The organism is Streptomyces sp. NBC_00009 (genome assembly GCF_045040855.1).
Taxonomy (GTDB): domain Bacteria; phylum Actinomycetota; class Actinomycetes; order Streptomycetales; family Streptomycetaceae; genus Streptomyces; species Streptomyces aureus.
In genome coordinates this window covers 800,906-914,391 of sequence record NZ_CP108312.1, presented here as the reverse complement: position 1 = coordinate 914,391, position 113,486 = coordinate 800,906, and the positions used below count along the sequence as shown (strand labels likewise).

At 66.9% G+C, this 113,486-nt stretch carries 104 protein-coding genes and 13 pseudogenes (2 of these 117 running past the window's edge); 66 read left to right on the top strand and 51 right to left on the bottom strand.

Translation table 11 applies throughout. The features are described from left to right. The 8 genes from OHA58_RS04245 to OHA58_RS04210 all read left to right on the top strand — a co-directional run. Window positions 1–388, top strand: the 3' portion of a protein-coding gene (locus tag OHA58_RS04245) for a hypothetical protein (protein WP_405476547.1). It extends 47 nt beyond the left edge of the window; 388 of the gene's 435 nt are visible here — the last part of the coding sequence; its start codon lies off the left edge, out of view; it ends in the stop codon at window positions 386–388. 1,797 nt (window positions 389–2,185) lie between these two features. After that, the gene (gene mycP, locus OHA58_RS04240) at window positions 2,186–3,523 is read left to right on the top strand and encodes a type VII secretion-associated serine protease mycosin (RefSeq protein ID WP_405476544.1); all 1,338 of its coding nucleotides are present in this window, start codon (window positions 2,186–2,188) and stop codon (window positions 3,521–3,523) included. Between the two features lie 30 nt (window positions 3,524–3,553). Beyond that, a complete protein-coding gene (locus OHA58_RS04235; protein ID WP_405476541.1) occupies window positions 3,554–3,982 on the top strand; it encodes a hypothetical protein in 429 nt (142 codons plus the stop codon). A gap of 71 nt (window positions 3,983–4,053) precedes the next feature. Beyond that, window positions 4,054–5,346, top strand: coding sequence for a hypothetical protein (locus OHA58_RS04230; RefSeq protein WP_405476538.1), 1,293 nt, complete (start codon window positions 4,054–4,056; stop codon window positions 5,344–5,346). A 28-nt stretch (window positions 5,347–5,374) separates the two neighbouring features. Then, a complete protein-coding gene (locus OHA58_RS04225; RefSeq protein WP_405476535.1) occupies window positions 5,375–5,872 on the top strand; it encodes a hypothetical protein in 498 nt (165 codons plus the stop codon). A 2-nt stretch (window positions 5,873–5,874) separates the two neighbouring features. After that, window positions 5,875–6,336 (top strand): hypothetical protein, encoded by a 462-nt coding sequence (locus tag OHA58_RS04220; RefSeq protein ID WP_405476532.1) that lies wholly within the window; start codon window positions 5,875–5,877, stop codon window positions 6,334–6,336. Window positions 6,337–6,482: 146 nt separating this feature from the next. Then, window positions 6,483–7,082 (top strand): winged helix-turn-helix domain-containing protein, encoded by a 600-nt coding sequence (locus OHA58_RS04215; RefSeq protein WP_405476530.1) that lies wholly within the window; start codon window positions 6,483–6,485, stop codon window positions 7,080–7,082. Next, a complete protein-coding gene (locus tag OHA58_RS04210; RefSeq protein WP_405484750.1) occupies window positions 6,992–7,609 on the top strand; it encodes a transposase in 618 nt (205 codons plus the stop codon). The genes OHA58_RS04215 and OHA58_RS04210 overlap by 91 nt, the downstream gene beginning before the upstream one ends. 29 nt (window positions 7,610–7,638) lie before the next feature. On the opposite strand, the gene OHA58_RS04205 is transcribed toward OHA58_RS04210, so the two are convergent. The 3 genes and pseudogenes from OHA58_RS04205 to OHA58_RS04195 all read right to left on the bottom strand — a co-directional run bounded on the left by OHA58_RS04205 (window position 7,639) and on the right by OHA58_RS04195 (window position 16,779). Beyond that, entirely contained in the window at window positions 7,639–8,397 is a 759-nt protein-coding gene (locus OHA58_RS04205; RefSeq protein WP_405484748.1) for an ester cyclase, read from the bottom strand. 174 nt (window positions 8,398–8,571) lie between these two features. Next, window positions 8,572–8,817 (bottom strand): annotated as a pseudogene (locus OHA58_RS04200) (transposase); the annotation flags it as partial. 735 nt (window positions 8,818–9,552) lie between these two features. Next, a complete protein-coding gene (locus tag OHA58_RS04195; RefSeq protein WP_405476527.1) occupies window positions 9,553–16,779 on the bottom strand; it encodes a polymorphic toxin-type HINT domain-containing protein in 7,227 nt (2,408 codons plus the stop codon). A gap of 526 nt (window positions 16,780–17,305) precedes the next feature. On the opposite strand from OHA58_RS04195, the gene OHA58_RS04190 reads away from it, so the two are divergent. From OHA58_RS04190 to OHA58_RS04165, 6 genes and pseudogenes are all read left to right on the top strand, one after another. After that, window positions 17,306–20,764 (top strand): DNRLRE domain-containing protein, encoded by a 3,459-nt coding sequence (locus tag OHA58_RS04190; protein ID WP_405476524.1) that lies wholly within the window; start codon window positions 17,306–17,308, stop codon window positions 20,762–20,764. 34 nt (window positions 20,765–20,798) lie between these two features. Continuing rightward, window positions 20,799–21,919, top strand: a pseudogene (locus OHA58_RS04185) (IS630 family transposase). A 240-nt stretch (window positions 21,920–22,159) separates the two neighbouring features. Next, window positions 22,160–22,465 carry a transposase gene (locus tag OHA58_RS04180; RefSeq protein ID WP_405476521.1) on the top strand — a complete coding sequence of 102 codons (306 nt, stop codon included), beginning with the start codon at window positions 22,160–22,162 and terminating at the stop codon, window positions 22,463–22,465. Continuing rightward, on the top strand, window positions 22,462–23,355 hold the full coding sequence (locus OHA58_RS04175) for an IS3 family transposase (RefSeq protein ID WP_405476518.1): 894 nt from the start codon (window positions 22,462–22,464) through the stop codon (window positions 23,353–23,355). The genes OHA58_RS04180 and OHA58_RS04175 overlap by 4 nt, the downstream gene beginning before the upstream one ends. 289 nt (window positions 23,356–23,644) lie before the next feature. Beyond that, window positions 23,645–24,453 (top strand): IS5 family transposase gene (locus tag OHA58_RS04170; RefSeq protein WP_405475107.1). Its coding sequence is split into 2 segments (ribosomal slippage): window positions 23,645–23,984 and window positions 23,984–24,453, totalling 810 coding nucleotides; the frame shifts between segments, so codons are not numbered across the junction. A gap of 190 nt (window positions 24,454–24,643) precedes the next feature. Continuing rightward, window positions 24,644–24,910 (top strand): hypothetical protein, encoded by a 267-nt coding sequence (locus OHA58_RS04165; RefSeq protein ID WP_405476515.1) that lies wholly within the window; start codon window positions 24,644–24,646, stop codon window positions 24,908–24,910. On the opposite strand, the gene OHA58_RS04160 is transcribed toward OHA58_RS04165, so the two are convergent. Next, window positions 24,884–26,401, bottom strand: a complete 1,518-nt coding sequence (locus tag OHA58_RS04160; RefSeq protein WP_405476512.1) for a hypothetical protein — start codon at window positions 26,399–26,401, stop codon at window positions 24,884–24,886. The two genes, OHA58_RS04165 and OHA58_RS04160, sit on opposite strands and share 27 nt — an antisense overlap. A 36-nt stretch (window positions 26,402–26,437) precedes the next feature. On the opposite strand from OHA58_RS04160, the gene OHA58_RS04155 reads away from it, so the two are divergent. Beyond that, window positions 26,438–26,644, top strand: coding sequence for a hypothetical protein (locus OHA58_RS04155; RefSeq protein ID WP_329573885.1), 207 nt, complete (start codon window positions 26,438–26,440; stop codon window positions 26,642–26,644). Between the two features lie 457 nt (window positions 26,645–27,101). Here OHA58_RS04155 and OHA58_RS04150 read toward each other — a convergent pair whose 3' ends face one another. Continuing rightward, window positions 27,102–27,980, bottom strand: coding sequence for an SUMF1/EgtB/PvdO family nonheme iron enzyme (locus OHA58_RS04150; RefSeq protein ID WP_405476509.1), 879 nt, complete (start codon window positions 27,978–27,980; stop codon window positions 27,102–27,104). A gap of 138 nt (window positions 27,981–28,118) precedes the next feature. Continuing rightward, on the bottom strand, window positions 28,119–29,204 hold the full coding sequence (locus OHA58_RS04145; RefSeq protein ID WP_405476506.1) for an integrase core domain-containing protein: 1,086 nt from the start codon (window positions 29,202–29,204) through the stop codon (window positions 28,119–28,121). Window positions 29,205–29,465: 261 nt separating this feature from the next. On the opposite strand from OHA58_RS04145, the gene OHA58_RS04140 reads away from it, so the two are divergent. Further along, window positions 29,466–30,143: a hypothetical protein gene (locus tag OHA58_RS04140; protein WP_405476504.1), complete on the top strand. Its 678-nt coding sequence runs from the start codon at window positions 29,466–29,468 to the stop codon at window positions 30,141–30,143. 13 nt (window positions 30,144–30,156) lie between these two features. Here the strand turns inward: OHA58_RS04140 and OHA58_RS04135 are convergent, their stop codons facing one another. After that, window positions 30,157–33,576 (bottom strand): glycosyltransferase, encoded by a 3,420-nt coding sequence (locus tag OHA58_RS04135; protein ID WP_405476501.1) that lies wholly within the window; start codon window positions 33,574–33,576, stop codon window positions 30,157–30,159. 336 nt (window positions 33,577–33,912) lie between these two features. On the opposite strand from OHA58_RS04135, the gene OHA58_RS04130 reads away from it, so the two are divergent. The 3 genes from OHA58_RS04130 to OHA58_RS04120 all read left to right on the top strand — a co-directional run bounded on the left by OHA58_RS04130 (window position 33,913) and on the right by OHA58_RS04120 (window position 36,100). After that, the gene (locus OHA58_RS04130; protein WP_405476499.1) at window positions 33,913–34,770 is read left to right on the top strand and encodes a CHAT domain-containing protein; all 858 of its coding nucleotides are present in this window, start codon (window positions 33,913–33,915) and stop codon (window positions 34,768–34,770) included. Window positions 34,771–35,021: 251 nt separating this feature from the next. Continuing rightward, on the top strand, window positions 35,022–35,786 hold the full coding sequence (locus OHA58_RS04125) for a transposase family protein (protein WP_405476496.1): 765 nt from the start codon (window positions 35,022–35,024) through the stop codon (window positions 35,784–35,786). 77 nt (window positions 35,787–35,863) lie between these two features. Then, window positions 35,864–36,100, top strand: coding sequence for a DUF2283 domain-containing protein (locus OHA58_RS04120; protein WP_405476493.1), 237 nt, complete (start codon window positions 35,864–35,866; stop codon window positions 36,098–36,100). A 136-nt stretch (window positions 36,101–36,236) separates the two neighbouring features. On the opposite strand, the gene OHA58_RS04115 is transcribed toward OHA58_RS04120, so the two are convergent. From OHA58_RS04115 to OHA58_RS04105, 3 genes are all read right to left on the bottom strand, one after another. Then, window positions 36,237–36,839 carry a hypothetical protein gene (locus tag OHA58_RS04115; protein WP_405476491.1) on the bottom strand — a complete coding sequence of 201 codons (603 nt, stop codon included), beginning with the start codon at window positions 36,837–36,839 and terminating at the stop codon, window positions 36,237–36,239. A 408-nt stretch (window positions 36,840–37,247) separates the two neighbouring features. Further along, window positions 37,248–37,658, bottom strand: a complete 411-nt coding sequence (locus OHA58_RS04110; protein WP_405476488.1) for a hypothetical protein — start codon at window positions 37,656–37,658, stop codon at window positions 37,248–37,250. Continuing rightward, complete coding sequence (locus OHA58_RS04105; protein ID WP_405476485.1) at window positions 37,655–38,131, bottom strand: NUDIX pyrophosphatase; 477 nt, start codon at window positions 38,129–38,131, stop codon at window positions 37,655–37,657. Before OHA58_RS04105 ends, OHA58_RS04110 begins: the two co-directional genes overlap by 4 nt. Window positions 38,132–38,861: 730 nt before the next feature. Between OHA58_RS04105 and cutA the strand changes: the two genes are divergently transcribed. Next, window positions 38,862–39,191, top strand: coding sequence for a divalent-cation tolerance protein CutA (gene cutA / locus OHA58_RS04100; RefSeq protein WP_405476483.1), 330 nt, complete (start codon window positions 38,862–38,864; stop codon window positions 39,189–39,191). Here cutA and OHA58_RS04095 read toward each other — a convergent pair. Continuing rightward, window positions 39,188–39,496 (bottom strand): hypothetical protein, encoded by a 309-nt coding sequence (locus tag OHA58_RS04095; protein WP_405476480.1) that lies wholly within the window; start codon window positions 39,494–39,496, stop codon window positions 39,188–39,190. The genes cutA and OHA58_RS04095 overlap by 4 nt on opposite strands. Window positions 39,497–39,614: 118 nt before the next feature. After that, window positions 39,615–40,505 (bottom strand): helix-turn-helix domain-containing protein, encoded by an 891-nt coding sequence (locus OHA58_RS04090; protein WP_405476478.1) that lies wholly within the window; start codon window positions 40,503–40,505, stop codon window positions 39,615–39,617. Between the two features lie 303 nt (window positions 40,506–40,808). On the opposite strand from OHA58_RS04090, the gene OHA58_RS04085 reads away from it, so the two are divergent. The 7 genes from OHA58_RS04085 (at window position 40,809) to OHA58_RS04055 (ending at window position 50,481) form a co-directional block, all read left to right on the top strand. Next, window positions 40,809–41,321 (top strand): hypothetical protein, encoded by a 513-nt coding sequence (locus tag OHA58_RS04085; RefSeq protein ID WP_355695963.1) that lies wholly within the window; start codon window positions 40,809–40,811, stop codon window positions 41,319–41,321. After that, a complete protein-coding gene (locus OHA58_RS04080; protein ID WP_405476474.1) occupies window positions 41,314–41,826 on the top strand; it encodes a DUF6415 family natural product biosynthesis protein in 513 nt (170 codons plus the stop codon). Before OHA58_RS04085 ends, OHA58_RS04080 begins: the two co-directional genes overlap by 8 nt. Before the next feature lie 712 nt (window positions 41,827–42,538). Further along, window positions 42,539–42,736 carry an FxLD family lanthipeptide gene (locus OHA58_RS04075; protein ID WP_405476473.1) on the top strand — a complete coding sequence of 66 codons (198 nt, stop codon included), beginning with the start codon at window positions 42,539–42,541 and terminating at the stop codon, window positions 42,734–42,736. Window positions 42,737–42,956: 220 nt separating this feature from the next. Further along, the gene (locus OHA58_RS04070) at window positions 42,957–45,920 is read left to right on the top strand and encodes a lantibiotic dehydratase (RefSeq protein WP_405484746.1); all 2,964 of its coding nucleotides are present in this window, start codon (window positions 42,957–42,959) and stop codon (window positions 45,918–45,920) included. After that, window positions 45,917–47,179, top strand: a complete 1,263-nt coding sequence (locus OHA58_RS04065) for a lanthionine synthetase C family protein (RefSeq protein WP_405476471.1) — start codon at window positions 45,917–45,919, stop codon at window positions 47,177–47,179. Before OHA58_RS04070 ends, OHA58_RS04065 begins: the two co-directional genes overlap by 4 nt. Window positions 47,180–47,203: 24 nt before the next feature. Further along, the gene (gene fxlM / locus OHA58_RS04060; protein ID WP_405476470.1) at window positions 47,204–49,282 is read left to right on the top strand and encodes a methyltransferase, FxLD system; all 2,079 of its coding nucleotides are present in this window, start codon (window positions 47,204–47,206) and stop codon (window positions 49,280–49,282) included. 89 nt (window positions 49,283–49,371) lie between these two features. Next, window positions 49,372–50,481 (top strand): hypothetical protein, encoded by a 1,110-nt coding sequence (locus OHA58_RS04055; RefSeq protein ID WP_405476468.1) that lies wholly within the window; start codon window positions 49,372–49,374, stop codon window positions 50,479–50,481. Window positions 50,482–50,835: 354 nt separating this feature from the next. Here OHA58_RS04055 and OHA58_RS04050 read toward each other — a convergent pair. Then, a pseudogene (locus tag OHA58_RS04050) lies at window positions 50,836–50,907 on the bottom strand (integrase); the annotation flags it as partial. Window positions 50,908–51,835: 928 nt separating this feature from the next. On the opposite strand from OHA58_RS04050, the gene OHA58_RS04045 reads away from it, so the two are divergent. Further along, window positions 51,836–52,180: a DUF6221 family protein gene (locus OHA58_RS04045; protein WP_405476466.1), complete on the top strand. Its 345-nt coding sequence runs from the start codon at window positions 51,836–51,838 to the stop codon at window positions 52,178–52,180. A gap of 59 nt (window positions 52,181–52,239) precedes the next feature. Here OHA58_RS04045 and OHA58_RS04040 read toward each other — a convergent pair whose 3' ends face one another. Next, window positions 52,240–52,401 (bottom strand): hypothetical protein, encoded by a 162-nt coding sequence (locus OHA58_RS04040; protein WP_405476464.1) that lies wholly within the window; start codon window positions 52,399–52,401, stop codon window positions 52,240–52,242. 110 nt (window positions 52,402–52,511) lie between these two features. Here OHA58_RS04040 and OHA58_RS04035 point away from each other — a divergent pair, with 110 nt between their 5' ends. Then, the gene (locus OHA58_RS04035) at window positions 52,512–52,751 is read left to right on the top strand and encodes a hypothetical protein (protein ID WP_405476463.1); all 240 of its coding nucleotides are present in this window, start codon (window positions 52,512–52,514) and stop codon (window positions 52,749–52,751) included. A 79-nt stretch (window positions 52,752–52,830) separates the two neighbouring features. Here the strand turns inward: OHA58_RS04035 and OHA58_RS04030 are convergent, their stop codons facing one another. Together OHA58_RS04030 and OHA58_RS04025 are read right to left on the bottom strand one after the other, a co-directional pair. Further along, window positions 52,831–53,037, bottom strand: coding sequence for a hypothetical protein (locus OHA58_RS04030; RefSeq protein ID WP_405476461.1), 207 nt, complete (start codon window positions 53,035–53,037; stop codon window positions 52,831–52,833). 13 nt (window positions 53,038–53,050) lie between these two features. Beyond that, complete coding sequence (locus OHA58_RS04025; RefSeq protein ID WP_405476459.1) at window positions 53,051–53,179, bottom strand: hypothetical protein; 129 nt, start codon at window positions 53,177–53,179, stop codon at window positions 53,051–53,053. 265 nt (window positions 53,180–53,444) lie between these two features. On the opposite strand from OHA58_RS04025, the gene OHA58_RS04020 reads away from it, so the two are divergent. Together OHA58_RS04020 and OHA58_RS04015 are read left to right on the top strand one after the other, a co-directional pair. Next, window positions 53,445–53,780 (top strand): DUF6233 domain-containing protein, encoded by a 336-nt coding sequence (locus tag OHA58_RS04020; protein WP_405476457.1) that lies wholly within the window; start codon window positions 53,445–53,447, stop codon window positions 53,778–53,780. A 1,369-nt stretch (window positions 53,781–55,149) separates the two neighbouring features. Then, window positions 55,150–56,064: pseudogene (locus OHA58_RS04015) on the top strand (IS982 family transposase). 87 nt (window positions 56,065–56,151) lie between these two features. Here OHA58_RS04015 and OHA58_RS04010 read toward each other — a convergent pair. The 7 genes from OHA58_RS04010 to OHA58_RS03980 all read right to left on the bottom strand — a co-directional run bounded on the left by OHA58_RS04010 (window position 56,152) and on the right by OHA58_RS03980 (window position 60,718). Further along, window positions 56,152–56,919, bottom strand: a complete 768-nt coding sequence (locus OHA58_RS04010) for a transposase (protein WP_405476455.1) — start codon at window positions 56,917–56,919, stop codon at window positions 56,152–56,154. Window positions 56,920–56,976: 57 nt separating this feature from the next. Further along, a complete protein-coding gene (locus OHA58_RS04005) occupies window positions 56,977–57,597 on the bottom strand; it encodes a pentapeptide repeat-containing protein (protein WP_405476453.1) in 621 nt (206 codons plus the stop codon). Continuing rightward, window positions 57,566–57,886, bottom strand: a complete 321-nt coding sequence (locus OHA58_RS04000; RefSeq protein ID WP_405476451.1) for a hypothetical protein — start codon at window positions 57,884–57,886, stop codon at window positions 57,566–57,568. The genes OHA58_RS04005 and OHA58_RS04000 overlap by 32 nt, the downstream gene beginning before the upstream one ends. A gap of 513 nt (window positions 57,887–58,399) precedes the next feature. Further along, window positions 58,400–58,870 (bottom strand): hypothetical protein, encoded by a 471-nt coding sequence (locus OHA58_RS03995; protein ID WP_405476450.1) that lies wholly within the window; start codon window positions 58,868–58,870, stop codon window positions 58,400–58,402. Next, window positions 58,867–59,613 carry a helix-turn-helix domain-containing protein gene (locus OHA58_RS03990; RefSeq protein WP_405476448.1) on the bottom strand — a complete coding sequence of 249 codons (747 nt, stop codon included), beginning with the start codon at window positions 59,611–59,613 and terminating at the stop codon, window positions 58,867–58,869. Before OHA58_RS03990 ends, OHA58_RS03995 begins: the two co-directional genes overlap by 4 nt. A 410-nt stretch (window positions 59,614–60,023) precedes the next feature. Further along, window positions 60,024–60,434, bottom strand: coding sequence for a hypothetical protein (locus OHA58_RS03985; protein WP_405476447.1), 411 nt, complete (start codon window positions 60,432–60,434; stop codon window positions 60,024–60,026). A 101-nt stretch (window positions 60,435–60,535) separates the two neighbouring features. After that, the gene (locus tag OHA58_RS03980; RefSeq protein WP_405476444.1) at window positions 60,536–60,718 is read right to left on the bottom strand and encodes a hypothetical protein; all 183 of its coding nucleotides are present in this window, start codon (window positions 60,716–60,718) and stop codon (window positions 60,536–60,538) included. Between the two features lie 145 nt (window positions 60,719–60,863). Here OHA58_RS03980 and OHA58_RS03975 point away from each other — a divergent pair, with 145 nt between their 5' ends. Genes OHA58_RS03975 through OHA58_RS03950 form a run of 6 tightly spaced genes read left to right on the top strand, consistent with a single transcriptional unit; the run spans window position 60,864 to window position 64,974 of the window. Beyond that, window positions 60,864–61,568: a hypothetical protein gene (locus tag OHA58_RS03975; RefSeq protein ID WP_405484744.1), complete on the top strand. Its 705-nt coding sequence runs from the start codon at window positions 60,864–60,866 to the stop codon at window positions 61,566–61,568. Beyond that, window positions 61,565–62,635 (top strand): enolase C-terminal domain-like protein, encoded by a 1,071-nt coding sequence (locus tag OHA58_RS03970; RefSeq protein WP_405476442.1) that lies wholly within the window; start codon window positions 61,565–61,567, stop codon window positions 62,633–62,635. The genes OHA58_RS03975 and OHA58_RS03970 overlap by 4 nt, the downstream gene beginning before the upstream one ends. Further along, window positions 62,617–63,063, top strand: a complete 447-nt coding sequence (locus tag OHA58_RS03965) for a hypothetical protein (protein ID WP_405476440.1) — start codon at window positions 62,617–62,619, stop codon at window positions 63,061–63,063. Before OHA58_RS03970 ends, OHA58_RS03965 begins: the two co-directional genes overlap by 19 nt. Further along, complete coding sequence (locus tag OHA58_RS03960; protein ID WP_405476438.1) at window positions 63,060–63,725, top strand: HAD family hydrolase; 666 nt, start codon at window positions 63,060–63,062, stop codon at window positions 63,723–63,725. Before OHA58_RS03965 ends, OHA58_RS03960 begins: the two co-directional genes overlap by 4 nt. Continuing rightward, window positions 63,722–64,525, top strand: a complete 804-nt coding sequence (locus OHA58_RS03955) for a class I SAM-dependent methyltransferase (protein WP_405476436.1) — start codon at window positions 63,722–63,724, stop codon at window positions 64,523–64,525. Before OHA58_RS03960 ends, OHA58_RS03955 begins: the two co-directional genes overlap by 4 nt. After that, a complete protein-coding gene (locus tag OHA58_RS03950; protein ID WP_405476434.1) occupies window positions 64,522–64,974 on the top strand; it encodes a creatininase family protein in 453 nt (150 codons plus the stop codon). The genes OHA58_RS03955 and OHA58_RS03950 overlap by 4 nt, the downstream gene beginning before the upstream one ends. On the opposite strand, the gene OHA58_RS03945 is transcribed toward OHA58_RS03950, so the two are convergent. Beyond that, window positions 64,926–65,921: an IS5 family transposase gene (locus OHA58_RS03945; protein ID WP_405476431.1), complete on the bottom strand. Its 996-nt coding sequence runs from the start codon at window positions 65,919–65,921 to the stop codon at window positions 64,926–64,928. The genes OHA58_RS03950 and OHA58_RS03945 overlap by 49 nt on opposite strands. A gap of 204 nt (window positions 65,922–66,125) precedes the next feature. Between OHA58_RS03945 and OHA58_RS03940 the strand changes: the two genes are divergently transcribed. The 5 genes from OHA58_RS03940 (at window position 66,126) to OHA58_RS03920 (ending at window position 69,181) form a co-directional block, all read left to right on the top strand. After that, the gene (locus OHA58_RS03940) at window positions 66,126–66,629 is read left to right on the top strand and encodes a hypothetical protein (protein WP_405476428.1); all 504 of its coding nucleotides are present in this window, start codon (window positions 66,126–66,128) and stop codon (window positions 66,627–66,629) included. Window positions 66,630–66,895: 266 nt separating this feature from the next. After that, window positions 66,896–67,519: a hypothetical protein gene (locus tag OHA58_RS03935; protein ID WP_405476425.1), complete on the top strand. Its 624-nt coding sequence runs from the start codon at window positions 66,896–66,898 to the stop codon at window positions 67,517–67,519. Between the two features lie 461 nt (window positions 67,520–67,980). Then, window positions 67,981–68,397 (top strand): hypothetical protein, encoded by a 417-nt coding sequence (locus OHA58_RS03930; protein WP_405476422.1) that lies wholly within the window; start codon window positions 67,981–67,983, stop codon window positions 68,395–68,397. A gap of 38 nt (window positions 68,398–68,435) precedes the next feature. Then, a complete protein-coding gene (locus OHA58_RS03925; protein ID WP_405476419.1) occupies window positions 68,436–68,561 on the top strand; it encodes a hypothetical protein in 126 nt (41 codons plus the stop codon). An 86-nt stretch (window positions 68,562–68,647) separates the two neighbouring features. Then, window positions 68,648–69,181 carry a CbrC family protein gene (locus OHA58_RS03920; RefSeq protein ID WP_405476417.1) on the top strand — a complete coding sequence of 178 codons (534 nt, stop codon included), beginning with the start codon at window positions 68,648–68,650 and terminating at the stop codon, window positions 69,179–69,181. Window positions 69,182–69,328: 147 nt separating this feature from the next. Here the strand turns inward: OHA58_RS03920 and OHA58_RS03915 are convergent, their stop codons facing one another. Then, the gene (locus OHA58_RS03915) at window positions 69,329–70,009 is read right to left on the bottom strand and encodes an HAD family hydrolase (RefSeq protein WP_405476415.1); all 681 of its coding nucleotides are present in this window, start codon (window positions 70,007–70,009) and stop codon (window positions 69,329–69,331) included. Between the two features lie 269 nt (window positions 70,010–70,278). On the opposite strand from OHA58_RS03915, the gene OHA58_RS03910 reads away from it, so the two are divergent. The 3 genes and pseudogenes from OHA58_RS03910 to OHA58_RS03900 form a co-directional block, all read left to right on the top strand. Next, window positions 70,279–70,680 carry a squamosa promoter-binding protein 15 gene (locus OHA58_RS03910; RefSeq protein ID WP_405476412.1) on the top strand — a complete coding sequence of 134 codons (402 nt, stop codon included), beginning with the start codon at window positions 70,279–70,281 and terminating at the stop codon, window positions 70,678–70,680. 189 nt (window positions 70,681–70,869) lie between these two features. Further along, window positions 70,870–71,010, top strand: a complete 141-nt coding sequence (locus OHA58_RS03905) for a hypothetical protein (protein WP_405476409.1) — start codon at window positions 70,870–70,872, stop codon at window positions 71,008–71,010. A 146-nt stretch (window positions 71,011–71,156) separates the two neighbouring features. Beyond that, window positions 71,157–71,486, top strand: a pseudogene (locus tag OHA58_RS03900) (transposase); the annotation flags it as partial. Between the two features lie 153 nt (window positions 71,487–71,639). On the opposite strand, the gene OHA58_RS03895 reads toward OHA58_RS03900, so the two are convergent. Then, entirely contained in the window at window positions 71,640–72,017 is a 378-nt protein-coding gene (locus OHA58_RS03895; protein ID WP_024757633.1) for a nuclear transport factor 2 family protein, read from the bottom strand. A 122-nt stretch (window positions 72,018–72,139) separates the two neighbouring features. On the opposite strand from OHA58_RS03895, the pseudogene OHA58_RS03890 reads away from it, so the two are divergent. Together OHA58_RS03890 and OHA58_RS03885 are read left to right on the top strand one after the other, a co-directional pair. Then, a pseudogene (locus OHA58_RS03890) lies at window positions 72,140–73,260 on the top strand (IS630 family transposase). Between the two features lie 53 nt (window positions 73,261–73,313). Then, window positions 73,314–74,590, top strand: a pseudogene (locus tag OHA58_RS03885) (IS701 family transposase). A gap of 365 nt (window positions 74,591–74,955) precedes the next feature. On the opposite strand, the gene OHA58_RS03880 reads toward OHA58_RS03885, so the two are convergent. Beyond that, entirely contained in the window at window positions 74,956–75,642 is a 687-nt protein-coding gene (locus tag OHA58_RS03880) for a hypothetical protein (protein ID WP_405476408.1), read from the bottom strand. Between the two features lie 111 nt (window positions 75,643–75,753). Here OHA58_RS03880 and OHA58_RS03875 point away from each other — a divergent pair, with 111 nt between their 5' ends. Then, complete coding sequence (locus tag OHA58_RS03875) at window positions 75,754–76,839, top strand: integrase core domain-containing protein (protein WP_405476405.1); 1,086 nt, start codon at window positions 75,754–75,756, stop codon at window positions 76,837–76,839. Between the two features lie 112 nt (window positions 76,840–76,951). Here OHA58_RS03875 and OHA58_RS03870 read toward each other — a convergent pair whose 3' ends face one another. Further along, a complete protein-coding gene (locus OHA58_RS03870; RefSeq protein ID WP_405476402.1) occupies window positions 76,952–79,810 on the bottom strand; it encodes a family 43 glycosylhydrolase in 2,859 nt (952 codons plus the stop codon). A 602-nt stretch (window positions 79,811–80,412) separates the two neighbouring features. Between OHA58_RS03870 and OHA58_RS03865 the strand changes: the two genes are divergently transcribed. Then, window positions 80,413–81,444 (top strand): glycoside hydrolase family 5 protein, encoded by a 1,032-nt coding sequence (locus OHA58_RS03865; protein WP_389710109.1) that lies wholly within the window; start codon window positions 80,413–80,415, stop codon window positions 81,442–81,444. Between the two features lie 152 nt (window positions 81,445–81,596). Here the strand turns inward: OHA58_RS03865 and OHA58_RS03860 are convergent. The 3 genes and pseudogenes from OHA58_RS03860 to OHA58_RS03850 all read right to left on the bottom strand — a co-directional run bounded on the left by OHA58_RS03860 (window position 81,597) and on the right by OHA58_RS03850 (window position 84,138). Further along, a pseudogene (locus OHA58_RS03860) lies at window positions 81,597–82,532 on the bottom strand (integrase core domain-containing protein). Between the two features lie 175 nt (window positions 82,533–82,707). Then, on the bottom strand, window positions 82,708–83,304 hold the full coding sequence (locus OHA58_RS03855) for a TetR/AcrR family transcriptional regulator (protein WP_405484741.1): 597 nt from the start codon (window positions 83,302–83,304) through the stop codon (window positions 82,708–82,710). An 85-nt stretch (window positions 83,305–83,389) separates the two neighbouring features. Continuing rightward, a pseudogene (locus OHA58_RS03850) lies at window positions 83,390–84,138 on the bottom strand (SDR family NAD(P)-dependent oxidoreductase). A gap of 122 nt (window positions 84,139–84,260) precedes the next feature. Between OHA58_RS03850 and OHA58_RS03845 the strand changes: the two are divergent. Then, complete coding sequence (locus tag OHA58_RS03845) at window positions 84,261–85,208, top strand: zinc-binding alcohol dehydrogenase family protein (RefSeq protein WP_405476400.1); 948 nt, start codon at window positions 84,261–84,263, stop codon at window positions 85,206–85,208. Window positions 85,209–85,685: 477 nt separating this feature from the next. Here the strand turns inward: OHA58_RS03845 and OHA58_RS03840 are convergent, their stop codons facing one another. Continuing rightward, complete coding sequence (locus OHA58_RS03840; protein ID WP_116507027.1) at window positions 85,686–86,141, bottom strand: MarR family winged helix-turn-helix transcriptional regulator; 456 nt, start codon at window positions 86,139–86,141, stop codon at window positions 85,686–85,688. A 72-nt stretch (window positions 86,142–86,213) separates the two neighbouring features. Between OHA58_RS03840 and OHA58_RS03835 the strand changes: the two genes are divergently transcribed. Together OHA58_RS03835 and OHA58_RS03830 are read left to right on the top strand one after the other, a co-directional pair. Continuing rightward, a complete protein-coding gene (locus tag OHA58_RS03835) occupies window positions 86,214–87,005 on the top strand; it encodes an SDR family NAD(P)-dependent oxidoreductase (RefSeq protein ID WP_405476396.1) in 792 nt (263 codons plus the stop codon). 12 nt (window positions 87,006–87,017) lie between these two features. Then, window positions 87,018–87,266, top strand: a pseudogene (locus tag OHA58_RS03830) (integrase core domain-containing protein); the annotation flags it as partial. A gap of 26 nt (window positions 87,267–87,292) precedes the next feature. On the opposite strand, the pseudogene OHA58_RS03825 reads toward OHA58_RS03830, so the two are convergent. Both OHA58_RS03825 and OHA58_RS03820 read right to left on the bottom strand, forming a co-directional pair. Beyond that, window positions 87,293–88,044, bottom strand: a pseudogene (locus OHA58_RS03825) (IS5 family transposase); the annotation flags it as partial. A gap of 152 nt (window positions 88,045–88,196) precedes the next feature. Then, window positions 88,197–88,802 (bottom strand): TetR/AcrR family transcriptional regulator, encoded by a 606-nt coding sequence (locus tag OHA58_RS03820; RefSeq protein ID WP_405476393.1) that lies wholly within the window; start codon window positions 88,800–88,802, stop codon window positions 88,197–88,199. A gap of 285 nt (window positions 88,803–89,087) precedes the next feature. Here OHA58_RS03820 and OHA58_RS03815 point away from each other — a divergent pair, with 285 nt between their 5' ends. The 7 genes from OHA58_RS03815 (at window position 89,088) to OHA58_RS03785 (ending at window position 94,445) form a co-directional block, all read left to right on the top strand. Next, window positions 89,088–89,633, top strand: a complete 546-nt coding sequence (locus tag OHA58_RS03815) for a DUF302 domain-containing protein (RefSeq protein WP_405476392.1) — start codon at window positions 89,088–89,090, stop codon at window positions 89,631–89,633. A 183-nt stretch (window positions 89,634–89,816) separates the two neighbouring features. Then, window positions 89,817–91,274 carry an amidase family protein gene (locus OHA58_RS03810; protein WP_405476389.1) on the top strand — a complete coding sequence of 486 codons (1,458 nt, stop codon included), beginning with the start codon at window positions 89,817–89,819 and terminating at the stop codon, window positions 91,272–91,274. An 87-nt stretch (window positions 91,275–91,361) separates the two neighbouring features. Beyond that, complete coding sequence (locus OHA58_RS03805) at window positions 91,362–92,210, top strand: alpha/beta fold hydrolase (protein WP_405476386.1); 849 nt, start codon at window positions 91,362–91,364, stop codon at window positions 92,208–92,210. A gap of 246 nt (window positions 92,211–92,456) precedes the next feature. After that, complete coding sequence (locus tag OHA58_RS03800; protein WP_405476383.1) at window positions 92,457–92,663, top strand: hypothetical protein; 207 nt, start codon at window positions 92,457–92,459, stop codon at window positions 92,661–92,663. Beyond that, window positions 92,663–93,247: a zinc-binding dehydrogenase gene (locus OHA58_RS03795; RefSeq protein WP_405476380.1), complete on the top strand. Its 585-nt coding sequence runs from the start codon at window positions 92,663–92,665 to the stop codon at window positions 93,245–93,247. The genes OHA58_RS03800 and OHA58_RS03795 overlap by 1 nt, the downstream gene beginning before the upstream one ends. Before the next feature lie 712 nt (window positions 93,248–93,959). After that, window positions 93,960–94,250, top strand: coding sequence for a hypothetical protein (locus tag OHA58_RS03790; RefSeq protein ID WP_405476377.1), 291 nt, complete (start codon window positions 93,960–93,962; stop codon window positions 94,248–94,250). A 27-nt stretch (window positions 94,251–94,277) separates the two neighbouring features. Next, window positions 94,278–94,445: a hypothetical protein gene (locus tag OHA58_RS03785; protein ID WP_405476376.1), complete on the top strand. Its 168-nt coding sequence runs from the start codon at window positions 94,278–94,280 to the stop codon at window positions 94,443–94,445. Window positions 94,446–94,583: 138 nt separating this feature from the next. Here the strand turns inward: OHA58_RS03785 and OHA58_RS03780 are convergent, their stop codons facing one another. Both OHA58_RS03780 and OHA58_RS03775 read right to left on the bottom strand, forming a co-directional pair. Next, window positions 94,584–94,754, bottom strand: a complete 171-nt coding sequence (locus tag OHA58_RS03780) for a hypothetical protein (protein ID WP_405476373.1) — start codon at window positions 94,752–94,754, stop codon at window positions 94,584–94,586. A 129-nt stretch (window positions 94,755–94,883) separates the two neighbouring features. After that, complete coding sequence (locus tag OHA58_RS03775; RefSeq protein ID WP_405476370.1) at window positions 94,884–95,063, bottom strand: DUF6233 domain-containing protein; 180 nt, start codon at window positions 95,061–95,063, stop codon at window positions 94,884–94,886. A 160-nt stretch (window positions 95,064–95,223) separates the two neighbouring features. On the opposite strand from OHA58_RS03775, the gene OHA58_RS03770 reads away from it, so the two are divergent. After that, entirely contained in the window at window positions 95,224–95,577 is a 354-nt protein-coding gene (locus OHA58_RS03770; protein ID WP_405476368.1) for a hypothetical protein, read from the top strand. After that, on the top strand, window positions 95,570–95,818 hold the full coding sequence (locus tag OHA58_RS03765; protein ID WP_405476366.1) for a hypothetical protein: 249 nt from the start codon (window positions 95,570–95,572) through the stop codon (window positions 95,816–95,818). The genes OHA58_RS03770 and OHA58_RS03765 overlap by 8 nt, the downstream gene beginning before the upstream one ends. A 99-nt stretch (window positions 95,819–95,917) precedes the next feature. On the opposite strand, the pseudogene OHA58_RS03760 reads toward OHA58_RS03765, so the two are convergent. After that, a pseudogene (locus tag OHA58_RS03760) lies at window positions 95,918–96,686 on the bottom strand (transposase); the annotation flags it as partial. A gap of 143 nt (window positions 96,687–96,829) precedes the next feature. Here OHA58_RS03760 and OHA58_RS03755 point away from each other — a divergent pair. The 3 genes from OHA58_RS03755 to OHA58_RS03745 all read left to right on the top strand — a co-directional run bounded on the left by OHA58_RS03755 (window position 96,830) and on the right by OHA58_RS03745 (window position 98,875). Next, on the top strand, window positions 96,830–97,267 hold the full coding sequence (locus tag OHA58_RS03755; protein WP_405476363.1) for a hypothetical protein: 438 nt from the start codon (window positions 96,830–96,832) through the stop codon (window positions 97,265–97,267). Between the two features lie 116 nt (window positions 97,268–97,383). Then, complete coding sequence (locus tag OHA58_RS03750; RefSeq protein ID WP_405476360.1) at window positions 97,384–98,136, top strand: hypothetical protein; 753 nt, start codon at window positions 97,384–97,386, stop codon at window positions 98,134–98,136. 34 nt (window positions 98,137–98,170) lie between these two features. Then, window positions 98,171–98,875 (top strand): TetR/AcrR family transcriptional regulator, encoded by a 705-nt coding sequence (locus tag OHA58_RS03745; protein ID WP_405476358.1) that lies wholly within the window; start codon window positions 98,171–98,173, stop codon window positions 98,873–98,875. Window positions 98,876–99,515: 640 nt separating this feature from the next. Here the strand turns inward: OHA58_RS03745 and OHA58_RS03740 are convergent. The 4 genes from OHA58_RS03740 to OHA58_RS03725 all read right to left on the bottom strand — a co-directional run bounded on the left by OHA58_RS03740 (window position 99,516) and on the right by OHA58_RS03725 (window position 104,239). Beyond that, complete coding sequence (locus OHA58_RS03740; protein WP_405476355.1) at window positions 99,516–100,070, bottom strand: SUKH-4 family immunity protein; 555 nt, start codon at window positions 100,068–100,070, stop codon at window positions 99,516–99,518. A gap of 42 nt (window positions 100,071–100,112) precedes the next feature. Beyond that, window positions 100,113–101,639, bottom strand: a complete 1,527-nt coding sequence (locus OHA58_RS03735; protein ID WP_405476352.1) for a nucleic acid/nucleotide deaminase domain-containing protein — start codon at window positions 101,637–101,639, stop codon at window positions 100,113–100,115. A gap of 93 nt (window positions 101,640–101,732) precedes the next feature. Continuing rightward, on the bottom strand, window positions 101,733–103,322 hold the full coding sequence (locus OHA58_RS03730) for a hypothetical protein (RefSeq protein ID WP_405476349.1): 1,590 nt from the start codon (window positions 103,320–103,322) through the stop codon (window positions 101,733–101,735). A 47-nt stretch (window positions 103,323–103,369) separates the two neighbouring features. Then, window positions 103,370–104,239: a nucleic acid/nucleotide deaminase domain-containing protein gene (locus tag OHA58_RS03725; protein ID WP_405476347.1), complete on the bottom strand. Its 870-nt coding sequence runs from the start codon at window positions 104,237–104,239 to the stop codon at window positions 103,370–103,372. Window positions 104,240–104,436: 197 nt separating this feature from the next. Here OHA58_RS03725 and OHA58_RS03720 point away from each other — a divergent pair, with 197 nt between their 5' ends. Then, window positions 104,437–105,030, top strand: a complete 594-nt coding sequence (locus OHA58_RS03720; protein WP_405476344.1) for a hypothetical protein — start codon at window positions 104,437–104,439, stop codon at window positions 105,028–105,030. A 186-nt stretch (window positions 105,031–105,216) separates the two neighbouring features. On the opposite strand, the pseudogene OHA58_RS03715 reads toward OHA58_RS03720, so the two are convergent. From OHA58_RS03715 to OHA58_RS03680, 8 genes and pseudogenes are all read right to left on the bottom strand, one after another. Next, a pseudogene (locus tag OHA58_RS03715) lies at window positions 105,217–106,102 on the bottom strand (integrase core domain-containing protein); the annotation flags it as partial. A 647-nt stretch (window positions 106,103–106,749) separates the two neighbouring features. Continuing rightward, window positions 106,750–107,100, bottom strand: coding sequence for a hypothetical protein (locus OHA58_RS03710; protein ID WP_405476341.1), 351 nt, complete (start codon window positions 107,098–107,100; stop codon window positions 106,750–106,752). Then, window positions 107,097–107,798, bottom strand: a complete 702-nt coding sequence (locus tag OHA58_RS03705) for an EamA family transporter (protein ID WP_405476340.1) — start codon at window positions 107,796–107,798, stop codon at window positions 107,097–107,099. The genes OHA58_RS03710 and OHA58_RS03705 overlap by 4 nt, the downstream gene beginning before the upstream one ends. A 194-nt stretch (window positions 107,799–107,992) precedes the next feature. Next, window positions 107,993–108,655 (bottom strand): B3/4 domain-containing protein, encoded by a 663-nt coding sequence (locus OHA58_RS03700; RefSeq protein ID WP_405476338.1) that lies wholly within the window; start codon window positions 108,653–108,655, stop codon window positions 107,993–107,995. A gap of 209 nt (window positions 108,656–108,864) precedes the next feature. After that, a complete protein-coding gene (locus OHA58_RS03695) occupies window positions 108,865–109,656 on the bottom strand; it encodes a helix-turn-helix domain-containing protein (protein ID WP_405476336.1) in 792 nt (263 codons plus the stop codon). A 36-nt stretch (window positions 109,657–109,692) separates the two neighbouring features. Then, on the bottom strand, window positions 109,693–110,400 hold the full coding sequence (locus OHA58_RS03690) for a B3/4 domain-containing protein (RefSeq protein WP_405476334.1): 708 nt from the start codon (window positions 110,398–110,400) through the stop codon (window positions 109,693–109,695). A 39-nt stretch (window positions 110,401–110,439) separates the two neighbouring features. Continuing rightward, window positions 110,440–111,087, bottom strand: a complete 648-nt coding sequence (locus OHA58_RS03685) for an FMN-binding negative transcriptional regulator (protein ID WP_405476332.1) — start codon at window positions 111,085–111,087, stop codon at window positions 110,440–110,442. A 51-nt stretch (window positions 111,088–111,138) separates the two neighbouring features. Then, window positions 111,139–111,975 (bottom strand): EamA family transporter, encoded by an 837-nt coding sequence (locus tag OHA58_RS03680; RefSeq protein WP_405476330.1) that lies wholly within the window; start codon window positions 111,973–111,975, stop codon window positions 111,139–111,141. A 123-nt stretch (window positions 111,976–112,098) separates the two neighbouring features. Between OHA58_RS03680 and OHA58_RS03675 the strand changes: the two genes are divergently transcribed. Continuing rightward, window positions 112,099–112,683: an XRE family transcriptional regulator gene (locus OHA58_RS03675; RefSeq protein ID WP_326778911.1), complete on the top strand. Its 585-nt coding sequence runs from the start codon at window positions 112,099–112,101 to the stop codon at window positions 112,681–112,683. Between the two features lie 222 nt (window positions 112,684–112,905). On the opposite strand, the gene OHA58_RS03670 is transcribed toward OHA58_RS03675, so the two are convergent. Together OHA58_RS03670 and OHA58_RS03665 are read right to left on the bottom strand one after the other, a co-directional pair. Beyond that, the gene (locus OHA58_RS03670; protein WP_405476327.1) at window positions 112,906–113,325 is read right to left on the bottom strand and encodes a Mov34/MPN/PAD-1 family protein; all 420 of its coding nucleotides are present in this window, start codon (window positions 113,323–113,325) and stop codon (window positions 112,906–112,908) included. After that, window positions 113,319–113,486, bottom strand: partial view of a GlxA family transcriptional regulator gene (locus OHA58_RS03665; RefSeq protein ID WP_405476324.1) — the final stretch only. 819 nt of this gene lie beyond the right edge of the window; only the last 168 of its 987 coding nucleotides appear in the window; its start codon lies off the right edge, out of view; the stop codon is at window positions 113,319–113,321. Before OHA58_RS03665 ends, OHA58_RS03670 begins: the two co-directional genes overlap by 7 nt.

Sequence of the window (113,486 nt, the reverse complement as noted above, 5' to 3'; positions counted from 1 at the left end):
CACCTTGCTGCGGGACTTGGAGAAGTCGCACGCGGCGCCTTCGAAGATCGCCGGAGGAACGCTCGGGGCGGGCCGACTGGGGGCGTTCGACGAGGCGGACCTCCTGCACTCCTCCTACACGCACGTGCACACTCAGCTGGAGAACCTGTCCAAGATGCTGGCGCTCCAGATCGAGGCGTTGGTCGTCACCGTGGACGCGTCGAAGACCGGCTACGACAACCTGGACGAAGACGTACGCGCACGACTGAACCGCATCCGCACTGATGTCGACGCCCTGGTCGGCGGAGGTCTGGATGCCAAGCAGGCTTTGGGCAAGGGTGGTTCGGGCGGCGAAGAGCGCGGTGAGCCGAGCCCCCAGGCGACGGACACGGAAGCGGGCGGACTGTGATGCGGCGGGCGACTGATGCCGTAACTGCTGCAGCAGAGATCACTCTGTTCAAGGGACGCAAAGACGAGGGCGGAGCATGAGCGGCGGCCTGGGATCCCGCATGTGGGGCATGGTCAAGCAGTACCGCTTCGCCGTGCACACCCCTGAGGAACTGTGGGCGATGGTCGAGCCGGCGGACGGCTCGAAGCCTGCGGATCTCGGCGTGCTGCTGACGGCGGCGGCAAAGACGATCAAGAGCATCGGCGACGACCTCAAGACGCACAGCACGGCGGTTGAGTGGGACGGAGAGGGCGGCGAGGCGTTCCGCAAATGGGTCCACCAGGCCGCGCTAGCGACCCTGGGCCTGGGCGACTACAGCGAGTCCGCCGGCAAGTGGATGGCGCATGCGGCGGACACGCTGCACGAGGTCAAGCCGCAGCTGGAGATTCTGAAGAACTCCAGTGCCTCGGCACGCTCGATCCTGGACGCGCACGCGGCCAAGGCGACGGATGTCGGCAACCACGACGGCGGTCCGTCGGAGTCCTCCGTGAAGTCGGCCAAGTCGCAGTACGACAACGACCGTACTGCAGCAGCCCAGTTGATGATCAAGCTGGCACAGTCGTACACGGCGTCGACGGAGCAGATCGATGCGCTGAAGGTCCCGAAGTTCCCGGAACTTCCCAAACAGTTCGTGCCGGAGAGTCGCGACGATCTCACCCACCGCCCGGGCACGTCTTCCGATGATGCATCGAGCACTGGGACGGCGGCTGTGGCGAGCGGAGTAGGCGTTGCTGCAGTAGGGGCTGCAGCAGTTGGCGAAGCGGCGCGTGGTGCCGCACTGGCCGCAGGAGACCGCCACACAACCACAACTGCCGTTCCGTCAAGAACAGTTCCGGATCTGTCCCCGGGCGGGGCGAACACCGCCCTCGACAGGGTCGGCACGCTCCCGTCTCCCACGGCTCCGACTGCGACACCCTCCGCGTCGCCGCCGTCCGCGTTGCCGGGCGGCACCTCAGGCATCGGGCCCCCGGTCCCGGGTACGTCACCGCCGGCGTTCGGAGGCACAGGCCGATCCGGTGCTCCGCAGCGCGGAGTGAGCGGCGGCCGTGTCTCTGCTGCCAACGGTCTCCGCGGACCGTTGGGCACACCGACGGTCCCACGTACCCCTGGTACCCCCGGCGCGTCGCGGGCGGTTTCGCCGGGGCGTGGAGTTCCCGGGGTGACGGGGACGCCGAGCGGCTCCGCGTCGCCGGTGCGAGGGCCAGGTGGTGCGAGCCCGGGGCGTCCGTCCAACGGGATTGCAGGTGGTCGTCCGGCTGCACCGCAGACAGGCCGTGCGACGGGTGCGATTCCGCGAGGCACGGTGGTCGGCGGTTCCCCGACTCAGCAAGCACCAGGCGTCCGCGGTGGTACCCCCGCGGGGGCACGTGCCGGAGCAACACCCAGCCGCGGCGCCGTGCCTGGCTCGGGACGTGAGAGCGGCGTGGCCGGTGCACGGATGCCCGCGCACGCCGATGGTGTCGTCGGTGGACAGCCGCAGCCCTCGAAGACGCGCCGGAATCCGCCGACCACGACCAGGGCGGCAGGTCCCGTACGCGGAACGGAGAGCCGTACAGCCCAGGTGCAGAGTGGTGGACCCGCTGGAGGCTCCTCGCAGACGGCACGTAAGGATGGCGCTCGGCCTGCCCCGGAGGAGCGCTTGCGTGACGAGCGGCATGTGCGTGAGGAAGCAGAGACGGATCAGACCGAGCTACCACAGCCTCCGCTGCGGCTGCCGGGCCTGCCACCGACGACTCGGCGAGACAACGAAGGATGACCATGGGTTCCCGTGCCAAGCAGGTACGCAGGCTCCGGCTGGCGTCGGCCCTGTCCGGCGTCGTGCTCGCGGGCGTTGCCGTGACACCCGCGCACGCCGAGACCGTCCGGGACCAGCAGTGGTACCTGGATGCCATGCGCGCCGAGCAGATGTGGAAGACCAGCACCGGTAAGGGCGTCACAGTGGCGGTCATCGACTCGGGCGTCGACCCCGATCTCGCCGACCTGCGTGGACAGGTACTGCCCGGCAAGGACTACTCCCGGCACCCTGGCGACGAGCACTCGGACTACGACGGGCACGGCACCCGCATGGCCGTCCTGATCGCGGCCACTGGCGCGAAGGGCGTCATGCAGGGCTCGTATGGGCTGGCTCCCGGAGCCAAGATCCTGCCGATCCGGGTACCGGACTTCATCGAGAAGAGCCGCAAGGACGGTAACCCGGACGACTACCCCACCTATATCTCCAAGGCCATCCAGTACGCCGCGGACTCCGATGCCCAGGTCATCAACATCTCGCTGGGAAGTGAGGACCACGCACAGAAGCTGGACGACGCAGTCGCCTACGCGCTGTCGAAGAACAAGCTGGTCTTCGCGTCCGTGGGCAACACCGGTGCCGGAACGAATCGGGTGGAGTACCCGGCAGGGACACCTGGAGTGGTCGGTGTTGGTGCGATCGACAAGAACGTCAAGGCGACCAGGGAATCGCAGCACGGCCCGCAGGTCGACCTGGTCGCACCCGGTGCGGACATGGTTGCCGCCTGCAAGGGGGGCAGCGAGCTGTGCGATTCTCACGGTACGAGTGACGCCACCGCGCTCGCTTCCGCCTCCGCGGCGTTGATCTGGTCGCAGCATCCGGACTGGACGAACAACCAGGTCCTGCGGGTCCTGCTGAACACCGCGAGCGGCCCTGTCAGCGGCAAGGAGCGCACCGACTCCATCGGATACGGCGCCGTGCGTCCCCGGATCGCTCTCACCGACCCCGGGAACCCGGGTCGGGCCGATGAGTACCCGCTGCCGGACTATAAGTCCGGAGGCTCAGCAGCGGCGCAGGGAGGTGCCAGCGCCAAGCCGTCCACGGGCGCGTCGGCTTCCCCCGCAGCGGCTTCCGGTGACGAGTCGAGGGCCCTGCCGTGGATCTTGGCGGGCGTGAGTGCGCTCGTACTGATGGGCGCGGGCGGTGGGGCGCTCGCCGTGCGTAGCCACAGGCGCCGCGCGGCCCTAACCGCATCTGTGCCGCCGACGCCGCAGCACGGATGGGCGCAGCCGCCTCACCCAGGCCCGCAGCCGGGACAGGGGCAGCCGTGGCCGTATCAGGACACCAACCACACGGGTAGGCCGTGACATGACGTGGATCGAGTGGGGGCGGGATTCGTGACGGACACGAACGGGGAACAGCACACGCCGGACAGTGCGGTCGGGATGCAGCTGAACCAGACTCCCGCCGGTGAAGGACCAGCCCGCGGCGGACAGCCGGATCTCGCGTCGAGTCCGGCGCAGAAAAAGGCGGCCGCACGGGCCATCGAGGACCACATCCAGCCCGAGACCAAGCAGGCGGGCGATGCGGCCGACGAAGAGACGCAAGGCGTCGTGAAGGCCTTCGGGCCGAAGGACGGGCATGGGTGGCTCACGTCCAACGCGATGAGCAAGGCCCACAAGGCGTGGGGGGACCAGGTGCAGCACCTCATGAGCCGGCTGTCCTCCGAGAAGACGGCATTGCGCGGCAGCAACACCACGTTGACCGGAACGGATGCCGGGGTCGGGTCCGGGGTGCGCTACTCGTCTTCTCTCGACACGTTCTGATCCCAGCAGTTCCGGCGGACAACGCCGCTGCATCATCCAACGGGGAACCCATGCCGACGTACCACGAGATCATGACGACCGACCTGTCCACGCTCACCACGGCCGCCGACCAGTGGGAGCGCATGGCGACCAAGAGGTTCCATGACCTGGAGAGCGCGTACCGCCGTGACGTGCACGGCATTTCCATGGGCAGCACTTGGACGGGGCTCAGCGCGCAGGCAGCCAACGGGCGCTTCGACGTCACCCTCAAGGAGTTCCAGAAAGCTCAGACGGAGGCGAAGGCCGTCGCCTCTCTGCTCCGCGACGCACACACAGGGTTCACGAGCCTGCGCAAGCAACTCGAATCGGTCCGCGACGACGCCATCAAGGCAGGGATGAAGGTCTCCGACCAAGGGGCGGTGTCCTTCGACACGACGGACCTGACCGACGCTGAGCGCAGCGCGATGGTCCACGACCCTGACTACCAGAGCAGTATCCACAAAGCTGTCAGCGCCTGGCAGTTGGTCATTGACCAGTGCGTGAAGGACGCGGACGCGGCCGACAAGGATGTCCAGACCGCACTGCAGTCGGTGGTGGTGGACGGCGACCTCCTTGACGGCACCGTCAACGGCTTCAACGGCCAGGCCCACGGCGACATCGACCAGTACCTCGGCAAGAAGAAGGACCCCCACACCAAGACTGACGGGTGGCCGCACATGGGGTTCACGGTCACCGGCCCCAAGTACGGCAAGGAAGGCTCACTCAAGGCGTACATCGACGCCTTCCACGAGACCGCCAAGGGCACGCTGGCACAGGGAGACCTGACGCTCTCAGGGATCGCTGACATCTACGGCGGTGGTCGGGCCACCGCGAACTACGGATTCAACAACAAGGGCGTCGTCGGTAAAGCTGAGGTATCCGCGGGAGTACGCGGATTGACCGAAGGCCGCGCCGAGTACGGCCCCTGGGTCGGCGGGTATGCACGGGGCGAGGGCTTCGTGGGTGCTGAAGCGGGCGTCAACGCCAAGGCCACCAAGGACGAGCTCACTGTTGGAGCGAAGGCATTCGCAGGGGGCAAGGTAACCGGAGCCGGGGGCTTCGAGGTCGCCGGGATCGGCATCGGCGGGACCGCTGAGGGCTGGGCCGGTCCCGGTGCCGAAGCGTGGTGGGGTTACAAGAAGGACGACAATGGCGAGTTCCATCTTGGGGGCAAGGCCGGCGCTTCCCCCATACTCGGCGGGGCGGTTGGGCTTGAGATCACCGTCGATCCGCACAAGTTCAGTGAAACCGCTGGCGATCTTGCCGATGCGGTGGGCGACGGAGTAGAGGCCATCGGCGACGGGGCCAGTTCCCTCAAGGACACCGTCACCGGCTGGATTGACTGATCCATCCCTTTAGGAAGGAGGGCAGGAGATGCCCACACCCTTGCCGATCCCCATCGAATTCCGATTGCCGGAGGGCTGGCTTCCCGCCCGTCCGGAGACAGCCGAGGCCGAGGAAGCGGCCTTCGCGGCAGTGCATCCGCAGCCGGATGCCGGATTCGCCGCGAACATCACCATCGCCGGCGAGGTGCTCCCAGAGACATCGACGCTGGCGGACATCGCGGACGAGTCGGTCGAGCGCCTGCGCGACCTTGCTGAGCCGGTGATTGTGGAACACCGCCGCGAGGTGGGACCTGCGGATGCACCTGCCCTGACTCAGCGGCTGGCCTTCTCCACCACCGTCAACGGCACACATCACGACCTCGTCCAGACACAGGCGTACCTGTCTCTGCCTGAAATCGAGAATCCAGCCAACCGCGTAGTGATTCGGCTGGTACTGACCGCCACCGCGGCTCAGCACGATGATGTTCTGGGGGAATTCCAGGACTTCATCCGCACAATTCACTCCGACACAGGGACGCGAGCATAGCCATGGGCCTCTTGAGTAGATGGACCGGCACAAGGATCCCCGATGGCCTTGTCACCCCGAAGCCTGAGGCAGACCTACGCGACGCGCTGCTTGCACTGAACAGCCCGGACGTGCCCTACAGCCTGCGTGAAGGGCAGCAGGGAGAAAAGGCGGACCTGGTGGCGGAGTGCCACATTAAGAGGGTTGGTGTGAGGCTGAAGACCAGCATGCGCCTGGTCCCGGAGAAGCATGAGGTGCGCGTCATCCACGAACGATGGGAGAACCGTTCCGCTGGCAACGCCAATCAGCAGTACGGACGTGGCCACGCCCCCGCGGTATTCACACAGAAGGAAACGGTGACGGGACCCGACGGCCGTAAACAACGGGTAGAGGTGTTCCGTTTCGACACACAGGAGGTGACAAACCCCCTGGAGGTCACGGTGCTGCGCGCCGGGTGGACCTGGCGGGGGGTGTTCAGGCTCTGACGGTGGGGGAACCGCCTAGGGAACCGCCCAAGGAGACACTGGCGCTGACATCCACCACAGAACAGCACCGCGAAGTCCTCGAAGACTTAGAGAACTTCGTGCGCACCGTGCACCCGAGCGCGCAGGAGGAGAACTAGAGATCTTTAATGGTGTGGGTTACAGGGGGTCGTGACAGCTGTCATGAGCCGCGCTATATCGGAGGGATGAGGTATCCCGATGGCGGTGGGCTGACGGCCGAGGAGCGGGCTCGACGCGAGCAAGTTCGTCTCGCAGCCACTGGCTTGATTGAGGCGGGGGCCACCGACCGGGAGGTGGCCCGGCGGTTCAGGGTGACCCGGATGTCGGCGAACCGCTGGCGGCGGGCGTTGGCTTCGGGCGGGCGGCAGGCCCTGGTCTCCAAGGGTCCCGGCGGTGCCCGCTGCAAGCTTGATGCGGGGCAATTGCGCGTGCTGGGGGCGGTGTTGGATGCCGGTCCGGCCGCTGCGGGCTGGAGCGACCAGTGCTGGACTCTGGCGAGGATTGCCGAGGTCGTGCACCGCCGGTTCGGCGTGGAGTACACCTTGGCCGGGATGGATCTGCTGCTGCACCGCATCGGCTGGAGTGTCCAGGTCCCCTCCCGTAAGGCAACCGAGCGCGACGAGGCGAAGATCGCCGCCTGGAAGGACGAGCAGCGGCTCGTCATAAAAAGACGGCGGCGGACCTGGGCGCCTGGCTCTGCTTCGAGGACGAAGCAGGCCAGGGGCTGAGGCCGCCCAAAGGCCGAACCTGGGGCCGACGAGGCCACACACCTGTCGTGCGGTTCACCGCCGCGGGCACCAAACGCGTCTCCATGGCGGCACTGATCTGCACCAAGCCCGGCCGCCGGCCCCGGCTGATCTACCGCATCCACCTCAACCGTGGCCCCGCCAAAGGTCGGCGCAAGGGTTTCACCGAGACTGATTACGCCCGCCTGCTCGACGCCGCACACCAGCAACTCGGCAGCCCGATCGTCCTGGTCTGGGACAATCTGAACACGCACGTCAGCCGCACCATGCGGGAGCTGATCGACGCCCGATTATGGCTGACCGTCTACCAACTGCCAGCGTACGCACCTGAGTTCAACCCAGTCGAAGGCGTCTGGTCGCACCTGAAACGGTCGCTGGCCAACCTCACCAAACACAGCCTCGACCAGCTCACTGCGCTGGTGAAGACCCGGCTCAAACGGATGCAGTACCGACCCGGCCTCATCGACGGCCTCATTGCCAAGACCGGCCTCGACTTCCAACCGCCGTAACCTCAGCCATCGAAGAGCTCTAGCTACGTTCAAACTGCCGCTTCGACGATGCCGAGTTGCTGCAGCATGCCGAGGACGTCCCAGTTCCACCAGCCTTCCGCGATCTTGCCCTCACGGATGCGGTGGATGGCGATACCCGTGACCTCCACCTCCTTCTTGGTTGCCGGAAACCCCATGTACTCACCGGTGTGGGTCCCGTGGCATGTCCACCGAGTCGTCACATCGTCGCCCTCAGCAGTCTGCTCCAGATCCCTGAACTGGAGGTCGAAGGCCGAGAGATAGCCGGCGACCTTATCTCTCACTCCGGCAGGTCCGTACGCATCCACCTTGTTGGCGGGATCGTGGTCTTGATAGTCCGGGAGAAATAGCCCATCGATCAGGTCGAGGTTGCGGCCATTGAGGACCTCATTGAAGTACTGGTGGATGATGGCCTTGTTGTACTGCTGGTCTCTGACCACATCGAGGCCCACCAGTGCCGGTTTCTCGTCGCAAAGGGCCACAATTTCGTGAAACAATCGGCTCGTCTCCGGCAGTTGCAGGTTTCGAATCGCTTCCTCGTACGACGGATACTCGACGATCTCCACGTAGTGGTCCGGCTCGGAACGATCCTTGCCGACGATGCTATGGGTAGCGGTGCGACGGCCCTTCGTCTGCTCAACCCATGAGTCCATGAGGCGGTTCATGTCGCTGACCCTGGCCGTCTTGCAGTCGATGAGGAGTAGGCCTGGCCTTTGTGGCCCCTCGTCGAGCACGGCTCCACCGCGCGCCTCTTGATGTAGCTGGGTGATTTCGGAGAGCGCATGGGCCCAATGAGCGCGGGCATCTTTGAGCCCACGGAGGGCAATCTCCGCTTCCAGGGGCTCAGCACCCTCGGTCCGGCTCAGTACACGCTCTGCGGCACTCTGCCCCCTAGGAGTCGCGCGCCAGGAACTGTGCCTCCTACGTTCGTTGAACGCGAGTCCTCGGAGCCGGTCGGCGTCCCAGCGGCTCTTGGACAACAGGTGCTGGAGGCCGTCGGGAGTGGCGTGGCCGGCGTACTCGGCGAGCTGCCAGCCGTTCTTGCGGCCCACCGGGCCCAACAGTCCGCGCACGTAATCCCGCATCCGGCGTCGGGGTTCCACCCGGGCGAAACAGGCCCCGGCCCGCAGGAAGAGGTTCTCGAGTTCCTGGCCCCACACGCTCGTGGGCACGTCATTGATCACGCCTATGGACTGCTCGGCCCGCTGTCACTACATGCGGCGTGGGCACACGTTCGCGGGACGGTCTGCCAAGACCGCCCCGCACCCGACCCCAGACCGCTACACTCCCCACACTCAAGCCGTTGACCAGCGGTAATGGAGAAGTCCGGCTGGAGTACTAGCCTGACGGGCCTTCAGGTTTGCACTCACCGCATCCAGAAGCCGGGCGGTGCTACCACAGCGTTACTTTTGCACCGCATCCTCTCGGAGACCTTTTTCATATGTCTGCTGGGCGCACCAGGATCACGGTCTACCGGAGATTCTCCAACTCGCGAATCGGGAAAGTGATTCCACCCCACGCCCTTGAATATGCGTCAGCGCCGCCACACTGAACCAGCACGTCGTCGGCCATGACCACTACGCTGCGAATGAGTGTACGAACGTCGATCCGACCGCACCATCGCAGACTGCCACCACTCCAGCGACGGGACTCTGATTCCGTGTCTGCGAATTGGACGACCTGCAAGTACGCCTCTTCGTCCGCTCCCGTAAAGAACAGGAAGGTACCCGCGGGTTCGGCAGGAAGGAAGGCCGTTGCCGAGCTTGACCCCAGTCGGAGGTCGATGGCAGCTTGCACTACAGAGCCGAGACCATCTCCCACATATGTGGTGTGCACTTCGATGACCTCATGCGGAAATCGCAGAATGAGGTCGGCCGAGCCGGCCCGAACCATATTCCAATGCAGAGACAATTCTTCCATCGCCATCACCTCGGGTAGGCGGTACGTATAGATCCGTTTGGATTGAGGATCACTTCGACGCTAGTTTCACCTCGAGACCCAACAGGGTAACCGAAATCGTACGTGTGAATTGTTCCGTCGCGAGGTCGCCCAGTTGCATCAGGGGTATTTCGCCGCCCGGGATTTTTGGCGGTATCCTCAATCAATTCTCCAATTTCATCCAGATCCATGTAATTGGAGAAAGTAGTGTTTCCTGACACCACTCCCGGGCTTCCATCTACGTGCTCATCCAGCACGTGTTGCCAGCCAGGTCCATCAAATAGATTGCAGTTGCTGTTGTGAACGAGGACCGGCGTGGCGCCCGCCAGCACATAGTACGTGTGAAGGTCGGCGACGGTGAGGTTGTAGGTGCGGGCATGCTTGGCGTAGGCCCGGTTTGCGATGACGGTGACCGTGGTGCCGTCGGGCGTGCGCAGGGTCATGCCGCGGGCGAGATGACGCGCTTCGATCCAGGAGCCGAGCGACGGGACCCAGAAGGGGTGTTCGTATGTGGCGGTGAGCTTTTTCGGGCCTTGTTTCGTCTGGATGGTGAGGTCGTTGAAGTGCTTGTCGTCCTCGGTGATGATGAGGCGGCTGACCTTGCGGGGGCCGGTCTCGCCGGTCTCCGGGTCGGTGGCAAGGACCTTGTCTCCGGCCCTGATGTCTTCGATTCTTTTGGCGTGGCCGTTGCTCAGCTTGACGCGGGTGCCCGCAAGGAAGCACTGGTTACAGTCGCCGCTCGATGTCTTGTTTCGCGTCTTTCCTGGACGCCCGCTACCGCGGGCCCCTTCGGCGCCCTCTGCTCTTTCGAGGCCGCCAGCTATTATGTTTGCACCGGCGTACCTGGTGAAGATCTTCCACTTTCCGCCGGGACAGATACCGGTGTCGCTGCAGGCGCTCATCTGGAGGAACGCCAGTGTGACGGTGTATCCGGGGTCCCCGATGTATTCTTCTGTCGGCTTGTAGTTGAAAAGCTTCCGTTCGGCTGCTTCCTTGCGGATGGCATTGGCGTATTTGCGGGCGCCCGGGTATTTCTTGCTGATCGTGAGGCCGGGGAAGATCGTGATGACGTTCTTGAGCTGCTGTTTCGGCTTCCACCAGTTCCAGGTGGCCAGGCCGGCTCGGTACGCCTTGAGCGGGTCTGTTCCCGAGTCTCTTTCGGCCCGGTAGATACCGCCGATAACGTCCTGTTGTGTTGCCTTCGGCCCGCCGCCCATCGCCTGGTTCATCAGCCCGGTGGGGTCGCTGTTGCTGACTGGGCTGTTGTTGGCGGAGGCGTACCCGTTCATCTGGAGCGGGTCCGCGATGTCGATGATCGGGTCGGCGGACAGGAACCGGCCGGAGTTCTGGTCGTATTCGCGTGCCCCGATGTGGGTGAGCCCGGTGGCCGCGTCGTCGATGCCGACGCCGAGGTAGCTGCGTTTGTTGGGCCAGCTGGTCGGCTTCGGGCCGCGGAGTTCTCCGTATGGTTTGAAGGCGCGGCGTGTGACCGGCTGGGTGCCGGACAGTTCGACGGTGGTGTTGGCGGTGCCGAGGTGGTCGGCGATCAGTGTGTTGAGTTTGTGGCCGGTGGTGGCGCCGTTGCTGGTGGTGCGGATCACGGTGGGGGCGCCGGGCTGGCCATAGGCGCGCGAGGCGCGTGTGATCTTGCCGGTGGAGTCCGTGGTGAGTTCGGTCTCGCCGAGGTAGAGCGTCGAGCCTGAGGGGGAGTTCTCCAGGATGCGGTTGCCGTCGGCGTCGTAGACGTAGCTGGTCTTGGTGCCGTCGTCGGTGATCGCGTTCAGCTTGTTGTCGGCTGTCCAGTCCAGGTTCTGCGTGGTGGACGGCAGGTCGCGCACGGTGGTGTTGCCCGTGGCGTCGTATGTGTAGTTGCTGCCCTTGCCGGAGGGGGAGGAGCTGATCGAGGTGAGGGTGTGGGGCTGCGCGGTGTACGGCTGGAAGGTGCCGTTGCCTGTGACAGTCGTGCCGTAGCGGTAGGTGTAGCTGACGTTCTTGGAGGCGTCGGCCGGGTCGTGTTCGGTCAGAGTGGCGCGGTTGCCTAGCCAGTCGAAGGTGTACGACTGGCGGTAGGCGGTCGCGCCGGTGGCTACTGTCGCGGCGGCCGGGGCCGTGGCGGTGAGGCTTGAGGCCAGAGATGTGTCGGGGCTGGTCGCGTCGCTTGCCTCGTTGGGGGCGTCGGCCACGGGGCCGGACGAGGTGCTGGCGTCGGTGCGGTAGCCCCATTTGGTGCCGCTCGTCGACTGGCAGCCGGTGCCGTCGCCTGCCGGTGTGGTGCTGGAGGTCCAGGCGTGGACCAGTTCACCCAGCACGTCATAGTCGAAGCACTGGTTGTCCCAGGTCGTGCCCGCGGTTTCACTGAGTTTGCGGGCGCTGGAGGTGATGGTGCCGGACGCGTCGTAGGAGTAGTAGTTGTCCGTGATGCGGTGCGGGGTCGATGTTTCCCGGTCTGCGACGGTGCGCTGCAGCCGCCCTGTGTATGGGTCGACGAAGTTGGTGGTCCATAGGCGGGAGGGCTGGGATCCGGAGACGGTGCGCAGGACTTCGCCGTAGGGGGAGTAGGTCGCGTCCGCGGTGTACCAGGACTGGCCCGAGGTGGATTCGGCGAGACCGTCGTTGTTGTAGCGGGTGACGACCTTCTCGCTCGCCAGGCCTCCCTTCGCGGGCAGTGTGACGGACAGCGGCTTTCCGGTCGGCGTGTACGCGTAGGAGTAGGCGTAGGTGCCGGAGAGCCCGGTGGTCATGGAGTTGGCCGGGATCACCGCCTCGCGGCCGGTGGGCCGGTACTCGGTGTCGTAACCGGTCACGCGGTTGATGTAGTCACCGGAGGCCGCATGGCGGATGGAGGAGACCGGCTGGCCGAGCGCACCCGGCAGCGTGTCGAAGAAGTATTCCTTCGTCGGGGCGGCGGTCGCCGAGCCTTCACGGACCGCCTTGACGCGGCCGAGCACGTCGTAGTCCGTGTACGTCGACTTGTTCAGGCTGCTGGTGACATGGGTGGGCCGGTCGGCGTCGTCGTACTCGGTCTGCGTGGTGCCGGTGTCGGGGTCGGTGGCGGAGGTCACCCGCCCTCGCGCGTCGTAGGTGTACTCCCAGGCGTTGCCCGCCGGGTCAGTGACCTTGTTCTGGTTGCCGCGGGCGTCGTAGGCGTACGAGGTCGTGCGCCAGGCGCTGGCGTCCGCTTTGGTGTAGTGGCGGATGCTGGTGACGCGGCCGAGGGCGTCGGTGAAGGTCTTCGTCGACGGTGCGGTGGAACCGGGCGGGTCGACGTAGGTGGACGTATCGCCGTAGCTCGTGTAGGTGGCGTACTTGTAGTCGCCGCCGAGGTACGTGGACAGGCGGACCTGCCGCTCCAGGCCGTCGTACCGGGTCTTGGTCCAGCTGGGGATCAGCGACGTCGACTTGGGCTGGAACAGTTCCGCAGCGGGCTCGTCCTTGGCGAGGTAGCCCCCGGTCTGCTGGTCCACCAGTCCGTGGTCGTTGTATGTGGTGTCGACGATGATCCTGCCGGGGCCGTGGGCCTCGGTCTGCATCTGGACCTGGCGCAGCAGGCCGTCATAGAGCGTCACCTGGCGGCCGTATGTACCGTCGTCCTTGAGCGTCTTGACGGTGACGGCCGCGGGCCGGGTCTCGTCGGAGGTGGCGATGGCCGTCTGGTAGTCGATCTCCACGTCCGCTGACTTGCCGCCGGACGAACGGGATGCGGACCAGCCCTTCACGAGTCGGCCGAGGGCGTCGTACTCGGTGCGCGTCACCTGGCCGTTGGGGTCGGTCACCGTCAGCGGCAGGCCGCGTCCCGGATCGAGTGTCGTGGTCGTGGTGTGGCCCAGGGCATTGATCGTCTTGGTGGAGGTGACCGGGCCGCCCGCGTCGCCGGGGGTGTACTGGATCTCCGTTGTTCCGGCGTTGGGCTCGATGACCGTGCGGACCCGGCCCAGCGGGTCGTATGTGGTCTTGGTGACGATCGAATGGGACGTGCCGGCGGCGTTGGTCTCGGCGACGGAGGTGGCCAGGCCCTTTGCTGGCGTGGCGCCGTAGGCCAGGCCGTCGTAGGTCGTGCGGACCGAACTCTTCAGCTCGGTCGCCGGATCGGCCGAGGTGTAGCCGGAACACGGCGTGGCGGTGGTCTTCTGTTCGATCGGCACCCCGATCAGCCAGTCCGCCGTGTTGTGGACGTACGTGTTCTTCGTGCAGGTCTGCTCGGAGAGCGCCTCGCCGGTGCCGTCGGGTTTGACCACGGCGGTCTCGACCTGGGTCGGGAGGCCGTAGGTGCCATCGACCGTGGTCGTGGTCCGCACAGCCTGCCAGCTCGTGTCGACGGTCTGGATGGCGTCGGTGCGCCGGACGCCGGAGCGGTGCGCGAGCAGCGGGTCGAGGTCGGTGCCGTCCTCGTTCTCCCGGGACCGGGACGCCGTCTGCGTCGACCACGGATACGTGAGGACGCGCTTGAGGACCCGGCCGTCGGAGTTGGCGTAGCTGATGGATTCGGCGGTCATGCCCGCGTACTGCGGGGCGTCGTCCGCGACGAGGCTGTAGGTGCCGGTGGAGTCCTTGACCGCGCCGCCCGTGCCCAGGAAGTAGCGGGTCTTGGAGTACGACTGGGACTGCGGATCGCCCTGCTGGGAGCTGGACTTGCTGCCCTTGGTGGTCGACACCTCCCGGTAGCCGCGCCAGTCGCTGTAGGTCCGCAGGGATGGACGGGTGAACTCGTCGTCACTCTTGGCCCAGGCAGGACCGGTGTAGCCGTACTTCGTGTAGACGGGCCTGCCGTGAGAGGTCACCTTGTCGGTCTCGGTGACCGAGTCGACGACATACTTGTTGAACCAGGCCTTGGCCGGCGTCTTCTCGTCGCCGTCCGGGGACCAACGGACCGGGTAGCAGGTGGTGTTGTCCTCGCCCTTGTCCTCGGAGGGCTCGGTGGCGCAGCCGCCCTTGTACTCGACCTCGATTTCGCCGCCCGCCTCGGTGGCGACGGCGCCGATACGGGGCCGGGTGAATGCGGGACGCTGGTCATTCGGACCGCTGGAAACCAGGTTGGGCAGCTGACGGTCCTTGAGGCGGGCGCGCAGCGGCGAGGTGGAGCCGACCGTGTACTGGGCGAAACTGACGCCGTCCTTGGACTGCAGGGTGCCGGTGCTATCGCCTGGTCCGTAGCCGGTGCGGGTGATCGAGTTCAGCCACAGGCCGGGCGAGGTGTCGTACCAGTCCTCCGGGAAGGACTGGTGAAGAGTGTAGGTGTCGACCTTCTGCAGCGCGCTGGAGCCGGGACGCTGCCCGTACGTGGTGATCGCGGACAGCCGCAGGCGGGTCCAGAACGACGGGAAGGCGGGGCAGAGTTTGGATGTGGACTTGCAGTTGAGGTTGCCGGGACTGTCCCACCAGGGCCGATAGGCGCCGGGGTCGTCGGTCTTGTCGAAGTTGGCGCTGTCACAGATGGTCCCTGGGGCCAGGCAGCGCTGGGCAGCGACGAAATCGACCTTCGCGGACGGCTTGGTGAGGTCCGAGGACCGCATGCCGTACTCGATGTAATCCGGGTAGGCCGCGCGGTCGTAGCTCTCGGGGGCCTTGAACTTCTTCTTCACGGCGTAGTAGTTGGTGGACTGGTGCCAGTCCACCACCATGGCGTTTCCGTGCACATCGACGACCTTGTCCAGGCCCCAGCGCCAGGCCTGCTTCTTGCCCGCACCACAGCGGGAGTCAGCGAAAGCAGACGCGTGGCAGGGCTCGCCGGGGTGGTTGCCGAAGACGGGCACGCTCGAGACGGAGTCGGTGTCGGCATGCCCGCCGCCGACCTGGTTCAGCCCGTAGTAGTACTTGGTGCCGTCGGTGGTCGTGACGACCCAGTACTCACCGTTGTTGTCGCCGTTGCTGCCGCCGACCCGGTGCTCGATGCGGGTGCCGTCGTCCTTCTGCGGACGATAGGTCTCGGTGTCGGTCTCGGGGTTGCTCCCCGAAGCGGCATCGCGTACCAGCTCGGTTGTCTTGCCCGCGAGGGACATCACCGCGTTGTACGACACCCAGCACAGGTCGGACGTCTTATCCTTCTTGGCCGCGTTGTTGGCCGAACCGGACTTGAGGGTCTTGCGATCGTCCTCACAGGATCGGTAGCGCCGCTCGATGTGACCGGGATCGTAGTCCCAGCCCTCGCCGATCCAGGAGGCCTGCGGCGAGGAGACAGCCGTGCGGCCATCCACGTCCTGCGAGTTGTAGTCGAGAGAGACATTCGGCGCCGGGCCGGCAGGGGGCGCAGGAACGGTCAGCGGATACGTCCAGTTGAACGCCCCCGATGAGCTCCCCGCCTCCCATTTGCCGTCCGAGGCCAGCGGTGTCGCCTTGAACGAGCCACCGGTTCCGCCACCGGAGTCGACCGCTCCGATGACCGCGGTGTCACCGGTGGCGGCTGCAGGGATGGCGGTGTGGAAGGCCGCCTGGGCCGCCGTCGCCCGAGACCGCTGGGCTGTTTGACCTGTGGTGGAGGCGGGGGTGATGGTTCCATCGGCGGCGGGGTCCACGGTGGCGGTGATGGACTCGCCGGAGGTGTCGTTGGTCGTCTCGAGTTCTTCGTAGGCCTGGCAGGCCTCGTCGTCCGGAGTGGTCAGGTAGCACTCGGGGAACTGGACGAAACGCAGGCGGGAGGCCCAGTCGGCGCCATACAGGCTCTTGAACTGGGCGTAGTCGAGCGTGACCGAGATGGGAACGGATCCGCTGTCCGGCGCCTGCACCTTCACGACGGCCCCGTCCACGCCCTGGGACACGGCGTCGGTCCGCGCGAACACCCTTGCCTGCCACACGCCCGTGGGAGCCGGCTGGTCCGGCGCCTGGCCGAGACTGACAGGCAGGTCCTCGACAGGTTTGGGCGCCGCCTCTACGGCCGAGCCGACGACACGGGCCGAGGCTGGAGTCACCCCGGTGCCGAAGTCGACGGTGCCGGTGTCGGCAGCTGGTGCTGTGGTGGTGCCGGGGGAGGCCTGCTCCTGGTCGTCGGGAACGTCGACCTTCAGGGAGTCCAGGTTCTTGTCGAAGACCTGGCCCGAGACCTGCTGGTCGTGGTCGAGGGGTTCCAGATCCAGCGTCTCGCGGCCTACTTCGACCGCCGGGTCGGGTGGGATCGCCAGAGCCTGTGCCGGCAGCAGTCCGAGCAGGAGTGCGGCCCCGATGACGGGTACGAGGCGCCGTCTCGAGCGGTAACGACGGGCAGGTGAATGCAGACCGAACACGGCAAGTCCCCCCGGACCAGTTGGAGCGGGGGCCGGGAACGGACCACGCGTGATTGCGTATCAGATGCCGTGATTCTGTGGCGGAGCTGTGAACAAGCGCCAGAGATGGCGTGTTGATGTGATCACCGTCACGCCGCGTAGTGACTTGTAACCGTCAAGAGCGGTGCGGTGCGCTGAATCTGCCGCAATCCGAACCTATTTCCTCTATCGAGGATTTCTCGTGAACGGCGTGATCCTCCATCAAATAGTTCTCGAAATAGAGGACTTTGGGTGAGAAGCATCCTGTTTTGCTGCACCAGTCCGAGGCAGGCCTCTTCATCCGGTCCCCGAGACCAGGTGGCATCGCGATGCCCTCACCTGTCTGGGTGGCACTGGCGCACAGGGTGACGACCGGTCGTGCATGGGTCATCATCAGCTCGCTCGCAATGCCGCCTCCGGGGATCTGGGGAGATCCGCGCGTCATAGCTGGCGTCACCACTCCGCACGCCTTGGCGCGCCGGATTCCAGGGGGAAGGAACCTCGCTCAATGACGCGCAACTGGCCGCGCATGCCCGCGCGCCGCACTACGGCGGCGCTAGTCGCCGCGACCGTCGTCGCTGCAGGCGTCGCCTACACCGGCCTCGGCCTGGACGAGCCCGCCGCCCGAAAGAGTGCCTCGCGCCACGCATCAGAGAAGCCGGTCACCGAGAGCGTGGCGATCAAGGAGGCAGCGAAGACCGGGAAACCGGTCGAGGTGACCGCGCGGCGCACGGCCCGCTCCACGACGTGGGCGCGCCCCGACGGGCTGATGGCCAAGCGGCTGTACTCGTCCCCGATCCGGGCGAAGGTGGGTGGCGAGTGGAAGGACATCGACCTCACCCTGCACCGCACCACCCGCGGGTGGGAGCCCCGCGCCAGCAACACGCACATGATCTTCTCGGCCGGCGCCAAGGCCCGCGGCGAGCACCGGGCCTCGCGCAGCACTGTGCGCCGGGTGTCCCTGCTCAAGGGGGCAACGACGGCCGCCGAGGCGGGAACCCCTCTGGTCACGCTGCATATCGCGGATCACGACATCCAGCTCACCTGGCCCGGCCCCGTCCCCACGCCGATCATCGACGGCTCCCGGGCCCTGTATCCGGAGATCTTCCCGGGCGCCGACCTCGTCCTCACCGCCGACGACGACGGGTTCGCGCAGCTGCTCGTCCTCAAGAACCGTCAGGCGGCAGCCGATCCGCGCGCCCAGCAACTCGCGTACGGCATCACGTCTGCCGACCTCACGTTCCGCCTGGACCCGGTGTCGGGCATCGTCATCGCCGAGAACCCCTACGGCGAGGAGGTGGCGATGTCGCCCACCCCGCTGATGTGGGACAGCACCGGCGCACCCGCCGTCACCGACGGAACGGTCGGCGCCACGGCCCAGCCCACCGCTTCCGAGACGCCCGGCCCGACCGATGCCGGCAGTCCCGATCCCTCCGCGAACCCCAGCCCCACCGGGGACGACCTGGTGGAGTCGGACGAGCAGAGCGACCCGTATCCCGAGGCCCTGCCCTCGGCCACGGACGGCCCCGAACCCACTCCCTCCGCATCCCCGCTGCCCACCGTTCCGCCCGAACCCACCCCGGAGCCCTCGCAGAGCGGACCGGCCGCCACCCTCAGCCTGCCCTCGCTGGACGGGCCCTCACCCGACTCCCGCGGCGAGCTCGTCGAGACGGATCTGTCTGGGGCGAACTGGACGCTCACACCCGACCAGGACTTCCTCACCGACCCGAAGACCACCTACCCGGTCTTCGTCGACCCGTCGGTCAAAAAGCACACCCAGAACTGGACCACGGCCTACAGCCGCCACCCTGACGCCACCTTCTACAACGGCAAGGGCTTCAACAAGGGCGGAACCCAGGAGGCCCGTGTGGGCTTCGAGTCCGATACCTGGGGCACCTCACGCTCCTACTTCAACATCGACTTTGACAAGGACCTCAAGGGCGCCAAGATCACCAGCGCGAAGCTGCGCATGCTGGAGACCTACTCCTGGTCCTGCAGCGCCCGGTCGATGAGTGTGCATCTCACCGGCGAGATTGACTCCCACACCAACTGGAACAACGCGCCCAAGCTGCACGACGGCAACAAGTTCGCGACCAAGAGCTTCGCCCACGGTTACAAGTCGGGCTGCCGTGACGCGTATGAGACCTTCGACGTCAAGAAGGCCGCCCAGAAGAAGGCCGACAAGGGCGCCGACACCATCACCTTCGGCATGCGCGCCCGCGACGAGCAGTCCCAGTACGCGTGGAAGAAGTTCGTCGCCAACGGCGACAACGCACCCGTCCTGGAACTCGTCTACAACCGCAAACCGAACACCCCCACCTCCCTCGACCTCGGCCCCGACGCCAAATGCACCACCACCGAGCCGTACGTCAGGATGGGCTCCGGCAGCCTGACATTCACGGCCAAGGCGTCCGACAAGGACAAGAACCTCGACCTCTTCGACTTCGACCTGTGGCCGACCGGAAAGTGGAGCACGACCGGCGACCTCCTCGGCTCGACCGGCAAGGTATCCGTCGGCGGCGACACCGACACTGCACTGCGCACCACTCCGGGCTTCTCCACCACCAATCTGACCAACAACACCACCTACTCCTGGCGCGTCAGAGCCATCGACGACGCCAACGCCACCTCCGGCTATGCACCGGCAAAGACCCCCTGCCGCTTCATCCTCGACACTGCCGCGCCCAAGCCCCCCAAGGTCAGTTCCACCGACTTCCCCAACGCCGACGGCAGCGAGAACGGCTTCGGAAATGACGCCGAGGACGCGAACTGGAGCACCATCAAGTTCGGCACCCCCGGCTCGTTCACCGTGCGCGCTCTCAGCAGCGACACCGTGCGCTACGAGTACGGCTTCAACTCGGCCAGCTACCCCTTCTCCCTGGCCCGCACGGCCGGAACCGACCCGACTGTCAGCGCCACCATCGCCAACGCCAAGCCGCCTACCGCCGGCCCGAACGTGCTCTATGTGCGGGCCGTGGACAGCGCGGGCAACGCCTCCGAGCCGACGAAGTACTTCTTCTACGTCTCCCCGCGCGATCAGGCTGACGCCCCGGGGGACTTCACCGGTGACAAACTCGCCGACCTCATGGTGGTCACCGAGGGCGGCAACTTGTCCATGTACCCCTCGCAGGCAACCAACGACCTCACCAAGGGCAGCGGCGACCTCGACTACTCCATGTCCGGTGCCTACCGAGGCAACCCGGACAAGGACCCCAACGGCGACGACCGGCCACCGTTCGTTGCCACCCAGTCCGGCCACTTCAAGGGCGCACTGATCACGCACAATGGCGACATCTATGGCGGCGACGGCTTCCAGGACCTCGTCGCACGCGTCGACGGCAAACTCTGGGTCTACCCCGGCGACGGCTACGGCGCCGTCAACACCGACAAACGCCGCGAGATCATCATGCCCGCCGGCGCCCCCAACCCGGCCGACCTCACCCAGATCGTCGCCGCGGGCGACGCCACCGGAGACGGCCGAACCGACTTCTTCGCCACCGTCGGCGACGAACTGTGGGCCTTCACTGGCTACCACGGCGCCACCATCGAACAAGCCACCCGCCTGGCCGCCTCAACCTGGACCGAACGCGACATCGTCACTGCCCAGGACATCAGCGGCGACGGCACCACCGACCTGATCTACCGCACCGACATCTCCTCCAAGCTCCTGCTCCGCAAGGGAATCGCATCCTCGGGTGGCGGCGTCGACCTCAACTCCCTGTCATCCGGGGCCAACTCCTCCGGCGGCGCCGACACCGACTACGGGGCCTCCGGCTGGTCCAGCACCAGCATCCCGCAACTGATCGGCACACCCGACGCCAACGGAGACTCCATCCCCGACGTCTGGACCGTACGCGCCGACGGATCCGTCCGCTTTTACGCGGGAGGCAGGACAACCCTCCCCGGCTCCGGAACCGAGATCATCAGCCCCAAGAGCTACTGGAAGACGCGCATCGCGATCGGCTAGTGTCCTGCGCCGGAGATCCGTCGTTAGTTTGTGTATGACTGCTTCTTCAGATGTGCCGGTGCCACGTCGGGGCCCGAAGTTGGAACCGTTGTTGCTGTCCGCTGATGAGCGTGTGGTGTTGGAACGTTGGGCCCGGCGGGCGTCATCTGCGCAGGCAGTGGCCTTGCGGGCCCGCATTGTGCTGGCGTGTGCCGGCGCTGATGTTCCACCGATTGTTGTGGTGGCGCGGGAGTTACGGATCGCGGCGGACACGGTCCGCAAGTGGCGTCGCCGGTTTCTGGCCGGCCGGCTGGACGGGCTGGTGGACGAGCCCCGGCCGGGCCGGCCACCCACCATCAGTGTTGAGCAGGTGGAAGCAGTCGTGGTCAGCACGCTGGAGGAGATCCCGAAGAACGCCACTCACTGGTCGCGTTCATCGATGGCCGACCGTAGTGGCCTGTCGAAGTCGACCGTGGGCCGGATCTGGCGAAAGTTCCAGCTCAAGCCGCATCTGACCGACACCTTCAAGCTGTCGGCGGACCCGTTGTTCGTGGAGAAGGTCTACGACGTGGTGGGGCTGTATTTCAACCCGCCGAAGGTGCGGTGGTGTTGTCGGTGGACGAGAAGTCCCAGATCCAGGCCCTGGACCGCTCTCAGCCGGTGTTGCCGATGATGCCGGGCATGCCCGAGCGCCGCACACATGACTACGTCCGCAACGGTCTGACCACCTTGTTCGCGGCCTTCGACGTCGCGACCGGCGAAGTCATCACCTCCCTGCACCGCCGACACCGGGCGGCGGAGTTCAAGAAGTTCCTCATCAAAATCGAAAATGAGGTCCCTGAGCATCTGCAGGTCCACTTGATCTGCGATAACTACGGCACCCACAAGACCCCGGCCATCAAGGCATGGCTCGCCAAACACCCGCGGTTCCAGCTGCACTTCACGCCCACGGGTTCCTCGTGGATCAACCAGGTGGAACGGTGGTTCGGCTTCCTCGCCGACCAGAAGATCCGTCGCGGCGCACACAAGAGTGTGCGTTCCCTGGAGGCCGACATCCGCGCCTGGGTCAAGCAGTGGAACGAGAACCCGACCCCGTTCACCTGGACCAAGACAGCCGAAGAGATCCTCGACTCACTCGCCCGCTTCTGCCGACGGATCTCCGGCGCAGGACACTAGCACTCAAGCCGTTGACCAGCGGTAATGGAGAATCGCAACTGGAGTACTAGGTGTATGTGAAGGCCGCACGGGGAGCCTTGAGCAGGTGTCCCTCTCTCTGTGACCAGCTGGCCTACCTCGTGCCGAGTGCGGGCTGGCGAATCACTCGAAACGATGGAATCGATCAAGAGGGTTGAACCTTCCCCTTGATCGTGGACACCTGGAGACTGGGGCATGAGGTTCCAGAGGAAGTAGTGCCAGGTGGGAAGCAAGAGCAACCGCAGCAGGCGGTATACGGAGGAGTTCAAACGGGACGCGGTCGTGCTTGTGCGCTCCTCCGGTAAGACCGTCACCGAGGTGGCCCGGGAACTCGGGGTCAGCGCCGAGGGGCTGCGGAACTGGGTCAGGCAGGATGCGATCGACCGCGGGCAGGGGCCGCCGGGAGAGCTGACGACGGCCGAGCGCGAAGAGCTGCGCCGGCTGCGGAGGCTGGCTGCCGAGCAGGCAGAGACGATCGAAGTGCTGCGAAAAGCGGCGGTCTTCTTCGCGAAGGAGAGCGATCGATGAGCGAGGTGTACGTGTTCATCGAGGCGGAGAAGACCACCCACAACGTTGCTCTGTTGTGCCGGCTGCTGAAGGTGGCCCGCTCCTCCTTCTATGCGTGGCTGGCCGGCGAGAGAGCTCGCTCGGCGAGGAAGGCCGCGGACGACGCCCTGGCCCACGAGATCACCGTGCTGCACGTCGCCTCCAGGGCAGCCTATGGGGTGCCGCGCATCCACGCCGGGCTGCGCCGTCTCGGACACCGGGTCAACCGCAAACGGATCGAGCGCGTCATGCGTGAACGCGGCATCAGCGGTGTCACGCGGCGCAGGCGAAAGGGGCTGACCCGCCCGGCCAAAAGGGCGGTGCCGACCCCGGACCTGATCGGCCGCGACTTCACCGCGAGTGCGCCGGGGTTGAAGCTGGTCGGCGACATCACTTACATACCTACCGATGAGGGGTGGCTGTATCTGGCGACCTGGCTCGACCTCGCGACCCGCGAGATCGTCGGCTACTCGATGGCTGACCACCACCGCGCCGGCCTGGTCGTGGACGCGCTGCAGATGGCCGCCGGACGCGGCCTGCTCCAGCCCGGATGCATTGCGCACTCGGACCGCGGCAGTGAATACACCTCGGACGAACTCCGATGTGAAATGAGCCGGTTGGGACTCCGGCAGAGCATGGGCCGCACCGGCTCGTGCTTCGACAACGCCGCCGCCGAGTCGTTCTTCGCACTGCTTAAGGAGGAGATCGGAACCCGCCGTTGGCCCGGCCGCTCCAGCGCCCGCGCGGACATCTTCGCTTTCGTCGAGACCTTCTACAACCGACAGCGCCTACGCCGCCATCCACGCTGGGGCTACCTCACCCCGTTGGAGACCCGACAGCGCCTCGAACAAGAACACGCCCTCGTGGCGTAAGCATCGAGTGTCCAAGATCACGGGGAAGCTTCACCTGCCGTGACGGTCGGCAGGTGTGCGTAGTTGTCCGCCGCTGTACGTCGAGTTGTCACGCAGTTAGACACTCACCCCCAGCTCATTGGGGCGCTGCTAGGCGGGGTCGCCACTGTGTCCGAAGGCCATGGCCGCGTGACACGTGTCCAGGTGCTCGGAGCAGCCAAAGTATTGCTTGGGCCGCTTACTGATGGTTTCAGAATGAAGTTCATTGTGGGGCTTGGCGGTTGGGTGGTGTGTCGGCAGGATTTGGTAGGTGTCTGCTGACCTTGTGCCTGATGATCTGTGGGATCGCGTCGTGCCGCTGTTGCCGGCTCGTCCGGCTCGGCGGCACCGGTATCCCGGGCGGTTGCCGGTGGATGACCGGTCTGCGTTGCGGGGCATCGTTTACGTGCTGTGCAAGGGCGTGAGCTGGCGGGACGTTCCCGCGGAGCAGGTCGGCTGCAGCGGGGTGACGGCCTGGCGGCGTCTGCGGGACTGGACCGAGGCGGGTGTCTGGCCCCGGCTGCACGAGGTGCTGCTGGCCGAGTTACGGGCTGCCGGGTTGCTCGAGATGGACGACGCGGCGATCGACGGATCGCACGTGCGTGCCCTCAAAGGGGGGCTCACACCGGACCTTCGCCGGTCGACCGGGCCCGGCCCGGAAGCAAGCACCACCTGATCGTCGACCGGCAGGGCACCCCGCTCGCCGTCTCTTTGACCAGTGGAAACCGTCACGATGTCACCCAGCTCATGCCGCTGCTGGACGCCGTACCCCGCATCCGTGGCCTACGTGGCCGACCCCGCCACCGGCCCCGGCGGCTCTTCGCCGACCGCGGCTACGACTACGACAAGTACCGGCGTCTCGTCCGCGCCCGTGGGATCACACCCAAGATCGCCCGCCGCGGAGTCCCGCACGGTTCCGGCCTGGGCAAGACCCGCTGGGTCGTCGAGCGCACCTTTGCCTGGCTCCACCAGTTCAAGCGGCTTCGGATTCGCTACGAGATACGTGCCGACCTCCACCTGGGCCTGCTTCAGTTCGCCTGCAGCATCATCTGCTTGAGACGACTCCGAACCTCATTCTGAAACCATCAGTTAAAGAGTCCCAGGCGCTTGGTCACCCGGTACTCCGGCAGTTCGTTGCATCCCTGCACATCGCAGGACGGAGCACGGTCTATATCCGGGATGCGATAGAAGTCCATAGCGATCGTGTCGCGCGTTCCGATGCCCGCAGCAGCAAGCTCGGCACCACTGCCATAGAGTCTTCGCCTCCCGGGTGAAGGGCTCCACGACGACCCGGCTCCGTGATCTGCCGTACGGCGAGAGCGGGCTGGAGTTCCGCTGGCACAAGCGCCGCTGGTGGTGCCACGAGCCGGGCTGCCCGCGCCGGTCGTTCACCGAGCAGACCGCGCAGATACCGGCCGGTGCCCGGATCACGACGCGCTTGCGGGCCGCGGCCGGGCGCCTCGACGCAGTCCTGCCGGGCCGCTCCTCGCGAGGGTCTGCCGTGACCGTGTCATCGCCCCATCACTTGTCCGACTGATCCAGGCTTGCCCTTTTCGGTGGAGCGGGCCTTCTCCAGGAGCTCCTTGAAGGGTGTCTGCGTCGTGGAGCCACGCACCCGCGCGAGACCGTACTGCTCAATAATCTCTTGGTTGAAGTAGGGAAATTGAGGATCAAAAACGATCCTGTCGCCCGGTGGCGACACAGCCACATCTATGCGCGACCACTCACCATTGGACACCCGCCACACCGTTATACGCTGCCGACCTCGAGTCACGTTGAGGATCTCGCTGCTGTTCGAAATCTCGGATTCATTCTTATATTTCATGCCTTTAGGCTCCCGAGGGTCCAATTTCTTACCTTTTCTTTCGAGTTCCTCGACAGTCACCCGGGATTGCTCGTAACCGGTAGGCAGTGTCATTCTGTCCTTCCTGATCACGTACACCTCGGTCTGTGCCCTGAGTGCCTCGTAATTCACCCTTTCGGGATTCTTGATCTCGACGACCGCATCCTGCGCAATTTCTTCCCCTGGATTCAGAACGCGACCCGCCGGCGTGACGAATTCGCCATCATAGATCAGTTTGTACGACGGAGGCCTGTCCTCGGAAATAACGTTCGCGGGCCCGCCATGGATCCAGTAGATACTGCCGAGTACATAGACCGGAATCTGCCCATCGTTCTTTACGGACAGATGAACCGTCACGTACATCGCCGCCTCCGTTCCGTCCAGGCTTGCCTCCTTTAACTCAGCCCTACTCATGATCAGCGGGGTGGTCACATAGGGCACATAGACCTGCGCATATGCCAGGTTGACGCTGGCGAGGAGGGCGGGGACGATCGCCCCGATCGCGATTCGCCCGGGATTTCGGAGACCCCTCCACGCCCGGGATCTGATGAGTCCAATCCCCGCCACTACAGACCCCACGAGGAAGAATATCGCAAGCGCGGACCACTTGTTGAAGTGCTCGCCGATCTGCAGCAGGAGAAGCGAGAAACTACCGAGAAAGACGATGACGACTCCGGCCAGAACAGCGGCCCCCGAATAGCGCCTTTCCCGCTTGTGCCAATAGTCAAGAGTCGCCGCTGCGGCGATCAATACCACCAGGCCCGCAGCAAAGACCGTGAATCCTGCGAGTCGTCCGCCGAAGGTCAGGGCAGCACCGCTGTCCACCAAGCCGATCCTGATGAGCAGGCACGCAGGCAAGAGGAAGCCGATAAATATGATGCCGCCAACTGCTCGTCGCTGCACCGCTCGATGCGGCCAGACAGTGCTGTCTCCGCCGAGCCAATGGATGGGGTGCCCGGATGGCAGCCCGGCATCTCGCAGGAGTCTTCGGAGTTCCTCGGGGGACCGCGCCTTGCCCGCGGACTTGCCGTTTATCACGATTTTCCGCCAACCAACGCAATCAGGCGGCTCTACGGTTACTTCGGGCGTGATAGCCATAACACCAGCCTGCCGCTTGTCAGCCGCAGGCGCCCCTGGAGCACCCATCGGGGTGCGCTTGACGCGGCACAGGGTGAAGCTGGTCATGACGTGTTGGTGTCGCTCATCCCCACAGGAGTTCACATGCGTACACGACTTCTCGGGTTCACCGCCGCGCTGATACTGGCCGCTCTTGGCGCCATGGGCCCCGTTGCACAGGCGGCCGTACTTGCTGTACCTGCCACCGACGGGCCGGCGTGTGTGCGAGGTGGCGGAACGGTGCAGTACGACTCCGGTGCCGGCATTTGGACCTGCGTGGGCGGCAGTCACGACGGCGAATCCATCAACTGACCACGGCGTTGGCACTCAGACGTCGTTTCTCACGGTGGGCTGCAGTGGTGTGAGTAGCCCTGTGTTCGGTTCGTCGCACGCGGTTGCTCTGGTCAGCGGGGCATGTGGTGCCCCAGCTTTCGTGCCTTCTCGGACGCCTTCCGCCAGTTGCGCCACTGTGTGTCGTACTCGTCGCCTGAGAGGCCCGCGAGTTTTCGCGCGTTCCTCTTCGGCGGAACGTTCCAGCTTGATCAAATCGTCGGGGGCTGCCACAACCGGATCCTAAGCGGGCAGCAGCGAGCCCGCTTCCGTCCACGGCACGCTGCCGCCCGAACGCTGCGGCCGATATTCCGAGCTTCCGGAAGACCAACAGGTGGCCATGATGCTCACCCGCTCTGGCCTGCGGAGCTAGCCCACGTAGAGCGCTCTGCAGGACTCCTGGCCCACGCATGGCCAACCCAAGAAGGGCCCTACTCCGTCACCGCTTGCGGGGCACCATCTGCTCCGGCGTCGCCACACAGCGGAACCCGGTGTCATCGTCGTGCATCGTGTCGTTGGCATCGTTGGAGATGGACGGAACTCCCCGGAACAGCGGGCTCGTGAAGGCGCTTCCGCGGAGTTCGTAGCGACCAGGTGTAGTTGCCGTTGCGAGCCACTCCCACACGTTGCCCACCATGTCGTAGACCCCGTAGGGCGAGACGCCGCTGTGGTATCGAGAGACGGACGTCGTGCGCTCCACGGCGGTCTCTCGGACGTTGCACTTGGCGGCTGTCTTCTGATCCCCCCACGGGAAAGTGCGCCCGGATGTGCCGCGGGCCGCCTTCTCCCACTGCTCGGCTGTCGGCAGCGACTTCCCCGCCCACGTCGCGTACGCGTGCGCGTCTCGCCACGTCACATGCACGACGGGATGGTCGTACAGGTCGCGGGGACATCGGCCGTTCTCCCAGTGCTCGGGCACGGCGCGCTGGGTGGCCGCACAGAACCGCGCGTAGTCGGCGTTTGTCGTCGGGAAAGTGTCTATGTGGAATTCGTCCACCCACACAGGGTCGTCGCCCTCCCCCGACAGGAAGATTCCTTCCGGGACATGCGCCATGAGCTTCCCGTCGCCGGGGTGCTTCACGTAGTCGCCACTACTCGTCTGGTCTTCGTCGGGCTCGATGATGGCGTAGGCGGGGACGTCATCCGCCGCCAAGATTCCGACGAAGCGGCCTTGGACATCCTTGTCGGCCTTGGCAAGCAGGGTGTCCAAGGCAGCTTGGTTCACCATGCGGAGAGAGGCTTGTTCTCCGTCCGCCTCCCATCGGGAGACGATGCGATCGGACACCCCCAGCTTCTCGGAGAACTCCATGAGGCTCATGCGTACGGCTTCACGCAGTGCCTTAACTTCACGTCCGGTCCATTTCGTAACGAGCGGCATGGGCTACCTCTGTCGTGAATCGCCGCCCCTCGGAGGGGCGGCGGCACGCTGTGGGGCTCGAAAAGTCATCGCTGCTGCTCAGCCCGCATATCGGTACTCGTTGATGGTGCCGCCGAGGATACGGGTTCGGAGGAGTCTGCGGTCTTCGAGGTTGTGGACGGGGGTGGTCGGCTCGGTGGCCTCGGGAGGTCGCTGGTGCCGAGCACGGTGCGGCCGATGCGTGTTGTAGTGGCGGGCGAACTCAGCCAGTACCCGTGTGGCGTGGGCCTCGTTCAGGATCAGGACGTGGTCGAGGGCTTCGCGACGGATGGTGCCGATCACTCGCTCGCAGTGCGCGTTCATCCGCGGCGCCTGGGGTGCGCTGAGCAGCACCTCGGCCTCCTCCGCTGCGAAGACGGCATCAAAGGCCGCGGTGTACTTCGCATCCCGATCGCGCAGCAGGAACCGCGGTGACCGGTCGCGCTCGCCGAGGCTGACGGCGGTGTTGCGGGCCTGCTGCACCACCCACCCGGCCGCCGGGTGCGCGGTCGCCCCGGTCACGTGCAGTCTGCGGCTGCCGTGCTCCAGGAACGCCATGGCGTACAGACGCTTCCCCAGCACGGTGTCCAGATGGAAGAAGTCCGCGGCCACGATGCCGTCGGCCTGCGCGATCAGGAAATCGCGCCAGGTCGGGCCGGTGCGGCGTGGGGCCGGGTCGAGGCCAGCGGCGTTGAGGATCTTCCACACGGTGGAGGAGGCAATGGGGTGTCCGAGCCGGGAGAGTTCTCCTTGGATTCTCCGGTGCCCCCACCGCGGGTTCTCGTGTGCCAGTTGCAGCACCAGGCGCTTGAGGGCGGCCGCGGTGGGCGGGCGACCGGTGCGTGCGCGCCGCGCGCTGTAGTCCCACTTCGCAGCGATCAGCTGGCGATGCCAGGCCAGCAGCGTGCCCGGGGTGACCGGGAAGACCCGGCTCCAGCGGTGACGGGGTATCAGGGAGGACAGCGCCGCAAACCACAGCCGGTCGGAGGGCTCGTAGCGAACCTGGGTCTTCAACTGCCGCCGCAGCACCGTGTTCTCGTGCCGCAGCACCAGCACCTCCGCGTCCTTCGCAGTGTCACGGCGCAGCAGCACGCCGGGGACGGACAGCAGCCTGCGGGCCACCTTGTACAGCAGCGAGACGATCACCGGGTCATCCTGCCAGCCGCAGCCGATTACGGCTCCGACGTGCAGCGACGACTTTACGAGCCCCACACCCCGGCGGCGACGCGGGATGCGCCGCCCGAGCAGGCCGGCGCTCCAGGGCACCCTTATCGTCCCCGCTCGCCTGTGCTGATGAGGTGCCGTTCCTGGTTCGTGTGGTGTGGGTTCGCGCGGTCATGACACGATGACGGTTGGAGAGAGGGGGACGCGATTCTGTCAGTGGTCGCGAACATTGGGATCGGGCTGGTGACCAGCCTGCTCGGTGGTGTCTTCGTCTGGTTGTGGGAGCGGGCCAAGCGCACACGTGAAGTGAATCGGCGGGCGGAATTCTTCGGCGTCCGGCCGGGGCACACCTGCCTGATAGTGCTGGGCAACAAATACGACGCGCCGGGGGCCGCGCATTACCGGGATGTGCGTGGCGTGGTCGAACTATCCCTGCTGGCAGGAGAGTTGGGTTGTAAAGTTGCCGTGGAGTCCGGTGACTTTCGCGGCGGCAATGGGGATCGTACCGAGTTCTGTGTGGGCGGGCCCACCGGGGGTGCCAATATCCGTACCGGCGGCCATCTCGCCGCACATCTCCCCGGAGTCACCATCCATCCATACGACGGGACTCGTCCGGACTCGGTGGCCATAGAGGTCGGCGGGGAGAAGTATCTCTTCGACCGTGGCAACCAGGAGTACGCCCTCGTAGCGAAGTTCACGCCCGCGGAGTCCACCAGCCCCGTGTTCCTGGTGTCCGGGCAGACGTCGGTGGCCAACCTCGCCGCGATCCACTTTCTGCGGCGCGAGTACGTGCACGTGGCCGGGCGACTGTCCTCACTGGAACGCTTCTGCGTGCTGATCAAGGTCTCCGGCATCGGCACGTACGAGTACCACCGTGCGGAGCTGGAACGAGAGGTGTCCGCAGCGGCGTTCGGGCAGTGAGGTGGCTTGCTGCTCACTGGTCCGGGATTTCGCGGAGCACCACAGCGGCCGCGTCCGTCCACGTCACCTGCTGGGCGAGTTCTTCGCGGAGCATCGCCGCCTGTCTGAAGGCACCAGCGCTGTCCCGCAGTTTTCGGTCGATGGCCCGCGCCCATCCGTCGGTGTCCTCCTCATCGTTCCCCGACAGTCCGACGACGCACTGGCTCGCCCGCTCCCGCCCGAGTTTCTCGCGCAGCAACTCGGCCAAGCCGCTGTCCGAGCCGACGAGAACCGGGATGCCTCGCGTGATGGCCTCAACACCGACCAGGCCGAACCCCTCTTTCCGGGACGGCATGATCACGAGGCTGGCGCTGTTCAGATCGTCCTCGATGCGGTCCTGGTCCGACGTGTAGGCGCGGACCACGACATCCAATTCGGCATCCTTCGCCCATCCCTGGATATCCTTGCGCACTTCGTCCACATCGGTTTCCGGGGCACCGCGCACGAGCAGCCGGATGCTGCCCCGTAGGTCATCCTTGCGCAGCCACTGTTTGGCTTTGCCGCAGGCCGCGGCGGCGAGGGGGACGCCCTTGAGCTCGGCGTCCTCGACGCGGCCCAGCAGGAGGACCCGGAGGGGCCACCCCTCCGGCGGTACGCGCTCTGCTGCCCCTGGCACGTCGGAGTCGAACCCTGGATCGAGTCGCAGCGGGGATAGCCCTTCGGGGCTTTTGACCTCAGCGCGGAACTGCTCGTGCAGCCAAGGCCCCACTGCGACCACGCGATGGGCGGTTCTGCCGAGCTCCCGCTCGATGCGTGTGCGCTCCTCGGCCTTCAGCCCCGCACCGCCGTCTGGGGCCGGTTTGTGCCACTCGATCTCGTCCGGAGCCATGTGTACGAAGTGCAGGCGCCGGGCGTCGCGGAAGAAATTGTCGGTTAGTTCCCGTGCCGCGGGCCCGGTGATCCGACCGTGACCCAGGATCAGATCGGGCATCACTCCGTCCGGCAGCTCGGGTCGGCCGGCGAGCCGCAGGTCATCGGAGGCCCCCGGCCGTCTGCGGGCCGGCAGGAGCTTGACCCTCAACTCGTCGGCACCGGCGATGTCCGCGTCCGTGGCATCGAGCACCACACAGAACACCTGCGCGCCGGCGGTGGCCAACGCCACGCACAGATCACGGTTGAACGTGCTGAGGCCGCCGTGGGAGGAGGTCCACTCGGTGGCCACGGACAGGACGACCGGGGGCCGAGTGGCGCGTACCGTCGTACCGGGGATGGCCTGCGGGTCCGTGGCCTGTGGCGCGCCCAGTGCAGTACGGGCGCGCTGCACCGCCTCGACGAGGTCGACGGACTTCGCCTCGCGCAGCCTGCGGGTGTCGTCGGGATCCGGCAGCAGCAGATAGAAGATCATGTGGGTGGGCATCGATATGCTGTCCAACACCGCGGCGGATTCAGCAAGTTGCTCAGCCGCGCTATCCCCATCGCTGGCCAGGAGGTAGGCCATTGCGGTGTTGTAGTGGCTCAGCGCACGGTCCCACGGTTTTTCGGCCAGCTCGAGGTTGCGCAGGGACCACTCGAGTGCGCTGTCCATGTGCCCGGCGGCAAGGTTGAGGTAGGCCAGGCAGTTGGCCGCTTCCCAGCCCGGGTGCAGAGCGTAGGACGACTGGAACTGGGTCCAGGCGCGGGTGGCATCACCGTTTTCATACGCGCTGTAGGCGACCAGGAGATGGTTCTTTGCCAGTTCTGTCCGTAGGCTCCCCGTGGCCATCTGAAACCAGCCCTTGGCCGGCCATGACCGCAGAGGCAGGCGAACCTGCTCGGCGGTGAGCCGACCGCCCAGCGCCGCGATCCGGTCGGCAGCTGCCCTGAAGCCAGCAGTCTGCGCCAGTGCGATGTCGTCCTTGTCCGCCGCGAACAGCCGGCGTTCGACCGTATGGTTGCCGTACCTACAGGTCACGGTGGTGACGTCGAGGGCCGCAGGTTCGCCCGCGCTGAGGATCGCGTAGTGGAGCAAATCGATCGCTGGGACGCTGTCGGGTCCGGCACCGGGCAGTGTCTCCAGAGCGCGGATGCACTCCTCGACGTGCTCCGCGTTCACCTGGGAACCGAGTGTCGGGTAGATCTGCAAGTGTTCGTTGGCGAAGCCCTGCAGGAGGCCGAAGAGCTGGTCGATCAGCATGCCCCGGACGTCGGTGCGGCTGGTGATGGCACGGGCGTGCGGCGACTTCCCGAGGATACTGACCGTCCACAGCCGTGCGTAGATCTCGTCGAAGAGCTCCGTGTCGACAGCGAACCGCAAGGTCTGCTCTGATACGAGGATGCCCTGCTTGACCAGCTGGTTCCTGAACTCGTCGAACTCGGCACGGGTGATCTCCGGTGGCTCGGTCATGCAGTAGGCGAACCACGCCTCGTCCGGAGTCGCGTGCCCCAGTGCAGATGTCAAGATGTTGAAGGCGATCAGCTGGCGCCGGTTCATCGCGCGCACGGCCCCGATCAGCGGACGGTCGAGGACGTCACGGCGGCCCGACTCCATATGCCGGCGGATGTCTTCGAGCACCTCGGGCGTAAGTTCCAGGTCGTCGGCGAGGCCGCGCTGTATACGGGCGAACATCTCATGGCAGTACAACTGGATCTCGTACGGGTTGCCGTCCGTGAGCTGGCTCAGGGAAGACACGAGGTCGTGGTCGCCCAGGCCGAAGATGCCGGCGTTGTGGAGCGGGCGAACGATGCAGTCAAAGACGTCGTCCCGTTCGGCGAACCCTCTGATCTCGAACTCCTTGAACTGCCGCAGGATCGGCGAGTGCACGTCCATGATCTGGTCCATCAGCCCGGACGTCCCCGCGAGCACCAGGACCAGTCCATCGACGCGGGTGGTGAGAAAGCGCAGGACCGACAGCGCCTGGGCGTCTTCGACCATCAGCTGTGCCTCGTCCACCAGCAGAGCGATGGGGTGTCCGAGCCGCCGCACGAAGAAAGAGAGATCGGTCCGCAGCGCCGCTTCCGGCACCCGCCCCCCGGCGCCCACGAGAGCCACAGCCTCCGGGAACTGCAGCGGCCTTACCGATGCCGCGTCGCCGGCTCCGGCCATGACCCGCCGTACGGCCGCGACATCGAAGGGGAGTAACTCCCCGCTCCGCTCGGCCGCCGTCACGACAGCCAGGACCAACTCGTCGTACAGCTTGCGGAAGAAGGTGACTGGGTCCCCGTCGCCCTGGATCAACTCCACCCTCGCGGTCGTCAGCCCGCGCGTCGTGGCTACCCGTTCCGTGGCGTATAGCAGGCTCGACTTCCCGGCCGCCCGGGGGCCATGCAGAGCGATGCAGACCGACGGCTGGTCGACTCCCGTCTGGGCGAGTTCATACTCGATCGCAGTCACTTCCTCGCCGCGCCCGGCAAAGACTGCGGCATCGCGCACCGGGTTCCGGTAGTCGTACGGGTTGTGCAACTGGAAGTCGTCCACGGGCCTCCCTCACCTCGTGTCGATCGTACGATCTGCGTGCGATAGACGGGAGTCGTACTGCCGCCGACCTCTCTTTCCGCAGAATCGAGGAACCGGCGACTTCGGGAGAGCTGCGGTGACAACGGGCAGTGGTAGACGTGAGCTGCCTGGGTACTCGCGATGGGACCGTAGCGTCCGGGCGGCAGGCCCGTGATCCTCGCCGCCAGGCTGACGCAGGAACACCTGCGGAAGCTGCCCAAGTCAGCGGTCCGGAGTGCTGGAGTGGCTGTGGGACGCCGCAGCTGAACCAGTCCTGCGTCGTCTCGGCTTCACCGACGAACCCCCGACTGGAGAGTCGTGGCCCCGCATCTGGTGGGCCCCCGGCGGCTTCCTCTCGCTGCTGCCCCTGCACGCTGCCGGCTACCACACCGAGCCGACCGGGGCGGGGGAAGACAACCGGAAGAGGAGGACGGTCATGGATCGCGTCATCTCTTCCTACACCCCACCATCCGTGCCCTGCATCACGTACGCCGACATCGCACCTCACCACCGTCCGCGAGCCGGTCCTTGATCGTGGCCATGCCCACGACTCCGGGTGTTGACGGCCGCCTGGCATATGTCTCGGGAGAAGCTGAACTGCTACGCCAGCTGCTACCGAACCCGGCGCTGCTCATCGAGCCTGACGGACTAGCAGGTGGTGTGGCTTCCCATGAGTCGGAGGCCCGACCGACCAAGGCTCGGGTTCTGGAGCAGCTCTCCGACTGCGGGATCGTTCACTTTGCGTGCCACGGTGCCCATGATCCCCTCGACCCATCCCAGAGTCTCCTCCTTCTGCACGACCACGAACGTGATCCACTCAATGTTGCCAGCATCGCCCAAGTGAGAATGGATTCAGCTCAATTGGCCTACTTGTCGGCGTGCAGAACAGCCTTCATGGACTCTGTGGAGCTCATCGACGAGGCAATTCATCTCACCTCGGCGTTTCAGCTAGCAGGATTTCCCCATGTCATTGGCACTCTCTGGGAAGTAGATGACAAAGAGGCGTCGCGTATGACTGTCGATTTCTATGCTGAGCTCGGAGCCGCTGCGGACATGTATCGGAACGTCGACATGGGGGCGATCGCACGTGCGCTACACAAAACTGTTCGCGACATCCGTGATCAATTTCCGGGTACCCCTTACCTCTGGGCAGCACACTTGCATGCCGGGCTCTGAAGCTCCAAAAGCGAGCGAGCCGTCAGTTGTGGGCGTTTCGCCTGCGGGCTGACTCTGGGCACGGAGGTGAAGAGAGTCTGGCGGAAGGTTCTGTGTCTTGGGGGATAGCGGAGGTGGTCGTGCGGTGTGCAATGAGCCTTTTCCAACCTGATGGGGCGACAGGTGGCGGGTAGGCGTGCGCTGTACGAAGTAGTGAAGCTCCTGGTAGATGGGTCACGACCAAGATCGCCCGTCCGCTCCAGGAGCTTCGAGTGCTTGTCTACCCATCCGCGATTGATCTGTCCAGTTCGAGCCTGCTGTATCTGACCCGTCACCTGTCGGCCCACCGCAAGCGCATAGGCAGCCGGTGGCGCCGGCTCACAGCCGGACGCCAGGCCCTGCTCGTCCTCGCGCACCTGCGCTCCGGGGACACCTACGCCCAACTCGCCGTGGCCTTCCAGGTCGGCATTGCCACGGTCTACCGCTACGTCTGCGAGGCCGTCGACATCCTGGCCGCGCTGGCGCCCACCCTCGCCGACGCTGTGCGTCCCGCGAAGACCAAAGCGTTCGTCATCCTGGACGGCACCCTGCTGTCCATCGACCGCATCGCCGCCGACCGCCCCTACTACTCCGGCAAGCACAAGCGCCACGGCATGAATGTCCAGGTGATTGCGGACCCGTTCGGGCGGCTGATCTGGACCTCGCCAGCCCTGCCGGGAGCCGTCCACGACATCAAGGCCGCCCGCACCCACAGCATGATTGACGCACTCACCGAAGCCGGCATTCCGACCTGGGCCGACAAGGGGTACCAGGGAGCCCGCGGCACCATCCGCGTGCCCTACCGCGGCCGCTGGAGCACGCTCCCGGCTGGAAAGCGCGCGGCGAACTCCTCCCACGCCAAGATCCGATCCGTTGGCGAGCAGGCTAACGCCACCCTCAAGAACTGGCGCCTCCTGCGCAAACTCCGTTGCAGCACCACTCGCATCACCGACATCGTCAAGGCTGTCCTGGCATTGCAGCTCGCCGCAACGGCATGAGGTCGGCGAAGCACCGGCATGGGCAAGGACAGTGCCGTCATCAACGACACCAAGGGAGCCAGTTCACCGTGGCAGACGTGAGGGTCACCTACGACAAGACCGTGGACGCAGCGTATGTCCACTTCACTGACCCGCAGGTCCGTGTGAACTCCGCACGCATGTATCCCTGCGATCCGGTGGACGTCGACGGCATGATCAACCTCGACTTCGACGAGCAGGGCCGCCTTATCGGTATCGAGGTGTTGGCGGCCAGTTCAAAGCTGCCCCAATACCTACTCCAGTCAGCGGAGCGCTTGGACATCGAAGGTGCATGACGCAGTAGCACAAGGCAGTCGCGGCCACCCCGCCGCGCTCTCTCTCAGGTTGGAAAGGGCTCAATGCCGCGTGGTCCAGTGCCGACGGATTGTGAGCTTCTCTGCCTGGGCGGGCTCGATCGGTCGCGACGGAATGTCATGCGGGCGATGGTGACGGGTGTGCTGGACGTGTCGGAAGTTCGGCGCGTGAGGCTTCGCCGTTCAGCAGCCCGCTCACGGTGTCCGAGAAGGCGTCGCGTGCGTTTCGAAGGTCCTGAAGCTTGTCGGCGCAGGATGCTGCACGAGACGAAGTGCCGTAGGTCGATCCCTGCTGGGCGCGCCGGTACCAGTCGTCGATCGCATTCGAGGTGTCGGTAACCGCGCCGCCCAGTGCTCGGGCCTTGCCAACGAGTGGCTCCGTCACCAGGGCCTCGACCGAGTGGCGCGCGCGGAGAAATCCGCGCCAGCTGTCCAGATAAGGGGTTCGGGCCGCGGCACACAGTTCCACATCTGGTGTCTGCCGGCCTAGCTCGTCCATGAGCTGCCAGGTCGTTGCCTCGAACTCCGCGCTCGTGGTCAGGAGCGTGAGGCATGCCTCACGCTGGGCGTCTTCCTGACGCTGCCGCCGTGCGACCTCCGCCTGTTCTTGGGCCAACATGCGCTGGTGCCGAGCGGTCAGCACCTGTCCGGTGACGACGCCGCCTGCTCCGAAGATGGCGCCCACGGCGCCGACGATGCCAGTAAGGAGTTCAGGAGTCATGACGGGGATTGTGGTCTGCGAAGTGCGGCATGTACCGCCGTTCATCCAACTGTGATCGGAACAAGTGCCGGGAAGCGCCGAGTACTTGAAGCGGTGGCAGCTGCACGGCGGCGCGGCTGAAGAGCATCCGTGGCTACGCGGCGCTTCCCCTGTCCCCTGTACTGGCGTACCACTCCGGAGCGTCCGGCTCTTCGTTGAACTCCAGCGTGGCTGTCCTGCGATCCTGTTGGGCTACCCGTCCTCGGCCGATGACGGGTGAACCCAGGCCTGCGTGTGCCGAAAACATATGGCAATTGGTCAAGCTTGAGCCCCGAAGGCCGAGGTGAGGTCGTTGCGGACGTAGTCCCGGTAGCGGGCCATACGGCCGCATGGTGGGGTCTTCGCCCTTTGAGTCCGAGACGGAGATGGTCACCTCGGCGTGATCCGGTCATGCGCGATGTCGAACCCGGCCAGGTCGTCCGCGTGCGCGGTAACATGCACGCGGCCTGCCAGGACATCGTGGACCACTACCGGGCCGGCGCCTACCGAAACGGCCTCAAGGCCCAGGTCGTCGCCGACAACCGTGAGCTGGCCGTGGAGCACACGGACAAGCGGAGTGTAGGTGCCGTTCGTCAGGGCGGCGGCGACCTGGCTGTCGGGGATGTCCGGGGAGGGGGATTGCGCGGCCCGTAGCCGCTTCACTCGTGTGTCGTCGGTGTCGAATCCCACGACGCGGTGGCCGGCGTCCGCGGCCCGGATGGCCAGGGCGAGGCCGACGTAGCCCTGGCCGAGTAACGCCGTGCGACGTGGCCTTGCCGAGGCGGAGTCAGGGGCAGTCATGGGCGATCACTCTTGACCGGGTGGGGGAGGTCGGAGGCCAGGAGGCGTTCGTGGAGTTCGCCGAGAGCCGTCCGGTTGCTGTCGAAGCGCAGCACTTCCTGTGCGGCGTCGTAGTCGCGCCACTCCAGGGCAGTGTGTTCGTGAGAGATCGCGGCCTCAACGCCGGTGAGGTCGATGGCGAAGGAGTGCTCGGGGACGACGTAGGTTCCGGCCGGCCAGTGATTGCGGTTGGCGAAGAAGCGCGCCGGGACGCTGGCAGTGGTCTGCAGCGGATAGAGGGGGGTGGGGTGGTCGAGGCCGAGTTCCTCGGTGGCCTCGCGCAGTGCGGCCTGTTCGGGGGTCTCGTTGTCCTCGCCGCCGCCGGCAACGGCCTGCCATACGTTCAGGTCCTTGCGTCGGAGGACGGCGAATTCGAGCTGGTCGCCGACGTGGCGGAAGGGGACGACGAGGATCTGGAACGGGGCTCGGGGCATGTGAAGTCCTTGGTCAGTGTGCGGGCGAAGCCGGGGGAGTGACCCGGTGCTGGCGGAGGTGGTTCCGGTTGTCGTAGATCTTCTCCACGGCTCGTACAACGTCGGCGAGTTCGGTTGGGTCGTCAAAGAACATGCCGGATTCTGCGGCTTGCCCGAAGGAGGACCAGGGATGCGCACGCGGTGCGGGCCTGGGTGGCGGAGAGGTTCGGGAGGGGGCTGGTCGCGGCTGGTGAGGTCGGCATAGAGCGGGTCGTAGGGGCAGGCGGTGAGGGTCCCGGACGGCGACAGGGATGCCTTCGGCGCGAAGTGCGTGGCGGAAGACGTCGGGGGACCGTGCCGACGGAGTCGTCGGCGGTCTCGCCATCAAGATCATCCGGCTAAGGCCCCGGTCCTGTGCTGCCGTACGGAAGCCTGCCCCTCACTAGCAGTGGTGAGTCTCCGAGCGACACCAGATCAGATGGTGCACTCGTAGGGCCATGAGACACGATCCCGTCCCAGCCGGCCCCTGATCGCAAGACGGCAGCTCGACAGCGGTGGCACCCGAATATCCGGCGTCCGCATGGTGATCGTGCGGGTGGCGGCGACGGATTGGATGACCACGCCCTGGCTGGTCAGGGGGGCGTCCGTGCCAGCTTGGGAGATGCGGGAGACAGATGGTGCTCCCGGGCGGGGCTGCATCCAGCCAACAGCCCCCAAGGACCTGGGATGAGCTGCTCGTTAGGCTCTCGGCATGACTGACTACGTGCAGGTTTCGACGGCCACCCAGACCAAGCAGCAGGCGATCGATCTCGCTGGCCCGGCGGTCAAGGAGCGGCTCGCAGCGGGCGCGCAGATCGTCGGGCCCGTCACCAGCGTGTTCTGGCATCTCGGTGAGTACGGCACGGGTGAGGAATGGCAGTTGCTCCTGAAGACGACTGGCGACCGCTATCCGGAGCTGGAGGCCTACCTCCTCGAGCGCCACCCTTGGGACAACCCGGAGGTGTGTGCCGTGCCGATCACCGAGGGTGCGGAGCGCTGCAAGAAGTGGATCAGCGACTCCGTCTCTCGGAACGTGTCCTAGCCCGCTGCACGTTCCATCAGGGCCCGGACCGGGCCGAGACCCTTGTGGGCGCTGAGCTGGCCAAGAATCGGGTCGATGCGCTGCCGGGGCCGGATGGAGGCGACGCCTGTTGCGAGCTCAAGTGCTCGCCCGGCCTTCGCAGCCGCCTGCTCGACCTCGCCGGCTGTGAGGTAGGCGTCGGCGAGCCACGAAAGGTAGAGGGCTTTGTCGCGGGCGTGGTCGTCGGAGTACCGGTCGAGGGCAGCGGTGAGAACGGGCACGGCCCGCAGAGGGCGGCGGAGTTCGGTCCAGCAGCGGCCGGTCATGATGTCGAGCTCGGTGCGGTCGACCCAAGTTGACCAGTCGGGTTGAGGTTCGCCGTCCTGGGCGCTTGCCAGGGCATCGCGTGCGGCGGCGAGAGCGCGCTCCGTGCCCGTCGGCTGGTTATCGACGGCAGGCCCAGGCGAGCCGCTCGTAGAGGAGAGCGCGGACGGACGACGGGGTCCGGGCGGTGATTGTTGCGCAGGAGTCTTTGGCGAAGGTGACGGCGGCCCGGCGGTCGTGCGCGATGGTCTTGTAGGCGAGGAACGCGAGGGAGTTGCCATAGAGGTCGGCGTCGCCGGCGTCCTTGGCGGCCTCGCGGCTTTCCTCATAGAGGGCATCGGCGTCCTGTGTGCGGCCGCCGTCGAAGGCTGCCCAGCCCGCTTGCTGGGCTTGCTCGGCGTGGAGTGCGGTGATGCGGCGGCGGGTCTCGTCTGTGAAGCTCCCGCGCCGCAGGAGGCTCTTGGTGAATTGGACTTCGCCGACGTATACGCGGTAGGTGTCACCGCCGCCAAGGAAGTCGTCGAGGCGGCGTAGGCGGGCGGTGCGTTCGCGGAGCCGGTCGACGTACGTGTTGGTGATGCGGCGCGGGGGATCGGGGCGGTGCAGGGCCGGCAGTGCGGCGGCGAGGCCGGTAGTGGTTGCGGCTTGGAGGATGGTGCGGCGGCGCACGCGCATTCCGTTCTCTGAAGGGGACATTCCTGCAGGAGTGCCCTCGGCCTCGGCTGCCTCCCAGGGGCGTGGCGTGAGGCCGAGCATGTGCCCGGGGACACGTAGGGCATCGGCGATGTTCACGATCTTGCCGAACGTCGTGATCCGGCCATGGCCCTTGGCTAACGTCCCGACCCGTTCAGGTTTGATGTCGCACTCGGCGGCGATCTTCGAGTAGCTGATCCCAGCTCGCTCACGTGCGATCCGGAAAACGACACCGAAGTCATGGTCTGACAGGGCGCGCTGGACTTCCTCGTCGTTGAGGAGTTCGGGCGGCAGGGCAGTCGGTGGTTGGTAGGTCATTCGGCACTCTTCCTGCTCGCCAAGAGTCTGCGCGGAGGCTGCCCTCGGTGTGTACCCATCATGGGGATACCCGGCGCCGGGAGGCAGGACTTCCTCGGGAATTCCACCCTGTACGCCAAGGCCCCGGGGAAGTGCTGGCCGCCGACCCCGGGGCGTGGACGACTGGTTAGGAGTCGCCATGCTCGAGCGTACCCAACTTGCCCTACAGCTTGGAGAGTTCATCTCCAGCACGCTTTCCGGTGCACCGGAGGTCGCGCAATGAGCGATGTCCGGGCTCCCGTAGAGCCGAGCCCTGGGGTGCTCATGCACTCCGCCCGAGACCGCGAATCGGCATCAGCGCACTGGCTGTTGTCCGCGGCTCCGGCGCTCAAGGAAGCCAGGAGGGAGTGGGCGGAGAACGGAATCACCGTGTTGCGGTGCGGTGGCATCTTCACGGCCATCCGCATCTCGGCCGGCATCATGCACGCGGCTGCGGGGACGGAAGATCCGGTGGCGGTGAGCGACTATCTGGCCCGTGTCCTGCGCGGCCCCGTCTTCGCTGACCAGACCTCGCGCCGCTTCTATGTGCTGGTTCCGGCGAGCACGTCGAAGCTTCCGGTTTGGAAGGGCAACACCGTTCCTGACGTTGAGTGTCTCGGCGGGAGCTCCTTTCTCGGAGTACCACGGCCGGGCCGCGATGATCCCTGTGAGACTCGCTGCCACTGGGTTGTTCCCATGGACGGCCCTGGCGATCTCTGTTCCCCGCATGCGGTCAGGCAGCTCATCGATTACGGCAGGTTCAAGCGAGCCGCGGTGGAGAGAGCCGACGATGAATGACACCGCAACCGAACCCGTTGAGATCCTGCGCATTCTCGGTACAGGGGTGCCCGCACTCAGTACGGCAGACGAGGCAGCCGAGTGGGACAAGCAACTGCGGGAGTGGGCACGGTCCTTGTTGCCGAAGACGCGGGACATCCTCGGCAGCCTCCCCGAAGAGGCGGAGAGCCAACGGCAGGTGATCACCCGGATCCTTGGCTGGACGCTGCGTATTCTCGACCGGGCCTGCAGTCCTCCGAGGCTCGTAGATGCGACGTGGCATGTCGACCACCTCGCGACGGCATGCCGGCTCCTGGCCAACATCGTCGTGTCCGTCGGTGGGGGCCGCATCCTGTGTACCTGGTGCCAGGACTACGGCGATGACCCGCGCCTCATCCAGGTCATCGAGGCCGGCAGCGGCCCGGGCGGCTCCCTCTTCGCCTGCGTGTCCTGCCGCGCGCGCAACGGACTCAGACCCTTGACCGACAAGCAGCGGCTGCCGTCGCCAGCCCCTGCCGGTGAGTGACTTTCCAAGATCCCTCGGGGGTATGCGCCTTGTCCCCGAGGAGGCTCCGGCCGCCATCCGCCTCGTGCCCTGACGGGGGCGGCCGGAGCCAGTACTGACGCAACGAAGGGACCATCGCGGAACGCGAGTGGGTCACAGGCGATTGTTGGCTGTGGTGCGAGCGCACCCGGGTCCCGGTGCTCTGGATTGGCCCGGTCCAGTGGGACGGCCCGGCCGCACCGCTCTACGCCTGCGAGCCGTGCATTCAGCGTGTGACCGCCAAGGCCCGCGCCTACTTCGTCGCGAAGCGCCCGGTTCCTGTGTCCCGACTCCCTCCTCCGGTCGTGCCGCGCCCCATCGCACGGCCGGGGCGCGGGTCCCAACCCAAGACGCTCGCATACCTACACTCCCGGGAGGATCCCTGATGCCCTATGAGGTCCTGGTAGCGCCGTTCGCACGCCGCGCTCGCGGCTCAGCTTGGCATCGCCCCCTGAGACTCCGTGCTCGCTAAGTGCCACCGAGTGACTGCTCCCACACTCGGGTCGGCGAGCACGGTCAACTCCCCGCTGCCGGGGCGGATCCGGTCCCGGCAGCGGGTGACCCCAATACTTCCCAGCCCGCTCGGGCCCACCGGCCTAGGCAGCTGGGTTGGCCAGGAAGTCACCTGTCGAGATAGCCCCGTGGCTACGCTCCGCCGATGGCGCCCTGGCGTGTACTCCCATCCCAATTCAGCATGATCGAACTGGAGTTGAGACTCATGGCAAGCAAGGTCATCGAGAGCACCACCGGGCAGGCTCCCGTCACCGCCTCGTCGGACGGGTTCGATCTCGACGTCTCCCTCGTGGAGGTGGCCGACGGTGCCAGCCTGACCAACCTCACGAACGATGGCTGCGGCTCTACCTGCGGTGCCTGTACCACCAACGTCGCCTGACACTCGTCGTCGTGTCTCCAGGCCGGTGCCGTTGCGCCAGTGGCGTAGCGGCACCGGCCGCCCGCCCCCCATATCCCACTCGGAGGTAGTGGTGGCTGCTTCGACTACAGCGTTCCGATCCGGCACTACCGCTCTCGTGCGCGCCGTCGCCCACCCCGCCGTCGCCGACCCTGCGACGCCGGATCTCGATGGCTGCTCCTCCGCCTCCACCGCGGACCGCATGAGGTGGCTACGCGAAATCTGGACCATCGGCGATAACGCCGAAGCGCTCGAACACGCCGCGCCCGCGCTGGCTGCGCAAGTCGAGGCTCTGTGCGCCGCCGAGGAGCCCCCTGCGCGCGACGTGCGGCGCGCCGCACTTTCCGTTGCCCGCTACCTCCTACGGGCCCAGCACCGACCGACTCCCTTCGGCCTGTTTGCCGGCATTGCCACGGCGACGGTTGGTCTCCGCGCGGGGACGGAGTGGGGCACCCGGCATACCGTCACCGCCCGTGCTGGAGCTGAGTGGCTGGCCATCGTCGTCCAACGGCTGGAGACCTGTCCTGCTCTGCTCGGCCGGTTGACCGTCCTGGTCAACAACACGATCAGCATCCGCGGTGACCGGCTCATCGTGCCATTCCAGGCAGACAGCCGTGAGGAGGGGCCACGGGCCGTCGAGGCATCCGTGGCCCTGACCAACCCCGTGCGGACCGCCCTCGCGGCGAGCCGAACACCGATCCAGGTCGACGCACTTGTTGGCAAGCTGACCGCAGAGTTCCCCGGGACCGCGCCGGAACGAGTTCGGCAACTCATTGAGGGGCTGATCCGCCGACGCGTACTTCTTACCGCCTTACAGGCGCCTAGTACCGAGACCGATCCCCTCGCGTATCTCCTTGACCAGCTCGACGCCGCTGACGCCGGAACCGTCGGCTCCGTCGCGGACACCGTGAGCGAACTGCACTCGATCCACGCCGATCTGACTACGTGCAAGGTCCCTGAGGCACGGAAGCAGGTGGCCCAGCGGATGCGGACCCTCGTACCGGGCCTGCGCCGTCACCCTCTCGCGCTAGACCTGCGCCTGGACGCCCGCCTCGCCCTGCCGGAAGCGGTCGCCCGGGAGGCCGAGCGCGCGGCCTGGGCCCTCACCCGAGTGTGTGGCCACCCGTACGGCACTGCCGCTTGGGGCGCCTACCACCAGAAGTTCTACGAGCGGTACGGCATCGGCACGATGGTGCCGCTGGGCGAGGTGATCGCAGACAGTGGCACCGGCTTCCCGGACGGGTACCCCGGCGCTCCGGCCGGCCCGCGCCGACCTCAGCTCTCCGCCCGGGACGACGCCCTGGTGCGCATCGCGCAGAGTGCTGTGCTCGACGGCCGCGACGAAGTCGTCCTCACCGACGAGCTGCTCGAGGACCTGGACGTCGGACCTGAGAGCCCTCGCGTCCCGCCGCACCTGGAGATCGGCGTGCGCGTGCACGCGGCCAGCGCCGAGGATCTGGAGCGCGGCCGGTTCCGACTGGAGGTCATCAGCGTCTCGCGTGGCGCCGGCGTCACCTCCGGCCGCTTCCTGAGCGTGCTGGCCCTCGACGACCGCGCGGCCTTGGAGGCGGGGCTGTCCGACCTGCCGGCCGCCGACGCCAACACCGTCCCCGTGCAGCTCTCGTTCCCGCCCCTGCTGCCCGAGAGCGCCCACGTCACTCGTACCCCGCAAGTCCTGCCCACGCTGCTCAGCGTTGAGGAGCACCGTGCTACGGCCGACCATGTACTCACACCCGAGGACTTGGCCGTGGCCTGCGACGGCCGCCGCATGTACCTGGCCGCCCCCGCACGCGGCCACCGTGTCGAGCCGGTAGGGATGCACGCACTGAACCTCCAGGACCACACCCCGCCCCTGGTGCGGTTCCTCACCGAGCTGTCCCGCGCCCAGTGCGCCCAGGTCACCGTCTTCGACTGGGGCGCCGCCGCGGCAATGCCGTACCTGCCCCGGCTGCGCTACCGCCGCGCGGTACTCGCTCCAGCACGCTGGCGCCTGGTCGCGGCAGACCTCCCCCGGCTTGATCGACCCGCGTCGGACTGGGACGCCGCACTGGAGGACTGGCGGACACGGCGGCGCGCACCGCAGTGCGTCTTCCTCGTTGAGGACGATCGCAGACTCTTCCTTGACCTCGATCAGGCAGGCCACCGGGCGCTGTTGCGTCAGCACCTCGACCGCGCGAACACGGCCATCCTTCACGAAGCGCCAGCCCCGGAGGCGTACGGCTGGTGCGACGGCCGCGCCCACGAGGTCGTACTGCCACTCAAGGCGACCCGGACCCCGGGGTGGCCGCCGCTGCCGACACCCACCGTGGCTCGTAACCTCTCCTCGGCGCAGATTCAGACGCCCGCCGCCTCCTCAGTGCTGCTCGCCGCGGTTTACGGCGATCTGCGTCGACAGGACACTCTCCTGGCGCAGCACGTGCCGGACCTTCTCGAACGCCTCGGCACACCGCCGTGGTGGTACATCCGCTTTCGCGATCCCGATCAGCACCTCCGTCTGCGCATCGCCCTTCCCGACCCTGGCGCGTTCGTTGAGACCGCCGGGAAGGTCGCCGCCTGGGCCGAAGAACTGCGCACGGCCGGGCTCGTGTCGGACCTGCGGTTCCCCACCTCCTACCGCGAGATGGGTCGATGGGGCTCCGGCGCCGCATGGGAGGGCGCCGAAGACGTCTTCCGAGCAGACTCGCGCGCCGTACTCACCCAGCTCCGCGAGCCGCGGGGCCCATCCCAGCGTGCGCTGGTGGTTGCGCACACCGTCGCAATCACCGCCGCGTTCCTCGGCAGCGTCGAGGCCGGTACTCGTTGGCTGATCGACCACGTCCCGGCTACAGCCCCGAAGCCGGTCCCCCGCGGGGAGTTCACCGAGGCCGTACGGCTCGCCGACCCCACCGACAGCTGGGCGGCGCTGCGCGCCGAGCCGGGCGGCGCGGCCATCGTCACCGGCTGGGCCGACCGCGACATCGCACTCGCCGCGTACCGGCCGCACCTGCCCGGCCCGGACACCGACGGCATTGCGCTCGACGACGTACTCACCTCGCTGCTGCACACACATTTCGTGCGGCACGTCGCTGTGAACTTCCCTGAGGAAGAGGTCTGCCTCTACCTCGCGCGCGCCGCCGCCCAGGCCTGGACAGGCCGCACCGAGAAGGGAAAGGAGGCACGCCCGTGACCTCTCCTGCTGCTGAGCTATCCACCGCCCTGGCCGACCTCCTGGACGACCCCGACACCGCCCGGCTGGGCCCCCGCACCGCGGCCGAGGACCGGCAGCACATCGCCTACGGCCTGCCGGGGATTGCGCTGCTGCATGTCGAGCGCGCCGCCGCTGGCCTCGCGCCGTGGCACCGCGCTCACGCCTGGCTCGCCGCCGCTGCCCGGCAGCCGTTCACCAGCGGGGCCGACAGCCACCCCTTCTACGGGGCGCCTGCCCTCGCCCAGGTCCTTGCCTGCGCCGCCGACCATCTGCCCGGCTCCTACGGGCGCGCCCTCAACACACTGGATGAGCAGATCGCCCGGGACGTCTTGCGGCGCCTTACTGCCGCGCACCGTCGCCTTGACGCGGCACAGCTCCCCGAGATCGCGGAGTTCGACACGATCCGAGGTCTGTCCGGCTACGGTGCCTACCTCCTGCGCCGCAACCCGGGCAGCGCTGCGGTACGTACGGTCCTTGACTACTGCGTACGCCTCACTGAGCCGATCACCCACGACGGCGATACCCTGCCGGGCTGGTGGACCCCAACGGCACCCACGGGCCGACCGGACACCGACCGGTTCCCCGACGGACACGCCAACTCGGGCATGTCGCACGGCATCGGTGGCGTCCTCGCCCTGCTGGCCCTCGCTGCCCGGCACGACACAGTCGTCGACGGACACCACGACGCGATGCGCACCATCCTCGCGTGGCTCGACCGCTGGCAAGAGACGACTGGGCGCGGCCCGGCCTGGCCGTACTGGGTCACCCGGGCCGAACTTCGTGACGGCCGACTCGCCCCGTCCACGCCACGGCGACCGTCGTGGTGCTACGGCACCGCCGGCCTGGCCCGAACCCAGCAACTCGCCGCCCTCGCCCTGGGCGACCGCTCCCGGCGCATTGCTGCGGAGAACGCGCTCGTAGCCGCCCTCACCGACTCCGCACAGCTCAAGGCCACCACGGACAGCGGACTGTGCCACGGATTCGCAGGCCTCGCCCACATCGCCGCCCGGACCGCCTCCGACGCCCACCCCTCGACCGTAGGACAGCTCCAAGCCGTCATCCCTCCACTCCTCGCCACGATTTACCCACCCGGCACCGACCCGGCAGCCGCCGCGGTCACCGTGGCGAACGAAGCCGGACCCGGGTTCCTCGACGGCGCCGCAGGCATCGCTCTGGCACTTCTGGCTCCCACCACGCCGCCCCGCACCGCATGGGACTCCTGCCTCCTCATTGCCTGACCACCGCCGATCGAAGGACCCGTCATGCCCCCGGACTGGCACCAGCACAACATCGTCTTCGCCGACCGCGAGAGCGCGAAGCGCGCCATCACCGAACGCCTCGGCCCCGCACTGTTCGAGGCCGAGGAAGCTGGGCAGGCCGCCGGGTGGTGGTTCATGAACAAGCAGCCTTGGCCGCTGCGTTACCGAGCGTCCGAGCCGTCCCCGCTCGTCGAACGGACTCTGAGTGACCTCGTCGACGATGGGACCGTCCGCTCCTGGCTGCCTGGCATCTACGAGCCCGAGACGGTCGCGTTCGGTGGCCTGGACGCCATGGAAGCGGCGCACGAGCTGTTCCACGCCGACTGCCATCACCTGCTCACCTACCGGCCCGGCCCGGGACACCTCGGCCGCCGGGAGACCGCCGTTCTCCTGGCGAGCGCAATGATGCGGGCCGCCGGTCTGGACTGGTTCGAGCAGGGCGACGTCTGGGCGAAGTACGCCGCCCTCCGCCCCGCCGCCGGACCGATTTCCCCAGAGCTGACTGCCACCCTGGCCCCGGTGATGCGCAAGCTCATGACCGCCAGCATCCCGGCTCTGTGCCGCGGGGGAGGCCCGCTCGACGGCCATACCCAGTGGGTGGCCGCCTTTGAACGGACCGGTACGGCCCTCGCCGACCTCGTCGCGGATGGAGGACTCACCCGCGGACTCCGCGCCGTCCTCGCGCACCACGTTCTCTTCCACGCCAACCGCGGCGGCCTCTCTCCAGAGGATCAACACGCCCTGTCCCACATCGCGAAAGAGGTAGTCATGGGATCGAGTGAAAACACCCCTTCATCAGCCGGAATGCAGCCCGCAGCCGATACCGTCAACGCAGTGAAAACCGACACCCTCGCCACTTCCGAAGCCGACGCCGCACGGCTTCGCAAGGCCCTGGTCGACCAGCTCAAAGCCAACGGGCAGGCCCGTACACCTGTAGTCGAGACTGCCCTGCGTACCGTGCCCCGGCACCTCTTCGTGCCCGAGGCGACGCTCGAGGCCGCCTATGCCAACAACGTGGTGGACGTCAAGCACGACGCCGACGGCTCTTCGATCTCCTGCGCATCCCAGCCCAGCATCGTCGCCCTCATGCTGGACCAGCTCGACGCCCAGCCGGGCGAGCGGATCCTCGAACTCGGCGCCGGCACTGGGTACAACGCCGCCCTCATCGCCTATCTCGTCGGCGAAAGCGGTCACGTCACCACCATCGACGTCGACGACGACCTGGTCGAGGGCGCCCGCGCGCATCTCGCCGCGGCCGGCTTCACCAACGCGGAGGCGGTGACCCGCGACGGTGCCCTCGGACACGCCGAGGGGGCTCCGTACGACCGGATCATCGCCACCGTCGGCGCGCACGGCATCCCCCACGCCTGGCTCGAACAACTCGCCCCCGGCGGCCGGATCGTAGCCCCCCAGCGGCTCAAGGGAAGCGTCTCCCGTTCCATCGTCTACCAGCAGCACGACGGCCGTTGGGTGTCCCGCGGCAGCGAGATGAACACCTTCATGCCGCTGCGCCGAGGCATCGCCGACGACGACCGGCGTGACATCCCGCTCAGCACGGACGGCACCGTACGGCTCCACGCGCCTGCGGCCCAGAACATCGACGCCGACGCCATGACCGGAGTGCTGGAGCAGCCGCGCACCGAGGAGTGGACCGGCATGATGGTCCGCGCCATGGAGTCGCCGGAGTGGATGGAGCTGTTCGTCTCCTGCACCATGCCGTCCGGCCTGGTCCGCATGCACTTCCCGCAGGCCGCCAAGGGCACTCTGCTGACGGAGGACCCCTACCCCTCGTCGACCGCAGCCGTTGATAAGGGCGCCGTCACCTACCTCGCCCGCCGCCTGTCCGACCAGAAGACGCCCGAGGGCGGCAAGTTGTGGGAGTTCGGCGTCATCGGCCACGGACCCGGGAGTGACGAGCTGGCCGCGAAGGTCGCCGACGCCATCCGCACCTGGGATCGCGACTACCGCGGCCAGGAAGCCACCTTCGAGCTGCAGTCTCTCTACGCCCCCGCCGTCGAGGAGCGCCCCGGCCGGTTCGTCATCGACAACCCCCTGAACCGGGTCACCGTCGACTGGCAGTGACACCCCGCCCCAACGGTCGGTGCCCGCCGGCCACACGCCGACGGGCACCGACGTTCTCGCACTTCTCCGCTCTCGCCCCGGGGGGACCCATGGACCCGCACGGACCCATAGCCCAGCGCTTCCCACTCGTCGCCCGCTTCCGCCCCGCCTGCCTGCCGCTGCCCCAACGGGTGCGCGCTCTCACCGAACTGGCCGACAACGCCGCCGACAAGGCGGACCAGGGCCTGGCCTCCGCGGTCTACAACCAGGCCGCCCTCGTCGCCTCCGACCTCGACCTGCCCGAGCTGGCCCGCGAGATGTGCCATCAGCACGCCGCCGCCTACCTCCACGCCTGCCCACTGCCGGGTATGACCGCGATCCGGGCCCTCGAACCGGTCGTCAACCTCGCACGCCTCCAGATCCGCGCCGGGCACGCTGACGACGGCCGTCAGCGCCTCTTCGCCCTGTTCGACGCCGTCAGCACCGGCGCATCAGCCCAGTTCGACGGCATCGCCGTACCGGCCGACCTCACCACGAGCGCCGAGGACTGCCAAGAGGTCCGCGCCTGGCTGTGGCGGGTACTCCTCGCCGACGGGACACGAACCCTGACGACTGCCGGCCGCTGGGCCGAGGCGCTCGCTCACATTGAGGAACACCGTGGCGTTGGGCAGAGGATGTACGACGGCCGCCAGGTCGCCGTCCTTGCCGCTCTTACCGCAGGTGACACTCTCGCCGCCGAGGAACTCCTGGCCCGCACTGAGCCCGGGGAGCCCTGGGAGGACGCCGTCACGGGCTGCCTGACCGTCCTGTGCCACCGAGCCGCTGGCAAACCGTTCCACCGCCACCTGCAGGACCTGGTAGCCACCTACCTCGTACGTGCGGACGAGCAGGGCATGACTGTCTTCAACACCCGGCTCGGTCTCACGGTGCTGGACGCGGTCGCCTCGCCCGAGGACCCGGCCGCGCGCCTGGTGGTCGCGGAACTGCACCGCCGGGCGACACAGATGACTGACGGGTACGCCGTCCGGGAGATCCTTGGACACCCATGGTTGACCACCTTTGTGACCGATCGGAAGGCGCAGGACTGTCGTGACCTCCTCCGCGCCTGCGCGCTCGGCGCGGGCGCCGTCCACGCCGATCTGCAGAACGAGGTGAAGGCCGCGTTGCGCATCAGCGACCGCGTCATCCGGAATAGCGTCGCAGCCCCGACAGGAAGGTAGACAGTGCCGTAGGTGTGCCAGAACGCGGCCGTTGACGTTCCGGCAGTGAAGGGGGTTGCGCATTACGTCAACCCCGCTTGAGCCCCCGCGACTGCACCCGCGGAGGAGAAGGCAGCCCCTGCGAAGAAGCCGAAGAAGCCTGACCTTGTGCCGCTCGAAAAGTCGTCGCTGCAGGTCAGGCGGCGTGTCTGTATTCATTGATGATGCCGCCGAGGATCCGGGTGCGCAGCGGTCTGGGTGCAGATGTCCATTGCGGCGGGTTGCACCTGGGTGTTGGGTGGCAGCTGGTTGCGGGGGCCGGTGCTCGTTGTGGTGAGTTTGGTAGGCGGCGAGCACGTGTCGCGCGTGCGCTTCTCCCATGATGAGGACGTGGTCGAGGACTTCGCGCCGGATGCTGCCGATGACGCGCTCGCAGTGGGCGTTCATCCGAGGGGACCGCGGTGCACTCTTGATCACGTCCAGATTCTCGGCTTCGAAGAGCGCGTCGAATGCCTCGCCGTACTTGCTGTCTCGATCGCGCAACAGGAACCGCAAGGACTCCGTTCGCACGCCGAGGTCGGCGGTGAGATTCCTCGCCTGCTGGACGGCCCAGTCCCGGGTCGGGTGGCTGGTCACCCCAGTGATGTGCAGGCGCCTCGTGCCGTGTTCGAGGAAGGCCAGCGCGTACAACCGTCGGCCGAGTGCGGTGTCGATGTGGAAGAAGTCTGCAGCGATGATGCCTTCGGCCTGGGCGGTGAGGAACTCGTGCCAGGTTGGGCCGGAGCGGTGCGGGGTCGGGGCGATGCCCGCAGCGTGGATGATCTCCCATACCGTCGAGGCGGCGATCTGGTGCCCGAGCCGCGCCAGCTCGCCTTGGATCCGCCTGTGGCCCCACCGCGGATTCTCGCTGGCGAGTCGAAGCACGAGGTTTTTGATTGCCGCTCGAGTGGGTGGCCGACCGGTGCGCCTGCGCGAGCTGTAGTCCCACTTCGCAGCGATGAATCGGCGATGCCAGCCGAGCAAGGTACCAGGGGTGACCGGGAAGAATTCGCGCCAGAGGAATCGAGGTATCCGACCGGACAGGGCTGCGAACCAGAACCGGTCCGCTGGCTCGTAGCGGACTGGACCGGCCAACTGTCGGCGCAGCACCGCATTTTCGTGCCGTAGCACAAGAAGCTCCGCGTCCTTCGCCGCATCACTGCGAAGTAGCGCCGACGGGAGGGTGAGCAGCTTCCGGACCACCTTGTACAGCAGGGACACGATCACTCGAACATGCTCCCAGCCGACGAACCATCACCGCTGCCAGCAGCGACGATGACTTTTCGAGCGGCACAGGATGGTCTCGTGCAGTGGCTCCGCGAGCAGCTCGACGAGGATGAGCGGATCGCGCGCGGCCACTCCCGGACCGTGGCATATCCGTGATGACGGCGTGGTGGGCGATGACGGCGAGCACGGGCCTGTCGCGTATACCGACTCTTACCGCGCCAGTGAGGACTGCCTGCACGTCGCGGAGCACGATCCGGAGCGGGTGCTGCGCGAGATCGACGCCAAGCGACAGATCCTCGCCCGCGCTTGTGAGGCCCTGAAGGATGCCGAGTCCCCGGACTACCTAATGAGGGGCCCGGCGCGCATGTCGCTGGTGGTGCTGGAGCCGATCGTCAAGGAACTGGCGATCGTGTACGAGGGCCGGCCCGGCTACCGCGAGGAGTGGCGGTCATAGCCGAACGCGCCGGTGCCCCGCCTCGCTGAGACGGGGGCATCTGGCGTGTGGTGACTGGGCTACTGCTCCTGCGGCCACTGGTTGTGGTTGTGCGCGCACGAGGCCGGTTTGAAGCACTTGCGGCAGTGCCAGCATTCCGCGTTGTTGGTCTCGGCGTCCATGGGGGTGCCGCAGTCGGCGCACCTCTTGGTAGGTGCATGGGCAGCCAGGTCGTGATCCATTAGCCTCCTTGGTGTTGTGCGCGGTTGGGCCGCGATGGCTCTTGGATGACGTGCGAGGGCCGCGGAGGGTTGTAGGCGGCAGCCGTCTCGGGCGCGTCTAAGATCCGCTCGTGACAGACATCCCCGATGAATTGATCAAGCTGGAACGTTCCGCCGAGGAAGAGCGCGCAAAGCTCGCCGGCCTCACGGACGAGGAGCACACCGCGCAGTGGCGGCGGTGGCGCGACGCGACCGAGCGCTTTCAGGCGGCCGTCACGGCGCACGCAGAGGCGACGGGGCAGGCGCGGTATGAGGTCGAGATGGCGACGAAGAGGGTCGTACGGCACGCCGACGAAGACCCGGCGGAGTAGACCCGCCTGTGTAGTGCTTCGGTTGCAACCACGCAGTTCCGCCATGAGCTCGTGTGATACGAGCCCGTGGCCTGACGGGCTACGCCTCAGGCCACTCTTCCAGGACCGTCTCGGCGCCGTCGTCACCCATCTCGGTGAGGACGACCCTGGCCTCCGCTATGCCGCCGTAGCTGCCGATCCATGACCGGAACTTCCGCTCCCCGGTCTCGCGGATGGACCACGCGCCCTGCATGACGACAGCGCCCCCGGTCGTGAGGGTGACGCGGTATCGCTCCAGGTCGGCCATGACCTGCACTCTGTCACGCGCCCTGCGGCGGGTCGACGAGGACCCGCACAGTGACGTCGGCCTCCTCGGCGGCTTCGCGCAGTACCTCGAGCGTGGCGGCGAGCGGCACGGTCGGGCGGCGGCGGTCGACGGTGGCGAGCATGCACTCCCGGCATAGGTCGAGCCAGCGCCACCCGTGGTCGGGGTTGTCGATGATCGGGTCGAGCGGGCCGGGGTGCCGCAGGCTGCGCAGGGGAGGGGCTCCGGGCCGAGGCGTTCGGCGGCGTCCTGTGCGTTCGCTGCACGGGACGGGGCTGGCTTCAGGTCTGCCCCGGGTCCAAGGCGAGCCGTAGTAGCAGGTCAGTGACGTTCACGGGTACCTCTTGCCCTGCGATGAGTGCGGCGACTGCCGACGTAGTATCGAACGTATGAACGGTAGCTCGACCTCGCGCCTCGACATGCTGCGCTTCGCCCGCCGCATCGCCGTGCAGCAGGTCGAGCAGATCGACCGGTGGATCGCCATCGAAGAACGCCGCGAGGTGGAGCACCGCCGCGGAGAGCAGGCTCGACCGCTGGCCCCGGACTGGCTCATCGAGATGGGTCTCGGCGGTCGGGACCCCGTGTGCGTCCATGTCGGCGGCTGCCACATGGCAGGCAAGCGCTCCCGCGGCGTCGCCAAGGATCAGGCGCGCCGGGCGCTCGCCGAAGGCGTCGACGCCTGCCCGCACTGCCGGCCGGACACTGTGCTCGGCGTGCTGGACTAGCTGTCGTCGCGTCCGTGTGCTTGAGGGTGCTCCCTCACAATTTTCGTGTGAGGGGGCACCCTGCCCGCGCGACTAGCGGACGATCGCGGGCTGATCGGCCAAGAGAGCCGTCGGCATCGAACTTCCAAGGATCGCTACGACGACCGCGAAAGCCTGCCCGTTCAGCCATGGCGCGAGGGTGATGGCGAGAATGATGATGACTAGCACTACTCGCCGGCGGCTCCAACCGGAATATGCATGGGCCCAGTTGGCCGACACGCATGACGCCTGCTCGGACACGGTTCCTCCACTAGATAGAGGGGTGAGAGTGGGATAGGTGTCGGCCGACAACCTGGTTTCACTGTTCACCGGCCACCTGAGCCGCGTCACGGCATCTGAGCAGAACTTGAGCCTAACGATCCGGCTGCAACTACGCATACGATTCAAATCGGGCGGCGATATCCGAATTATTCAGGATAAATTGCACATCTCGCAGTGTCCGATATAGGGGAGATTGGAATCCCTCGATCAAGGCCTCACCGTCGCTTTTTCATGACCGAATGCTGGTCGCGCCCGTAACTCCCCCTCTTGGGGGAGGCATTTCCATGCCCCGGCAGGAGGTGAGCGTGTGGCCGAATCGATCACCGACCGGGACTTCGGGCTTGTGCGTCGGCTGCACGTCGAGGGTTAGGTTCAGGGGCGGGAGGTGAGGTGGCACTCGGCCGACTGCTCGCCGTCCTCGATCGTTGGGAGAGTCGGCTAGATGATCAATTCCAAGGGATGAGAGCGGCGAGTCGACGGCTTCGATCAGGTGTGGGGGTGCGGGAGCTCCGGGGAGGTGGGATGGCGGGTCTTGGACGTCGGGGGATGCTCGCATTCAGCGCGGTGACGGTGCTGGCGGCGTGTACGTCGACTGCGGAGAGCGCAGATGGCGCCAGGGTCCGGACCGACGTGGAGCCTCTGGAACGTCGGTTTGCTGCGCTCGGCCCGGTGTCGGGGGCGCACTGGCTCGGCACCGCACTGGGCACCGATTCGAGGGTGTCCGTTCCGGGCCCGACCGATGTTCGTATGGTGGGAACTGTCCAGTTGAGAGCAGGAGCCGTCGCCGCAATCACGGGTGCACCCCAGCGGGGCTTTCAGTCCGAGAAACCAACCCCAATCCCAGAGGAACTTGCTGAGTTCGTGCCCAAGGGCGCACGGTGGGTTCGGAGCGATTCCTTCGACCGTGGGATGACGGGTGGGAGGTATTCCGGCGCGTTCTATCTCGATCCAGGCACGGACACGGTCTACTTCGACACGATCAATCCAGGCATTTCCGCCAGCTCGGGACCTTGATCGATTTTTAAGGGATCGGCTGCCCGCATGGGGCGAGGGCGTCCAACGTCAGTGTGTGAAGGCAGAGTTGGACACCCTCGCGACCGCACTCTATGTGAAGACCGACGATCTGCTGAAGGCATCACGGCAGCTGGCGCCCTGGCGTCCCAGGGTCGGGATCGCTCCGCAGCTGACCGATGCCGAGCTGGTCACGCTCGCGATGATGCAGGCCATGCTGGGCTTCACCTCCGAGGCCAAGTGGCTTCGTCACGCCCGCTCCCACCTGCGGCATCTCTTCCCCTACCTGCCCAAGCAGCCCGGATACAACAAGCGTCTACGCAAGGCTGCAGCGCTGCTGCGGCGGGTAACCCGGGTGCTGGCCACCGACACCTCCGTCTGGAGCGACGATGTGTGGATCGTGGATTCCACGCCGGTGGAGTGCGGCCGCTCACGTGAGACCGTCAAACGCTCCGACCTGGCCGGATGGGCCGAGTACGGGTACTGCGCCAGCCACAGCCGCTTCTTCTGGGGCCTGCGCCTGCACCTGGTGTGCACCCTGCAGGGTCTGCCGATCGCCTTCGCCCTGACTGGGGCCAAGGTCGACGAACGCGAGACCCTGCTGGACCTGCTCGCCGCCGAACCGGGCCTGACCGCCGCCCGGCCTGGACAGACGCTGATCGGTGACAAGAACTACTTCGGCCGCGACTTCGAGCACCAGTTGATCGAGCAGGACATCCGGCTGCTGCGGCCGGCCCGCAAGGGCGAGTCGGAACGGCCCGGCGCCCTACTGTTCAAGCCGTTGCGGCAGGTTGTCGAGTCGGTCAACGAGACCTTCAAGGGCTAGCTCAACCTCGAACAGCACCGAGGCCGCACACCGGGCGGGGTGATCGCCCGCGTCATGCAGCGGATCCTCGCGTTGACCGCCGCGATCTGGCACAACGACCACACCAACGAACCCGTCCTGCGCTCACTTACCGCCTACGACCGCTGACCCCTTGGAATCGATCATCTAAGGGTTGTCCCGTAAATGATCACCGGGTCGATGAGGGCATGGCGGCTCGGTCGTCGGCGGCCTTGCCTATCCGGTGAGGTTGAGGTTGTGCAGGCGTGCGATGCCGAGCATGGCGTGGTGGACGCCGTCGCCCTTGAGCCGGCAGTCGCGGAGGATCTTCCAGCACTTCATGCGCGCGAAGACGTGCTCGACGCGGGCCCGTACCTGCTTGTGTGACTTGTTGTGCCTTTCCTTCCACTCGGGCAGTTCCTCGCCCTTGCGGCGCCGGTGGGGCATCACGAGTCCGGTGCCCGGGTAGCCGCCGTCGGCGATCGTCATGGTCTTGCCGACGGCGGCTTTGGCTCCGGATTCCTCCCACGCCCTGCAGTCGTTGCGGTTGCCGGGAAGGGACTCGCCGACCACGACGACCAGGCGGGTGTCGGCGTCGATGACGACCTGGTGATTGGTGGAGTAGCGGTAGTTCTTGGACTGTTCGGCGATGCTGTGGTCTCGGGTGGGGACCAGGGTGCCGTCCACGATGAGCACGGTGTCTTTCGCGAAACGCTTCCTGGGCTGCAGGGCGAGGAGCGGGCCGAGCTGGTCGATGATGCGGTCGGCCGCCGACTTGGAGACGCCGAACAGCGGGGCTATCTGGCGCATCGTCAAGTTCGTGCGCCAGTACGCCGCGACCAGCAACACGCGGTCTTCCAGCGGCAGACCCCACGGCCGGCCCCGCCGCACCGCGTCCGCGCCCTCGCGGCGCAGCGCAGCCACCAACTTCCCGAAGCAGCGCGGGCTCAGCCCGGTGAACGGGCCTATCCAGGACGGCTCCGACGCCGTGATCACACCAGCCACACCAAGATCATCTCACCTGTGACCAGCAGTTACGGGACAACCCTTAGGAGACCCAAGTCAGGGCATGTTGGGCGGGATTGCGGGGAGAGTGCCCCAGTGGATATTCGCCGAAGCATGGACCGAAACGTTCTCGAACGAGACCGTCGCGCTGGGGTCCATCAGACAGTCGAGAAGGAGCTCGCCTCCAGCGAACTGCGCGTCGTTGAAGGAAATCGCGAGACCGCTGAACTCTACGTCTTCGAACGAGACCACGCCGCTGGAGAGTCGCACGTTGCGGAAGTGAGCCTCGCCGCCGGTGAACTGCGCGCAGTTGAAGACGACCATACTCCCCATGAACTCCGCGCCACTGAAAGATACGGTGCTGCCGCTGAACTCTGCGTTGAGGAAGGACACCTCGCCACCGGAAAACCGTGCGTTATGAAATTCGACCTCGCCGCCGGTGAACTGTGCCTTGACGAAGAATACCCCTCCGCCAGTGAACCGGGCACCATAGAAGGACACGCCATCCGAAAACTGCGCGCCATAGAACGAGACCACGCCGCCGGTGAACTGCGCCTGGACAAACGCTTCTTGATCGAATATAGCCCCGCTGAAGTCAAGGTCGAGCCCGCACCATGTCGTCGTCGACTTCGGATCAACGAGGTGATCACGGATCAGCCGGATGACGGAATGCCGCACCTGCTGCTCGCCTGACTTGAATTCCTGATGATGGGGGGTCTGCCTCGTAGGGCATGCGCAGGTAGGCGCACAGCACGTCGACGCACACCTGGCGCTGCTCAGGCCAGTCATCGGCGAGGCGAGCCATGGCGTACGCGCCTGCAAGGCGGACCGCAGCCTGCTCATGGCCGAGCTGCTCGGCTGCTGTCGAGTAACGCTCGGAGAGCTGGCTCGCATCCGCGCGGTGCGAGTCGCCTTCGGCGAGAAGTTGCTTGCGGTACGCGTACACGCCGGCGAGCACAGCAGCCATGAGTGTGATGACCGTGACCGTGGTCTTGATGACGTCCTGGACGTCGACCGGCTTCTTCGTGCTGTTCTCGGCAGTGAGTAGCGCGTCCGCGCCTTGGTAGAGACCGTAGGCGAGGGCGCCGACAACGATGAGGGCGAGTGGAGCGACGAGCCAGATGGATCGCAGGTTGGGGGTGTGTCGTGTCGACCTTGTGGCTGGTGACGGCGGTTGAAGAGGAAGAGCACGAGGCGAAGCCTGCCGCCGCGGAGGCGGGCACGTGGCAGGGTTGATTACTCCGTGACACTGAAATCCGCGTGGCGCTCGGCGGGCTGCTCATCGTCCTCGATGCGGGGAAGATCGTCTGAGCGCTCCTATGCCTCGTCGAGGGAGAGCAGCGCGGCCCGGCGGGTCTTCGGTCGTGGCGTCGTCATCGAGGTTCATGGGGCGGTGACGCGGTCCCGACTGCACAGGTAACGGGCGAGCCGTTACCTGCTCGCGGGCCTCGACAAGTTGGGGGCTGTGTGTCGGTAAGGCTTACACGACGGCGCCACCTTGACCAGCCGCAGGGTCTGCTGGTGCTGGTGCTGGCGCTGTGGGCGGCTGGGAAGCTGCCAGTGCTTCCCGGTGGGCCCGCCCTGTTTCCCGTGCTGAAGCCGAATCGACTCGTCGAAGCACGAACAATCCGGCGAGCGACAGGACACTTGGTCCTGCGAGCATGGCCGCGAGCCAGGGCATGTCATTGATTCCTACGATGACGGCACCGGAGAGCATGGCCACGACGACGATGAATCCCGCGATCAGGCCGCCGAGGTAGAGGTTGTGTGTGCGGCGGTCCTGCGCCTCCTTGAACTCCAAGCGGGCTCTCAAGAGGCTCAGTTCGTGTAGGCGCGCCAGTTCAGGTTCTAGTGCCGCAAGAGCTGCCTTCAGGTGTTCCGGGGGAAGTGCTGCCCACTGCATGGCGATGTCAAGGCTATTGAGCTGTCGAGGCTGCTGATTGCTGGTCATCGCTGAGTTCCCCCGCCTCCGTGAAGCTCTGGTTCCATCTCGCCCGTGGACCCTTCTGGCGGAGGCCCCAGGAGGCGGAAGAGTCGGTCCAGTCCTGTGGACATGTTTTGGGCGGCAATGGCTGCGTCAGCCTGATCGCCAAGTTCGATCAGGTTGGGTACGGAGATCGTGGGGCTGGGCTCTGGGTGAGCCGTTACGTTTTTCGCAATCGAGGTGTGGGGTGCTGTTTGGTATTGGTGCGAACGGCGGCGCGATCCGACCCGCAGGGTAAGCAGTTTTCTAAGCCACCGTGGGCTGAGGTCGAAGCCGAGATTGATTTCGGTATCCCCGGTGTGCCCAAGTGTGGTACGAGAATCCACGCTGATGGGCTTCTGCTTGGATTGTTCGGACTTTAGGCGATCCAGTTCCTGTTCGAGCTCTTGTACTCGCTGTAGCGCGGCGGCGTGTGCTTCGTGTAGTGGATCAGGTGCTTCGGAATTCTGTCTCTGCAGTTCTTGAGCTGCTGCGCGGTGGAGATCTTCAAGTTCATCCAGCGCGTGTAGAGCTCCGGCCGCGAGGAGGAGCGGTTCTAGTGCTGACTGTGGGGGCAGGCGTTCGCCCCTCATGTAGCGATACAGCTCGCTTTTAGTCATGCGCGTCTGCGTCGCGAGTTCCGCCAGCGGCACGCCGTTTGTCATCAGGAATGCCGTCAGCGATTCGGCGAATTGCCGTAGCGCCGGAAGCTCCTGTGAATTCGACACCATCGTCCCCTACCTCGGGTTTCCGCAGCGGTCCGGCGCGACTCATCGTTCGCGCGTGATGGGTCCCGGTCGTGACGATAGCGCGCAATCATACCACCCACCAACTCCCCATCTACTGGCGCTCGTTGAGGTTGTGGCGCGATGTCGGGGACGGCATTCGGGAAGAGGGCGCTGCGATCTCCAGGCCGTGGTTGGCTCGGGCGCGCCCCATAGTGCTTCTCAGTCGGACGAGGGTGGCTCGTTGTTGCATGCCAGCGAGTCTGCCGGGCCGATCACCCTGCGGTCCTCGTTGATGCAATGACTCGCAACGCATCGGCTCAGAGGGAGGGTACGGAAGGCGGCTCGGTACGTGCCAAGCGGTCGTACAATGTCGAGCTGGTCACTGACCATTGCGTCCAGCGGGATGGGGTGGCTCATGCGGCGCTGCTCCTGGGCGAGTTGATGCGGCAGGCCGACTCGTGGTGGGCGCCGCGGGACACGAACCCTTCGGCGCAGCACGCGGCGGCGAGCTCGTCCGCGAAGTCGGGCGGGCGCAGGCAGTTGGTGCCGTGCGCACGGCTGGCGGAGTGCTCGGGGAGACGGCAGCACGGCATGCCGAGGAGGAGCTCCTCGCCGAGCGCGGCAAGGCGGGCCTGCTCGTGGCGGACGAGGGTGCGGCGGTGCGCGGCGTACGAGCGGCGGGCGCACCAGCCGAGGAACGCGGCGACGTACAGGCCGGGCACGGCGGCCCACGGGCTCATGGTGGTGCCGAGGTAGACGGCGCCGGCGGTGAGCGCCGCGGTGCCGAGGGAGCAGCCGCGGGCGGTGCGGAGGTGCGGGGTCATTTCGGGTTCCTCCTGAGGGCGTTGAGGGCGCGCCCTGCCCGGCCGAGGCCGAGCAGGAACGCGGAGATGAACGAGGTGAGTACGACGCCGAGAGCCGGTGATCACGCGACTTCCTCGTACTCGGTCACGGGCTGCTCGGTGCGGCGGCTGATGCGGACCCACAGTCCGGTGACGGCTCCGGCGAGGGCGACGGCGACGGAGGCGACGAGGATCCCGGCGACGGCGGACCATGCGAGTGCGGCGTAGAGGACGAGTTGTGCGGTGGTGATGAGGTCGTGGATCACGCTGCTACCCCTCGTCGGCCATGTTCGTACAGTGGCGCGCTCCACCTGGACGCCATGAACCACGCCCGCTCCACGGTGTGTGGGTCGACGGCGGACGGGATGGGAGCAGAGGTAGGACTGTGGCTGAGGTAGCAGTGCGTAAGCACTGACCAGCCTGCCCAGCCTCAACCTGCTCTTGACGTCCTACGGTTGGCACAACGTCCACAGTCACGGCGACCCGTCCCTGGCCACCACGCTCCTTGGCCTGCAAGTTCCCGCGGTGCGCGTGCTGACACCGGCCGACCCGACCAGGACCGCAGCCGCCCTGGATGGAGCGTTCGACTCCGTCGGCAAGGTCAACCTCGTCGTGGCGGGCAAGCACACGCGTACCGCTCACCCCACGGCAACGATCGAGGAGGAACACGAACGCGGTCTCGCCATCTGGCCGCACCTGAGCGACGACGGCGACCCTGACCTCACGATCGTCACCGCAGGAGATATCCCGGCCGCTGTCGCGGCAGATGCGGTGGACCATGTCCGTGAGCATCATGGATGCCGCATCCGCGTGGTCAACCTGCTCGACCTGACCGTGCTCGGATCCCCTCAGGTGTGGGGACGCGGCCTCAGCGCCGGTGAGATCGACCACTACCTCGGCACCCACGCCCCCGTCCTCGTCCTCACCCTGGGCCACCCCGCAGCGGTCTGGGGCCTTCTGGCCAGCCGACTCCGGCGGCCCGTGGACATCATCGGCTGGCAGGAACCGCCCGGCCCCCTGCCCCAGCGGTTCCTCGCCCACGCCCTCAGCATGGACCGAGCAGGTGTGGAGCGGGCCGCCAGCCTGTTGCTGGGGTCACGCGAGGTCGTCCGATGACCCTGCCCACCATCGAGCACCTGGAGATCACCGAAGTCCACGAGGGCGTCGCCCCAGGCGACGACGCGGTCTTCATCAAGGTCCACAGCGCCGGAGCAGTCGGCAGCTACGGCCCGGTCAGCGAGCGCATCGGCGCTTATGTGAGGGGCACTCTGACGTCCGCCGTGCCGGGTGCTGACACGACCGATCACGACGGACTGCTGGACCAGCTGCGCACGGCGGCCCGCACGGACCCATCCGACAGTGCCTCGTGGGCCGTCGGCGCAGTCGACTGCGTGGCCTGGGACCTCCACGGACGTCTCGCTGACCGCTCCGTCGCCGGACTCCTGGCGACATCCATTCCGCAGTCTTCCGTGGCCGCCTACGCCTCGTGGCTTGCCCAAGACCTTTCCAGCATCGACGACGTGGGCATGCTGCGCAGGATCGCAGCGGACGGCTGGCACTTCACCAAGTGGGGGCTGCGCCGGGCGCCAGGTGACTCCTCCGGTGAGGCGGCGATGCGCATGGCACGGGCCGTGGAGCGATCCGCCCAAGCCCTCGGCACCGCCCTCGCTGTCGACGCTGTCGGCACCTGGACGCCATCCGTGGCCATGGCCCTCGCGCGGAACGTGGACACTGCCGGCCTGCTCTGGCTGGAGGACCCGCTGCCGCGCCACGACCTGGACACCTATGAACTCCTCGCAGCCACTCGGTTGCCCTTGGCTGTCGGCGAGCGGGCGCGCTGCGACGAGGATCCCGTCGGGCTCATCCAGTACGTCCAGCCCAGCGCCCTGACCCTCGATGTCGTCGCCTGCGGCGGACTGACCCGCGCGGTGCAGATCCTCGGCGTAGCCCAGTCCCAGGCCATCCCGATATACCCGCACGGCCGCTCGCTCGTTCCCGGTCTCCACCTCGCGGCAGCCTTCCCCGACGCCGTACCGGCCGTCGAGTACCGCCTCCAGTGGGAGCCACGACGCCAACGCCTCTACGACATTCCCCTCCAACCCGAGCACGGACGCATCCGCCTGCCGGATGTCCCAGGGCTCGGCACGATCCCAAGGAGCACAGCATGTCCGGTACTTCGATGAACGTCTCCGTCCATGGCACGGTCGCCCAAGGTGCGGACGGGCCGATGCTGGTGCTCTCCAGGCGGCTCGACGGACACGACACCTTCCTCAAGGGAAGTCTGGAGCTCGGAGAGGCCTCGGTCCCGGTACGGATCCTGACCCTCGATGACGTCACGGTGCTGCGTCCGGCGGACCAGTCCGGTCTTCCGCCAGTGGGAACACTGTGGCAGGGGAGCCTCGACTTGCCCCATGGGCTGCGTCCGCGAACTGTTCCACCGGACCTGCAGGAGACGGCGGTACGCGAGGGGCGGTCCCTGGAAACGCTGGATGAGGCGGAACTGCGCTACGTCCTGACCTTCCTGTCCGAATCCACGACCACCGCGATCCGGCAGGCCCGTGTCGCGGCCATCGTCTCCGCCCTACCCATCGCTACGAGGAGCTCACAATGACGCTGGCCCCCTCGCTCCTGGTCACTGTCGATGTCGGCGGAACGCTCGGTACCGCTGACGGGCCCGGTCTTGCCATGCGGCTTGCGGAGGCTTCCCCTCTGCCCCCTGCTCGCGCCCGCGAGGTCATGCGGACCGGCCTGCACACCCAAGCGGCGCTCACGGAGACCGTGGTGGTCGAGGTCTGTGAGGCATTGGAGGTGCCGGCTGCTGCCTTTCCGCGTGATCTATCTCCGGCCCCGTTCCGTCTGTTTCCCGGGACGGTGGAGGCTCTGCGCCGCATCAGCGCTGTGGCCACCGTGGTCACCCTGTCCAACGTCACGTGCGTCGACGCCGACACCGAGGGGCTGCGCGGCCTGCTCTCTCCCTGGGTGAGCGACTTCTTCCCCTCCTGCCGCATTGGGCATACGAAGCCTGACCCTCGGGCGTTCCAGGCCGCTGTCGACCATTTCGGTGTGCGGCCCGATCGCGTGATCCACGTCGGGGATGACTGGGCCTGCGACATCGTCGGAGCTGTCGAATCAGGCATCAGGGCAGTCTGGATATCCCGCGGACGCCAAGTCCCCGACCCTTCCTTGGTCGTAAACCATGGCGTGCTCGTCGCCACCGACCTGGCGGCGGCCGCCGCGCACATCACTCACCTCGCAGCAGGGAACCTCGAATGAGCCTCTTCACCGGAACCGCCACCTATTACCGCCAGTTCCGCCCCGGCATCCCCGACGATGTGGCCGAGGTCCTCGACCGGGCCGCACCGGCACGACCCGGCGGAGGCCGCCGGCTCCTGGACGTCGGCACCGGAACCGGGCTGGTGGCCGAGGCCCTACTGGGGCGCTTCGACGACATCATCGCCATCGACAACGACGCCGACATGCTCGCCGCCGCCGAGTCGGCACTGCGGCCGAAGCTTGCCGCGGCCTCCCACCTCTCGCTGGTGGAGAGCACGGCCGAGGACTTCACCCCGCCTGCTGACTGGCAGGCTGAACTCGTCACCATCTGCCGGGCGTTCCACTGGCTCGACCAGGCCAGCGTGCTGAACCTCCTGGACCGTCAGGTCGCACCGGACGGCGTGGTCGCGATCTTCGGAGACAACAGCTTCTGGGCAGCGGGCAGCGACTGGAAGGAAGCGGTCAGGGACGTCGTCAAGAGCTTCCTCGGCGAAGAGCGACGCGCCGGATCCGGGACCTTCCAGCACCACAACCGCCCCTACAGCGAGATCATGGAGGAGTCGCCCTTCAACGAGGTCGAGGAAGTCCGCGTACCAGTGGAACGCACCTGGAACGCCGACAGCATCCTCGGCTACCTCTACTCCACCTCCTTCGCCGCTCCTCATCTCTTCGGCGACCGGCTGAAGGAGTTCGAGGTCGCGGTGAAGGGCCGACTGGCCGACTTCAGCGACGACGACACCTTCCCCGAGGACAACGAATTCCTCATCCGCCTCGGACGGCGTGGTCGCGATGCCGGGTGACGGCGAGGGGCGGGCGGTCGTACGGAAGGCTGACCGCCCCGCAGGTCGCTGAGGATCTGAGTGAGCAGTCGATCATCTGCCTGCCGGTCGGATCCCTGGAACAGCACGGCCCACATCTGCCGCTCAACACCGACACGGTCATCGCCGAGCGCTTCGCCGCCCGCCTGGCCACGCACGTCGCGGGTCGGCACGACCTGTGGGTCGTGCCGGCCGTGCCCTACGGGCTATCCCCGGAGCACGCCTGGTCGCCCGGCACGATCACCTTGACCATCCCGCTCTACGTCAGCTTGATCGAAGCCCTGGTGGCGGAGTACGTCCGCGCCACGCCGGCACGAACGGTGCTCATCGTGAATGGCCATGGCGGCAACAAGGGTGTCCTAGGGCCTGTCTTGAGTTGTGATCATGCGGGGCGGAGGCTGCGGAGCCAGGTCGCCGCCCCGCGGAGGTGAAGTCCCGCAAGATAGCTTTCGGGCGTCTTGTCGTAGCGAGTGGCGAGCCCCCGCCACGTCTTGATCTTGTTGATGCAGCGTTCCACCGTGTTCCGCTCCCGGTAGAGCTGAGCGTCGTGGAAGACGGGCCGCCCGCCCCGATGCCCTTTCCTCTTGCGGTTGGCGGCCTGGTCCGCCTTCTCCGGGATCACCGCCTTGATCTTCCGCTTGCGCAGGTAGGTGCGGTTGGCACGGGAGGAGTACGCCATATCGCCGGCGACCGCGCCGGGCCGCGTGCGCGGGCGGCCGACGGGCCCACGGACCTTGACCTTGTCCAGGACCGGGATGAAGCGGGGGCTGTCGGCGGCCTGGCCCTCGGTCAGCTCGAAGGCCAGCGGGCGGCAGCGCCGGTCCGCCGCGAGGTGGACCTTGCTGGTCAGCCCGCCGCGCGAGCGCCCCAGCCGGGCGGCCTTCAGCCGGGACCGGCGTCTGCGCCGCACGCGCCGCCGCTCTTGCTGCCGCACGTCGGCCTGGTCCGTCTTGGCTGGGGCCTGCGCCTTTCGTCCCCTCCGCCGCCCTCTTTTTGTCTTCCCGGCCGCCCTCTCCAGGGACGCCAGGACCTCATCCCTGACTCGCGTGCCCGCCGCATCGTGGTGGGCACGGACCACCGTGGAGTCCACGCTGACCAGGGACAGATCCGCCTGCCCGCGCCGGGCCGCCTCGGTGATCGCCGCGTCCAGCAGCCCTTCGAAGACACCCGCGTCACGCCACTGGGCGAAGCGGTTGTAGACGGTCTGCCATGCCCCGAATAGGGGCGGCACATCCCGCCACTGGCTGCCCGTGCGAAACCGCCAGATTACCCCCTCGAACTGCTGCCTCAGTCGCTCGGGGTACGGGCCGAACCTGCCGACGGGCAGAAACGTCCTGATCAACTCCCAATCGCCATCGGTGAGTTCCGCACATTCCACCCTGGTCTTCTGCCAGATGGCGAGCGACCCTGAAGAATGCACCCCCACGTCTTGATCACAACCGAAACAGCCCCCAGCCGCCCGCCAAGGCGCATCATTCGTCGAATTGGCCGGACCACCCAGTTCTCTGGCGCCAGCGTGCATGTGTTGTTTCTTCTTCGGGCATTCCAAGCGGGGTGAGTCGGAGGAGGAGGTCGGACCGAAATGGACGCGGAGACGGTCGTCGCGGTGTGTGCCGTCGTGATCGCCGTTGCATCGCTCGCCGTCTCGTTCTACGAGGCACGCGCGGCACGGCAGCACAACCGCCACTCGGTGCGGCCCCTACTTCAGTTGCACCGAGGGAGGGACCCCCGGGGGGCCAAGGGAGGGATCAGGCTCACCAACACCGGTCTCGGCCCGGCGGTCATCGTCAGCACAACCCTGACACTCGACGGCGAAGTGATCGGCGCGTGGAACAGGGTCGGCCCGAACAGGGTACGTGACGGCCTCGCCGTACGGCCCAATGTTGTGACGTTCAGTGAGACGGAGACCATCGCCACCGGCTATGAGGAGTTCTTGCTGAGCGTGGACTCGTACGAGCCACAGGCTCATGCAGAGTTCGTAGACCTGATAACTCGGCGCCTGTGCCTGGAGATCCACTACGAGTCCCTCTACGGCGGGGAGAACTATCACGTGGCCCTGCGCCCCCGCAGTGGCGCAGAGGGCTGACGGGGGTCGCCGACCGTAAGAAGCAAGGGTGCGGCGGCCAGGTGGGACAAGACATCCGCCGGCTCCTGGTCCGGTCAGGAAGCCCTCAGCGGACTACGGAGCCTCCGACCACGCGTGATCTGAACTCGAGACAGGCCCTAGGAGGCCAGGGCACTAGCCCGGCGCTTGCCGGTCCAAGGGGTGGCAGGGAGGCTTTCGCTGATGAGAACCACGCCTGCCAGCTACTCAATAGAGTTGCGTTCCTCGGCGATCCATCGAGGAGCATCGTGACCTTGGCTGTAGGCATCTTCGACCTGTTCACCTACGGGATACCCGGCGCACTGCACCTGTCGTTGATCACCTACATACTCGCCCGCTGGAACATAGTTGATCTCGGAGATCTCACCACGGCACCGTCAGCGGTACAGGTGGTCGCGTGTGCTGTTGCCAGTTACCTGCTGGGGCATCTCGCCTACCCTCTGAGCGCTCTCCTGGACAAGGTGGCACCGCGCTGGAATCGAAACGTCGAGCGCGCTCGGCTGGAGTTCTTGGCCAGGGTGCCCGAGGCTCAAAGCCGAGCTTTCGTGCACACCGACATATCTCTGCTGTTGGCCGCGGTGGAGCTCCACGACAAGGAAGTAGCGAGCGAGATCACTCGGCTGCGAGGCCTCGCGCTGATGCTACGAAACTCAGCCCTTGCGTTGGCGTTCGCGCTGCTCGTAGCCGTGATTGAAGTCATCGTGAGCTCCAATCGTGTGCTGGCAGGAGGGTGCGCAGGCGTGCTACTCGCCAGTTGCATCGCCGCAGTCCGAGAAGGACGCCTTGTGCAGCACTTCGACCGCCTGAAGACTCTGGAGATCTGCTTCTGGATCCCAGACATCGACAGCAAACTTGGTTCCGGCCGCAGCTGATCACGCAGACGATATGCAGTGCAGCGCCCAGGTTCCTTCGGCGGCAGTCGTTGGAGCGTGATGCGCACGCTGAGTGACCTACACGGCGCGTCTAACGTGCGGCTCGTCGTGTGGTTCCACTGACGCTGTGGGCCTGCACGGAGCGTTCTACATGGCCGAACGGGCCAACTATCTCGCTCAGTCACAACTGTGACTGAGCGAGATAGTTGGCCCTTGAGCACGCTAGTTAGCCCGCTGTCCTGTCTCGCATAAGTCCGGGCAGTCTCAATAGATCCCCCGGCAACTGAGGCCGCCGCAAAGGCCAAACTCGCCCAACTCGACAACCGTCGGCGCACTGCGGCCGTCGACCTTGGCCTGCCTGCCTTCGCTGACGTCGTCGTCCGCATCACCACGTCGATGGACCCGCACCTGCCCTGGATATCCGTGGCCACCGCGAGCCTGCACCGCCTACGCTCCACCCCATGCGCAGTGTGTTTGTCTTCCCTGCAGGAGAGCGAGCGCAGACCGTTGCCTCGCTCGATCAGCGTCTGCCACAGCAGCGTGATCCGTGGCCCCTGGACGGCAACCTCTACATCGACATCGTCGATGATGAATCCGGGCACCTCTTCTCCGACTGGGATCCCGACGAGGTTGCAGTCCTCGAAGGGGCTGTCGGACACCACCCCGGCTGGGCAGTGCAGATCGACATCTCCGGGCGCATCGACGGCACCACGGAGATTCACCAACTGGTCGCGCTGGTACTCGTGCACGGTGGAGTTGCGTTTGACGACTACTCCGCCCACCCCTGGACGCTGCAGGAAATCGAGTCCGGCACCGTGATCGGCGGCCTACGCTTCTTCGACTTCCGCACCTACCACGAACTCCACCGCGAACAGTGACATCGCAGGCCTGACGACCGTTCAGGCAAGGTCGGATAATGATCGGAAACCGCCTCGACATCACCGACGCCCGCTGGGGACTGAGCGGAGCCGAGGCCGTCTTCAAACTCCGCACATTGATCGACAACGGCGACTCCTGCTGGTGCTACCACGCCGCCCGGTAGCACCACCGTCTCCGTCCGGCGTCCGACCGGCAGGTATGTATTCTCGTCGCTTGATCACGGGGCTGCCTTGCGGACAGACTGAGCTGGTGAGCGCCGACCTGCCCGCCTTCCGTTACCACCCCGATCCGCTCGCCAGCGGGTCCTTCCGCGAGAGCACCGAGACATGCGTGTGCTGCAACCGCAACATGGGGTGGATCTACACCGCGACCTTCTACACCGCCCAAGAGGTCAACGGACCCTTGTGCCCCTGGTGCATCTCAGACGGTAGCGCGGCTGAACGGTTCGCCGGCGAATTCACCGATTCCTACGGACTTGAAGGCGTCAGCGAGGAGATCCTGCACGCGGTCACCCGCCGCACTCCCGGCTTCCATGCCTGGCAGGATCCGCGCTGGCTCGTTCACTGCCACGACGCGGCCGCCTTCATCAGTGAGGTCGGATACAGCGAACTAGCGGCCCACCCCGAGGCCCTCGACCAGCTCAGGCAAGACCTGCGTATGGACGGCTGGCACGACGCGGCTCAACTGGAGCAGTTCCTGACCCACCTCGGTGAGGGGGCCACTGCCATGCTCTTCCGCTGCACTATCTGCGGCACTCACCTCGCCTACGCCGACGCCTCATAACCCACCGCCCAGCTGGCATCCAGCGAGATGGAACCGACGATCCCTTCAAGGGATCCGCACTGCTGGCCCTCGACGGTTGACCGACGCTCTGCTGGACAGCACCGTGGCTGCCGTCCAGCAGAGCGCCAAAAGGCCGTATGGAGCGTGTTAGAAGAGGTCCAGTAGTTCCGTCGGGGACGCGATGGAAGGTACATCCGAGGTCGTCGAGTTGCGACAGATCGCACGTCCTGCATATCCGAGTGGGATCGCGGCGGCGACCAGGCTCGGATCGTCGTCGACGAAGAGGCATTGTGCGGGGGCGAGTTTGAGCGCGGTGCTGGCGTGGTGGTACATGCGCGGGTCCGGTTTGTCGCAGCCGAGTTCGGCGGAGATCGTGTACGCCTCGAAGAACTTGCCGATCCCAAGTCCGGTGTGGAGGGCGGGCAGATCGGGCCAGGCGTCCGAGACCACCGCCATCCGCACGCCCCGCCGGCTCAGCTCTTCCAGAGTTCCCACGACCTCCGGGTACGTCTCCAGGACCGTGGCCGGCGGGACCTCACGGCGCAGGTCGGCAAGGATCTGCAAGGTTGGTTCCACGCCGAGGTCACGAAGCATCACCCGGTGGTAGTCGTCATAGTCGGGTGTCGAGGACGAGGCGGCGAAGAATTGGTCGCCCGTGACGATGGCCGCGGCGAACTGGTCCGGCGTGATCGAGGGGGCGTGGGAGAGGACGGTCTGCTCGAAGTCGGCGCGGGGGTTCCAGCGGCCGCCGATCGGCTGCATCAGCACGCCGCCTGAGTCGAAGAGAACAGCACGGAGATCTTCAGGGGAGGATGGTCGTGTCGTCACGTGCCCAGTCTGGTGACCGGACGCCTCGCTGGTCGCCGAAACGGCGCCCACTGGCATATGCGGCAGGTTGGGTTGCCTGCACTCACTTGAGACGTCATGCAGGTATCCGTCTTAGCCAAGTCTGGGTACCGCAGGTCAGGGGAGCGCCCTGCCCAGACTCATCTGAGACAGGACAGGAGCGGGATACCTTGCGAGTCCCCGTGTCCAGCGGTGAGCGGCGCGGAGGCGAATGCCGGAACCGCAGAGCGAGGTACGAGGGAGAAGAGCCTGTGAGCTGGGTGGCCAACGTGATGATCTCGGCGGACCATGCGGACGCGGCGACCGTCGAAGCGCTGAGCTACTGGCTGCGTGATGAAGCACCGCGACGCGAGCAACCAGGGGCGGTAGGAGTGGGGTCGCTTCGCCTCATCACTGGCCCGGCCGCGCTGTGGGGAGGCGCGAAGCGTCCTGAGTGTGCGGTCTGGGCTGGCGCCCTCAACCACGCCGATCTGGCCGCTCTCCGGAGTCGCGTTGCAGCTGCTCCGTGGCAGGAGCCCAATGCGGTGCAGCTCCTGGTCATGGATCAGGAGGAGTCGTTCTTCCGCCTTTGGATGATCAGAGAAGGCAGCCTGGCGCAGTACGCACCACTCGCGCCCTCGGAGGAAGACGTCGACTTCTACAGGGAACGTTGACGAGAGCTGACCCGCAGAGTGTGATGCTCCACGCTCGCAGGCCGACATGCACCACCAGGCCGTGGATGTGCCATCTCTGGATGATGAATCGCGAACTGTCGTGCTCTGTCACACTTGAGACGTTGATCGATAGTTGGTGGATTTGTGTCCTGTCCCGGCGATGTGTAGGCAGTCTCGCTTTCCTGAACCGTGCAGGCCGCCTACGCCGCCGACCCGCAACTGGCCGCCATGCGCATCGACTTCACCGACCTCGTACGCCGCACTGCGGCGGTGACCGCCTCCGGCCTGATCGCCCGCCAGGGCACCTTGCCCCCGAGCCCGACCGCCTGAGCCCCCGCTCCGCCGACCCGGACGCTAGCGGGCGCTCCGGCGTCCCGTGACGTGAAGCAGGGAAGTCGAGGGCGGAACTCCAGCACGTGCCGCGGCGTAGGCCGCACAGGCGTGCGTGAGGCACGTCACACGATGCCGACGGAGACGTGATCCTGGACAACCTGTCCGCCCATAAAGGCACCGACATCCGCCGCTGGGCTACAAAGCACAAGGTCGAGCTGTGCTTCACCCCGACCTACGCCTCTTGGGCCAACCCCATCGAGGCCCACTTCGGACCGCTGAGGCAGTTCACCATCGCCAACTCCAACCACCCCAACCACACCGTGCAGACATGAGCCCTGCACGCCTATCTACGCTGGCGCAACGCCAACGCCCGCCACCGCGACGTCCTGGCCGCCGAACGCAAGGAACGCGCCCGCATCCGAAGCGAGAAGGGCATCCGTTGGGGCGGACGCCCCCTCAACACTGCAGCCTGACCAACCGCGAACTTACACAGGCACAGCGCATCATCGGTCCGCTCGTGGCCAAGCGCGGACGACCGAAGCGTTGTGAAGATGATCTCGGCTGGGCAGACCCGGAGCCCCGAACGGGGCCGGTTCAGGAGAAGGACGGCGCCAGAGGAGAATGACTCAGGAGGCGGACGGCTCGATCTCCCCCGCGAAGACGATGACCTGGTCGATGAGGCTCCGCCGCAGATGGACGACGTCCGTTCCCGCCAGGCGGGGGCCTCCATCCGGCGTCGTGAAGACCCACTGGTACCGGGCCCACTCGTCCGGCATGTCTACCGCCGAACAGCGCACCATCGTGCCGGTCCCCGCGGGGTGGCGCCGGATGTCCAGCACGAACCGCTCGACCGCCTCGATCCCCTCACTGCGGCCCAACGGTCCCCAGAAGACCACGTCCGAGGTTAGGGCCTGGGAGAGCAGCGCAGTCACATAGCTGTCGTCCGAGGCGTTGAACGCGGAGATGAACGTGTCGATCGCGGACCGCGCGGTCTCTTCCTGCATGCACCAGTAATACCACTCGCCTCGCGGACCGCGCTCGTCCCCTGAGCCGTCTCCTGACCACGGTGAACCATCCCGGTCACAGCACTAGTGTCCTGCGCCGGAGATCCGTCGTTAGTTTGTGTATGACTGCTTCTTCAGATGTGCCGGTGCCACGTCGGGGCCCGAAGTTGGAACCGTTGTTGCTGTCCGCTGATGAGCGTGTGGTGTTGGAACGTTGGGCCCGGCGGGCGTCATCTGCGCAGGCAGTGGCCTTGCGGGCCCGCATTGTGCTGGCGTGTGCCGGCGCTGATGTTCCACCGATTGTTGTGGTGGCGCGGGAGTTACGGATCGCGGCGGACACGGTCCGCAAGTGGCGTCGCCGGTTTCTGGCCGGCCGGCTGGACGGGCTGGTGGACGAGCCCCGGCCGGGCCGGCCACCCACCATCAGTGTTGAGCAGGTGGAAGCAGTCGTGGTCAGCACGCTGGAGGAGATCCCGAAGAACGCCACTCACTGGTCGCGTTCATCGATGGCCGACCGTAGTGGCCTGTCGAAGTCGACCGTGGGCCGGATCTGGCGAAAGTTCCAGCTCAAGCCGCATCTGACCGACACCTTCAAGCTGTCGGCGGACCCGTTGTTCGTGGAGAAGGTCTACGACGTGGTGGGGCTGTATTTCAACCCGCCGAAGGTGCGGTGGTGTTGTCGGTGGACGAGAAGTCCCAGATCCAGGCCCTGGACCGCTCTCAGCCGGTGTTGCCGATGATGCCGGGCATGCCCGAGCGCCGCACACATGACTACGTCCGCAACGGTCTGACCACCTTGTTCGCGGCCTTCGACGTCGCGACCGGCGAAGTCATCACCTCCCTGCACCGCCGACACCGGGCGGCGGAGTTCAAGAAGTTCCTCATCAAAATCGAAAATGAGGTCCCTGAGCATCTGCAGGTCCACTTGATCTGCGATAACTACGGCACCCACAAGACCCCGGCCATCAAGGCATGGCTCGCCAAACACCCGCGGTTCCAGCTGCACTTCACGCCCACGGGTTCCTCGTGGATCAACCAGGTGGAACGGTGGTTCGGCTTCCTCGCCGACCAGAAGATCCGTCGCGGCGCACACAAGAGTGTGCGTTCCCTGGAGGCCGACATCCGCGCCTGGGTCAAGCAGTGGAACGAGAACCCGACCCCGTTCACCTGGACCAAGACAGCCGAAGAGATCCTCGACTCACTCGCCCGCTTCTGCCGACGGATCTCCGGCGCAGGACACTAGTAGGGCTCCGTTAGGTCTGTCTCGCCGTCCTATTCGGGGGCATGTTGGAGGGTATGGACACGCATGAAGTGAACCGTGCTCGGGCGAAGTTGGCGTTATTCGTGGCTGACGTGTTCGCGTCGGTGCCGCGCAAGGATCAGCGGGCGAAGGGTGACTGCTATCTGCGGGGACTGATGCTGGACGGGCGGCGTAAGTCGATCCAGCCGATGGCGGAGCGGCTGCCGGATGGCAACGAGCAGAACCTGCAGCAGTTCGTGAACCAGTCGACCTGGGATCCGGTGCCGGTGCGGCGGCGGATCGCGGAGCGGATGGTGCCGCAGATCGGCCCGGATGCCTGGGCGGTCGATGATGTGTCGTTCCCCAAGGACGGGAAGATGTCGGTGGCGGTCGCCCCTCAGTACTGCGGGGCTTTGGGCAAGCAGGCCAACTGCCAGGTCGCGGTGAGCGTGCACGCGGTCTCCGACATCGCGTCCTGTCCGCTGCAGTGGCGATTATTCGTGCCCCAGGAGTGGGCGCACGACGCCGGACGGCGGCAGAAGACCGGGATACCGCCAGAGGTCGGGCACCAGGAGAAGTGGCGCCTGGCCCTGGACACCCTTGATGAGCTGGCCGGGTGGGGCTGGTGCCGCCGGTGGTGGTGGCCGACGCCGGCTACGGGCAGAACGCCGACTTCCGCGACGGCCTGAGCAAGCGGGGCATCACATATGTCGTGGCGGTCCGTTCGGACGTGACTGTCCACCCGCACGACGCACAGCCCACCGCCCCGGCGTGGTCCGGGAACGGCCGCAAGCCGCAGTCCCGCTACCGCGATAAACCGTCCTCCGTGGCCGCTTTGACCGCTGGCCATGGCCCGCAGGCGTTCACCGAGGTGACCTGGCGTGAAGGCTCCCGCGGGCCGATGCGCTCGCGCTTTCTGGCACTGCGGGTGCGGCCGGCCGGGGTCAAGGCACGCCGTCTGGCCCAGGCAGCCGCCACCGCCGAACACGGCCACTGGGCCAGTGTCCTGCCCGAAGTGACGCTGCTGGCCGAGTGGCCCGAAGGCGCCGAAGAACCCACCGACTACTGGCTGTCCAGCCTGCCCGCCGACACCCCGCTGGCCGAACTGGTCCGCCTGGCCAAGATCCGCTGGCGCATCGAGCACGACTACCGGGAACTCAAGCACGGCCTCGGCCTGGACCACTTCGAGGGACGATCCTGGACCGGGTGGCATCACCACGTCACCCTGGTCACCGCCGCCCACGCGTTCCTCACCGAACAGCGACTGGCCCCAAAAGCCGATACAGCGGACTCACCCTCTACCAGATCCTCGACACCATCCAAGAGCTGCTGAACTGCTGGACCGGCACCTGCACCACCTGCCACCGCCCCCTGCCCAGAACATCCACCACCAGCCAGAACCCAAGAACCACAGCAACTTAACGGAGTCCTACTAGCTCCGTGACCTGATCGGCCGGCCAAGTCCTGGGGCTGGACGACAGTCAGCCACACGCTTGAGCCGGCCACGCCAGTCGCCCTGCCCAAGTCTGCCCGTCGGATCGCCCAGCGTGCGGCAAGCACCATCTGTGCCCGCCGTCAGGTCACCAGCGAACCGGTGCCTCTACGGATGCTCCGCAGCAGGCGCTGCCCCTCGTCGTCATCGCTCTCGGGACCGCGTACCCGCTCTGTCACCCCCACATGATCTCGTTCAATTCACGGTCATGTGGATATCCCGGGCGGCGCGTAGTGGCGTAAGTAGTCACGCACCTGAGGCTCGAGTCCGGACAGCTCATTGCCGCTGAGGGCATGCCAGAGACGGTTCTCGATCCAGAACCGATGGGCGAACTCCTCGAACGAAGGTGCACACCAGAGGATTGCGGCCCTTTGCTCCTCCGGATCGTCGAGATTGGTCTCCGTCTCTTCCCCATCGCGCCGTGCCTCGTACTCGTATTCGTAGTCGAGATAGGAGTGCACCACGAACGCCTCACCCGAAGAACGGAGGTAGAGGTACCAGATGACACAGTCCTGTTGATCCCGCAGGAATCGCACAAGGAAGGCACCAGGCTCGACCGGACTGGGCAGGGGCTCTGAGATATCGGTCCAGCAGCAGGTCACCGAGACGTCATCCAGCGAGCAGTGCAGCTTCGAGTCGGCCTCGAAGGTGACGAAGTCCCGAGGCAGCGTCAAGCCCTTGGCTGCAAGGTTCTCTGCCAAGCGATTCAGGGTCGTGACCTGTTCGGGAAGAGGTTCGCCGGTACCACCGAGCCATTGAAAGGCGCCCGTGAACTCGGTGGAGTCGAGCGGCGGCAGGCTCTCGTAGGGGTAGTACTCGTAGGTGTAGCGGCAGGGGCGGTATTCACCCAGGTCGGTGGCGCACCAAGCGGAGTCGAAGCCGACCGAGGCCAAGTCAGATCCTGATCGTTCACCAGGCATCGGTCCTGTGGGGCTCGTAAAGTCATCGCTGCAGGTGGAAGGCCGGGTCCAGAGTGGGTCCGTGGCAACTGGGATGCTGCGCGGATGATCGTGTCGCTGCTCTACAGGGCCACCCGTGGGCTGCTGTCCGTACCGGCGGTGCTGTTGCGCCGGGACACCGCCAAGGACGCCGAACTGCTGGTGCTGCGGCACGAGAACACGGTGCTGCGGCGACAGCTCAACGGCCCGGTCCGCTACGAGCCCGCGGACCGGTTCTGGCTGGCCGCGCTGTCGTCGCTGATACCGCGCCACCGCTGGAGGGACGTCTTCCCGGTCACGCCGGGAACGCTGCTGGCCTGGCACCGCGGGCTGATCGCCAGGAAGTGGGACTTCTCCGCTCGACGCCGACGCACTGGGCGACCGCCCACCACGGCCGCGCTCAAGAGGCTGGTGCTGCGCCTGGCGAGGGAGAACCCGAGGTGGGGGCATCGCAGAATCCAGGGCGAGCTGGCCGGGCTGGGGCATCCGATCGCCTCATCGACGGTGTGGCAGATCCTGCACGCGGCCGGTATCGACCCGGCCCCGCGTCGGACCGGTCCCAGCTGGCGCGAGTTCCTCGCCGCTCAGGCCGAGGGGATCATCGCCGCGGACTTCTTCCACCTGGACACGGTCACCGGCAGACGACTGTACGCGCTGGTGTTCCTCGAGCACGGCACCCGCAGAGTGCATATCACCGGCGTGACTGCCCACCCCACCGCTCAGTGGGCGACCCAGCAGGCCCGCAACCTCGCCGCCGACCTCGGCACCCGCCTCGATTCCCTGCGCTTCGTGCTCCGCGACCGCGACACCAAGTACACCGACTCCTTCGATGCCGTCTTCAAGGCCGAGGAGACGGACGTGCTGCTCAGCGCGCCGCAGGCCCCGCGGATGAACGCCCACTGCGAGCGAGTGATCGGAACCGTCCGACGCGAGGCTCTCGACCACGTTCTGATCATGAACGAGGCCCACGCCCGACAGGTCCTCGCCGAGTACCGGAATCACTACAACCGGCATCGGCCGCACCGAACCCGGGACCAACGACCGCCCGAGGCCCAGGAACAGCCAGCAGTCCCGCACCAGCTCGAGCCCAGTCGGCTCCTGCGCACACGCGTCCTCGGCGGAGTCATCAACGAGTACCGATACGCCGCTTGATCTGCAGCGATGACTTTCCGAGCCCCACAGGTCACCTCAGGTGACCCCTTGCGACCAGGCATGAGCCCACACCCCGGCGACCGTCCCCTCGGGGCGGGCGCCGGGGCCGGCTTTACGGGATACGCTGCGGCCGCACTCCTTCCAGCGTGGGCGTGACGGGGTGCATCAGCCCGTCCGCCCCGAACGTCACCTTGTCGATGGTCGTCTCACGGCGCGTGCCGTCACCGTCGGGGATCGCGAAGCGGTGGTAGGCGATGTACCAGTCGTCGGTCCCGGGTACCTGGAGCAGGGAGTTGTGCCCGGTGCCGAGGATCCCCTGGGCCGGGTCCTTCTCCAAGACCACACCGCGGTAGGTGAATGGCCCGTTCGGGGAGTCGGAAGTGGCGTATCCCACGCGGTAGTTCTCGCTTCCGGTGTCGTCGATCGAGTATGTCAGGTGGTACACGTCCCCCCGCCGGACGACGAATGTGCCCTCGCGGAAATCCTCAAGTCCCTTGATCTGCTGCATCTTTGACGAGTCGAAGGACACCATGTCGTCATTGAGCGGGACCACCCACGCCGAACCGTTACCCCAGTACAGATACGCCTGCCCGTCCTCGTCAGTGAAGGCGGCCGGGTCGATGGCCTGCCCGGCGCCGTCCGGGTTGGCCGCGATCAGGACCTTGCCGGAGTCCGTGAACGGCCCGGTGGGTGAGTCGGCGGTCGCGACACCGATCTTCGCCTCGGCACAGTAGTAGAAGAAGTACTTCCCGTCCTTCTCGGCGATGGTGGGCGCCCAGGCGCGCGCATCCGCCCAGCCCACGTCCTTCCCGAGATCCAGGATGACGCCCTCGTCCTTCCAGTCGACAAGGTTCTGCGACGACCAGACGCTGAAGGTAGTGCCGCTCCAGCCGGCGAACCCGTCGGTGGTCGCGTAGATGTAGTACGTCCCGCCGAACGCGACGATGTTGGGATCGGCGTAGAGCCCCGGCAGCACCGGCGTACGCATCTCCACCGCGGATACCTTCCACGCGCGCTGCGCGCCCGCCGCCGAGGTGACGGTGTACGTCACCGGCTTGCGCAGATCCATCCGCTTCCCGCTCGCCGGGCTGATCCGCGCACCGGGCGCGAGCGTGAACTTGGGCCTCAGCCGCCGCCGGTCAGTCCCCGGCATGACCGGCAGGACGACGGTGGCGCCCTCCCCCTCGATGGCGGCGGGAACCTTGAGCTCCTTCACCTCCACGCCACGGACGCGGGTCGCGTTGGCGGGCAGCGCGGCGATCTCGTCGTCCGACAGGGCCCGGTTGTACAGCCGGACGTCCCGCAGCCGCCCCTTGAGGGTGTGGTCGGAGGTGTACTGCGATCGGCCGAGGTAGTTGGCCGTGGTGCGACCGCCGCCGATGTCCGAGGGCATGAGGGTGATCGCGGTGTTGCGCGCGACGACAACGCCGTCGAGGTACAGCAGAGCGGTGTCCCCGTCGACGGTGTACGTGACGTTGGTCCAACGCCCGTGCTCCAGGCCGCTGTTGGCGTTCGTCTCCTGTTCCTTGCTCCAGTTGCCGTCGGACAGGGCGGCCCGGAACCCGCTGCTGGTGCTGCCGCCGGTCGCGAAGAGATAGCCGTTGCCGTAGCCGGTGGCGGAGGCGGTGTTCCCGAACCCGTAGAGGAAGTAGGGCGTCGCCTGATCGCTGTCCACCCACACATCGGCGGCCACGGTGACGGCGTCCACCCCGGACAGCATGTTGTCGGGCAGCTTGATGTGCCCGCTCGCGCCGCCGAGTACGAGAGCCCCCTCGGCCCAGCTGATGTCCCCGGTGGCGGTGCCGTGACAGCCGTGCCCGGAGGTGTCGTCGGCGCTGGTGTCCAGCGGCCAGTGGGCGACGAGCCCGTCCGCGTCGGCCAGGACAGGGGCGACGCCCCACTTGGCGTTGACCCGGTCGAACTCGTCCTTCGTCACCGGAAGCACGGTGCCGTGCCGAGGGGCCGAGGGCAGCCGGTACTCGGCCGACTTGGTCCACACCCCGCCGGTGAGGTCCGTCGACTCGAAGGGCATGTAGCCGCTCGCGGTGTAGTCATCGACGAACAGGTACCACTTCTCCTCCGTGTTGGACTTGAAGACGAGCGGCCCCTCACCCTGCGTCATGGCCCCGCTGCCGATGCACTCGGACACCGTGTCCCAGTCCGTGTCGAGCAGATCAGTCGCCTTCTCCTCCAGGATGAACTTCCCGCACGAGGACTGCTCCGCCGACCGCTCATCCTTCGTGAACCGGTAGTACGTCCCGTCGTGCGCGATCACCGTCGAGTCGATCACCGAGTACCCGGGGTCGTTCCACACCTTGGCCTCGCTGAACGTCACGAAGTCCGTGGTCGTCGCGTACAGCATCCGGTTGTAGGTGTCCCCGGTGTGCTCCGTGTCGTCATCGGCGTACAGCTTCGACGCCCAGAAGACGACGTACGCACCGACCTCCTCACTCCAATAGGCCTCGGGCGCCCAGGTGTTGCCCGCCGTCGCCGGAGACACCTGCACCAAACGCTCCTGGGACCAGTTCACCAGGTCCGTCGACTCCCACACCATGATCGACCGGGAGCCGTGCCGCTGGACGTAGTCCCAGCCGGCCCCGCCGTAGATCTTCAGGTCGGTGGCGATGAGAAAGAACGTGTCCCCTTCGGGCGACCGGATGACGAAGGGATCGCGTACGCCCTTGTCGCCGAGGGCGGAGGTCAGCACGGGCTCACCACCGTTCAACTCCCGCCAGTGAAGCGGGTCGTCGCCGCGGCTGAGCGCGAAACGGATCTGCTCGCCGTCGGCGGTGCCCTCACCGGTGAAGTAGACGAAGAGGTAGCCCTCGTAGGCGGCGGCGCTCTTGTCCCCCGCACGGGCGGGGGCCGGGGCGGCAAGCGTCGCGGCCCCCAGAGTGAGAGCTCCGGTGACGAGAAGGTGCCGCCGCGACAGGTTGGCAGCGGGCAGACGGGATGTTCCGTTACGGGGCATACGTACTGGTCCTCGGGGTGCGGGGGGAGCCCGTGGGGGCAGAGCTCGTGGGGGTGGCGGTGGTGTCGGCGTTGGCCAGTGAAGAAGCCCTCAGGGGCCCGGTCAAGGTCCCGGACACGGATTGGTCCGAAAACTCGAAGGACGATCGATATACCGAACGGCAAACAGTGGAAAGTCATCGATAAGGGACGCCTTCCGGTGGGTCTACGGGGTCAGCCCGCCCCGCGTCATCTCCATGATCTCCTCGCCGCTCAGCCCGAGTTGGCGCCCCTCTGACACGAGTGCCCGCACCTTCACTGCGAGCCGGACCAACCCCCCGTCCCGTCCCCCGGCGGGCAGCGCGACGCCAAGCCGCCCGCGCGTCATGAGTAACGAGCGGTTCTCAACGGTCCGCCTTGCGCGAGACCTTGACGGCAGAGGGGCCGGATGTGACGATTCCGGCGCTGCGATGTTTGCGTAAACATCGGCAGCGGCCGGGTCTGCCTGCAACGCCGGGCCCACGCCTGTCCCAGCGTGTGTACGCGCGTTTCCCGCGCCCAACCCGGCAATGCGGCACCGCTGTTCACCGAGTCGCTCTCTCCTGAAGGGGAATATCCGTGCGCATGGCCCGAACCCGTCGTATCTCCTCCGCCGTGGCTGTCGCGGCGGCCGCTCTCGGCGTCGCCGCTCTCTCCGCCGGACCCGCCACCGCGGCCCCGCGAGCGGACACCACCCGGTTCAAGGGCGTCAACTGGGCCGACCCCCGGGACAACTTCGCCGACGACGAGCTCCAGCTCTCCGGCCTGTTGACCACCGACAGCTACCGCGAGACGTACAGCAAGGCGAAGCGGATCATCTCGGCTTTCCGCGCCAACCTCGGGGCCAACACCGTCCGGCTTCCCATCAACCCGTACACGGTGAACGGCAGTTACTGGGACTCCTACCAGGGGGTCATCGACGCGGCCTCCGACCAGGGCTTCAAGGTGATCGTTTCCTACTGGGAGGGAACGGGCGAGCGCAAGGACGGCCTGATCGACGACACCACCACCTACTGGCCCATGTGGAACAGAGTCGTCGACACGTACAAGAACGACTCGCGGGTCTACTTCGAGCCCATGAACGAGCCGCACGGCTACACCGAGACCGAGTGGGCCGACCTGGCCGCGAAGTGGCTGGACACCTACTCCTCCGTCCCGCGCGACCGGGTCTTCGTCAGCGGCGCCGGCTACAACGACCACGTCACCTCCGTCTGCGCCGACCCGCGCCTGGCCGGCACCTATCTGTCGCTGCACCACTATGGCTTCTGGAAGTCGTACGCCACCTACGACCAGTGGGTCGCCGACCTCAAGGAACGCATCGGCGACTGCGCCGGCCGGACGGTCGCGGACGAGTTCGGCTCCCCGATGACCACCGGCCTCGACTACAACGTGCCGACCCCGGACGACAACTTCGTCAACTACCTCCAGGCCGTCACCGACACCTTCCGCGAGCTGAAGATGGGCTCCGTCTACTGGCCCGGCCTGCGCAGCGACGACACGTACTCGCTGCAGACCCTGACCGGCACCGAGGACCGCCCCTGGCTGGCCACCACCAATCAGTCGGGTGCGGACAGGCTCGCCTGGGCGTGGGGGCGCGGCGAGGCGGTCGGGGACTGAGGGCCGCGTGCGAGCGGGGCGGGCCTAGTCGGCCCGCGCCGCTCCCCGCGCCGCCCCAGACGGTGGAGGCGGCGACTTGGATGCCGAGGGTGGCGAGTTCGCCGTGCACCCTGCGGTAGCCCTGCGCCTGCCGGAAACCTCATCCATCGAGGTCAGGCGGCGTGGTGGTACTCGTGGAGGATGCCGCCCAGGCGATCGCGTCTTCGTATGTCGAGGCGATTGAGCTCCTCCGGATCGGCGACCGTCACGGGCAGGGGACGTAGCGGGCGGGCGTTCGCAATGCCCTGATGAGGCCGATGGGAGTTGTAGAACTGTTCGAACTCGCGCAAGGCGTGGAGCAGATGCCGCTGATTCCAGATCAACGTGCGGTCCAGCAGCTCGCGCCGGCAGGTCTGCACCCATCTCTCCATGACCGAGTTCATCCGCGGCATCCGGACGCCGCTGAGGATGCTCTCGATCCCCGCATCTCGCAGGACGGCGTCGAACAGCTCGGGGAACTTGCCGTCCCGGTCTCGGATCAGGAACTTGGCCTTGGATCTGGCGTCTTCGAGGTCCATGACCAGGTTCTTTGCGGCCTGCGTCACCCAGAGAGGGGTCGGGTGTGCAGTCGCGCCCAGGATCCGGATCCGTCGGGTGCTGTGCTCGATCACCGCGAACACGTACATCCGCGCCCCGGACAGGGGGACCGTCTCGAAGAAGTCGCACGCCAGCACGGCCTCGGTCTGGGAGTGTAGGAAGTCTGCCCAGGTACTGGAGTTCTGTTCGGGCGCTGGGTTGATTCCGGCCTCCTTGAGGATCTCTCATACGGTGGAGGCAGCCACCTTCATGCCGAGGATGAGCAGTTCGCCGTGGAGGCGCCGGTAGCCCCGGTTGGGATTCTCCCGGGCCAGGCGCAGGACCAGAGCGCGGATGGAGTGCACGGTGCGAGGCCGGCCTGGTCGCTTCGGGCGCGACGCGGCAGCGAGGCGGCGTGTGGCCAGGTCGCGGTGCCAGCGCAGCAGCGTGTCCGGCCGGACCAGCAGTCGCAGCCTGTGCAGCACATCCCGCGGAGGCCCTGAAACGGCACATGGTCGCGCGGCTTGTCGTATGTCGTGCTCGCCGCGTGATGAAGCATTGCATCGGAAGGACGCGGTGTGAGGGGGAAGAAATTTTCCCCGGCACGCAATGCACCGGGGATCCGGTTGATCCCTCAGTGAGAAGGAAAAGCGCAGAACGGCGAAGCAAAAGCACGGGGGCGCTGCATTCATTATGGGAGCGCAGGGCTCAGCCCTCGGAGGCGTTCCACAGCTCGCTGAGTTCTGCCCAGTCCGGAGCCGGGCTCAGCAACGCGGTGGGCCCGTCGGTGGTCGACGTGCGCAGTCCGGCGAGGATCAGGTCCAGGTACCGCAGGTGGAGCGTGGTGGCGCGTTCGTCGGTGACGGGGATCCGCGCGGTGAGGTGTTCGAGCAGCAAGGGGACGTCGGCGGAAGTGAAGTCGGCGCGCAGTACGCCCGCGCGGTGCGCGCCGTCCACCAAGTCGTCGAGGGCGGCCCGGAGCCGGCTGGAGGCGGCCACGATCTCATCGGTGGCCGGCAGTCGGCCGCCCACCAGCGGGAGCAGCGGACCGACTGCACCGTGGGCCGAGAGCGCGTTCCGCAGGAAGCGGGCGAAGGCCGCCCAAGGGTCCGGCTCCTCGGCGAGGGCTGTGCGGGCCTGGGCGACGAGCTGTTCCATCCCCATGACGCGCATCCGCTGGGCCAGCAGCTCCTTGCTGGGATAGCGGCGGTAGAGGCTGCCCATGCCGATGCCGGCCCGGCGGGCGATCTCCGAGACGGGGGCGTCCCAGCCAAGCTCGGCGAAGACTTCGCGCGCAGCCTGCATGAGGCGGGCGTCGTTGCGGTCCGCCTCCCGCCGGCGGCCGCGCGGTCTGCCGGTCTGCGTGTCACCCATGGACAGGTATTTTCCCCTACCGGCGTGCCACGCCGTACCCACCGTCGACAGTGAGCACCTCGCCAGTGACGAAGGCGGCTTGCTCACCGACGAGCATCGCGATCGCCCGGGCCACGTCCTCCGGTTCCGCGACCCGCCCCAGGGGGTGTTCGCAGCCAGTCGCTGTTGGAATTCCTGCGGCATACGCGCGCTGCTCTCGGTGCGGACGTAGCCGGGTGCCACGACGTTGACGGTGATGCCTAGCGGGCCTGCCTCGTGGGCGACGAAGCGGGCGAAGGTGTTCAGGGCGGCCTTGGCGGTGCCGTGGGCGGCCATGCCCGGGGCGGGCGGACCGTCGGCCACGGCGCTGGAGACATACACGATCCGGCCCCGCCCTTGGGCGCCCATGAGTTCCAGTGTCTGTTGGGTGAGCGTGTAGACGGATGCCAGCTCGTCCGTCACCTTCGTCCTGAAGTCGTCCCAGGCGAGGGCTTGAACCGGGGTGGGAATGAAGCGGGCACCGGCGTTGCAGACAAGAACGTCCAAGCGCCCGTCGACCGCGGAGCGCTCCAGCAGTTCGGCAGCCTGGGTGGGGTCGTACACGTCGGCCTGTACGGCGAAGGCTTCCCCGCCGTCGGCCTCGATGAGCTTGACCACCTGGTCGGCGGACTCGCGGCGGGAGAAGTAGTTGACGGCTACGCGGTAGCCGCGAGCCGCCAGTTCCCGTGACGTGGCAGCGCCGATTCCCCGGCTGCCGCCGGTCACCAGGGCCGTGGGTTTGGTCATGGCGTTCATATGTCCTCCCGCGTCGGGTGATCGGCTGCCCAACTTATCGGAGCGGAGCGCTCCGCTCAAAAAAGTCACCGCAATGGGGAATCGGGCCTTCCGGCACCGCGTTCTCCCCTGACATGAGCGAAGTAGTAGTAGCGCGTGCTTACGGTGGTCCCGAGGTGCTGTCGGTGATCGATGTCGCCGTAGCGGAGCCCGGGCCGGGTCAGGTGCGCATCGAGGTCCGCGCCGTCGGCGTCAACCCTTTCGACCACAAGATGTACAGCGGCGCCTTCGGAACCGATCCGGCGAACCTGCCGATGCGGCTCGGTGCCGAAGCGGCCGGTGTGGTGACCGCTGTCGGTGCCGACGCGACCGGCCCCGCCGGTCCGATCCAGATCGGCGACGAGGTGATCGCGTACCGAGCGCCCGGCGCGTACGCCGCCGAACTCATCGTCCCGGCCTCGTCGGTGGTGCCCAAGCCCGCCGCTCTCTCCTGGGAGCAGGCCGGAGGACTGATGGTCACGGGCGTCACCGCTGTGCACGTTCTCGAAGCGATCGGCCTACGTGAGAACGACTCGGTGCTGGTCCACGGCGCGGCGGGTGGCGTCGGCCTGATGGCCGTGCAACTGGCCGTCGAGCGCGGAGCCAGGGTGCTGGGAACGGCGAGCCCGGCCAAGCACGACGTACTGCGCGACCTGGGGGCGATTCCGATCGCGTACGGGCCGGGTCTGGCGGACCGGGTGCGCGCGGCGGCACCGCAGGGAGTCGACGCGGCTGCTGACCTGGTGGGCACCGACGAGGCGGTGGATGTCTCGGTGGAGCTGGTGGCGGACCGGTCCCGCATCGCGACCGTCGCAGCGTTCGAACGCGGGGCCCGAGCCGGCATCAGGCTCCTGGGCGGCGGGCCCGGCGCGGACCCCGGCACGGAAGTCCGCGCCGCTGCGCGCCTGCAGCTCACCGAAGCCGCGGGGGCCGGGCGACTGCGCGTCCTGATCGCCGCCAGCCATCCGTTGCGCGAAGCCGCCGCCGCGCATCGGCAGATCATGACCGGGCATACGACGGGGAAGATCGTCCTCGTCCCGTGACCCGGCCCCTGACTGAACGGCAACTTCGTTCGGATGGCCGTGGCCGGCCGACGCACGAGTCCTGACGCCGGTGTACCCGTGACGTCATGACGCAGTGAGAAGAGAGGAGGGAGCGTCCGGGGCGGAAGCGGAGGGCGAAGAAGCTCTGCCCCGTTGCTCGCGGTGGTGGGGACCGCTGGAAGCTGCGGCACCCACCTGCTTGAGGCGGCAGGGCGCGCCGTTCAGGATCCGTTCCGCCCTGCACGGATTGACCGTGCGTGGACGAGATCGCCGTGCCGATGTCGACCTTGAGGCGAGGGCGGTGGACTGGTCCTCGAGCGAGTGGTCGCTGCTTTCGCTGCGGGCCGACCGGTGCCGCGGTCGGCTGGAACCCCGCTGGCGGCGGCATACGATGCGCCGAGACCGCCGGGGGAGCGGGCGGCGTGCGCCGTGCCTAGGCCACCGACGCGCCAGCCTGTCCTTGACCGGCCGACGAGCTCAGGCGTTGCGCACCGTCTTGCTCACCTGGTCGAGCAGCGTCCGTAGCTGTGCGCTCTGGTCCGGTCCCAGGCCCTCGGTGATGTGACGCTCTACGTCGGCGATTACCTGGTCGGCCGCGCGCAGCGCCTCCCGCCCGGCGTCGGTGAGGTGCAGTTCCTGCACGTGCCGGTGGCGCGGGTGCTCGCGCCTCTCCAACTGGCCGCGGCCCTCCAGGCGTGCCACGAGGGAGGCGACGGCCTGAGGGGTGACGTTGAGGCGGCGGGCCAACTCGGCGCCGGCCAGCCCTGGTTCGCTGTGCACCGACATCAGCAGGGTGTAGTGCGCGGCGGCCATGCCCAGCGGACGTAGCCGCTGTTCCTTGAGCGTCTGCACCGCCAGTTCCGCGCGGCGCAATGCCCAGGTCACCCGGTCAAGCGCGCCGAGCCCCACAGGCTCCTCGTCATCACGTATCACCTGCCAAGGGTACGACACTTCATAATCATCAAGCGTTTGACACTAAGCTAACGGTTGAGGCATGCTCGGCGTATGACTCGCACGATCGCTCTCATCACCGGAGCTTCCTCCGGCATCGGCGCCGAATACGCCCGTCTGCTGGCGGATGACCACGACCTCGTCCTGGTGGCGCGCCGCGCGGACCGGCTCGGCGACTTCGCAGAGGAGCTCCGCGCCCGGGGTGCCGCCGTGGAGGTGCTGCCCGCCGATCTCGGCACCCACGAGGGCATCACTGCTGTCACCGGCCGTCTCGCCGCGGGGGACGTGCGCCTGCTGGTCAGCAACGCCGGCGCGGGCGGCTACGCCCCGCTCGTCGAAGTCGACCCCGCCGACATCGACCGCCTGCTCACCCTCAACGCCGTGGCCCCCATTCAGCTGGTCCGCGCCGCGCTTCCCGGAATGCTCGCCGCCGGAGAAGGCGCGATCATCACGGTGGCCTCGCTGCTGGCCTTCAGCGGCGGCCTCAACGATCCCCGCGCACCACGACGCACTCTCTACGCGGCGGCGAAGGCCGCCACCGTCGCCTTCACCCGGACCCTCACAGGTGAGCTCGCGGACACGCCCATCAGTACGCAGCTGCTGCTGCCCGGCGTCGTGGCCACGGAGTGGAACGAAGGTGTCGGCCGCGACATCCCCTGGGCGATGACCCCGCAGGACGTCGCCTCGGCCAGCCTTGCCGGCCTGCGCCTGGGGGAGACCGTGTGCGCACCCGGTCTGGAGAACCAGGCCGCAGCCCTTGAAGCCCTGCTGGCCGCGGAGTCCGCTCTGCTCACCGGCGGCAACCAGCCCACCCCCGCAACTCGCTACCGCGGCCCGCAGGCGTAGAACGCCCACTGCGAGCGAGTGATCGGAACCGTCCGACGCGAGGCTCTCGACCACGTTCTGATCATGAACGAGGCCCACGCCCGACAGGTCCTCGCCGAGTACCGGAATCACTACAACCGGCATCGGCCGCACCGATCCCGGGACCAACGACCGCCCGAGGCCCAGGAACAGCCAGCAGTCCCGCACCAGCTCGAGCCCAGGCGGCTCCTGCGCACATGCGTCCTCGGCGGAGTCATCAACGAGTACCGATACGCCGCTTGATCTGCAGCGATGACTTTCCGATCCCCACAGGCAAGTCCGAGGAAGGCCTCGTGGATGTCGTCGCGTCTTTCCCAGCGGATGCGCAGGCGGCGAAAGCCGTGCAGCCAGGAGATCGTCCGCTCGACGACCCAACGGAAGACTCCCAGACCAGTGCCGTGCGGCTGACCGCGTTCTGCGATCACGGGGCGGATGCCACGTGCCCGCACCAGGCGCCGGTATTTGTGGTGGTCGTAGCCGCGGTCAGCGAAGAGCAGGTCGGGCCGATGCCGTGGCCGGCCGACGACGCCGCCGATGGCGGGGATCTTGTCGAGCAGGGGCAGCAACTGCGTGACGTCATTGCGGTTTCCACCGGTCAGCGACACCGCGAGCGGAATGCCCTGCCCGTCGGTGATGACGTGGTGCTTGCTGCCCGGACGCGCGCGGTCGACCGGGCTGGGCCCGCTTTTGGGCCCCGCCGGGCCGCCCGGACGTGGGAGGAGTCGATCACCGCCCGCGACCAGTCCAGCTGGTTCTTCGACCGCAGTTCTTTCAGCAGCACCGCGTGGAGCTGGTCCCACACGCCGGCCTCGTTCCAGGCGGCCAGGCGCCGCCAGCAGGTCATGCCTGATCCGAAGCCCAACTCCTGGGGCAGGTACTCCCATTGGATGCCGGTGTGCAGGACGAACAGGATCCCGCAGAACGCTTGCCGATCCGGCACCCGCGGTCGGCCCTCGACCAGCTTCGGGCCCGGCTTGGGCAGTAACGGCTCGATGAGCGACCACAGTTCGTCTGACACGATCCACGGCCGCGACTGACGTTCCCCATGAACAGACCAACGACCCGACAAGCCAACAGTCACATGATCAACAGGTTTTGTTAGAGCCAGTTAGCCTCCGGCCTCGGTGCCGTGTGACCGCACTGGTATCCATGCGCAGCGAGTTCGTGGTGCCGTCAGATCGGTTCGGTCGATTGGTTGATCAGCGTTTCGGCTAGTTCTCGGACGTCTTGATACGGCTGCCTGTCGTTGAGCGAAGTGGACAGCGCGCGGGCGCCCTCAAACAGCACCGCGAGCTGCCGTCCCAGGGTCTCGGGATCGCGTGCGCCTGCCTCAGCGGTCGTTTTGACCAGGCGGGCAGTGAACTCCCTTTTGTGGCGCTCGACCAGGGCCGCGGCCTCGGGCATCGTCCCGGCTGTCTCGACGGCGGTGTTGTGCAGTGGGCAGCCGCGTACGACCTCCACGCGCGGCGGCGAGTCGGCGAACAGTTCCAGGAGACGCTCGCGGGCACTGAGGTCGCTGCGTTCCAGAACGGCCTCGACGCCGATGGGCCCGTCCGAGTCGGACTCGATGCGCTGCACATAGGCGCTGACCAGGGCTTCCTTGCTTGGGAAGTGCTGGTAGAACGTGCGCGTCGACACATGTGCCACTTCTGTCAGCTTCGCGATGCCCGTCGCGTGGATGCCCTCGCGCGCGAACAACTGGACCGCGGCGCGCAGGATCCGCTCCCGCGCTCCCCGCCCGCCCTTGGTCGCACGGGCCATAGCCTCACTCGTTCCCATGCCGCAAGTATAGCGATCGATTTACTTTGCGGGAAGGTCGTGCTAGGTTGAAGTACAGCGATCGCTTTACTTCGAGGAGTGTTGCGCGTAGCCTGCATCGCGCCGCGTGGCGGCGAGGATCGCTGCCACGCGCCGGCCGGTCAGGTGCCGCTCGAACGCTCCCCATGAGGTCGCAGCGACGCAGGAACAGGACCACTCGGTGATTCGGGTGCTTGGGTTGCGCTCTCGTGGTCTGGGATCCAGATCCTGCATTTCTTCACACAGGCACGTCGGAAAGGAACGAACATGCCCACTCAGAACTTCGTCGCAGTTCCCCACGAGGTCGTCCGGTGGTCGATCGACACAGGAACGTCCTTCGAGGATTTCCGAGCCCGGTACGAAGCTGCTGTACCGGTATTGGACATCGATCGGATGACGCAGCTCCGCACCGAGCGAGCGAGTTGGGACACCGTGGTCGCCGCCGCCGCGGAGAACGCTCCGCACGGATTCATGCGATTCTGGAGCACCGATGTTGGGGCGACCATGCGGCTGGCCGGCAACCCGGGACTCTGCGCCAGCTACCTGATGGGAAATCACACCATCGCCGAGCGCATGTACCGGCACGACCCGGCGGTGATGCTCTACGCCCCGCTGCGTACAGCGATCCATCAGGACCGGCAGGGCGCCACGCTGTTCTCCATCGACCAGCCCAGCACTCGCTTCTCCAGCTTCGACGTTCCTGACATCGCCGCCGTCGGCCAGGAACTGGACCGCAAGGTCGTCAACTTGCTGAAGGTCCTGGACGTGACCATCCCGCCTGCCCTTTCCGCAGCCGCAGCGAATGTCCGCTGAGTAGGGGAGGCACGCGCAGGCCCGATGAGAGCGAAGACCCCGCAATTGTTCGGGCAGGTTGCCCATTTCCCTGCATTGTGAGCATCCCGCAGTTCCTATCGTGATCGACATGCAGGGGCCGATTGTCGGAAAGCGGAAGTGTTGATCGCTTATCGACAGTTACTCAAATTCGAGGAGAAGATCATGCAGGACAAGGACACGACCGTGGGTACAGCGTCGGGTGATGACGAGCTGGTTGAGCTCGGCGTGGCGGCGGCCGCTGGCGCGATCCGTAACGGCGACATCACGTCCGAGGCGTACGCTTCCGCACTTTTGCGGCGCGCACGCAAGCATGCCGACCTGAACTCTTTCATCACCATCGACGAGTCCGCAGTGCTGGCTGCGGCGGAGGAGGCGGACAAGGCCCGCGCCGCGGGTTCCACTGCTCCCCTCCTCGGTGTCCCGATCGGGATCAAGGACAGCTACGCTACCGCTGGTGTGCGCACCACGCTCGGCGTGGGCAACCTGAAGGACTTCGTCCCGAAGCATGACGCCGACGTTGTCGTTGCACTCCGGAATGCCGGGGGCATCGTCTTCGGCAAGAACAATCTCGTGGAGATGTCCTTCGGACTGACCGGGCACAACAGCACGTACGGTCAGGTGAAGAACCCCTACAGCCACGCCCATGTCCCCGGCGGGTCCTCCAGCGGCTCCGGGGCGGCGGTCGCCGCCCGCATCGTCCCCGCATCGACCGGCGGCGACACGGTGGGCTCCATCAGAGTCCCCGCGTCCCTGTGTGGCGTGGTCGGCTACAAGCCCACCAACGGCCGCTGGCCCGGAGGCGGCGTCGGCCCGATCTCCCACACCCTCGACACCACCGGCATCCTCGCCCGCAGCGTCGAGGACTGCGCGCTGCTCGACCAGATTGTTACGCGGGACACCACCGCCCCCATGTCGCAGCGCTCCGACCTGCGTGGGGTCCGGTTCGCCCACGCCCCCCGGCAGTACATGAAGGTGATCGACCCCGAGACCGCAGCCCACTTCACCGCCGCGCTCGAATGCCTTCGCGACGCTGGCGCCGACGTCGTCGAAATCGACCTCGGCGACGACTTCATGGACACGACGAACCAGCTGACGTGGAACTTCTTCTTCCGCGAGATGCGGGAGGCGGTCACGCAATTCGTCGCCCGCAACAGCTTCCCTGTCACGTTCGATGAGATTTACAGCGACATCAAGCCCCAGCTCAAGGCGATCTGGAGCCAGGTCGTCGTCCCGGGCGGGCCGGGCTACCTCTCCGACGAAGGCTACGAGTCGGCCCTGGCTGCCGAACGCCCGCAACTCCAGCGCCGACTCGGCCAGGTATTCACCCACAACGCGGCCGACGCACTGCTCTTCCCGACCACACCTTGCCCCGCACCCCTGATCGAACACGGATCGAACTTCACCATCGCTGGCCACCAGGTAGACGACCGGTTCCTCGCCTACAACACCATCCCCACCAGCGGAGCAGGCCTGCCCGGCATCAGCATCCCCATCGGCCTCAGCACCAAGGACCTGCCCATCGGCCTCGAAATCGATGCCGCCCACGGCGAGGACAGCAACCTCTTCGACCTCGCCCGCCGAGTGGAGTCCCTCTTCGACGCTCTGCCCACGCCCGCCTGAACCCCACACCGCCCACCGAGTCAATCGGACACACGCCGACGACTCAGGCAGTCCCGCCGACACCGAGTACGAGGGAAGGACCTCACCATGTCCGAACTAACCGCAACATCGGCTCCCACGAAGACCGTGGACGTCGCAGGAACCCCGTTCGCCTACCGAGAGGTGGGAACGGGCGAGGGCGTTCCGCTGGTTCTCCTGCACCACGTCACCGCGGTGCTGGACGACTGGGACCCCGCCGTGATTGACGGCCTGGCGGCCGAGCGGCGCGTGATCCTGGTCGATCTGCGCGGAGTCGGCCGCTCCGGCGGGACCACGCCCGACACCTTCGAGGCGATGGCCGACGACACCGTCGCCTTCCTGGACGCCCTCGGCGTGGACGCGGTCGACCTGCTCGGCTACTCACTGGGCGGCATAGTCGCCCAGGTCGTCGCCCAGCAGTACCCCGACCGCGTCCGCCGGATCATCCTGGCCGCCACCACGCCAGCCGGCGCCCAGGGCCCGGCTGCCACCGGCGCCACCCTCCAGGCGGCCATCCAGCAGGCGACCGAGCAGGGCAAGCACCCCAAGCACTTCCTGTTCTTCGAGCCGTCACCGGCCGGCCAGGCAGCCGCGGATGCCTTCCTCGCCCGCCTGGACCAGCGCACCACCGACGACCGCGACGCCCCGATCTCCAACGAGACCATCGGCGCCCAGCTCACCGCGCTCACTGCGTGGGAGCAGGACACCTCGCCGACCGGCCTGGCAGCCCTGAAGCAGCCCACATTCGTCGTCAACGGCGACAACGACACGATGTGGCCCACAGCGACCGGTACCCTCCGCCTCGCCCAGTTGCTGCCCGCCGCCAAGCTTGCCGTCTACCCCGACTCCGGCCACGGCGGCATCTTCCAGTATCACGAGGTGTTCGTGCAGCAAGCCCTGGACTTCCTCCGCAACTGATCCGCCAGGCTGTAGCCCACCGATCGGATGTTGGTGGAGCGAACCGCAGAGCATCCCATGGGGTGGCGAGTGGCGACGGCATCTCAAGTCCGACGCCCATGTGGAGCTTGTGCGCTCCTGGATCCGCAGTGTCGAATGCCCGACCTGTAAGGCGGTCGTGGGACGCGCCTGCCGCACTGGGGGCGGCCGGCCGACCGGACAGCACCGCGCCCGCCGCGACGCAGCCGGTCCCATCCCGTACGCGAAGTGGAGAAAGGAGGGGAGGGCCTCATCCCGGAGCAGCAGGCGTACGCAATCCCCGCCGTGCTCAAGGAGACAGAGAAGGCGCGCGCCGACTTCAACGTGGACACCGCCCTGGCCGACGGCGTCGCAGTGGTCCGCATGTTCCTCGCCGACCGGCTCGGCCTGTTCCTCCAGAGCGGGGAAGCGATGGACCGCATCGACGAGCCGTAGTGCACGCCGCGGCCGGCGGCCTCGGGCAGAAACTGACCCAACTCATCAAGGCCCGCGGCGGTACCGTCATCGGCATCGTGTCCGGTGCGCAGAAGGCCGACACCGCCCGCCGTGCCGGCGCCGGCCATATCGTGCTGTCCACCGGTGACGCGTTCGTTGAGCCGGTGCTGGATGTGACCGGCGGGGAGGGTGTCGATGTCGTCTTCGACGGCGGCGGCGAGACCACCTTCCGCGCGTCCATGAGCGCGCTCCGTCGGCACGGACTGCTGCTCTACTACGGGGCGGTCCTGGGTGCGGCACCTGTGGTCAACATGCGAGAGCTGCCCCGCAGCATCAAGATCTCCTATCGGTCTTCCGTGACCACATCCCCACTCGCGAGGCGCTCCTGCGCCACAGCGCCGACCTCTTCGACCTGGTACGGAACAAGAACCTCGACCCTGGAATCGGCCACCGCTACCCACTCGACGCCGCAGCCCAAGCCCATCTTCCCTGAACCAGGAACGACCTCGAGGCGCCGGTCGGCAGGACACGGAAGGCGGCGGAACGCGCACGCCGGTACCCGCTCCCTTCCTCAGCTGCCCTGACCTCACTTGCTGTTCGATACAGCGGTGTCTGCCCCTCTGCCACGGCCTTCAGCAGGAACGGCTGGGCCAGCGGGGCTGCCCCGGCTGCTTCATCCCTGTCTCCGGCGGCGCGCGAAGGTTCCGGGTGGGCGGATCGGGACGTCGTTCTTCAGGAAGGCCAGCCGCACGGTGGCCAGGCTCGTTCCTTCACGATCTGCGATGTCCTGGAGGGACAGGTGGTCCTGTTCGTACCCGATCCGCCATTGCCCGATGCGGGTGGCGGTGTGCTGGGTGCGCCGGAACCGGGGAGGACTCCAGTCGACCGGATGCCGGGACAGCAGGTAAATGACGTGCGCCGTGGTGGTGTTGAGCCCCTGGGCGACCTGAGCGATGGAGAAGTCCCCCGGACGGGATGACCCGGTGCAGCCGGGCCGCGGTGATGTTGTCCGGCTCGGGACCCGGCAGGCGTAGAGGTCGCAAGGTGGCGGCGTCGAGGCGTGGAGCCCATTGCACGGGTTCGTCGATGCCGTGCTCGTTGAGGATCGTGCGCGCGGTGCGGGTGAGGAGTTCGGCCTCCGCAGGCAGGATGCGCCAGCGAAATCGCAGGTACTGCTGGCGCTGTGATGGTGTCGTTGGCGCGATGGCCGGGTGCGCGAGGCCCGGGGGCGTGCCGGTCAGGGTGTGGAAGATCCAGCGGTGGGCGTGGGTGATGTCGGGGAGGTGGTTCGCGCGCGTGCGGCATTGCAGGTCGTACCAGCGCTCCGGAGCGATGAAGTGGGCGCGGGGCAAGGAGCCCCCGCACGCGGAAGAGAAGGAGGCACCGACCGGGGCGGTCGTCGACCTGATGGCCGCACTCCAGGAGTCCGTGCAGAAGGCGAAGGCCTCCCGCGGCGAGAGCGGCGACCACGCGACAGTGCACGAGCTGCCGAAGAAGGAGGCCGCGGCTAAGAAGCCCGCGAAGAAGACGGCCGCCAAGAAGACCACGGCGAAGAAGGCCTCGGCCCGCCGTGCCCGCGGCGCATGACCGCCGCCCCGCAGGGAGGGAAAGATCGTGGCGCAAGATCGACAGGGAAACCACGGTCCCGAGGGCGAGGACGAACTCGAGTCCCGCAGGCTTCAAATGTTCTTGGACCGGAAGGCCAAGGCGCAGTTGATCCTGGGCAACATCATGAAACGACTCTCGGAAGCGGAGAAAAACGTGATCGACAAGCTCAAGTGACCCTGAGCCGAGTAGCGCGGCCGAGCCCGAAGAGCGCTACCAGCACCTAGTCCGGCACGCCGAGCTCCGTATCCGACCGGCAGTGCGGGCAGGCATGGGCGTATTCCGTGCGCATCGACCCGCCCCAGCCGGGCGTGGTCAGAAGCTGCCGATGATCAGCCAGGCTGCCACGCCCAGCACCACTACATACCCGCCGACGGAGATCGTCCTTCCGGCGGCATCATGGCCTGCGTTCTCAAGCCAGTGGCCCATGAGTCCGACGAGCGGAGCGCCGAAGACGATCAACAAGATGCCGATCAAGAACCCCATCTGTACCCCCAATACAGATCACCGCCCGGTGACCCGAGAGGTGCGATGGTAGGGGTGCCTCGGCACATACGGAAGGGCTCGCCCTGTGGGGGCGTCAGCCGAGCCAGCCGACGTCCAGGATCTCGATGTTCAGTCCAGCACGTCGAGTTCCGTGTCCGGCCGGCGGTGCGGACAAGCGGCCACGCCCTCGGTGAGCGCACGCAACACCTGATCTCGGTCGACGCCGCGGGACCGATTGCCCGCCATGTGGCAGCCGCCGACGTGGACGTAGACGGGGTCGCGCCCGCCGAGGCCCATCTCGATGAGCAAGTCCGGGGCTGGCGGTCCGCCAGACGTGCTCGAGGCTCATGGCGAGCCACGTCTCCAGGGTCCGGAGGCGCGGCAGGTCGGGCGGCAAGTCGTTCACATGTTCGATGCTATGGCCGCTCGCCGACCATGGCACCCAGGGGGCGAGCAGAGCGGAGCAGCGATGGACGTGACCGAGATGCTGCAGGTCCTCGGCGTAGACCCGGCCCAGCTCCCGCCCGCCCCGAGCTCGACAGCCACCGCAGCGGAAGCCTTCGCCCGCATCGGCCGCACTCCGCAGCCCTGCGTCTCCTGCGGCCGGCCCGCGACCGCCACGAGCGTCGCCGACGTCCCCGGCTTCGGCCCCCGCTGGATCGACAAGTGCACGCCCCACATGATCGCCGTCACCAAGAAGAGCGGCGTGGGCGTACCCGAGTCGGAGGCCCTGTTGACCCTGCGTGACGCGGTACGTCAGGCCGGCGTCGACGCGGCGCTCCTCGCCGCCCCGCTCACGGAAGCAGAGTGCGCCCGTGGATGATCAGCGCTACCACCTCACCCTCACCGCGACCGCGAACGGCACCGTCATGAACGGCTGGTGGGCAGGCCGCGCGACGGCCGAGCGCAAGTTCACCTCGTGGATCGGCAGCTACAGCGTGATGCCCGGCGCCCGCATCGCGCTCGCCGAGCAGGCGGCGGACGGCATGCGGATCGAACTAGCCTCGAAGTTTCGTGACGGTCCGCCGACGGTGACGGTGGACCGTTTTCGTGCCGTGGGCTGAGGCTGGGCAGACTCAGGGCCCGAGTGTCGCCTCGGGATGGCGCCGGGTTCCACTGCTCCGGGTGTTGAGCTGCTGTCGTAGGGACGGGGAATCTGCTGGTCAGCCAGGGTCGAGCAGTTGGCTGAGCCGGTCGAGGGCTGCGGTGATGTGACCGGTCCAGGGCCAGTGGCGCGCCAGGCGGAGGATTCGCTGACGGCCGGTGGTCACGAGCTGTCCGGCCGCGCTGAACAGGCGGAGCCGTAGTCGGCGGGGCTCCCAGAGCCTGGCCTTGCCGGTCGGGGCGAGCATCGGCATCCAGGCCAGCAGGTCGAGAGCGATCTGGACGATCTCCAGCCAGATCCGGTTCTGGGCGGTGCGGTGCAGGGGCAGGTTGCGCAGGCCGGTGGCCCGGGCGGCGCGGATGCGGTCCTCGGCTCGGGCCCGCAGCCGGTGACGGAGCTCGAGCTCGGCGATCGGCCGGCCCGAGGTGTTGGTGGCGAAACAGGTCAGCCGCATGCCGTCCGCATCCGTGAGCCGCAACTGGGCCCCAGGGTGCGGTCGTTCCTCCTGACGATCAGCCGCATGCCCTCCGGCCAGCCGTCCAGAACGTTGCCGGTGAGTTCAGCGACCCTGGCACCGTCACGGATCTCGCCGTTCGCCTCGACGGCCGCCGTCCAGGCCGATGCCGGAACCTTCAGCACATGCTGGTGGATCGCCTCGGTGACTACCATGCCGACCGAGTAGGACAGCCACCGTCCCCGCTGAGCGAGCCAGGCGACGAAGTCGTAGGTGCCGCCCGCGAGTCGGTGCGGATCAGGGTCCGACGCCCGCGCCGGTACTTCTCCGGCAGCTGGGCCAAGGCCAGTTGGGCGACGGTGATGTGGTTCGCGCGGTGAGCGGCGCCGTGGGTCCCGACGGGCCACCCGTCTCACATGAGGATTGGCAACATGAAGTGAACGGGAGTAACTTTCTCACTCCTCATCTCAGCTTTCGGGTGAGAGAGTCAACAGCGTGCCCACGAAAGGGACTTGCATGCTTCCGGACACTTTGTCGAGCCTTGCGGCCGGCGGCGGAGCAGCGCTGGTGGGAGCTGCGGCCACCGACGCCTGGGCATCTGCCAGAGCGGGCTTCGCCCGGCTTTTCAGCCGGGGCGCCGGGACCGATGCGGTGCAGGCGGAGGAGAACCGGATCCAGCGCTCGGTGGGCCGACTCGACGATGTCGAGGACGCCGGGCGTCCGGCGGCGCAGCGTGCGGCCGCGGAGCGCTGGGCGGAGGAGCTGCGTGATCTGCTGCACGAACACCCGGAGTGCGCTGCGGACTTGCGGGAACTGATCGCCGCCGTGCGGCAGCGGACGCCGCAGGCAGTACCCGGCTTCGTCCAGAACAACACCAACATCGGGAGCGGCACGCAGAACATCACGGCCTCCGGCGACATCCACGTGGGCAATGGGCCGCAGGGGGCGACGTGAGCAGTGGAAACTCCCAGGAGAACCAGGCGCGGGACTCCAGTACCCAGAACATCACGGGCACCGGTGACATCGACGCCAGAACCGACCACAGCGTTTCGCTGACCACGAACACGCCCGTGGCCGTCCACGTCGCCAATGACCTGGGTCGGCGTAGCCCCAGCCCGCTGGCCGTGGGGGCGGCGATCGTGGCGCTCGCCGTGGCCGCGCTCGTAGGGGCACAGTTATTGCCGACGGCAGAGGACCATGGCGAGTCGGCCGACGCGGCGGGGGCCGCGCCGTCCTCCCTCGAGGTCAAGTCCCGCTCGCCGAAAGGTACCCGGTCGTCCGCTTCCCCGAGCGGTACGCCCGACGCCGGCAGGACGTCCGGCGAGCGTGACAGGGCCGCCGGGCCGGCGGCCACGGTCGGCGCATCCCCGTCGACACAGCGGCGGGCCACGCCCACCCGTGTCTATGCGACTGAGAATGTGGCCTGCGGTGAATACCGGGGAACGGGTGTACCCGGGGTCCAGGCAAGCGCGTGTGTGCAGGCGATCGACGGGAAGAAGCAGGCCGAGTACGGCATCAAGGTGCGGAACGAGCTGTCGACCCAGATCGTGATCACCGCGCGTGTCCAGTGGTACGCGCACGCGAAGCTCCGCAACTGTCAGCCGGGCGAAGGTACGTACAAGAACGTGGTGATCGACCCGCACAAGATCTGGTACAGCCCCCTGGGCGAGTGCACAGCCGAGATCTACGGCGCCGGTGTCCAAAGCATGTCGAAAATGGCGGTCGACCCCGAGGGCACCCACACGCCGGAAGAACTGAACGGCATGCAGTTCAATTCGCCCACCGTCCAGATCAGAGAAGACGGCAAGGTGACCTTCCCCTGACCATATCCCACCTCCGACGTCACCTGGAGGTCCCGTGACCGTCATCAGCCGCCGCGAGCGACTGCGCGCCGAGATGTCCCGGGACGTGCGCCGCGTCGCGGCGCAACTCATCGCGCGGCACGGCGTGCAGGGGCTCACGCTCGCTGAGATCGCACGGCAGATCGGCGTCACCCCGGCAGCGCTCTACCGACACTTCGAGGACCTGCCGGACGTCATCCGGCAGACGGCGCAGGACATCACGGACGACCTGGTGGTCTTCCTGCGACATGCCGAGGCGGCCCAGCCGCGCACGGACTTCGCGGCCCGGCTGTCCGCGCCGACGCGCGCCCTGCGGGTCTGGTCACTGACCCATCGCCATGAGTTCGCCCTCCTCTTCGGGACACCGAGCCCGTCGGCAGGCTCGGCACAGGCACGCTTCACCGCCGAGTGGGTAGTGCGGCTGTCGGGGGTGTGGGGGCCGGTCTTCGTGGAGCTGTGGGCGCGCCAGCCGTACGAGATCGTCGACGACGACCGGATGGACCCGCGGCTGCTGCGTCAGTTGAGCGACTACCGCGAAGCGTCCGGGGTGGAGCTGCCGCTGGGGGCGCTGACGGAGTTTCTCGGCTGCTGGCAGTCCATCTACGGGGCGGTGGCCCTGGAAGTCTTCAGGCACTTCGATTCGGTGATCCCTGACCAGGAGCCGATGTTTGAGATGATGCTGCACCGGCTGTTGGTGCGGCTCGGCGTGGCCGACGGCTAGTAGCTGGCAGGCGCGCAGAGCGGCGTCACGGATCACGCGTCCGGTTACGCGGCGTGTTCACCGGCTTGGAAACGCGATTGGGTGACGCGGATGCCCACCGACCCATGCAGAAGTGTTGGCCTGCGGTATGAGAATGCGGTGCTGCGCCGTCAGATCGCCCGGGTCCGCTACCAGCCGGCCGACAGGATCTGGCTCGCCGCACTCTTCAGGCTGATCTCTCACGGCCGTTGGCGCCAAGACTTCGCGGCCACCCTCACCACCGTGCTGCGCTGGCTTCAACTCTGCGCCTGTCCGAATAGTCCATCCACGCAGTTCAGGCGGCATGTTGGTATTCGTGGAGGACTCCGGCGAGGCGGTCTCTTCGGCGTACGTCGAGGTGGGAGGTCTATGCAGGGGCGAGCGGTTCGGGGACGGCACGCAGGGCTGCTGCCTGATGCATCGCTTGGTGAGGCCGGTGGAGGTGGACGACGTTTTCGGCAGGCGCAGTGTCACGCTGCCTGCAAGGCGTGGTGGAATTCCGGGCGATGCGGGCGCTATGCCTGGGGCAAGGGGATCGGCATCAGCTCCGTCGCCCATGCAAGCCCGGCCGACGCCCGGGGGCGAGATGTGGATTTCCCAGCTCATCGACCGGCTGCGCGCCCTACCAGATGCCGTCGATGACTTCTTCGAAGGTCAGGTGCCACTGCGAGTCCTCGTCCTCGAAGGGTAGAGGGTCGAACTCGGTGATCTCGGCACGGAGCGCGTCAACGCGTTCTTCCGTGTCTTCGTCGTCACCGTCTTCCAGCTCCTTCTGGAGGATCTGGAACTTGGTCAGGGCATAGACGAGCGACTCGACGTCACGGTGAATCACCCTGTAGACGAGTTCCGTCTCACTGTCGCCGAGGGCGTAGACCGTGCCTGTGTCGGGAGCGAGAGCGAGGGTGGTGTCGGCGAACATGCCGAGAATCAGCCAGTCGTTGCACTCTTTGGGCACCGTGCCTTTGTCCGCGTACCACTCGCTGAGGTTGATGGAGTCGTCGGCGCGCAGGCTGGCCTTGGACATGAACCACTCGGTGTCCGGGAGGCCGATGCTGCTCAGCAACAGCGCGGCGCGGTCGTTCAGCTGGTTGTGCGGGGCGCTGTAACGGGGGAAGTAGACGACACCCGTCAGCCCGAACGCGGTGCGTACCTCGTCCGGGGACACGACGAAGTTCATGCTGGGACCTTTGCATTCTGGGAGGGCAACTGGTGATCGATGCTATCGGCCATGGTGCGCCTGCAGCTCCTCCATGTACTTTTGGTGCTCGATATCACGTTTGTGTCGACCGACGTCTTGGTCGTATGCGTTGGTGTGATGGACGGTATTCGCGTTCTTGAAGTATTTGTCCAGCCATGCGTCACAACGGGGCCGTTTCTGACACGGCTCCCGTTCCGTAAAAACTTCCTTCAAGCCATCCTGTTTGCCGTTGTGCAAGAGGGGATAGCCGATCGACCGCTCTGAGTGCAGGCTCTTCTGGGAATAGCCGACCAGAATGCTCTCTCCCCGCCCGTCGGGGTCGATGTACCGCCCGGCGGCATAGTTGTTCCCGCTGTAGTCGTTACGGGCGTACCGGGCCAACTGCGTGGCCTGGCCCAGCTCATCGGTGTAGGGGTCGACCTTGGTCGACGTCACCTTCTGCTTGTACGAGTCCGCGACGCTGAACTCTTCGCGATCCCCTCGGGTGGAGGGCCGGTACGCCTTGCCATTGTCGAGGATGCCGTCCAGGCGCGTCTTGTCGGTGCTGTCCAGAGCCTTCAGATCGCCGTCTGCCTCAAGCCGGCGAACCGTTCCGTCCGCGTCCAGGAGGTACGTGCGGACGTCCTTGCAGCTGTCGATGTCTTCCTTGGTCTTCTTGTCGCTCTTCTTGTGCTCCTTTTTGGCCTTGTCGATGTCGGCACCGTGCTTCTCCAGCACGTGCACGGTCTCGTCCGCCTTCTTGTCGACGGCGTCCTCGGCCTTGTCCATGACGGTGGCGAGCTTGTGGAAGCGGCTGTCCTTCTTCACCGAGCTGCGCCGCTTGCCGCCGCCGGTCTTGTGCAGCTGCTTCTTCTTGTCGAAGTCCCGCTTCGTCTCGTCGTAGCCGCCGGACGCCTTCTCGAAGTCGTCGAACTCGATCGCCAAGTCCGTCGCCATGTCCGCCGATCCGGACACGTAGTCACCGGCTTTGCCGTCGTCATGGGCGTCGAGCGCGTCGGTGAACAGGTCCTCGATCTTGGCAAGAATCTTTGCCTCGATCTTGTCGGTCACGACCTGGGTGATCTGACCGACCGCGTAGTCGATCGCTTCGTGCAGGGCGAACCGGCATGCAGCGATCGCGGCCGCACTCAGCAGTCCACTGAGACCCACGGTGAAGAACATGCCAATGACGCCGGCCGTGGCTGTCGCGGCTGTCGCGCCTAGTTCGGTGATACAGACGATCTTGCAGCCCTCGATGAAGCCGGCGCAGTCATCGAGGGCTTCCGCCAGGTCGTCCAAGGCTCTAGAGAACGTCGCGAGATCTCTGGTGCTCAGCTTCCCCCAGCGCCGGTCGATGGCGTGGACTGTTTTGCCCTTGCTCTTGCCGCCGACTATGTAGGAGCAGGCCCGATTGCCCTGTGTGATCGCATCGTTGATGCCTTCGGCAAGGTGTCGGTAGTCCTTGGCGGTGCTCCGGATCTCGTCTTCGTCGATGTTCGGCCAGTTGACGCCGACAAGGTCAAGGACTTCTACGAGATCATCGGGCAGCGTCTTGCCCACGCGTTTCATCTCCCCCGTGAAACAACATTTTTTTCCTGCTTAGGCCATGACGTGACGACACGTCAACGCAGTTGGCGCCACATCAGGCCAACTTCACCCGCCTCAGGAGGGCGTGAGGCAGACCAACATCTCGTCGGTTCCCACCATGACGTCCCCGTTTGCCAGTGCCGCCACTGATCGCACGGGCGCCCCGGGCCGGAAGAACCGCGCAGCGGGCTCGGCTTCCACCGCCGAGTACTCCACCAAGCCGTCCTCCCAGCCGATCACCAGCACCGGACCATCGGGTGTCCGGGCAGCGGACAGTGCCGTCACGGGGCAGTTCCTCTCCCGCAGCGCAGACGCCAGCGGCGTCCGGCCTGGCGCCCACATGCGCACGCGACCGTCCTGACCTCCGCTGTAGACGAGCGCGGCCCCTTCGGCCAACTCAAGCCCGGCCAGGCCCGTCACCGCACCCTCGTGCAGAGCCTCGTGGGCAACATCGATCGTGCCACCGTTCAGCATCATCACCCGCACGGCGCCGGCGCCGTCCCCATACGCGAGAGCGCCACCAACACAGGCGACAGCCGTAGCGGATCCTTCGACAGCGGCAACAAGCTGCTCCAGCGGCTTCGACTCTGTCTCCAGCAAGCTGGCGATCCCCGTGAAGCGCGGCGCCGTCGGACTGTGTTGGAGAGTCATGCGCCCGTGGCCGTCCAGAACAGTCAGGTCGCCGTCCCGTCCGAAGGCCACCGCCGTGGCCCCAGACACTGCGTGCGGCAGCCGGCCGTGCGCCTCGCCATTGCCTGCAGCGACCAGACGGACGATGCCCTGATGATCGAGTACTGCGACACTGCCAGACGTCTTGCACACGCCGATGCTCAGAGCCAACGCGGGCCCGGGCCAGGGCGGACTGATATCACCGCGCACCCGTTTCCAGCGCACTGCCCACCCTTCACTGTGGGCAAGCGCCTGAAGCTCGTCCGCCAACCGTGGATCAGCGTCGTCTCCCAAGGCTGCCCACAGCATCAGAGCCCTCTCGGCTGGTGAGCAGGGCCGCGTCAGGGCACCACCAGCACGCAGCCACGCAGCACGCAACCCTCCGTGAGATTCCTCGGAAAGCTCGTACAAGGCCGTGACCTGCACAGGATCGATGTCGCACACCGAGCTGGGGTCATCAAGGTCAGGAGCAGCTTGCTGGCCGCCAGACGGCACATCCGGCTCCGGCGATGGTGCAGACGCCGCCCACACCGCGTAGCTCTCCTCGTCCCGCCACTGAGCCGCCCGCAGATCCATGACAGCAGGGCTCAAGGCCGACAACTCCGCAGACACCTCGCGCGTCTCGACGATGAGCCGAACCTGCTCGAACCGGGCCAGCGCACAGATCAGTTCCTCGACTGCCTCGGGTGCAGCCGAGTGATGCAAGTCGGGCAAGACGATCACGGTCCGACGCCGGTCAGCAGCCACTGTGGCGATCAAATCACCCGGCGCGCGCGCGGCCGAGCCCAACTGCTCGGCCAGCAGCCAAGAGGCCGTCAACGCCGACTGCCCGGCCAGAGGAACGAGCCCGTGGACGCGACGCTCCACCACGACATCCGGCCGCGTCGCCTGTTCGGCGAGCCACGCCAGGAACAGTGACTTGCCGCAACCCTCATCACCGCTGATCACACAGACGCGCGGGGCACGTGGATCACGCAGCCACCCCAGGATCGCCACACCAGCAGGCTCACGCCCCGCCGGCGGCGGAGGCCATGCCCGCGGGGTCACTGACGCGCCCGCTCCGCCGCGAACCGGATCAACTCCTTGAGCCCTTCCTCCCGCGACTCAGCCGTATCCCCGTAGTCGAAGCTGTGCGTGAACTGAGCATTGGGGAACTCCCGTGCCATCCACGCGGCGCAGTAGTGCCCGGGCATCATGCACGCTTCCAGTTCGCAGTACACGCGTGTGACCTGCTGCCCATCGACGCCGGCGCCCTGGAGCTGCTGCCAGATCAGCTCTTCCGGATGCAGTTTCCCTGGACCGGTGGCGTCCGTGACGATGTGCTTCTGCCCGCTCGCGTCGACGTGCTCGATCGCCGCCGAGAAGGCGATATTGAGCGCATGCCGCACATCGTCCAAGACCCGCGGCCACCAGTTCTCGCGCCCTTCGAACGCGCCTGAGTCAATGAGACGCAGCTCTGCGTTGAGTTCCCGGAATGCAGCCGCCCCACCGGCAAGATCCGTCGAGGCAGCGATCACACCCAAGCGCAGATCCAGGGCCGCCAGGCACTGACTGAACGCAGACACATCCGAGTTCACCAACATGCCCGGCTCCACCTGGTCCAAGAAGACCGCGTGTACAACACCGTCCGCACTGACCGCCATGTGAGCCAGCCCGTCCACACCTACGCGCACCCAATGGGCCTGCGACTCATCGCAGCGCAGCCCGTGATGCCCGGCATACAGCCCCAGCGTCAAACCGTCCGTCTCGCCCGCAGCCGCGAAGTACGGAGCCACTACCAGAGGCACGCCGACCTGCTCCAGAACAGCACGCGCATCCTCTTGCACGGTGGAACCAAGATTCGACAGCGACAGCCGCCGCATCCCGTCTCTGCCGAAGTGGTCAGCGGCCGAATTCGGAGTCTGGTCTGGCATGAACGAACGCCTCCCCGTAAGTGGTTGATCTCGACGAGCCTATCCACCCGCGCTTTGGGACCGTGAGCAGATCGGGTCTTGGCGTTTGTCAGCGAACCTAGTCCACGCAGGTCAGCCGAGATCAGCCCCTCTGAATTCGAGTCGACTTGGCACGCTGCACAAGAGATCCTCAACGTGGACCGAGCCGAGGAGACAGGTTGATCACGGAGTACCAACAGCGCCTACGCGATCGCTACCTTGCTGCCCCCGTCATGTCAGCCCCAGCGCCCTGGCAGCCAGTCCTGGACCGCAGGATCCCCATCGGCGGCCTGCTCGGTATCGGCTTCGCGGCCCATCCTGACACCGGACACGATCTCGTCATGGTCGTATCCCGCGACGGACACGGACTCTTCGATGGAATCACCGGCGAGAGGATCGCACGCGACCGGGATCCCGACCCTGTCACCAGCACCCCCGACGCACACCCGGACCTCGCCTGCCCTGGACTCGGTCCCGTCGCAGGCACCGAGATCCGCATCGCTGGCCTCTTCGGCGGCGGTCTGCACAGCACCACCCCGGACGGTTGGACGGTGGATGTCGTCAGCCCCGACTGGCCCCACGACCGCATCATCCGCTCCGCCGACGGCGGAGCGAACAACGGAGCGGCGGGAGGCACCTGGTGGCACGTCTTCCACTCCGATTACTCAGAACTGCGCACCGCCGGTTTCTCCCCAGCCGGTCTCACCCTGGCAATCGCGACCAGCAGTGACCTCACCCTCTGGACCCGCCCTCAGTTCCACGGCGAGGACTGAACGGCCACCGGAGCGCGTTCGAGCGCCATGCCATCCAACCTAGTCTGCCCAGGTCAGGCGGCACGTCCAGGGCTAAGTTGGATGGCCAGTGACAGCGATAGCTGGCCCCCAAGGGAGGGGGCGGGAGGGGAACCGCCCGCGAATGGTTCCGGAGTCCTGTGGGGCTCGGAAAGTCGTCGCTGCAGGTCAAGCGGCATAGCGGTACTCGTTAATGACGCTGCCGAGGACGCGGGTGCGCTGGAGTGTGCGGCCTTCGAGTGCGTGCATGGTGATGGGCTGTTGGTCGGCGCCTGGCGGTAGTTGGTTGGGGGCCCGGTGGGGGCGGTGCTCGTTGTAGTGCCGTTCGTAGGCGGCCAGGAGCTGTCGGGCGTGGGCCTTGTTCATGATGAGGACATGGTCGGGGACCGCGCGCCGGATGCTGCCGATCACCCACTCGCAGTGGGCGTTCATTCGAGGGGCCCGTGGCGGCGCGCTCATGAGGATCTCCATTTCCTCGGCCTCGAAGACGTCGTCGAAGGACTGCCCGTACCTGCCGTGGCGGTCACGCAGCAGGAAGCGCAGGAACCTCATGCGTGTGCCCAGCCGGCGGCAAGGTTCCGGGCCTGCTGCACCGCCCACTCGCGGGTGGGGTGTGCGGTGACGCCGGTGATGTGCAGGCGCCTGTTCCGGTGTTCGAGGAACGCCAGCGCGTACAGCCTGGGTCCGACGGCAGTGTCGAGATGGAAGAAGTCGACGGCGATGATGTCCTGAGCCTGGTTGGTGAGAAACTCCCTCCAGGTCGGGCCGGTACGGCGCGGGGCCGGGCCGATGCCCGCAGCGTGCAGGATCTTTCAGACCGTGGACGCGGCGATCGGGTGCCCGAGTCGGGTCAGCTCGCCCTGGATCCGCCTGTGCCCCACCGTGCGTTCTCTCGAGCGGGCTTCAGGGTCAGCTTCTTGAGCGCCGCCCTGGTCGGCGGGGGTCCTGTGCGGGTGCGCCGGGCGCTGTAGTCCCACTTCGCCGCGGTGAACCTGTGATGCCAGGCCGGCAGCGTGCCAGGCGTGACCGGGAAGATCTCGCGCCAGCAGCGACGGGATGACCATCCTGCCGCGCCGTGCGATCGACGCCATGACTACGGTGACCTGCTCGGACGTAATTATCGGCACACACAGGGTCGGTGCCGGCTGCGTGGAGGATTTCCCAGACTGTGGACGGGGCGATCGGGTAGCCGAGGCGGGCGAGTTCGCCCTGTATCCGGCGGTGGCCCCAGCTGTTGTTCTCCCGGGCCAGGCGCAGGATGAGCTGCTTGACGGCGGGCGCGGTGGAGGGTCTGCCGGGGCGGCGGTGCCGGGTGAACGTCCATTTCTTGGCGATGAGTTGGCGGTGCCAGGCCGGCAGTGTGGTGGGGGTGTGACGGTGAAGGCCTGGCGCCGGCGCTCGCGCGGGACGAACCGCGAGAGCGCGGCGAGCCAGATCCGGTCTGCGGGCTCGTAGCGGACCCGGGCGATCTGACGGCGCAGCACCGCGTTCTCCTGTCGTAACGCGAGGATCTCTGCGTCCTTGGCCACGCGGCTGCGCAGTACGGCTGTGGGCACCGTGATCAGATTGCGAATGGGCGTGGTGACGGTGGACAGTGGCATCGAAGGATCGTCGCAGGTGCTGTGCGGACCAGTCTTCTGGTCTGGGAACTGCCAGGTCTGGCCCAGAATCGTGTTTTCGAGCGGCATACGGTGAACATGCTCATCGCTGCTCCTGGGGTTCGGGGGCGTGCTCGAGGCCGAGGGAGGGGTTGCCATAGACGGACTGCACCTCGGCGATCACGACCCGGTATTCGCCCAGCCATTCCCCGTAGCGTGACTTGGCGAGCTGGTGGGTGTCCATGCCGACGAGCTGTCGCAGTGCGTCCAGGCTGGTCCAGTAGTAGACCTCGGAGTGCAGGCCAGTGTCCTCGTTGTGCCAGGCCTCCTCGCCCAGAAACCCGGAAATCTGGCGAGCTCGTTTTGCGATCTCGCTGTCGATGTGGTGGAACTCATCAGTCAGGTTCCGGGTTTCGAAGATGAACGTCGAACTGTACTTCGGGGTGGCGGTCATGCCGGCTCCTTCGCCGTCGAGGGTGTCTCCGCTGAGTCAGGATCGGCAGTGGGTGTGCCGCCGCGCTGCGCGGCAGCGCCGGCGAGGATGACGAGGGCGATACCGACCAGCTGCACGAGCGTGGGCGTCTGGGCGAGCACGAGCAGGCCGATGAGGATGCCGAACGCGGGCTCGATGGAGAGCAGGGTGCCGAAGGCGGTGTGTGTCATGCGGCGCAGGGCGAGCATCTCGAGCCCGAATGCGATCACGGGGGTGATCAGCGCGATCCCCGCTGCGGCCAGCAGCACCCACCAGGTGAAGTCGCCGCCGAACACCTGCGGCAGCCCGACAGGAATCGTGACCAGTGCAGCGATCGGGATTGTTAGCGAGAGGCCGCTGATCCCCGAGAACCGGTTGCCGACGTGCTGCGTGAGCACGTTGTACAGGCCCCAGCAGGTTCCCGCCAGGAGGGCGAATCCGACCCCGGACAGGTCGATGTTCCCGTGCCAGGGCTCCGTTAGCAGCACCACACCGATGAGGGCGAGCAGTGGCCAGACGAGTGCCCTTCTGTGCTTGCTCATCAGCCCCGCCACCGTCAACGGGCCTAGGAACTCGATCGCGACCGCGGTACCCAGCGGGATGCGGTCGACCGCGGCGAGGAGGAACGTCGTCATGAACCCGGTGACCGCCCCGAGGGCGAGCAAAGCGGGGAGATCCATCAGGCGGAGCGAGCGGACCGAGGGACGGGCGATCATCCAAAGGAAGACCACCCCGAAACACATTCTCAACCAGGCCGCCCCAGCCGCCCCGACGTGCTCGATCACACTGACTGAGAGGGCGTTCGAGAGCTGGACGGCAAGCATCGCCGTGACCGCCATCGACCATGCCGGCACCCGCGTCACGGAACGCGTTCTCAAGGTGCGCCGATCAGACGCCGCGACACGGTCACCGCACTACCGAGGCCGGAGAGGACATCGGCCAGCGCATCCGCCGTCGCCGTCAGGGCCTCGTCGGTCATGGGTGCGAGAGCGTCGAGGATGAAGAACGCCGCACTGGTCTTGTCGGTGAGGGCGGTGCGACGGCCCTGCCGCCAGTTCCACCTGCGGCAGGTCACCCCGGTCTTGTCGCGCCAGATGACCTCGCCGGGCTTGGGGTGTTCGATGACCGTCTCTCCGCCGCTGGCAGTATCAAATTCCTCCTCGCCGGTCGACCGCACCAGGCGTGCCGGACCGTCGTAGCGGTAGAAGTCCTCGCCGCCGAGGGGCACTTGGTGGAGTACGGAGATGGCGTTGTAGATGTCGGTGAACGCGTTCACCCGTGGCAGTCCCTGCTCGGCGCGGCGGGTGAGCGCTTCGAGGCTGTTGCGGGTGCGCTGCGGCTTCGCGCCGAATGCCCGGTACGCCTCACGCCACGCAGCGATATGCGGTAGTTCCTCCACCGGGCGCTCGGCCAGCAGACGCCGTGCATGAGCCTCGGCGGCCTCGACCAGATCGTTGCTGGTCGCAGACGTCGCTGCCGGGGCGAGGCCGTCGACCACGAGCAGCATGGTCCGGTAGTCCGGGCGAAGTTTGAACACGTCTGGCTCTACACGGCACGCGGCGAGGAATGCATCAGCCGTCAGGACCTCAGCAGGCAGGCTTTCAGGCATCGGGATTCTCCACTCAGTGTCCGGTTCCGACTCCGGGCTCGTAGACCGTGAGCGAGAACCGGGCAGGCTCATCATGAGGGTTCACGTAGGAATGATGGGTGTCACCGAAGAGCGTCAACGCATCCCCGGTCGCGGGCTCACCCGGAGGCGTCCAGGGTGGGGGTCAGGAGGGCGGACTGTGGCTGGGCCACGGCCAGGACGAAATGCAGTTCGCCCTCGCCCGTATGCCGATAGATGTGCGTACAGTCAGCTGCGAAGACCGCTGAGTCCCCTGTGTGTAGCACGATGGACTCCTCGGCCACCTGTATCTCCAGGGAGCCGTGCAACACACTCACCGTCTCCCTAGTGCCGACGATGTGCGACTCCCCTTCGTAGCTGTCGCCCTCGTACATCCTCCAGTCCCACATCTCGAGTGACGCGGGAGGCTCGGATCCCACCAGCAGCACACCCCGTCCTGGGCTGTGCTCGCTGCGCCAAAGAGGCACCCCGTCCCCGGCACGGACCACGCGGACCGAGAGGGATTCCGAGGTTTCGACCAGCCTCGACAGAGTCGTCCCCAGAGCGTCCGCGAGTCTGCACAGGGTGCCGATGCTGGGGTTTGTGCGGTCCTGCTCAATGTGCACCAGCATGCCCTTGCTCACCCCGGAACGAGCGGCCAGGGTATCCAGAGACCATCTGCGGGCTGTCCGCTCGGTGCGCACGCTCCGCGCGACCGCACGTGTCACCTCGGCTGCCAGATCTGCCACATCACACCCCGAGTCGATGTATTGCTTTTTGCTGACTTCTGCGCGTGCGACGCGGATGGTCTGGCAGCACCAACTGCGCGTGGGCTGCCGGCGGGCCGGTCGGCGAGCGGATTCCCGCCCTCGTGCCCGCTCCGCAGTGACACCGGTGTCCAGCGGATACTCCGGCCGCGTGCTGCGAGGCATCCACTGATGACGGGACCTGGGAGGTGGGGCCTGCTCTCAGAAGGAGACCTGGGGCTGGGCGGGGTTGAGGTAGTACACGGCGGTCTGGTCGGCATGCAGGAGGAGCAGACCCTGCAGCTCGTGCGCGGCCGCCTTGACGAGGTGGCCGTCGCGTTCGGCATGGAGGGTCTCGATGACGAAGGCGACGTGGGTGGAGTCTTCGGTGACGCGGGTGCGGTGGGCGTCGCGGTGGTTCCAGTGCCGGGTCAGGATGTCGGTGGTATCCGTGTAGATGATCTCGCCGGGCTTGGGGTTCTCCACAGTGTCAGGTTCGCCGAGAGGGGTGAACTCCTCGCTGCCGTCCGCGTACCGGATCTCGACGTCACCGGTGACCTGCGCCAGGTCGAAGGCGCCGGCGGGCAGGCCGTGGTGAACGGAGACGGCGTTGTAGGAGTCGACCGCCGGGTTGATGCGCGGCAGCGTGCCCTTCTTCGCGAAGCGACGGCCGAGCGCATCGACGCTGGGGCGGATGCGACGCGGGTTGGTGCCGAAGGAACGGTAGGCGGCGTGCCACGACTCGATCCGTGGGTCACTCTCGTCGGCGGGCTGCCAGCTGCCGTCGGCGACCTGCTGCTCCAGGTCCTCCAGCGCGGAGGCGGTGTCGGGCCAGGGCTCATGGCCCCGCAGGTTTGCGGCGGTGACGACGGCAATGAGGGTGTCGGGGAAGGCGTCCGCGACGGCGGAGGCGATTCGGAAGACGGTCATGTGCTGGGTTTCCGTTCTCTGCGGGTGACTGGGGTGAGGTCAGGGCTTCCAGGGGCCGATGCGGTTCAGACGGCGCAGCTGCTGCCGTGCCGCAGGGGCGTCGAGGCTCTGGCCGCGTTCGTTGAGGTGCTCGGCGACGGCGGTGCGGTGTTCGACGGGCTTGTGGTCGTCGAATTTGAACTTGGCCCGTACGTCGGTGACTTCCAGGCGCAGCCCGCGGATTCCGGGGAGCATTCGCGCATACGGCTGCTGGTCTACGGCGACGGGGGCGTGGTCGCCGTCGGGCTGGAAATGGGCCATCTGGCGGCGCAGCAGGTCGGCCTTGGCCTCGGGGTCATCCACGATGCGGGCCTGGCAGGTGAACTGGACGGCCGCGTAGTAACTGGTGGGGACGCCGTGGGTGAGCGGGATGTCGGCCCCTGCACGCCAGGGGCCGGGGATGAATGCGTAGTCGCCGATGACGGTGAACGTGACGTTCGGGTCGTTCTCGATCGTCTGCCAGACCGGATTGGGCCGGGCGAGGTGGACCAAGAGGTCGTTCCCGTCGCTGATGAAATGGGTGGGGACGACAGCGGGCGAGTTGCCGAGCAGGCCATTGACGCTGAGGAGGCCGAAGTCATGGCCGTCGGCGATCCAGGTCTGCCATTCGGCTTCGTCGAGGCTGGCGTCCCAGGGCTGGATGAACATGTGGTTCTCCTTGCGTGGTCGTGGCTGCGGGATGGACTGCGGCGCGGCTGCTCAGGTCAGGGCGAGGAGGCTGACGGCGGCAGCGGCGGCGCCCAGGCCGGCCAGTTGGCCGCGGTGAATGCGTTCGGCCAGGACGCGGCGGGCGAGCAGGACGGTGCCGGCCGGGTAGAGGGCGGTGATCACGGCGACGACGGCGAGGTCGCCGTTGCGGGCGGCGAACAGGAACAGCAGGTTCGCCACGGAGTCCAGCACGCCTGCGGCGGCCGACATCGCATAGGCGGGCTTTTCGGGGCCGAGCTTGCGATACATGATCCCGGCAGCGGCCAGGGTGACGGTTGTGGAGACCGCCCTGCCGATGATCAGCGGGGCCACGCCGCTGTCGGACGGTGCCTGGTGCAGGAAGATCAGCTGGAGGGCGATGGCAGCGCCCGCGCCGAAGGCCAGCAGCAATGCGGTACGCGAGGGGCGTGCCGAGCCTGTGCCGCTGCCCGTGCTGACCAGGATGACCGCGGTGAGAGCGAGCGGCAGGCCAATCAGGCCCGCCGTGCCCAGGTGCTCTCCTTGAAGCAGGCCCACCGCGACGGGAAGCATGGCGGACACCAGTGCGGTGATCGGCGAGAGCACGTTCATCGGGCCGATCGCCAGGGTCTTGTAGAGCAGAGCGAACGCGGCGGCCGAGGCGACCCCGGACGCCGCACCCCAGGCAAGAGCGCCGGTGCTGAACGAGGCGCCGAGGAACGGCCAGAGCAGCAGTTCGACCGCAAGTGAGGCCGGGGCGGCGATCATCACCGTGCGTAGCACGTGCGCCTTGCGGGCTCCGAGCCCGCCGAGAAAATCGGCGCATCCGTAGGAGAGTGAGCTGCCCAGGGCCAGCAGCAGAGCGATCACGGTAGGTACATCCCTTACTATTGCAGTAGAACGACTAAATTATGCAACGGATCGACCGACTATGTCAACCGATCGACCGTGTAGTGCATTCCAGTAGTCCACTGGTGAGGGATGGGAGATCAGATGGCCGAGACGGCCACAGCCCTGCGAACGGTCGCACACAACGTCAAGGCGGCCCGCACGCGCGCCGGCCTGTCCCTGGACGAGCTCAGCAGGCGTGCCCAGGTCAGCAAGGGCGCCCTGGTGGGACTGGAGAAGGCCCAGGGCAACCCGAACCTGGCCACCCTGGTCCGGCTGGCCGACACCCTCGGCATCTCGGTTTCCGCCCTGATGCAGGGGCCACCCGAAGGCCGCGTCCGGGTGGTGGCCGCCGACACCGTGGTGCCGCTGTGGACGGGAGATCAAGGCAGCGAGGCCCGCCTCATGGTGACCACGTCCGGTTCGGCCCCGGTCGAGGTGTGGCGCTGGAAGCTCGAACCGGGCGAGGAATACCCCAGCCACCCCCACCAGGCCGGAGTCGTGGAAACCGTCAGCGTCACCGCCGGCTGCATGACGCTCGTCGTCGACGGCACTGAGTACCCCGTCGACGCCGGCCAGACCGCCACCTTCGACGGCGACACCGCTCACACCTACCGCGGTTGCGGCACCGAAACCTGTCAGCTGATCATGACCGTCCACCTGCCGCCCGGCCCTGCTTCCGTAGCCTGACGTGGGCAGTTCCGTCGGCCTGTGACACCTGGGCCAGCGCATCCGGCCTCTCGATCGCTCATGCCGCAGAGCCTTCCAACTGTGGCGCCGCCGGGTCGCTCAGCGGCGCCGAGCGCGCCGGGCTGTGAGGCTGACGCTCACAGCGCTCTTCGCCTGTACCCGCGTCGGCCGGACACGGCACCGGCAGCCGGCCACGGACAGCCCTTGGCGTCTGCGAGGGCGCTACTCGTTTCGACTCTCCACGATGCGCACGTCCTCCTCCGTCACCACCCCATCCACGATGAGGAAGGAACGTAGTTCGAGGAACGTGCGCGGGGCGGTGGAGAGGATCAAATTGTGCGCTGACGGCTCCTGCGCCAGTTCTACGTCGAGCGCCGACGGGTATGCCTGGCTCGCCGTGTGGGAGTGGTAGATGACATGCAGTTCTTCCTGCCGCTCGGCCATGTCCCGGTACGCCTCGTAGAGGTCGCGGGAGTCGGCCTCGTGAAGCACCTTCGACTGCGCGGTGTTGCGGAACCGCACGACGCGTGCGCTGTGGTCTTGGTGAGCGTGCCGCAGCACCACACCACACGCCTCGATGGGGTGATCCCGCAGGGCGTGGGCCACGATCTCGTCATAGACGTTCTTGGTGAGAATCAGCATGAGCTCAGCAGCGATAGAGCGACTGGTGCGGGTGCCGGAGCGGTAGTGGTGCGGAAACGAGCCCGGTACACGGTGGGGGACAAGCTGAGGGCCTGCTGGAACACGCGCCGCATGGTCTCCGATGACCCGAATCCGGCCTGCTGCGCGACCTCCTCGACCGA

Bases quoted from the DNA above. Each gene is read 5' to 3' on its own strand.
- OHA58_RS03865 (WP_389710109.1), top strand. From the start codon at position 80,413: ATGGCCCGAACCCGTCGTATCTCCTCCGCCGTGGCTGTCGCGGCGGCC.
- cutA (WP_405476483.1), top strand. From the start codon at position 38,862: ATGACTGACTACGTGCAGGTTTCGACGGCCACCCAGACCAAGCAGCAG.
- OHA58_RS03725 (WP_405476347.1), bottom strand. From the start codon at position 104,239: ATGCCAGACCAGACTCCGAATTCGGCCGCTGACCACTTCGGCAGAGAC.
- OHA58_RS04045 (WP_405476466.1), top strand. From the start codon at position 51,836: ATGAGCGGATCGCGCGCGGCCACTCCCGGACCGTGGCATATCCGTGAT.
- OHA58_RS04215 (WP_405476530.1), top strand. From the start codon at position 6,483: ATGGTGTGGGTTACAGGGGGTCGTGACAGCTGTCATGAGCCGCGCTAT.
- OHA58_RS03845 (WP_405476400.1), top strand. From the start codon at position 84,261: ATGAGCGAAGTAGTAGTAGCGCGTGCTTACGGTGGTCCCGAGGTGCTG.
- OHA58_RS03805 (WP_405476386.1), top strand. From the start codon at position 91,362: ATGTCCGAACTAACCGCAACATCGGCTCCCACGAAGACCGTGGACGTC.
- OHA58_RS04095 (WP_405476480.1), bottom strand. From the start codon at position 39,496: ATGACCGGCCGCTGCTGGACCGAACTCCGCCGCCCTCTGCGGGCCGTG.
- OHA58_RS03815 (WP_405476392.1), top strand. From the start codon at position 89,088: ATGCCCACTCAGAACTTCGTCGCAGTTCCCCACGAGGTCGTCCGGTGG.
- OHA58_RS03690 (WP_405476334.1), bottom strand. From the start codon at position 110,400: ATGACCGTCTTCCGAATCGCCTCCGCCGTCGCGGACGCCTTCCCCGAC.
- OHA58_RS04155 (WP_329573885.1), top strand. From the start codon at position 26,438: ATGCGTACACGACTTCTCGGGTTCACCGCCGCGCTGATACTGGCCGCT.
- OHA58_RS04040 (WP_405476464.1), bottom strand. From the start codon at position 52,401: ATGGATCACGACCTGGCTGCCCATGCACCTACCAAGAGGTGCGCCGAC.
- OHA58_RS04115 (WP_405476491.1), bottom strand. From the start codon at position 36,839: ATGACTCCTGAACTCCTTACTGGCATCGTCGGCGCCGTGGGCGCCATC.
- OHA58_RS04150 (WP_405476509.1), bottom strand. From the start codon at position 27,980: ATGAGCCTCATGGAGTTCTCCGAGAAGCTGGGGGTGTCCGATCGCATC.
- OHA58_RS04110 (WP_405476488.1), bottom strand. From the start codon at position 37,658: ATGACTGCCCCTGACTCCGCCTCGGCAAGGCCACGTCGCACGGCGTTA.
- OHA58_RS03970 (WP_405476442.1), top strand. From the start codon at position 61,565: ATGACCCTGCCCACCATCGAGCACCTGGAGATCACCGAAGTCCACGAG.
- OHA58_RS03835 (WP_405476396.1), top strand. From the start codon at position 86,214: ATGACTCGCACGATCGCTCTCATCACCGGAGCTTCCTCCGGCATCGGC.
- OHA58_RS03780 (WP_405476373.1), bottom strand. From the start codon at position 94,754: ATGGGGTTCTTGATCGGCATCTTGTTGATCGTCTTCGGCGCTCCGCTC.
- OHA58_RS04070 (WP_405484746.1), top strand. From the start codon at position 42,957: ATGAGGTGGCTACGCGAAATCTGGACCATCGGCGATAACGCCGAAGCG.
- OHA58_RS03995 (WP_405476450.1), bottom strand. From the start codon at position 58,870: ATGACCAGCAATCAGCAGCCTCGACAGCTCAATAGCCTTGACATCGCC.
- OHA58_RS04025 (WP_405476459.1), bottom strand. From the start codon at position 53,179: ATGCTCGCCACCGTCGACCGCCGCCGCCCGACCGTGCCGCTCGCCGCC.
- OHA58_RS04080 (WP_405476474.1), top strand. From the start codon at position 41,314: ATGAATGACACCGCAACCGAACCCGTTGAGATCCTGCGCATTCTCGGT.
- OHA58_RS04075 (WP_405476473.1), top strand. From the start codon at position 42,539: ATGATCGAACTGGAGTTGAGACTCATGGCAAGCAAGGTCATCGAGAGC.
- OHA58_RS03710 (WP_405476341.1), bottom strand. From the start codon at position 107,100: ATGACCGCCACCCCGAAGTACAGTTCGACGTTCATCTTCGAAACCCGG.
- fxlM (WP_405476470.1), top strand. From the start codon at position 47,204: ATGCCCCCGGACTGGCACCAGCACAACATCGTCTTCGCCGACCGCGAG.
- OHA58_RS03870 (WP_405476402.1), bottom strand. From the start codon at position 79,810: ATGCCCCGTAACGGAACATCCCGTCTGCCCGCTGCCAACCTGTCGCGG.
- OHA58_RS03925 (WP_405476419.1), top strand. From the start codon at position 68,436: ATGATCGGAAACCGCCTCGACATCACCGACGCCCGCTGGGGACTGAGC.
- mycP (WP_405476544.1), top strand. From the start codon at position 2,186: ATGGGTTCCCGTGCCAAGCAGGTACGCAGGCTCCGGCTGGCGTCGGCC.
- OHA58_RS04175 (WP_405476518.1), top strand. From the start codon at position 22,462: ATGAGCGAGGTGTACGTGTTCATCGAGGCGGAGAAGACCACCCACAAC.
- OHA58_RS03685 (WP_405476332.1), bottom strand. From the start codon at position 111,087: ATGTTCATCCAGCCCTGGGACGCCAGCCTCGACGAAGCCGAATGGCAG.
- OHA58_RS04055 (WP_405476468.1), top strand. From the start codon at position 49,372: ATGGACCCGCACGGACCCATAGCCCAGCGCTTCCCACTCGTCGCCCGC.
- OHA58_RS04000 (WP_405476451.1), bottom strand. From the start codon at position 57,886: ATGGCTGCTGTGCTCGCCGGCGTGTACGCGTACCGCAAGCAACTTCTC.
- OHA58_RS03940 (WP_405476428.1), top strand. From the start codon at position 66,126: ATGGACGCGGAGACGGTCGTCGCGGTGTGTGCCGTCGTGATCGCCGTT.
- OHA58_RS03670 (WP_405476327.1), bottom strand. From the start codon at position 113,325: ATGCTGATTCTCACCAAGAACGTCTATGACGAGATCGTGGCCCACGCC.
- OHA58_RS04220 (WP_405476532.1), top strand. From the start codon at position 5,875: ATGGGCCTCTTGAGTAGATGGACCGGCACAAGGATCCCCGATGGCCTT.
- OHA58_RS03990 (WP_405476448.1), bottom strand. From the start codon at position 59,613: ATGGTGTCGAATTCACAGGAGCTTCCGGCGCTACGGCAATTCGCCGAA.
- OHA58_RS03875 (WP_405476405.1), top strand. From the start codon at position 75,754: ATGATCGTGTCGCTGCTCTACAGGGCCACCCGTGGGCTGCTGTCCGTA.
- OHA58_RS04090 (WP_405476478.1), bottom strand. From the start codon at position 40,505: ATGACCTACCAACCACCGACTGCCCTGCCGCCCGAACTCCTCAACGAC.
- OHA58_RS04020 (WP_405476457.1), top strand. From the start codon at position 53,445: ATGAACGGTAGCTCGACCTCGCGCCTCGACATGCTGCGCTTCGCCCGC.
- OHA58_RS03705 (WP_405476340.1), bottom strand. From the start codon at position 107,798: ATGGATCTCCCCGCTTTGCTCGCCCTCGGGGCGGTCACCGGGTTCATG.
- OHA58_RS03810 (WP_405476389.1), top strand. From the start codon at position 89,817: ATGCAGGACAAGGACACGACCGTGGGTACAGCGTCGGGTGATGACGAG.
- OHA58_RS03695 (WP_405476336.1), bottom strand. From the start codon at position 109,656: ATGCCTCGCAGCACGCGGCCGGAGTATCCGCTGGACACCGGTGTCACT.
- OHA58_RS03770 (WP_405476368.1), top strand. From the start codon at position 95,224: ATGGACGTGACCGAGATGCTGCAGGTCCTCGGCGTAGACCCGGCCCAG.
- OHA58_RS04085 (WP_355695963.1), top strand. From the start codon at position 40,809: ATGCACTCCGCCCGAGACCGCGAATCGGCATCAGCGCACTGGCTGTTG.
- OHA58_RS03965 (WP_405476440.1), top strand. From the start codon at position 62,617: ATGTCCGGTACTTCGATGAACGTCTCCGTCCATGGCACGGTCGCCCAA.
- OHA58_RS03735 (WP_405476352.1), bottom strand. From the start codon at position 101,639: ATGAAACGCGTGGGCAAGACGCTGCCCGATGATCTCGTAGAAGTCCTT.
- OHA58_RS04160 (WP_405476512.1), bottom strand. From the start codon at position 26,401: ATGACCAGCTTCACCCTGTGCCGCGTCAAGCGCACCCCGATGGGTGCT.
- OHA58_RS04105 (WP_405476485.1), bottom strand. From the start codon at position 38,131: ATGCCCCGAGCCCCGTTCCAGATCCTCGTCGTCCCCTTCCGCCACGTC.
- OHA58_RS03855 (WP_405484741.1), bottom strand. From the start codon at position 83,304: ATGCAGGCTGCGCGCGAAGTCTTCGCCGAGCTTGGCTGGGACGCCCCC.
- OHA58_RS03930 (WP_405476422.1), top strand. From the start codon at position 67,981: ATGCGCAGTGTGTTTGTCTTCCCTGCAGGAGAGCGAGCGCAGACCGTT.
- OHA58_RS03820 (WP_405476393.1), bottom strand. From the start codon at position 88,802: ATGGGAACGAGTGAGGCTATGGCCCGTGCGACCAAGGGCGGGCGGGGA.
- OHA58_RS04230 (WP_405476538.1), top strand. From the start codon at position 4,054: ATGACGACCGACCTGTCCACGCTCACCACGGCCGCCGACCAGTGGGAG.
- OHA58_RS04030 (WP_405476461.1), bottom strand. From the start codon at position 53,037: ATGGCCGACCTGGAGCGATACCGCGTCACCCTCACGACCGGGGGCGCT.
- OHA58_RS03755 (WP_405476363.1), top strand. From the start codon at position 96,830: ATGCTTCCGGACACTTTGTCGAGCCTTGCGGCCGGCGGCGGAGCAGCG.
- OHA58_RS04190 (WP_405476524.1), top strand. From the start codon at position 17,306: ATGACGCGCAACTGGCCGCGCATGCCCGCGCGCCGCACTACGGCGGCG.
- OHA58_RS03960 (WP_405476438.1), top strand. From the start codon at position 63,060: ATGACGCTGGCCCCCTCGCTCCTGGTCACTGTCGATGTCGGCGGAACG.
- OHA58_RS03675 (WP_326778911.1), top strand. From the start codon at position 112,099: ATGGCCGAGACGGCCACAGCCCTGCGAACGGTCGCACACAACGTCAAG.
- OHA58_RS03895 (WP_024757633.1), bottom strand. From the start codon at position 72,017: ATGCAGGAAGAGACCGCGCGGTCCGCGATCGACACGTTCATCTCCGCG.
- OHA58_RS04225 (WP_405476535.1), top strand. From the start codon at position 5,375: ATGCCCACACCCTTGCCGATCCCCATCGAATTCCGATTGCCGGAGGGC.
- OHA58_RS03740 (WP_405476355.1), bottom strand. From the start codon at position 100,070: ATGAACTTCGTCGTGTCCCCGGACGAGGTACGCACCGCGTTCGGGCTG.
- OHA58_RS03985 (WP_405476447.1), bottom strand. From the start codon at position 60,434: ATGACCCCGCACCTCCGCACCGCCCGCGGCTGCTCCCTCGGCACCGCG.
- OHA58_RS03955 (WP_405476436.1), top strand. From the start codon at position 63,722: ATGAGCCTCTTCACCGGAACCGCCACCTATTACCGCCAGTTCCGCCCC.